This is a genomic window from Promicromonospora sp. MEB111, from assembly GCF_030209445.1.
Taxonomy (GTDB): Bacteria; Actinomycetota; Actinomycetes; order Actinomycetales; family Cellulomonadaceae; genus Promicromonospora.
In genome coordinates this window covers 1-111,122 of the sequence record NZ_JARVSD010000011.1, presented here as the reverse complement: position 1 = coordinate 111,122, position 111,122 = coordinate 1, and the positions used below count along the sequence as shown (strand labels likewise).

The 111,122-nt window shown below is 73.0% G+C and carries 117 protein-coding genes, 2 tRNA genes, 1 pseudogene and 1 riboswitch (1 of these 121 running past the window's edge); of the genes and pseudogenes, 59 read left to right on the top strand and 61 right to left on the bottom strand.

Annotation, left to right across the window (positions count from 1 at the left end; all coding sequences use genetic code 11):
- The 3 genes from fabF to QRN56_RS13325 form a co-directional block, all read left to right on the top strand.
- Positions 1-232, top strand: the final stretch of a protein-coding gene (fabF, locus tag QRN56_RS13335) for a beta-ketoacyl-ACP synthase II (protein WP_285103966.1). Its footprint begins 1,013 nt before the window's first position; the window shows 232 of its 1,245 coding nt (coding positions 1,014-1,245); the start codon falls outside the window, past its left edge; its stop codon occupies positions 230-232.
- A gap of 114 nt (positions 233-346) precedes the next feature.
- The gene (gene def, locus QRN56_RS13330; RefSeq protein WP_285103964.1) at positions 347-832 is read left to right on the top strand and encodes a peptide deformylase; all 486 of its coding nucleotides are present in this window, start codon (positions 347-349) and stop codon (positions 830-832) included.
- A 277-nt stretch (positions 833-1,109) separates the two neighbouring features.
- A complete protein-coding gene (locus tag QRN56_RS13325; RefSeq protein ID WP_285103962.1) occupies positions 1,110-1,607 on the top strand; it encodes a DUF3145 domain-containing protein in 498 nt (165 codons plus the stop codon).
- Here the strand turns inward: QRN56_RS13325 and QRN56_RS13320 are convergent.
- The 5 genes from QRN56_RS13320 to QRN56_RS13300 form a co-directional block, all read right to left on the bottom strand.
- Positions 1,559-2,518: an HTTM domain-containing protein gene (locus QRN56_RS13320; RefSeq protein ID WP_285103959.1), complete on the bottom strand. Its 960-nt coding sequence runs from the start codon at positions 2,516-2,518 to the stop codon at positions 1,559-1,561. The two genes, QRN56_RS13325 and QRN56_RS13320, sit on opposite strands and share 49 nt — an antisense overlap.
- Entirely contained in the window at positions 2,515-3,387 is an 873-nt protein-coding gene (locus QRN56_RS13315; protein ID WP_285103957.1) for a DUF5819 family protein, read from the bottom strand. Before QRN56_RS13315 ends, QRN56_RS13320 begins: the two co-directional genes overlap by 4 nt.
- A gap of 60 nt (positions 3,388-3,447) precedes the next feature.
- Positions 3,448-4,014, bottom strand: a complete 567-nt coding sequence (locus QRN56_RS13310) for a potassium channel family protein (RefSeq protein WP_285103955.1) — start codon at positions 4,012-4,014, stop codon at positions 3,448-3,450.
- A 117-nt stretch (positions 4,015-4,131) separates the two neighbouring features.
- Positions 4,132-5,370: an RtcB family protein gene (locus tag QRN56_RS13305; protein ID WP_285103953.1), complete on the bottom strand. Its 1,239-nt coding sequence runs from the start codon at positions 5,368-5,370 to the stop codon at positions 4,132-4,134.
- A gap of 111 nt (positions 5,371-5,481) precedes the next feature.
- The gene (locus QRN56_RS13300) at positions 5,482-7,080 is read right to left on the bottom strand and encodes an MFS transporter (protein ID WP_285103951.1); all 1,599 of its coding nucleotides are present in this window, start codon (positions 7,078-7,080) and stop codon (positions 5,482-5,484) included.
- A gap of 158 nt (positions 7,081-7,238) precedes the next feature.
- Here QRN56_RS13300 and QRN56_RS13295 point away from each other — a divergent pair.
- Positions 7,239-7,315: transfer RNA gene (locus QRN56_RS13295), tRNA-Ile, on the top strand.
- A gap of 88 nt (positions 7,316-7,403) precedes the next feature.
- Positions 7,404-8,216 (top strand): HAD family hydrolase, encoded by an 813-nt coding sequence (locus QRN56_RS13290; RefSeq protein ID WP_285103949.1) that lies wholly within the window; start codon positions 7,404-7,406, stop codon positions 8,214-8,216.
- Positions 8,217-8,314: 98 nt separating this feature from the next.
- On the opposite strand, the gene QRN56_RS13285 is transcribed toward QRN56_RS13290, so the two are convergent.
- Entirely contained in the window at positions 8,315-11,023 is a 2,709-nt protein-coding gene (locus QRN56_RS13285) for a pectate lyase family protein (protein ID WP_285103947.1), read from the bottom strand.
- Positions 11,024-11,250: 227 nt separating this feature from the next.
- On the opposite strand from QRN56_RS13285, the gene QRN56_RS13280 reads away from it, so the two are divergent.
- From QRN56_RS13280 to QRN56_RS13270, 3 genes are read left to right on the top strand one after another with little or no spacing between them, the layout of a single operon-like run.
- Entirely contained in the window at positions 11,251-12,438 is a 1,188-nt protein-coding gene (locus QRN56_RS13280) for a CE1758 family FMN-dependent luciferase-like monooxygenase (protein ID WP_285103944.1), read from the top strand.
- A 2-nt stretch (positions 12,439-12,440) separates the two neighbouring features.
- On the top strand, positions 12,441-12,881 hold the full coding sequence (locus QRN56_RS13275; protein WP_285103942.1) for a MarR family winged helix-turn-helix transcriptional regulator: 441 nt from the start codon (positions 12,441-12,443) through the stop codon (positions 12,879-12,881).
- Positions 12,878-13,558 carry a CE1759 family FMN reductase gene (locus QRN56_RS13270; protein ID WP_285103940.1) on the top strand — a complete coding sequence of 227 codons (681 nt, stop codon included), beginning with the start codon at positions 12,878-12,880 and terminating at the stop codon, positions 13,556-13,558. Before QRN56_RS13275 ends, QRN56_RS13270 begins: the two co-directional genes overlap by 4 nt.
- A 73-nt stretch (positions 13,559-13,631) precedes the next feature.
- Here QRN56_RS13270 and QRN56_RS13265 read toward each other — a convergent pair whose 3' ends face one another.
- On the bottom strand, positions 13,632-13,781 hold the full coding sequence (locus tag QRN56_RS13265) for a hypothetical protein (protein ID WP_285103938.1): 150 nt from the start codon (positions 13,779-13,781) through the stop codon (positions 13,632-13,634).
- A gap of 125 nt (positions 13,782-13,906) precedes the next feature.
- Complete coding sequence (locus QRN56_RS13260) at positions 13,907-15,028, bottom strand: M15 family metallopeptidase (protein ID WP_285103936.1); 1,122 nt, start codon at positions 15,026-15,028, stop codon at positions 13,907-13,909.
- Between the two features lie 124 nt (positions 15,029-15,152).
- Between QRN56_RS13260 and QRN56_RS13255 the strand changes: the two genes are divergently transcribed.
- Entirely contained in the window at positions 15,153-15,722 is a 570-nt protein-coding gene (locus QRN56_RS13255) for a hypothetical protein (protein ID WP_285103934.1), read from the top strand.
- A 23-nt stretch (positions 15,723-15,745) separates the two neighbouring features.
- Here the strand turns inward: QRN56_RS13255 and QRN56_RS13250 are convergent, their stop codons facing one another.
- Positions 15,746-16,120 carry a DUF2255 family protein gene (locus QRN56_RS13250; RefSeq protein ID WP_285103932.1) on the bottom strand — a complete coding sequence of 125 codons (375 nt, stop codon included), beginning with the start codon at positions 16,118-16,120 and terminating at the stop codon, positions 15,746-15,748.
- Between the two features lie 219 nt (positions 16,121-16,339).
- Here QRN56_RS13250 and QRN56_RS13245 point away from each other — a divergent pair, with 219 nt between their 5' ends.
- Positions 16,340-17,326: an aldo/keto reductase gene (locus tag QRN56_RS13245; protein ID WP_285103930.1), complete on the top strand. Its 987-nt coding sequence runs from the start codon at positions 16,340-16,342 to the stop codon at positions 17,324-17,326.
- A 258-nt stretch (positions 17,327-17,584) separates the two neighbouring features.
- Positions 17,585-17,657 (top strand) — tRNA-Asn (locus tag QRN56_RS13240).
- On the opposite strand, the gene QRN56_RS27635 is transcribed toward QRN56_RS13240, so the two are convergent.
- Entirely contained in the window at positions 17,619-17,873 is a 255-nt protein-coding gene (locus tag QRN56_RS27635; RefSeq protein ID WP_350224569.1) for a helix-turn-helix domain-containing protein, read from the bottom strand. The two genes, QRN56_RS13240 and QRN56_RS27635, sit on opposite strands and share 39 nt — an antisense overlap.
- 174 nt (positions 17,874-18,047) lie before the next feature.
- On the opposite strand from QRN56_RS27635, the gene QRN56_RS13235 reads away from it, so the two are divergent.
- The 19 genes from QRN56_RS13235 (at position 18,048) to QRN56_RS13145 (ending at position 31,700) form a co-directional block, all read left to right on the top strand.
- The gene (locus tag QRN56_RS13235) at positions 18,048-18,242 is read left to right on the top strand and encodes a MerR family transcriptional regulator (RefSeq protein WP_285103928.1); all 195 of its coding nucleotides are present in this window, start codon (positions 18,048-18,050) and stop codon (positions 18,240-18,242) included.
- The gene (locus tag QRN56_RS13230) at positions 18,239-18,454 is read left to right on the top strand and encodes a hypothetical protein (RefSeq protein ID WP_285103926.1); all 216 of its coding nucleotides are present in this window, start codon (positions 18,239-18,241) and stop codon (positions 18,452-18,454) included. The genes QRN56_RS13235 and QRN56_RS13230 overlap by 4 nt, the downstream gene beginning before the upstream one ends.
- The gene (locus QRN56_RS13225; protein WP_285103924.1) at positions 18,451-18,612 is read left to right on the top strand and encodes a ubiquitin family protein; all 162 of its coding nucleotides are present in this window, start codon (positions 18,451-18,453) and stop codon (positions 18,610-18,612) included. The genes QRN56_RS13230 and QRN56_RS13225 overlap by 4 nt, the downstream gene beginning before the upstream one ends.
- Positions 18,609-19,433: a hypothetical protein gene (locus tag QRN56_RS13220; protein ID WP_285103922.1), complete on the top strand. Its 825-nt coding sequence runs from the start codon at positions 18,609-18,611 to the stop codon at positions 19,431-19,433. Before QRN56_RS13225 ends, QRN56_RS13220 begins: the two co-directional genes overlap by 4 nt.
- 253 nt (positions 19,434-19,686) lie before the next feature.
- Positions 19,687-20,388 (top strand): DUF2637 domain-containing protein, encoded by a 702-nt coding sequence (locus QRN56_RS13215; protein WP_285103920.1) that lies wholly within the window; start codon positions 19,687-19,689, stop codon positions 20,386-20,388.
- Positions 20,389-20,658: 270 nt separating this feature from the next.
- Positions 20,659-22,446: a terminase large subunit domain-containing protein gene (locus QRN56_RS13210; RefSeq protein WP_285103918.1), complete on the top strand. Its 1,788-nt coding sequence runs from the start codon at positions 20,659-20,661 to the stop codon at positions 22,444-22,446.
- Positions 22,443-22,628, top strand: a complete 186-nt coding sequence (locus QRN56_RS13205; protein WP_285103916.1) for a hypothetical protein — start codon at positions 22,443-22,445, stop codon at positions 22,626-22,628. The genes QRN56_RS13210 and QRN56_RS13205 overlap by 4 nt, the downstream gene beginning before the upstream one ends.
- A 271-nt stretch (positions 22,629-22,899) precedes the next feature.
- Positions 22,900-23,856, top strand: a complete 957-nt coding sequence (locus tag QRN56_RS13200) for a hypothetical protein (RefSeq protein ID WP_285103914.1) — start codon at positions 22,900-22,902, stop codon at positions 23,854-23,856.
- 3 nt (positions 23,857-23,859) lie between these two features.
- Positions 23,860-25,425 carry an HK97 family phage prohead protease gene (locus QRN56_RS13195; RefSeq protein ID WP_285103912.1) on the top strand — a complete coding sequence of 522 codons (1,566 nt, stop codon included), beginning with the start codon at positions 23,860-23,862 and terminating at the stop codon, positions 25,423-25,425.
- 1 nt (position 25,426) lies between these two features.
- On the top strand, positions 25,427-25,813 hold the full coding sequence (locus QRN56_RS13190) for a hypothetical protein (RefSeq protein WP_285103910.1): 387 nt from the start codon (positions 25,427-25,429) through the stop codon (positions 25,811-25,813).
- Positions 25,810-26,193 carry a hypothetical protein gene (locus QRN56_RS13185; RefSeq protein ID WP_285103908.1) on the top strand — a complete coding sequence of 128 codons (384 nt, stop codon included), beginning with the start codon at positions 25,810-25,812 and terminating at the stop codon, positions 26,191-26,193. Before QRN56_RS13190 ends, QRN56_RS13185 begins: the two co-directional genes overlap by 4 nt.
- Positions 26,190-26,612, top strand: coding sequence for a hypothetical protein (locus tag QRN56_RS13180; protein WP_285103907.1), 423 nt, complete (start codon positions 26,190-26,192; stop codon positions 26,610-26,612). Before QRN56_RS13185 ends, QRN56_RS13180 begins: the two co-directional genes overlap by 4 nt.
- 34 nt (positions 26,613-26,646) lie before the next feature.
- Complete coding sequence (locus QRN56_RS13175; protein ID WP_285103906.1) at positions 26,647-27,099, top strand: hypothetical protein; 453 nt, start codon at positions 26,647-26,649, stop codon at positions 27,097-27,099.
- Complete coding sequence (locus QRN56_RS13170) at positions 27,100-28,332, top strand: hypothetical protein (RefSeq protein ID WP_285103903.1); 1,233 nt, start codon at positions 27,100-27,102, stop codon at positions 28,330-28,332. It begins immediately after the preceding gene.
- Entirely contained in the window at positions 28,332-29,276 is a 945-nt protein-coding gene (locus tag QRN56_RS13165; protein WP_285103901.1) for a hypothetical protein, read from the top strand. The genes QRN56_RS13170 and QRN56_RS13165 overlap by 1 nt, the downstream gene beginning before the upstream one ends.
- Positions 29,273-30,352, top strand: coding sequence for a hypothetical protein (locus QRN56_RS13160; RefSeq protein ID WP_285103899.1), 1,080 nt, complete (start codon positions 29,273-29,275; stop codon positions 30,350-30,352). The genes QRN56_RS13165 and QRN56_RS13160 overlap by 4 nt, the downstream gene beginning before the upstream one ends.
- Positions 30,352-31,149 carry a peptidoglycan recognition protein family protein gene (locus tag QRN56_RS13155; protein ID WP_285103897.1) on the top strand — a complete coding sequence of 266 codons (798 nt, stop codon included), beginning with the start codon at positions 30,352-30,354 and terminating at the stop codon, positions 31,147-31,149. Before QRN56_RS13160 ends, QRN56_RS13155 begins: the two co-directional genes overlap by 1 nt.
- A 114-nt stretch (positions 31,150-31,263) precedes the next feature.
- Positions 31,264-31,446 carry a phage holin gene (locus QRN56_RS13150; RefSeq protein ID WP_285103895.1) on the top strand — a complete coding sequence of 61 codons (183 nt, stop codon included), beginning with the start codon at positions 31,264-31,266 and terminating at the stop codon, positions 31,444-31,446.
- Positions 31,443-31,700 carry a hypothetical protein gene (locus QRN56_RS13145; protein ID WP_285103894.1) on the top strand — a complete coding sequence of 86 codons (258 nt, stop codon included), beginning with the start codon at positions 31,443-31,445 and terminating at the stop codon, positions 31,698-31,700. The genes QRN56_RS13150 and QRN56_RS13145 overlap by 4 nt, the downstream gene beginning before the upstream one ends.
- On the opposite strand, the gene QRN56_RS13140 is transcribed toward QRN56_RS13145, so the two are convergent.
- The 6 genes from QRN56_RS13140 to QRN56_RS13115 form a co-directional block, all read right to left on the bottom strand.
- On the bottom strand, positions 31,697-31,882 hold the full coding sequence (locus QRN56_RS13140) for a hypothetical protein (protein WP_285103892.1): 186 nt from the start codon (positions 31,880-31,882) through the stop codon (positions 31,697-31,699). The genes QRN56_RS13145 and QRN56_RS13140 overlap by 4 nt on opposite strands.
- A gap of 53 nt (positions 31,883-31,935) precedes the next feature.
- Positions 31,936-32,739 (bottom strand): tyrosine-type recombinase/integrase, encoded by an 804-nt coding sequence (locus tag QRN56_RS13135; RefSeq protein ID WP_285103890.1) that lies wholly within the window; start codon positions 32,737-32,739, stop codon positions 31,936-31,938.
- Positions 32,740-32,860: 121 nt separating this feature from the next.
- The gene (locus tag QRN56_RS13130; RefSeq protein ID WP_285103888.1) at positions 32,861-33,091 is read right to left on the bottom strand and encodes a hypothetical protein; all 231 of its coding nucleotides are present in this window, start codon (positions 33,089-33,091) and stop codon (positions 32,861-32,863) included.
- Positions 33,088-33,591, bottom strand: coding sequence for a hypothetical protein (locus tag QRN56_RS13125; RefSeq protein WP_285103886.1), 504 nt, complete (start codon positions 33,589-33,591; stop codon positions 33,088-33,090). Before QRN56_RS13125 ends, QRN56_RS13130 begins: the two co-directional genes overlap by 4 nt.
- A gap of 194 nt (positions 33,592-33,785) precedes the next feature.
- Positions 33,786-34,445 carry a response regulator gene (locus QRN56_RS13120; RefSeq protein ID WP_285103884.1) on the bottom strand — a complete coding sequence of 220 codons (660 nt, stop codon included), beginning with the start codon at positions 34,443-34,445 and terminating at the stop codon, positions 33,786-33,788.
- Entirely contained in the window at positions 34,442-35,581 is a 1,140-nt protein-coding gene (locus QRN56_RS13115; RefSeq protein ID WP_285103883.1) for a sensor histidine kinase, read from the bottom strand. Before QRN56_RS13115 ends, QRN56_RS13120 begins: the two co-directional genes overlap by 4 nt.
- A 162-nt stretch (positions 35,582-35,743) precedes the next feature.
- On the opposite strand from QRN56_RS13115, the gene QRN56_RS13110 reads away from it, so the two are divergent.
- Together QRN56_RS13110 and QRN56_RS13105 are read left to right on the top strand one after the other, a co-directional pair.
- Positions 35,744-36,232 carry a DUF6326 family protein gene (locus QRN56_RS13110; protein WP_285103881.1) on the top strand — a complete coding sequence of 163 codons (489 nt, stop codon included), beginning with the start codon at positions 35,744-35,746 and terminating at the stop codon, positions 36,230-36,232.
- A 6-nt stretch (positions 36,233-36,238) separates the two neighbouring features.
- Positions 36,239-36,418 (top strand): cupin domain-containing protein, encoded by a 180-nt coding sequence (locus tag QRN56_RS13105; protein ID WP_285103879.1) that lies wholly within the window; start codon positions 36,239-36,241, stop codon positions 36,416-36,418.
- Between the two features lie 12 nt (positions 36,419-36,430).
- On the opposite strand, the gene QRN56_RS13100 is transcribed toward QRN56_RS13105, so the two are convergent.
- Positions 36,431-36,835, bottom strand: a complete 405-nt coding sequence (locus QRN56_RS13100; RefSeq protein ID WP_285103877.1) for a GNAT family N-acetyltransferase — start codon at positions 36,833-36,835, stop codon at positions 36,431-36,433.
- A 241-nt stretch (positions 36,836-37,076) separates the two neighbouring features.
- Complete coding sequence (locus QRN56_RS13095; RefSeq protein ID WP_285103875.1) at positions 37,077-37,655, bottom strand: DapH/DapD/GlmU-related protein; 579 nt, start codon at positions 37,653-37,655, stop codon at positions 37,077-37,079.
- A gap of 153 nt (positions 37,656-37,808) precedes the next feature.
- Here QRN56_RS13095 and idi point away from each other — a divergent pair, with 153 nt between their 5' ends.
- The 9 genes from idi to QRN56_RS13050 all read left to right on the top strand — a co-directional run bounded on the left by idi (position 37,809) and on the right by QRN56_RS13050 (position 46,121).
- On the top strand, positions 37,809-38,369 hold the full coding sequence (gene idi / locus QRN56_RS13090; RefSeq protein ID WP_285103874.1) for an isopentenyl-diphosphate Delta-isomerase: 561 nt from the start codon (positions 37,809-37,811) through the stop codon (positions 38,367-38,369).
- Entirely contained in the window at positions 38,366-39,409 is a 1,044-nt protein-coding gene (locus QRN56_RS13085) for a polyprenyl synthetase family protein (RefSeq protein ID WP_285103872.1), read from the top strand. The genes idi and QRN56_RS13085 overlap by 4 nt, the downstream gene beginning before the upstream one ends.
- Entirely contained in the window at positions 39,406-40,296 is an 891-nt protein-coding gene (locus QRN56_RS13080; protein ID WP_285103870.1) for a phytoene/squalene synthase family protein, read from the top strand. Before QRN56_RS13085 ends, QRN56_RS13080 begins: the two co-directional genes overlap by 4 nt.
- On the top strand, positions 40,293-41,849 hold the full coding sequence (gene crtI, locus QRN56_RS13075; RefSeq protein WP_502928795.1) for a phytoene desaturase family protein: 1,557 nt from the start codon (positions 40,293-40,295) through the stop codon (positions 41,847-41,849). The genes QRN56_RS13080 and crtI overlap by 4 nt, the downstream gene beginning before the upstream one ends.
- Positions 41,846-42,184 carry a lycopene cyclase domain-containing protein gene (locus tag QRN56_RS13070; protein WP_285103866.1) on the top strand — a complete coding sequence of 113 codons (339 nt, stop codon included), beginning with the start codon at positions 41,846-41,848 and terminating at the stop codon, positions 42,182-42,184. The genes crtI and QRN56_RS13070 overlap by 4 nt, the downstream gene beginning before the upstream one ends.
- Complete coding sequence (locus tag QRN56_RS13065) at positions 42,181-42,510, top strand: lycopene cyclase domain-containing protein (RefSeq protein ID WP_285103864.1); 330 nt, start codon at positions 42,181-42,183, stop codon at positions 42,508-42,510. Before QRN56_RS13070 ends, QRN56_RS13065 begins: the two co-directional genes overlap by 4 nt.
- Positions 42,500-43,360: a prenyltransferase gene (locus QRN56_RS13060; protein WP_285103862.1), complete on the top strand. Its 861-nt coding sequence runs from the start codon at positions 42,500-42,502 to the stop codon at positions 43,358-43,360. Before QRN56_RS13065 ends, QRN56_RS13060 begins: the two co-directional genes overlap by 11 nt.
- 9 nt (positions 43,361-43,369) lie before the next feature.
- On the top strand, positions 43,370-44,713 hold the full coding sequence (locus tag QRN56_RS13055) for a TIGR01777 family oxidoreductase (protein WP_285103860.1): 1,344 nt from the start codon (positions 43,370-43,372) through the stop codon (positions 44,711-44,713).
- Positions 44,714-44,819: 106 nt separating this feature from the next.
- Positions 44,820-46,121 (top strand): erythromycin esterase family protein, encoded by a 1,302-nt coding sequence (locus QRN56_RS13050; RefSeq protein WP_285103858.1) that lies wholly within the window; start codon positions 44,820-44,822, stop codon positions 46,119-46,121.
- Here QRN56_RS13050 and QRN56_RS13045 read toward each other — a convergent pair.
- Positions 46,118-47,014 (bottom strand): alpha/beta fold hydrolase, encoded by an 897-nt coding sequence (locus QRN56_RS13045; RefSeq protein WP_285103857.1) that lies wholly within the window; start codon positions 47,012-47,014, stop codon positions 46,118-46,120. The two genes, QRN56_RS13050 and QRN56_RS13045, sit on opposite strands and share 4 nt — an antisense overlap.
- Before the next feature lie 73 nt (positions 47,015-47,087).
- A complete protein-coding gene (locus tag QRN56_RS13040) occupies positions 47,088-49,790 on the bottom strand; it encodes a helix-turn-helix transcriptional regulator (RefSeq protein ID WP_285103856.1) in 2,703 nt (900 codons plus the stop codon).
- Between the two features lie 105 nt (positions 49,791-49,895).
- Between QRN56_RS13040 and QRN56_RS13035 the strand changes: the two genes are divergently transcribed.
- Positions 49,896-51,488 (top strand): tannase/feruloyl esterase family alpha/beta hydrolase, encoded by a 1,593-nt coding sequence (locus tag QRN56_RS13035; RefSeq protein ID WP_285103854.1) that lies wholly within the window; start codon positions 49,896-49,898, stop codon positions 51,486-51,488.
- Between the two features lie 47 nt (positions 51,489-51,535).
- On the opposite strand, the gene QRN56_RS13030 is transcribed toward QRN56_RS13035, so the two are convergent.
- Positions 51,536-51,850: a DMT family transporter gene (locus QRN56_RS13030; protein WP_285103852.1), complete on the bottom strand. Its 315-nt coding sequence runs from the start codon at positions 51,848-51,850 to the stop codon at positions 51,536-51,538.
- A gap of 11 nt (positions 51,851-51,861) precedes the next feature.
- A riboswitch (guanidine-III (ykkC-III) riboswitch) is annotated at positions 51,862-51,925 on the bottom strand.
- Positions 51,926-51,942: 17 nt separating this feature from the next.
- On the bottom strand, positions 51,943-52,266 hold the full coding sequence (locus QRN56_RS13025) for a hypothetical protein (RefSeq protein WP_285103850.1): 324 nt from the start codon (positions 52,264-52,266) through the stop codon (positions 51,943-51,945).
- A gap of 259 nt (positions 52,267-52,525) precedes the next feature.
- Here QRN56_RS13025 and QRN56_RS13020 point away from each other — a divergent pair, with 259 nt between their 5' ends.
- Both QRN56_RS13020 and QRN56_RS13015 read left to right on the top strand, forming a co-directional pair.
- Positions 52,526-52,903, top strand: coding sequence for an SHOCT domain-containing protein (locus tag QRN56_RS13020; RefSeq protein ID WP_285103848.1), 378 nt, complete (start codon positions 52,526-52,528; stop codon positions 52,901-52,903).
- A 42-nt stretch (positions 52,904-52,945) separates the two neighbouring features.
- Positions 52,946-54,265 (top strand): hypothetical protein, encoded by a 1,320-nt coding sequence (locus QRN56_RS13015; protein WP_285103846.1) that lies wholly within the window; start codon positions 52,946-52,948, stop codon positions 54,263-54,265.
- Here QRN56_RS13015 and QRN56_RS13010 read toward each other — a convergent pair.
- The 3 genes from QRN56_RS13010 to QRN56_RS13000 are packed head-to-tail and all read right to left on the bottom strand — an operon-like array spanning position 54,210 to position 56,500.
- The gene (locus QRN56_RS13010; protein WP_285103844.1) at positions 54,210-55,313 is read right to left on the bottom strand and encodes an NAD(P)-binding domain-containing protein; all 1,104 of its coding nucleotides are present in this window, start codon (positions 55,311-55,313) and stop codon (positions 54,210-54,212) included. The genes QRN56_RS13015 and QRN56_RS13010 overlap by 56 nt on opposite strands.
- A gap of 48 nt (positions 55,314-55,361) precedes the next feature.
- Positions 55,362-55,904, bottom strand: coding sequence for a TetR/AcrR family transcriptional regulator (locus QRN56_RS13005; RefSeq protein WP_285103842.1), 543 nt, complete (start codon positions 55,902-55,904; stop codon positions 55,362-55,364).
- Positions 55,905-55,906: 2 nt separating this feature from the next.
- Complete coding sequence (locus tag QRN56_RS13000) at positions 55,907-56,500, bottom strand: sugar O-acetyltransferase (protein ID WP_285103840.1); 594 nt, start codon at positions 56,498-56,500, stop codon at positions 55,907-55,909.
- 58 nt (positions 56,501-56,558) lie between these two features.
- Between QRN56_RS13000 and QRN56_RS12995 the strand changes: the two genes are divergently transcribed.
- Both QRN56_RS12995 and QRN56_RS12990 read left to right on the top strand, forming a co-directional pair.
- Positions 56,559-57,767 carry an MFS transporter gene (locus QRN56_RS12995; protein WP_285103838.1) on the top strand — a complete coding sequence of 403 codons (1,209 nt, stop codon included), beginning with the start codon at positions 56,559-56,561 and terminating at the stop codon, positions 57,765-57,767.
- A gap of 13 nt (positions 57,768-57,780) precedes the next feature.
- On the top strand, positions 57,781-58,974 hold the full coding sequence (locus tag QRN56_RS12990) for an ROK family transcriptional regulator (RefSeq protein WP_285103836.1): 1,194 nt from the start codon (positions 57,781-57,783) through the stop codon (positions 58,972-58,974).
- Here the strand turns inward: QRN56_RS12990 and QRN56_RS12985 are convergent.
- Positions 58,959-59,369: a CBS domain-containing protein gene (locus QRN56_RS12985; protein WP_285103833.1), complete on the bottom strand. Its 411-nt coding sequence runs from the start codon at positions 59,367-59,369 to the stop codon at positions 58,959-58,961. The genes QRN56_RS12990 and QRN56_RS12985 overlap by 16 nt on opposite strands.
- 151 nt (positions 59,370-59,520) lie before the next feature.
- Here QRN56_RS12985 and QRN56_RS12980 point away from each other — a divergent pair, with 151 nt between their 5' ends.
- A complete protein-coding gene (locus QRN56_RS12980) occupies positions 59,521-60,495 on the top strand; it encodes a zinc-binding dehydrogenase (RefSeq protein WP_285103831.1) in 975 nt (324 codons plus the stop codon).
- Position 60,496: 1 nt separating this feature from the next.
- Here the strand turns inward: QRN56_RS12980 and QRN56_RS12975 are convergent, their stop codons facing one another.
- The 15 genes and pseudogenes from QRN56_RS12975 to QRN56_RS12905 all read right to left on the bottom strand — a co-directional run bounded on the left by QRN56_RS12975 (position 60,497) and on the right by QRN56_RS12905 (position 76,183).
- Entirely contained in the window at positions 60,497-60,649 is a 153-nt protein-coding gene (locus QRN56_RS12975) for an alpha/beta fold hydrolase (RefSeq protein ID WP_285103830.1), read from the bottom strand.
- A gap of 31 nt (positions 60,650-60,680) precedes the next feature.
- Positions 60,681-62,358: pseudogene (locus QRN56_RS12970) on the bottom strand (HNH endonuclease).
- Between the two features lie 326 nt (positions 62,359-62,684).
- Positions 62,685-62,915, bottom strand: a complete 231-nt coding sequence (locus QRN56_RS12965) for a helix-turn-helix domain-containing protein (RefSeq protein WP_285103828.1) — start codon at positions 62,913-62,915, stop codon at positions 62,685-62,687.
- Entirely contained in the window at positions 62,915-63,421 is a 507-nt protein-coding gene (locus QRN56_RS12960) for a DUF2975 domain-containing protein (protein WP_285103826.1), read from the bottom strand. Before QRN56_RS12960 ends, QRN56_RS12965 begins: the two co-directional genes overlap by 1 nt.
- Positions 63,422-63,449: 28 nt before the next feature.
- A complete protein-coding gene (locus tag QRN56_RS12955) occupies positions 63,450-64,271 on the bottom strand; it encodes an HpcH/HpaI aldolase/citrate lyase family protein (RefSeq protein WP_285103823.1) in 822 nt (273 codons plus the stop codon).
- Positions 64,268-65,476 carry a CaiB/BaiF CoA transferase family protein gene (locus QRN56_RS12950; RefSeq protein WP_285103821.1) on the bottom strand — a complete coding sequence of 403 codons (1,209 nt, stop codon included), beginning with the start codon at positions 65,474-65,476 and terminating at the stop codon, positions 64,268-64,270. Before QRN56_RS12950 ends, QRN56_RS12955 begins: the two co-directional genes overlap by 4 nt.
- The gene (locus QRN56_RS12945) at positions 65,473-67,533 is read right to left on the bottom strand and encodes an SUMF1/EgtB/PvdO family nonheme iron enzyme (protein ID WP_285103819.1); all 2,061 of its coding nucleotides are present in this window, start codon (positions 67,531-67,533) and stop codon (positions 65,473-65,475) included. The genes QRN56_RS12950 and QRN56_RS12945 overlap by 4 nt, the downstream gene beginning before the upstream one ends.
- Positions 67,530-68,462 carry a ribokinase gene (locus QRN56_RS12940; protein WP_285103817.1) on the bottom strand — a complete coding sequence of 311 codons (933 nt, stop codon included), beginning with the start codon at positions 68,460-68,462 and terminating at the stop codon, positions 67,530-67,532. The genes QRN56_RS12945 and QRN56_RS12940 overlap by 4 nt, the downstream gene beginning before the upstream one ends.
- On the bottom strand, positions 68,459-69,835 hold the full coding sequence (locus QRN56_RS12935; RefSeq protein WP_285103815.1) for an ADP-ribosylglycohydrolase family protein: 1,377 nt from the start codon (positions 69,833-69,835) through the stop codon (positions 68,459-68,461). The genes QRN56_RS12940 and QRN56_RS12935 overlap by 4 nt, the downstream gene beginning before the upstream one ends.
- Positions 69,832-71,001: an ADP-ribosylglycohydrolase family protein gene (locus QRN56_RS12930; protein ID WP_285103813.1), complete on the bottom strand. Its 1,170-nt coding sequence runs from the start codon at positions 70,999-71,001 to the stop codon at positions 69,832-69,834. Before QRN56_RS12930 ends, QRN56_RS12935 begins: the two co-directional genes overlap by 4 nt.
- A gap of 39 nt (positions 71,002-71,040) precedes the next feature.
- On the bottom strand, positions 71,041-72,315 hold the full coding sequence (locus tag QRN56_RS12925) for an ABC transporter substrate-binding protein (RefSeq protein ID WP_285103812.1): 1,275 nt from the start codon (positions 72,313-72,315) through the stop codon (positions 71,041-71,043).
- A 47-nt stretch (positions 72,316-72,362) separates the two neighbouring features.
- The gene (locus tag QRN56_RS12920; protein ID WP_285103810.1) at positions 72,363-73,202 is read right to left on the bottom strand and encodes a carbohydrate ABC transporter permease; all 840 of its coding nucleotides are present in this window, start codon (positions 73,200-73,202) and stop codon (positions 72,363-72,365) included.
- A 4-nt stretch (positions 73,203-73,206) separates the two neighbouring features.
- A complete protein-coding gene (locus tag QRN56_RS12915; RefSeq protein ID WP_285103808.1) occupies positions 73,207-74,172 on the bottom strand; it encodes a carbohydrate ABC transporter permease in 966 nt (321 codons plus the stop codon).
- Positions 74,169-75,200, bottom strand: coding sequence for a LacI family DNA-binding transcriptional regulator (locus QRN56_RS12910; RefSeq protein WP_285103806.1), 1,032 nt, complete (start codon positions 75,198-75,200; stop codon positions 74,169-74,171). Before QRN56_RS12910 ends, QRN56_RS12915 begins: the two co-directional genes overlap by 4 nt.
- Before the next feature lie 269 nt (positions 75,201-75,469).
- Entirely contained in the window at positions 75,470-76,183 is a 714-nt protein-coding gene (locus tag QRN56_RS12905) for a CGNR zinc finger domain-containing protein (RefSeq protein ID WP_285103804.1), read from the bottom strand.
- Positions 76,184-76,315: 132 nt separating this feature from the next.
- On the opposite strand from QRN56_RS12905, the gene QRN56_RS12900 reads away from it, so the two are divergent.
- Genes QRN56_RS12900 through QRN56_RS12885 form a run of 4 tightly spaced genes read left to right on the top strand, consistent with a single transcriptional unit; the run spans position 76,316 to position 77,826 of the window.
- Positions 76,316-76,744, top strand: coding sequence for a hypothetical protein (locus tag QRN56_RS12900; protein WP_285103802.1), 429 nt, complete (start codon positions 76,316-76,318; stop codon positions 76,742-76,744).
- 50 nt (positions 76,745-76,794) lie between these two features.
- Positions 76,795-77,238 (top strand): VOC family protein, encoded by a 444-nt coding sequence (locus QRN56_RS12895; protein ID WP_285103801.1) that lies wholly within the window; start codon positions 76,795-76,797, stop codon positions 77,236-77,238.
- Complete coding sequence (locus QRN56_RS12890) at positions 77,235-77,468, top strand: hypothetical protein (RefSeq protein WP_285103799.1); 234 nt, start codon at positions 77,235-77,237, stop codon at positions 77,466-77,468. Before QRN56_RS12895 ends, QRN56_RS12890 begins: the two co-directional genes overlap by 4 nt.
- Complete coding sequence (locus tag QRN56_RS12885; RefSeq protein WP_285103797.1) at positions 77,455-77,826, top strand: hypothetical protein; 372 nt, start codon at positions 77,455-77,457, stop codon at positions 77,824-77,826. The genes QRN56_RS12890 and QRN56_RS12885 overlap by 14 nt, the downstream gene beginning before the upstream one ends.
- Here QRN56_RS12885 and QRN56_RS12880 read toward each other — a convergent pair.
- The 5 genes from QRN56_RS12880 to QRN56_RS12860 all read right to left on the bottom strand — a co-directional run bounded on the left by QRN56_RS12880 (position 77,769) and on the right by QRN56_RS12860 (position 82,054).
- Positions 77,769-78,416: a cytochrome b/b6 domain-containing protein gene (locus QRN56_RS12880; RefSeq protein ID WP_285103795.1), complete on the bottom strand. Its 648-nt coding sequence runs from the start codon at positions 78,414-78,416 to the stop codon at positions 77,769-77,771. The genes QRN56_RS12885 and QRN56_RS12880 overlap by 58 nt on opposite strands.
- Complete coding sequence (locus tag QRN56_RS12875; RefSeq protein WP_285103793.1) at positions 78,409-79,113, bottom strand: molybdopterin-dependent oxidoreductase; 705 nt, start codon at positions 79,111-79,113, stop codon at positions 78,409-78,411. Before QRN56_RS12875 ends, QRN56_RS12880 begins: the two co-directional genes overlap by 8 nt.
- Before the next feature lie 80 nt (positions 79,114-79,193).
- Complete coding sequence (locus QRN56_RS12870) at positions 79,194-80,387, bottom strand: MFS transporter (protein WP_285103791.1); 1,194 nt, start codon at positions 80,385-80,387, stop codon at positions 79,194-79,196.
- Entirely contained in the window at positions 80,384-81,145 is a 762-nt protein-coding gene (locus QRN56_RS12865) for a class I SAM-dependent methyltransferase (RefSeq protein ID WP_285103789.1), read from the bottom strand. The genes QRN56_RS12870 and QRN56_RS12865 overlap by 4 nt, the downstream gene beginning before the upstream one ends.
- Positions 81,146-81,154: 9 nt before the next feature.
- Positions 81,155-82,054, bottom strand: coding sequence for a LysR family transcriptional regulator (locus QRN56_RS12860; protein WP_285103787.1), 900 nt, complete (start codon positions 82,052-82,054; stop codon positions 81,155-81,157).
- 88 nt (positions 82,055-82,142) lie between these two features.
- Between QRN56_RS12860 and QRN56_RS12855 the strand changes: the two genes are divergently transcribed.
- Entirely contained in the window at positions 82,143-82,946 is an 804-nt protein-coding gene (locus QRN56_RS12855) for an SDR family NAD(P)-dependent oxidoreductase (RefSeq protein ID WP_285103785.1), read from the top strand.
- Between the two features lie 37 nt (positions 82,947-82,983).
- On the opposite strand, the gene QRN56_RS12850 is transcribed toward QRN56_RS12855, so the two are convergent.
- Entirely contained in the window at positions 82,984-83,712 is a 729-nt protein-coding gene (locus QRN56_RS12850; protein WP_285103784.1) for an NADPH-dependent F420 reductase, read from the bottom strand.
- Between QRN56_RS12850 and QRN56_RS12845 the strand changes: the two genes are divergently transcribed.
- Complete coding sequence (locus tag QRN56_RS12845) at positions 83,711-84,316, top strand: TetR/AcrR family transcriptional regulator (protein WP_285103783.1); 606 nt, start codon at positions 83,711-83,713, stop codon at positions 84,314-84,316. The two genes, QRN56_RS12850 and QRN56_RS12845, sit on opposite strands and share 2 nt — an antisense overlap.
- A gap of 10 nt (positions 84,317-84,326) precedes the next feature.
- Here QRN56_RS12845 and QRN56_RS12840 read toward each other — a convergent pair whose 3' ends face one another.
- From QRN56_RS12840 to QRN56_RS12790, 11 genes are all read right to left on the bottom strand, one after another.
- Positions 84,327-85,424: a Gfo/Idh/MocA family protein gene (locus tag QRN56_RS12840; RefSeq protein ID WP_285103781.1), complete on the bottom strand. Its 1,098-nt coding sequence runs from the start codon at positions 85,422-85,424 to the stop codon at positions 84,327-84,329.
- The gene (locus tag QRN56_RS12835) at positions 85,421-86,482 is read right to left on the bottom strand and encodes a sugar phosphate isomerase/epimerase family protein (protein WP_350224567.1); all 1,062 of its coding nucleotides are present in this window, start codon (positions 86,480-86,482) and stop codon (positions 85,421-85,423) included. The genes QRN56_RS12840 and QRN56_RS12835 overlap by 4 nt, the downstream gene beginning before the upstream one ends.
- Complete coding sequence (locus tag QRN56_RS12830) at positions 86,479-87,168, bottom strand: hypothetical protein (RefSeq protein ID WP_285103780.1); 690 nt, start codon at positions 87,166-87,168, stop codon at positions 86,479-86,481. The genes QRN56_RS12835 and QRN56_RS12830 overlap by 4 nt, the downstream gene beginning before the upstream one ends.
- Positions 87,169-87,296: 128 nt before the next feature.
- Positions 87,297-89,999, bottom strand: a complete 2,703-nt coding sequence (locus tag QRN56_RS12825; protein WP_285103778.1) for a winged helix-turn-helix domain-containing protein — start codon at positions 89,997-89,999, stop codon at positions 87,297-87,299.
- Positions 90,000-90,086: 87 nt separating this feature from the next.
- Positions 90,087-90,890 (bottom strand): hypothetical protein, encoded by an 804-nt coding sequence (locus QRN56_RS12820; protein ID WP_285103776.1) that lies wholly within the window; start codon positions 90,888-90,890, stop codon positions 90,087-90,089.
- On the bottom strand, positions 90,887-92,998 hold the full coding sequence (locus QRN56_RS12815) for an alpha-galactosidase (RefSeq protein WP_285103774.1): 2,112 nt from the start codon (positions 92,996-92,998) through the stop codon (positions 90,887-90,889). The genes QRN56_RS12820 and QRN56_RS12815 overlap by 4 nt, the downstream gene beginning before the upstream one ends.
- The gene (locus QRN56_RS12810) at positions 92,995-93,894 is read right to left on the bottom strand and encodes a carbohydrate ABC transporter permease (RefSeq protein ID WP_285103773.1); all 900 of its coding nucleotides are present in this window, start codon (positions 93,892-93,894) and stop codon (positions 92,995-92,997) included. Before QRN56_RS12810 ends, QRN56_RS12815 begins: the two co-directional genes overlap by 4 nt.
- Position 93,895: 1 nt before the next feature.
- Positions 93,896-94,804, bottom strand: coding sequence for a carbohydrate ABC transporter permease (locus QRN56_RS12805; RefSeq protein ID WP_285103772.1), 909 nt, complete (start codon positions 94,802-94,804; stop codon positions 93,896-93,898).
- Entirely contained in the window at positions 94,801-96,090 is a 1,290-nt protein-coding gene (locus QRN56_RS12800) for an ABC transporter substrate-binding protein (RefSeq protein ID WP_285103771.1), read from the bottom strand. The genes QRN56_RS12805 and QRN56_RS12800 overlap by 4 nt, the downstream gene beginning before the upstream one ends.
- A gap of 45 nt (positions 96,091-96,135) precedes the next feature.
- A complete protein-coding gene (locus QRN56_RS12795; protein ID WP_285103770.1) occupies positions 96,136-97,425 on the bottom strand; it encodes a cellulase-like family protein in 1,290 nt (429 codons plus the stop codon).
- A complete protein-coding gene (locus QRN56_RS12790; protein ID WP_285103769.1) occupies positions 97,422-100,841 on the bottom strand; it encodes a DUF5107 domain-containing protein in 3,420 nt (1,139 codons plus the stop codon). The genes QRN56_RS12795 and QRN56_RS12790 overlap by 4 nt, the downstream gene beginning before the upstream one ends.
- Before the next feature lie 131 nt (positions 100,842-100,972).
- Between QRN56_RS12790 and QRN56_RS12785 the strand changes: the two genes are divergently transcribed.
- On the top strand, positions 100,973-101,860 hold the full coding sequence (locus QRN56_RS12785) for a helix-turn-helix domain-containing protein (RefSeq protein WP_285103767.1): 888 nt from the start codon (positions 100,973-100,975) through the stop codon (positions 101,858-101,860).
- 128 nt (positions 101,861-101,988) lie between these two features.
- Positions 101,989-104,094 carry an NPCBM/NEW2 domain-containing protein gene (locus tag QRN56_RS12780; protein ID WP_285103765.1) on the top strand — a complete coding sequence of 702 codons (2,106 nt, stop codon included), beginning with the start codon at positions 101,989-101,991 and terminating at the stop codon, positions 104,092-104,094.
- A gap of 63 nt (positions 104,095-104,157) precedes the next feature.
- Here the strand turns inward: QRN56_RS12780 and QRN56_RS12775 are convergent, their stop codons facing one another.
- Positions 104,158-105,024 carry a LysR substrate-binding domain-containing protein gene (locus QRN56_RS12775; protein ID WP_285103763.1) on the bottom strand — a complete coding sequence of 289 codons (867 nt, stop codon included), beginning with the start codon at positions 105,022-105,024 and terminating at the stop codon, positions 104,158-104,160.
- Positions 105,025-105,141: 117 nt separating this feature from the next.
- Here QRN56_RS12775 and QRN56_RS12770 point away from each other — a divergent pair, with 117 nt between their 5' ends.
- Together QRN56_RS12770 and QRN56_RS12765 are read left to right on the top strand one after the other, a co-directional pair.
- Positions 105,142-106,008: an aldo/keto reductase gene (locus tag QRN56_RS12770; protein ID WP_285103761.1), complete on the top strand. Its 867-nt coding sequence runs from the start codon at positions 105,142-105,144 to the stop codon at positions 106,006-106,008.
- A gap of 54 nt (positions 106,009-106,062) precedes the next feature.
- Complete coding sequence (locus QRN56_RS12765) at positions 106,063-106,995, top strand: aldo/keto reductase (protein ID WP_285103759.1); 933 nt, start codon at positions 106,063-106,065, stop codon at positions 106,993-106,995.
- 56 nt (positions 106,996-107,051) lie between these two features.
- Here the strand turns inward: QRN56_RS12765 and QRN56_RS12760 are convergent, their stop codons facing one another.
- A complete protein-coding gene (locus QRN56_RS12760) occupies positions 107,052-108,470 on the bottom strand; it encodes an FAD-binding oxidoreductase (protein ID WP_285103757.1) in 1,419 nt (472 codons plus the stop codon).
- 104 nt (positions 108,471-108,574) lie between these two features.
- Between QRN56_RS12760 and QRN56_RS12755 the strand changes: the two genes are divergently transcribed.
- Together QRN56_RS12755 and QRN56_RS12750 are read left to right on the top strand one after the other, a co-directional pair.
- Positions 108,575-109,114: a MarR family winged helix-turn-helix transcriptional regulator gene (locus tag QRN56_RS12755; RefSeq protein WP_285103755.1), complete on the top strand. Its 540-nt coding sequence runs from the start codon at positions 108,575-108,577 to the stop codon at positions 109,112-109,114.
- Positions 109,115-109,224: 110 nt separating this feature from the next.
- Positions 109,225-110,664, top strand: coding sequence for an MDR family MFS transporter (locus QRN56_RS12750; protein WP_285103753.1), 1,440 nt, complete (start codon positions 109,225-109,227; stop codon positions 110,662-110,664).
- Here the strand turns inward: QRN56_RS12750 and QRN56_RS12745 are convergent.
- The gene (locus QRN56_RS12745; protein WP_285103751.1) at positions 110,648-111,076 is read right to left on the bottom strand and encodes a MerR family transcriptional regulator; all 429 of its coding nucleotides are present in this window, start codon (positions 111,074-111,076) and stop codon (positions 110,648-110,650) included. The genes QRN56_RS12750 and QRN56_RS12745 overlap by 17 nt on opposite strands.
- Positions 111,077-111,122: the final 46 nt, after the last annotated feature.

Below are 111,122 nucleotides of genomic sequence, written 5' to 3'. Positions count from 1 at the left end.
GACCGGACACCTGCTGGGCGGTGCCGGCGCCATCGAGTCCCTGTTCGCCGTCAAGGCGGTCGCCGAGCGGCTCGCCCCGCCCACGATCAACGTCGAGAACCCCGACCCCGAGCTGCAGGTGCCGCTCGTGCGCAACGAGCCGGCCAAGCTGCCGGGCGGCGACATCGCCGCGATCAACAACTCGTTCGGGTTCGGCGGGCACAACGTCGCCCTGGTGATCCAGAACGCCTGAGCCGACGCCGTCGGCCCCGTGTCGGACGCTCAGGTCACCGAGGTGACCTGAGCGTCCGACGTGTCCGGGCCGTACCGACGGCGTCCCTCGGTCCTGACATGGGAGAATGTGCGCATGGCAATGCGTGAGATCCGACTGGTTCCCGACCCCGTGCTGCGCACCCCGTGCGACACCGTGACGACGATCGACGACCGCGTACGCGGGCTGATCGCCGACCTGGTCGAGACCGTGGACGACGAGGGGCGGGCCGGGCTGGCCGCCAACCAGATCGGCGTCTCCCTGCGCGCGTTCTCCTGGAACATCGAGGGCGAGATCGGCTACGTGATCAACCCGCGCATCGTCGAGCTGGGCGAGGAGCTGCAGGACGGCGGCGAGGGCTGCCTGTCCGTGCCCGGGCTCTGGTACCCCACCGTGCGCGCCAACTACGCGCGGGTGGAGGGCATCGACCTGGACGGCGAGCCGATCACGGTCGAGGGCACCGGGATCATGGCGCGCTGCCTCCAGCACGAGACCGATCACCTCGACGGCATGGTCTACCTGGACCGGCTCCAGAAGGAGACCCGCCGGGCCGCGATGCGGGAGCTTCGCGCGCGCCTCTGAGGGACTTCGGCTTCATTTCGTACAAAACACGCATGTGGGATGAATCATCAGGAGATTCGTCTGGGCTCTAGTGGCGGTACGTCCTTTTAGGCAAGAATGTGCCGCACGAACTCGTCGTACGAAGTGATTCTTTCGGCGACATGCGCGTCGTTTCGCCTCGCATGTCTCCGATGGATCGGGCAGGATGTGGTCCGAAGCACCGCTGTGCAGCCGACCACAGCGTCACCGCCCTGGTGAGGACGTAGGGGAAGACGTACCTCGACCCAGGGAGGAAGACATGGCCGGTGTCATCACGCGGGGTGTGCTTTTTGTGCATTCTGCACCTCGTGCCCTGTGCCCCCACATCGAGTGGGCCGCGGGGAACGTCCTAGGCGTGCGCGTTTCCATGGACTGGACTGCGCAGCCCGCTGGGCGCGGTCTGTACCGCGCCGAGTACTCGTGGCAGGGACCGCAGGGCACGGGCGCCAAGCTGGCGTCCGCCCTGCGCGGGTGGTCCCACCTGCGGTACGAGGTCACCGAGGATCCGAGCAACGGCGCCGACGGCGCCCGTTGGTCCCACACCCCGGACCTCGGCATCTTCCACGCCATGACCGACGTGCACGGCAACGTCGTGGTGCCGGAGGACCGGGTCCGCGCCGCGCTGGAGCTCGCCGACCCGCGCGCCATGCGGGACGCCCTCGACCTCGCCCTGGGCGCCGCCTGGGACGACGAGCTCGAGCCGTTCCGCTACGCCGGCCTGGGCGCGCCGGTCCGCTGGCTCCACCAGGTGGGCTGACCTGATCGGCGGGCGACCGCGTCATCCGTGAGGAAGACGCAGTCGCCCGCCATCATGAAGAGGGAGAAGAACGGCAGGCCCATGACGACGGCGATGCCCGCGTGCATGAGGAGGGCGCCCGCCACGGCGGCCACGCGCAGGTGGCGTTGCAGCAGCAGGAGCGGGAACGTGAGCTGCAGCGCGAGCGTCCCCCACGTCACGGCGGCCACGAGCCAGCCGTTGCCGGCGATCAGGTCGGCCAGCTCGGGCCACGGCCGGAACTGCGGCAGCGACAGCGGGTAGTACACCGCGGAGCCGTCGCGCCACTGCTCCCCCTGGAGCTTGAACAGCCCCGACAGCACGTACACCAGGCAGATCTGCGCGCCCACGGCCAGCACGGCGGCGTTGTGCAGCAGGTTGCGTCCCTCGGTCCGGTTCGGCTCCCGGCCCGGTTCCAGGGCGGACGACCGCGCCACCGGGGCTGATCGTGCGCGGTCCGCCCGCCTCCCCCGCCGTCGGGCGTCCAGGGACCAGCGCGCCGACGTGTCGGCGAAGCAGAGGTAGACCAGCAGGATCCGCGAGATGTTGTCGCCCTGGTCGGCGATCAGGGGGTTGATCGCGGTGAGGCCCGACCAGCCGAGCAGCAGCAACGGCACCGTCCAGCGGGCGCGCCAGCCCACGACCACCAGCGCCGCCACCAGGAGCAGCGCCGCACAGCCGGCTGTGAGCAGCGGACCGCTGATCAGGGCGTGCCCACCGAGCGGCGTCGTCCAGCGGGCGCCGGTGCCCCACAGGACCTGCCGCGCCGGGAGGTTCACCGCGACGTACCCGGCGACGCCCAGACCGAGCACGATGCGCATCAGCGCCACCCCGTACGTCGCGTGGGCGCGGACGGTCATCCAGCGCACGCCGGCGTCGACCAGGGCGGTCACGAGGCAGGCTCGCGGAGCGCGTCCCAGGCCGCGCGGAACGCGGCGTCGTCCTGTCCGGGCACGACGACGGGCGGGCGGGCGCCGAGCAGGAGCTCGCTCGGCGCCGGGCGCTCGCTGCTCCCCTCCGGCGCGACGGCCTGGCGCAGCACGCTCACCTGCACGTACCCGAGGTCGGCGGCACCGTTCCCGGGTGCGCCTGGTCCCGGCTCGGGCTCGGCCAGGTCGCCGGAAGCGAGCAGCACCTGCGTCGCATACGCGGCCGCCGCCCGGTCCAGGCCGAGACAGGTGTCGACGGCGTCGGAGGCACCCCCGGCGTCGAGCAGCGCGGCGCGGAGGTCGGGCCAGGGTCCGCCGTCGCCGCCCGACCCGACGGGTTCCTCAACCGGCGAGACCAGCAGCACCTCGCGCCCCCGCCCCGGCAGGGCGAGGTAGGCGGCGCGCAGGTCGGACGCCAGACGGCGCGACGGACGCTCGATCGCCGCCGGGAGCGCGTGCCCGGTCAGCGCGCGGACCTCGACGGCCGTGGCGTCGATCCAGGGTCCGGGCACGAGGTCGCCGTCGGGCCCGCCCGTGTACACGCCCCGCACGCGCAGGGAGTACTCGACGTGCAGGGGCGTGGGCGCGAAGACCGACCAGTTCTGCGCGAAGACCGGCGTCATGTAGGCCTCCAGGGCCTGGTGCACTCCGGTCGAGGGGACGCCGGTCGAGGCCACGTCGCCGGTGGACCCGCCGTCGGGCCGCCCGACGAGGTAGCCCGGCGCCGCCCACACGAACGTGGCCGCGAGGTGCGCGAGCAGCACCACCCAGACGGCGATCACGAGTCCACGGACCCGTGCCGAGACGGCCGGGGCCTCCGGAGTGCTGGTCACCGCGCACAGGGTGCCAGAGACACGGTGCCCGCTTCCAGTTCGCCCGGTTCCCCGTTCCGGTCAGACCCCGCCCGACCGGCCCCGCTGCACCGCGCCGAGGACCACCCGGATGCCCAGGCCGAGGATGACCAGGTCCAGGAGGATCTGTCCGGAGACGAGCAGCCGGACCGGGTCCGTCTGCGCCACGATGTCGCCGAATCCCACGGTCGCGAACGTGCTCATGGTGAAGTACAGGGCGTCGGTCCGGGTGAGGGTCTCGCTGAACGTCGTCGGCTCGCGGTCGCTGAGCGTGAAGTAGGTCGACGCGAACAGGAGCAGGAAGAACGGGACGAGCGTCGCGAGGGCCTGGACCGCCCGCATGCCCGGGAACCGGGACCGGACGATGGCGCGGATCTCCCAGTACGACATCGCGCCGAGCGCCGCGAGGCCGACGGCCAGCACCAGCGCCAGCGACGGGACCGAGAACCGGTCGAGCGGCAGCACGTAGTAGAGCGCCACCAGGAGCGCCGACGTCGCGAACGCCCGCAGCAGGCCGAGGGTGATCAGGGTCCGCCGGCGCCGGGCGGGTAGTGCCTCCAGGTCGCGGCCGCCGGTGCCACCGTCGTGCTGCGGTTCACGTTCGTCCACGTCGGCCACCTCCCGGACCTGGAATCCACTGTGGCCCCAGACGCAGAAGGCGGCCACCGCGACCCCGTGGCACCGGGGTCGCGGTGGCCGCCGCGGCGGCTCGGACCGAGCCTGAGCTCAGCCCTTGACGCAGAGCACCGTCCGCAGCCGCGCCACGACCTCGACGAGGTCGGACTGGGCCGCGATCACGGCGTCGAGGTCCTTGTAGGCACCGGGGATCTCGTCGAGCACGCCCTGGTCCTTGCGGCACTCGACGCCCGCGGTCTGCGCCGCGAGGTCGTCCAGCGTGAACTCCTTCTTGGCCTTGGTCCGCGACATCCGCCGGCCCGCGCCGTGCGACGCCGACCAGTACGACTCCGGGTTGCCGAGGCCGCGGACCACGTAGGAGCCCGTGCCCATCGACCCGGGGATGAGGCCCAGGTCGCCCCGGCCCGCCCGGATCGCGCCCTTGCGGGTGACGATCAGCTCCGCGCCGTCGATCTGCTCGCGCGCCACGTAGTTGTGGTGCACGTTCACGCCCTCGTCGAAGGTGAGCTCCCGGCCGCCGTCGGGCAGCTCCGCGAACTCCTCCCGGACCGCCTGGACCGCGAGCGCCATCATGACCGCCCGCGAGCGGGCGGCGTACTCCTGCGCCCACCAGAGGTCGTTGAGGTACGCGTCCATCTGGGGCGTGCCGGCGAGGAACACGGCGAGCTCGCGGTCCACGATGCCCTTGTTGTGCTCCAGGTCCTTGGCGATGCGGACGTGGTGCTCGGCGAGCTCCTTGCCGATGTTGCGGGAGCCGGAGTGGAGCTGGAGCCAGACCTGGTCGTCCTGGTCCAGGCACACCTCGACGAAGTGGTTGCCGCCGCCGAGCGAACCGAGCTGCTTGCGTGCGCGGGTCTCGAGCTGCTTGACCTTGGGGTGGAGGGTCTCGAACCGGTCCCAGAACATCTGCTCGCCGCGCAGCCGCTCCTGGCCCCCGGACCCCTTGACGGGCCGCAGCCGGCGCAGGTCCACCTGCTCGTCGTGCGAGTGGAACCCGACCGGGATGGCGGCCTCGATCCGCTTGCGGAGGCGGGAGAGGTCGTCGGGCAGGTCGCTCGCGGTGAGCGAGGTGCGGACGCCGATCATGCCGCAGCCGATGTCGACGCCGACGGCGTTGGGCGACACGGCGTCGCGCATGGCGATGACGGAGCCGACGGTCGCGCCCTTGCCGAGGTGGACGTCGGGCATCACGCGGACGCCCTCGACCCAGGGCAGGGCGGAGATGTTGCGGAGCTGGTTCAGCGCCGCGTGGTCGACGTCGTGCTCGTGCGCCCACATGAGGGTCCGGGCCCGGGCGCCCGAGAGGGCGACCGGGAAGTTCGAGGACATGGGAGTGCTCCAGTCGTGTTGGTGGTGTGGCTCGCAGAACCTACGGGCGGACGTCGGGCGCGCGCCAGGACATTTCGCGCTGACCGGGCCCGGGCCGGGGCCGCGGCGGGTTCAGCCGAGGTCGGTCCCGTCGAGTGAGGACGACGGCTTGTGGTCGGGCAGCCGCAGCATGCGGAAGGAGTTGCCGAGCCCGACGAGGCTCGCCAGCAGCGGGATGAGCAGGGCCACCTGGAGGGAGCGGTTGCGGGCCTCGTCGTTGATGGCGAGGACCTCGGCCTCGACGGCCGGGGGCTGTCCGGTGATCTGCTCGGCGAGCGCGGTGTTGCTCATGACCTCGGCGTCGGTCTCGAGCGCGGCGGCGATCTGCTGCTGCTCGGCCTCGGGGATGACTGGGTTGTCCGCGGTGAGCTGGTTGAAGCCGAGGGCGAGGGCGGCGAGCAGGATGCCGCCCGACATGGCGAGCCCGAAGGAGAGGCCGAAGGACCCGGCGGCCGAGTTGACGCCGGCGGCCTCGCTGACGCGTTCCTCCTCGATCGGGGCGAGGGTGTAGTTGTTGAGCTGCGAGACCAGCAGGCCCAGCCCGCAGCCCGTGATCGCGAGCGGGAGGACGAGGTACCAGCCGCTGTCCACGCGGGGCACGAACGGGATGATGACGGCGATCCCGAGAAAAGCCAGCAGGAGCCCGGTGCGGATGATCGCGGCCGGACGCCGGTTGCCGCCCCGGCGCCCGGCCACGAGCGCCGCGGCGAACATCGTCAGCGACAACGGGGTCAGGGCGAGGCCCGCCTGGAGGGCGTTGTACTCGAGGGTCATCTGCAGGAACAGGGGCAGGGCGATCATGGCTCCGCCCAGGGTGATCTGCTGGAGCATCTGCCCGGTCACCCCGGTGGTGAAGGTGGGGTGGCGGAACAGGTCGGGGTCGAGCAGCGGCACCTTGCGCTCGCGCTCGCGGCGCACGAGCCAGCGGGCGAGCGCCACCAGCGCCACGAGCCCGACCAGGATGAGCACGCCGACGAGCTCGCCGCCCTCCTGCCAGACCAGGATGCCGAGCACCACGCCGCCCATGCCGATCACGGACAGGACCGCACCGACGACGTCGACCTGGCGGGAGCCCGTGTAGGGCACGTCGCGCACCAGCCGGATCTGGCTCAGGATGACGGCGATGATGACGGCCTCCAGGCCGAACCCGACCCGCCACGACAGGTAGGTGGTGACGAACCCGCCCAGCAGCGGGCCGACGGCGGCGGCGATGGCGGCCGCCGCGCCGACCATCGCGTACGCCTGCTTCTGGGCCCCGCCCTCGAAGTTGCCGTGGATCAGCGACTGCATCGCCGGCAGGAGCAGCGAGGCCCCGAGCCCGCCGATGATCGCCCAGAAGACGACGATCGCCGTGAGGCTCTGCGCGAGCGTCATGGCCAGCGCCCCGGTCGCGTAGGCCAGCAGCCCCAGCACGTACGCGCGCTTGCGCCCGATCAGGTCGCCGACCTTGCTGTTGATCAGGATGAACGCGGCCGAGACCAGCGCTTCGAGGGCGATGGCCGACTGCACTCCCCCGGCCGTGGTGTCCAGGTCCCGGATGACGGCGGAGATCGACACGTTCATCAGCGAGGTGTCGACCACGAGCACGAACATGGCCGCCGCCAGCAGCAGCATCAGCCGGCGGCTCCGTGCGGTCACGGCCTCGGTGCCCTCGCCCGGTTCGGTAACCATGTCGCCGTCCTTGGCTCACGGGGCGGGTCGGCAGCCCCCGGCCGTGCCACCCGTCGCTCGCTCTCGAGCGTACCGAGGCGGACGCCGTCCCGCCGAGTGGGTCCTCACCTGCGCCGACTGCCCGAAGCAGTAGGATCCTTGCGCGGCTTGTGCCGCGCGCCCCGTTAGCTCAGCTGGTCAGAGCAGGAGACTCATAATCTCTCGGTCACAGGTTCAAGTCCTGTACGGGGCACCAGAACTGGCAGGCGGTCGGGCCTGGCCAGTGGTCAGCTCGCCGTGTCGGCTCCACGTCCGGGCGCGACAGCGTCAATAATCTCCAGGACATGACGACCAGGCCCCCCACCCCGGCGCCGGACGCGAGCTTCGCCACCCGGCTGATGATCGCGTGCGACATCGACGGGACCCTCCTGCGCACGGGGCACCCGCCGACGTCGGCCGTCCGGGCCGCGATGCGCGAGGTCCTCGGGGCCGGCCATCACGTCGTCCTCGCCACCGGTCGCTCCGTGCTGGGCGCGGTCTCCGCCGCCCTGCAGCTCGGCCTCCGGGACGTGTGGATCGTCTCGAGCAACGGCGCGGTGACCGCGCACCTGCTCGGCGAGCACTACCAGGTGGTCGACGAGCACACCGTGGACGCCGTCCTGGTGATCGACGTCGCGCTCAAGGAGGCGCCGGCCGTGCGGATCGCCGCGGAGATCGTCGGCGCGGGCTGGCGCGTCAGCGCCCCGTTCCCCGACCACGAGCTCAACGGCCCCCAGCGCCAGGCGCCGATCGGCGAGTTCCTGGTCAACCCGACGCCCCGGATCGTCCTGCACGGTCCCGGCGCCTACACGATGGTGCCCGCGCTGATCGCACGGGGCCTGACCGCGATCGCCACCCGGCTCGACTGGGTCGACGTCACCCCGCCCGGGATCTCCAAGGCCTCCGCGCTGGAGAAGGTGCGCATGGAGCTGGGCGTCGAGGCGAGCCGGACGGTCGCGATCGGCGACGGCGAGAACGACGTCGAGATGTTCCGGTGGGCCGCGTACGACGTAGCCATGGGGCACGCCCCGCCGTTCGTCCTCGCGGCCGCGTCGTACAGCACGGGATCGATCGACGACGACGGCGCCGCGACCGTCCTGCGGTCCCTGCTGGGCTGAGCCCGAAAACCCGAGGAGCGACGAGGAACGCCCTGGGGAGGTATCGCCGCACTCCCCAGGGCGTTCGTCTCAGGCACCGGCCCCTCGGGCCGGCGCGATCACAGGTTGACGGTGGTCCCCCCGATCGTCACGACGAGCCGCCCGTCCGAGGCGAACGACCAGTCCAGGGCTCCCGAGTACTGCGCGCACCGGGACCCGTTCGAGCCGGACCACCACTGGTTGCCGCCCGCGTCGGTGCCGATGATGCGGTCGTTGGACCCGCTGTCGCAGGACGTGTTGTCGCGGAACGTCGACGAGCCGCCGTCGAAGTTGAAGTTCCGCTCCGCGCTGCCGATGCTCAGGTTGTTCGAGACGGTCAGCGACCCCAGGTTCCGGTTGTACCCGAAGCCGTGCTTGCCGTTGTCGAACGCGATGTTGCGCCGCACGACGTGGTTGACCGAGATGTCCTCGCCGCCGAGCTTGTAGCCGTTGCGGTCGCCGTTGCCGGCCTGCGAGCCGTCGGACAGCGTGCCGTTCTCGTACGAGAGGGAGTCCTCGATGGTCACCGCCCCGATGGGGCCGGTGTCGTCCTTGGTGTAGAGGTCCCAGCCGTCGTCGATGTTGTTGTGGGACACGGTGTACCGGAAGACGTTGCCCGAGCCCACGGTGAGCTTGGGCGCGAACCCGTCGGCGTCCTCGCCGTCGGAGTCGGCGTTGTCGTGCGACTCCGTCGACACCACGAGGTTGTTCGACGGCCACTCGCTGCTCGGCGCCCCGGCGGTGTACCGGGAGATCTGGAGGCCCGAGTCGCGGTTGAACCGGGTCACCACCCGCTCGATCACGTTGTTGTCGCCACCGAGCATGATCCCGTTGTCGCCCGCGTGCTCGACGACGATGCCGCGCAGGTGCCACCAGTCGCCGCCGATCGCGATGCCCCGGTTGGCGGGGTCCTCGCTCTGCGCCGAGAAGTTCAGCACGGGGGTCTCGCCCGGGTAGGCGAACAGCTCGGTGCGGTTGCCCGAGGTGCCGCTGTTGCCCGGCGGGATGTCGACCGTCTGCGACAGGTTGTAGGTGCCGCCGCGCGCGTAGATGGTGCCGCCGGCCGCGATCCGGCCGATCGCGGAGGCCAGGGTGGTCGGGTCCGACTCGGTGCCCGCGGCACCGGAGCTGCCGCCGGGCGCCACGTAGAGCGCGTCCGCCGTCGGCTCCTCACCGGGGTCCTCGCCGCCGGGCTCCTCGCCACCCGGTTCCTCCCCGCTGCCCGCCGTGCCCGCGTACGTCTCCAGCTCGGCGATCCGTGGCGTGGCCGACGACGAGGTGATCTCAAAGTTGATCTTGCTCAGCGAGGTGGTCGCGAAGCTGATGACGCCGGCGCCGCTGCCCGTGGCCAGCACCGCGCCGTTGTCGTTGTTCACCACGCGCCACGACCCGATGTTCCCGACGGCGCCGGACGCCTCACGGACGTTGATCGACGACACCGTGGTCGCGGACCCCCACTTGACCGAGACGCGCCCGGTCGCGCTCGCCGGGGACCAGTAGGTGGTCGTGCTGCCGTCGAGCACGTTGCCGTAGCTGGTGCCGCTCGCCTTGCTGGAGCCGTCGGCGCCGGCGCCGAGGCTCAGGTTGGTCCCGGCCGGCGGCTCCGTCGGCGGGTCGGTCGGGTCGGTCGGCGGATCGGTCGGGTCCGTCGGGTCCGTCGGCGGGTCCGTGGGGTCGGTCGGCGTGCAGCTGCCGTCCGAGACCTGCAGCCCGGTGTTCGCCCCCGCCGTCTCGGCGACGACCGCCGGCACGCAGCTCGCCGCGTCCAGCGGGTAGGAGTAGGGGATGCTCACGGACGTGTTCGACGTCGGGTTGGGGCCCGCCGGGTTGTTGTCCTCGCCCGGGCTCGACCACGTGACGCCGTCGAAGACGTTGCCCGCGACCTGCCAGTAGCCGGCCTGGTCGGTGTAGAACGTGCCGAGCACGTCCTTGGAGTCCTCGAAGTAGTTGTTGTCCACCTTCGCCTTGGCCCCGGCCCGCGAGTTGATGCCCGACTCCACCAGCCCCACGTAGTGGTTGTTGTAGATGTGGGCGATGCCGCCGCGCAGCAGCGGGGTGCGGGAGTTGAGGTTCTGGTACAGGTTGTGGTGGAACGTGACGAACCCGTTGGACAGGTCGCTCTCGCTGGACCCGATGAGCCCGCCGCGCTCGGAGTTGCGCAGGATGCTGTACGAGAGGGTCACGTACTTGGTGTCGTTCTTCATGTCGAAGAGGCCGTCGTAGCCCTCCGACTCACCACCCGAGGCCAGCAGGGTGAGGTGGTCGGCCCAGACGTTGCGGACGCCGCTCTCCATGCCGATCGCGTCGCCGCCGTTCGACGTCGGTGAGCCCGACTTCTTCACGTTCTGGACGGTCACGTTCTGGATGATGATGTTGCTGGACTCGCGGATGTGGATGCCGATCTGGTCGAAGACGGCACCGCTGCCGACGCCGACGATCGTCACGTTGCTGATCTGCTTGAGCTCGATCACGTCGTCGGCCGTGCTGCAGCTGTCGCCCGAGACCTGGCTGGTGTTGCCGTGGTTGATGGTGCCGGACACCTCGATGATGATCGGGGTGCTGCTGCTGGCGCGGCTGCACAGTGCCGTGTGGATCGCCGTCCCCGTCGTGGCCCGGACGGTCTGGCCGCCGGCGCCGCCGGTGGTGCCGCCGTTCTGGGTCGCGTAGCCCGTGGCCGAGCCGGTGGCGGCCGCGGCGTCCGGGACGGACTGGGCGGTCACCCCGATCGCGACCGCGAGGGCCGTCGCGGCCACCGCCGAGAGGATCTGGACAGCTCTTGGTCGTCTCATCTCATTGCCTCACGTTCGTCGTTGAATGCGGGACATTGCTGTGGTGCGCGCAGCGGGTGAATACGGGTAACCGGTTTCCCAGATCCTAGTAACCGGTTTCTCGGATGGCAACCCCCTGGCCTCGGCGCACTGCGAAGCGCCCGGGAATACATGACCAGTCATGCTGTTGACCACAATGCATGACCAGTCATGCGATCCATCGAGGTCACGCTCGGAAAGGCGAACCCATGCAGTTCGGAATCTTCAGCGTCGGCGACGTCGCGCCCGACCCGGTCACCGGCCGCACCCAGAGCGAGGCGGAGCGCATCAGCAACCTCGTGCGCATCGCGCAGCGCGCGGACGAGGTGGGCCTGGACGTCTTCGCCATCGGCGAGCACCACAACCCGCCCTTCATCCCCTCGTCCCCGCCCACCCTGCTGGGGCACATCGCCGCGCTGACGAAGAACATCGTGCTGAGCACGTCGGTCACCCTCATGACCACCAACGACCCGGTGAAGATCGCCGAGGACTACGCGATGCTCCAGCACCTCGCCAAGGGCCGGCTCGACCTCATGGTCGGGCGCGGGAACACCGCGCCGGTCTACCCGTGGTTCGGCAAGAAGATCCGCGACGGCGTGGGCCTCGCCCTGGAGAACTACAACCTGCTGCACCAGCTCTGGCGCAACGACGTCGTGGACTGGGAGGGCCAGTACCGCACGCCGCTGCAGGGCTTCACCGCCACGCCCCGCCCGCTCGACGACGTGCCGCCGTTCGTCTGGCACGGTTCGATCCGCACCCCGGAGATCGCCGAGCAGGCCGCCTACTACGGCAACGGGTACTTCGCGAACAACGTGCTGGCGCCCAACTTCCACTTCAAGCCGCTCGTCGACTTCTACCGGCAGCGGTTCGAGCACTACGGCCACGGCCGCGCCGACCAGGCGATCGTCGGGCTCGGCGGCCAGGCGTTCATCGCCAAGCGGTCGCAGGACGCGGTGAGCACGTTCCGCCCCTACTTCGAGAACTACGCGCTGTTCCGCGGCATGAAGCTCGAGGACTACATGCGCGACACCCCGCTGAGCGTCGGCAGCCCGCAGGAGATCATCGACAAGACCCTGACCTTCCAGGAGGGCTTCGGCGACTACCAGCGCCAGCTCTTCGCGATGGACGGCCTGGGGCTGCCCGTCGAGGTGGCGCTGGAGCAGGTGGAGCTGCTGGGCACCGAGGTGGTCCCGGTGCTGCGCAAGGAGCTGGCGTCCCGCCGTGCCCCCGGCGTCCCCGACGCGCCCACGCACGCGAGCCTGGTGACCGCCAAGTATGGCGACGCCGAACCCCGCCAGCCGCGGCCCAACCCGAACCGCGGCGACAACCTCTCGGGCGCCTCGCCATACCAGGACACCGACGCGGACGTGCAGGCGCACTTCCCGGCGGTGGTGTGACGGTGGCCGGCACCGCACGGCTCGCGAACGAGGCCTGGGAGGCGCTCTTCCGCGCCCAGGCCACGATCGCCCGCGAGTTCGAGGCGGCGGACATCTGGGGCGACCTGCTGCCCCGCGAGTACGGGGTGCTCTACGCCCTGTCCACCGCCCCGGACGGCCTGCGCATCACCGACCTGATCGACGACGTGCTGCTCACCCAGGCGGGCGTGTCCCGCCTCGTGGCCCGCCTGGAGCAGCGCGGGCTCGTCGTCCGCGGGGACGACCCCGACGACGGCCGCGCCTGCCGCCTGCGCCTGACCGCGGAGGGCGAGGCCGTCCAGCGCCAGGTAGGCGCCGAGCACGCCCGCCACATCACCCGCGCCATGACCCGGGCCCTCGACCGGAGCCAGCTCGAGACGCTCCGGGACCTCAGCACCGCACTGCTCGAAGGGAGTCACCCATGAGCACCACCCCGCTCGACCTCGTGGTGGTCAGCGCCGGCGTCAGCGAGCAGTCGTCGACCCGGCTGCTGACCGACCGCATCGCGCAGAAGACGATCGACGCGCTCCGGGACGCCGGGGTGCCCGCGACGGCGAGCGTGCTCGACCTCGGTCCGCTCGCCGTCGACATCGCCCGCGCCGTCGTCTCCGGGTTCCCCGGCGAGGACCTGAAGCGCGCCATCACGCGGCTCGGCGCGGCGGACGGCGTCATCGCCGCCACCCCGGTCTACAAGGCCGGGATCAGCGGCCTGTTCAAGTCGTTCGCCGACGTGCTGGACAACGACCTGCTCGTGGCCAAGCCCGTGATCCTCGCCGCGACCGGCGGCAGCGCCCGGCACGCCATGGTGCCCGACGAGCAGCTCCGCCCGCTCTTCGCCTTCCTGCGCGCGATGCCGGTGCCCACGTCCGTGTACGCGACGCCGGAGGACTGGGGCTCCCCCGACCTCGGCAAGCGGATCGCGCGCGCGTCCACCGAGCTCGCGCTGCTGCTGCGCAGCGGCGTGGGCCGGGAGATCGCCGACACCGCCTGGGACGGGTACCAGCACCAGTTCTCGGGCAACGCGACGCGGGCCGAGCGGTCGGCCGCGGACGTCGACTTCACGACCGACCTCATGCGGCTCGCCGCGGGGGGCGGCCGCTGACCGGACGGTCCGCCGGTCCGGCGCCCCTGCAGCGGGCGCCGGACCGGCGGGAGGTCGAGCGGTTCGTCGGGCGTCAGACGCGCCTGCGGCCGACCAGGCCGATGATCAGGCTCGCCACGAGGACGATCACGCCGATCCAGATGAGGAACTGACCGATCTCGGTGGCGACACCGAGGATCACGAGGGCCACGCCGATCAGGATGAGGATGAGCCAGCCGGGCATGTCTATCTCCTTCCACGCGCGGGCGCTGGGTCGCGCCGCGTTCTCTCGACCCTCACCCGGTTCGAGTTCACTCGCACGACGAAAAAGACAACGCGGTCAAAACGCACCGGCGCGGGTGCCGCCCGTCAGTTCTCGCGCGCGAGCACCGACTGCCAGTGCCACGGCTCCGGCACCCGCCCGTCCGGCTCCGCGAACGCCGGGTGGGTCCAGCCGTGATCCCCGGCGTTGGCCTTGAGCCAGGTGTACTGCACGGTGTCGAACGTCTCGACGCCGCCGCCGATGTCGACCGCGAGCCCGAGGCCGTGGTTGGAGCAGCCGGGCGGGGCGGCGATCGGCGAGGACGGGTCGTACAGCTCCTCCTGCGAGGCGTACGAGCGGTAGGCCGAGTTGATCGTCAGGTGCTGGCCGAACTCGGCCTGGTAGGCGGCGTCCAGCGCGATCAGCCCGTCCAGCACGTCCGCCCGCACGACGAAGTCGGGCGCCCACGGGATGGGCGCCAGCGCCTCGTCCGGCAGGAGCCCGCTGTCCGGGTCCCAGACCTGGTCGGGTGCGGGGCAGGTGACGGCGTCCTGCGCGGTGGTCAGCGCCTCCGTGGCCATGGTGATGACGGAGCGGCTCGTGGTCAGGTCGTGCTCGGCCTGCCCCAGGTCGGCCAGGTCGGTCCCGGCGAGGGTGGCGTTCGCGGCGTCGTCGACCGCGGTGCCCGAGTCCAGGGCCTCCCGCAGCCGGGAGCGGACGTCGTCGTCGACCCCCTTGCCCTCCGTGGCCGCGTAGATCTTCTCGGCGCGCTTGCCCGCGCCCGCGAAGCTCTCGCGGGCCGAGGTGACCTCGCTGCGGGCGAGGTCCACCATCGAGGCCCGCACGGCGTCGGAGGCCGCGGCGAGGGACGCGGAGGAGTCCGCCGTGCCCAGGGTGAGCCGCGTGAGGAACGGCTCGTCCAGCAGGTCGTCGGCCTCCGCGATCTGGGCCGACAGCGCCACCCGGGTCCCCGGGTCGGCGACCCGCCCCGAAGAGGTGGCCAGGAGCTGCGTGGCGACGACGTTCTGGTCGCCGAGGTCCTCGACGTCCGAGACCAGGTACCAGGCGAGCCCGGCCAGGCCGAGCAGCACGACCACCACGATCGTCGCGGCGAGGGAGATCCGCAGGGCGCGCCGGCGGCGGGCCTTCGCCTCCCGCCGCTCTCTTGCCGATCCGTCGGCCTTCGCGTCCGTCGGTTCGGCGGGCGGCGCGGCGTTCGTCAAGGTCACGAGGCCAGAACCTACGGCACCCGGGAGGTACCCGCCGACCGATCAGGGGGTGAACTGTGCCACCTTGGCGCGATTGCGCGCCGGCTGCGCGGTCTGCCCGTCGGTCCCCACTAACGTGGGGCCCATGGGGTTCCGCACCTGGTTCGCACACCGCCCGCAGCAGGCCGTCCGCCGCGCCGTCCGCTCGCACCGCACCGACGCGGTGCTGGCCCGGGCCGCGCTGGTCACGTCCACGGGCGAGGCGTGGGCGTTCGCCACGCGCGCCGAGCTCCTGCTGATCTCCGCGCCCGAGGCAGCCACCGGCCAGGGCGACGCGGAGTCGCGGGGCGCCCCGTCCGTCGTCGTGCACCGGGAGTGGGCCGACGTGGACCGGGCGACCTACGACACCGACTCCAACGTGATCCGGGTGCACTGGGTGGACGGCGACGAGCCGACGCCGCTCCCGCTCGACGGCCGCCGCACCGTGCTGCCCCAGGTGCTGCGCGAGCGGGTGCAGTGGTCCGTGGTCCTGGCGGAACCGGTCAGGCTGCCGGGCGGGCGGTCCGCCCGCGTGGCGGTCCGGCGCCGGGTCGACGGCGAGCTGTTCTCCCAGGTGATCGGCGGCAGCGACGTCGACCTCGCGGACCCCGCGACCGCGGAGGCGATCGACGCCGCCGAGGCCCGGGTGCGCAGCGCGGCGGGGCTGCCGGCCTGAGCCTGCTCAGTCCTGCGTGCCGTTCAGTCCTGCGGGACCACGCGCAACGTCGTCCCCACGACCGCCGGGCCGACCACGGTGTCGACGATGCGCTTCTCGTACTTGGCGTACTTGGCGCGGTAGACGTCGTCGAGCGGCGCGTGGACGCCGTCGTCCGGGACCTCGAAGCGGACGTCGCGCTCGACGCCGCCCACCCGGACCCGGCCGGTGCCCGAGGCCTTCGCGCGACGGAACCACCCGTTGTCCGGGCCGTAGGCGGAGCGGACGTAGACGTCGTCGCCCAGCCGCGCCGTCCAGATGATCACGAACGGGCGCAGGGTCCCGTCCGGCCGGTAGGACGAGACCTGTAGCTCGTCGGTGCCGTCGACCGTCTTCAGCTCCTGCTCGGTCCAGCTCATCGCTGCTCCTTCCGGGCGCCCCCGGGCGCCGCCTGCGCCGACCGCAGGGCACGGCCGGCCGTCTCACGGTGCAACACGCTGGCATCGCCCGGGAGTCCCTGGCGTGACCGGTAACGGCAGACCCCCTTGGCCTGGTGCCGCCGGTCCGGGTCCTCGTCCTGGTCCTGGGCCGCGGGTCTAGCGTGAGACCGCGAACCCACTGCGAAGGAGACTGTCACGATGCATCAGCGAACGCTCGGCCAGGGTCTGGAAGTCTCCGCGATCGGACTGGGCGCCATGGGGATGTCGGAGGGCTACGGCCCCAACCCGGGCACGCGCGAGGAGATGATCGGCGTGCTGCGGGGCGCCGTGGAGCGGGGCGTCACCCTCGTGGACACCGCCGAGGTGTACGGGCCGTACGTCAACGAGGAGCTGGTCGGCGAGGCGCTGGAGCCGGTGCGCGACCAGGTGGTGATCGCCACCAAGTTCGGCTGGCGCATCGAGGACGGCGCCACGGTGGGCCTGAACAGCCGGCCCGAGCACATCCGCGCCGTCGCCGACGCGTCCCTGCGACGCCTGCGCACCGACGTGATCGACCTCTTCTACCAGCACCGTGTGGACCCCGACGTGCCGATCGAGGACGTGGCCGGCACGGTCAAGGAGCTGGTCGACGCCGGCAAGGTGCGGCACTTCGGGCTGTCGGAGGCGAGCCCGGCCACGATCCGGCGCGCGCACGCGGTGCACCCGGTCACCGCGGTGCAGAGCGAGTACTCGCTGTGGACCCGCGACCCCGAGCCGGAGGTGCTGCCCACGCTCGCCGAGCTCGGCATCGGGTTCGTGCCGTTCAGCCCGCTCGGGCGTGGGTTCCTCACGGGTGCGGTCGACGCGACGACGTCGTTCTCCGCCGACGACATGCGGGCGTCGATCCCGCGGTTCACGGAGTCGAACCGGTCGGCGAACCAGGTGCTCGTGGACCACGTGCGCGCCCTCGCGGAGGCCCAGGGCGCGACGCCCGGCCAGGTGGCGCTCGCGTGGCTGCTGGCTCAGCAGCCGTGGATCGTGCCGATCCCGGGGACGCGGCGCATCGCGCGGGTCTCGGAGAATGTGGGCGCTGCCGCGGTGGCTCTCTCGGCCGACGACGTGGCCGACCTGAACGGGCTGGCCGCGCGAGTCGGTGTGGAGGGTGACCGGTACAACGAGGCCGGGATGGGGATGGTGGGGCGGTGAGGCCTGGTCGTCCGGTGTGAGCGGGCGGGCGGCGGCGGTGCGGGGCCGGTGCGGAAGTCATGGTCTACCCAGTCATGGGGCCCGGAATCAGGGTGATTCCGGGCCCCATGACTGGGTAGACCGTGACATGCGCGCGGCGGCTGCGCGGTGTGATCGACGCCGCTCCCGCGCAGATCAGATATGAGTCGGGACTACCCCCGGGAACCTGTTAGAGTTTTCACCGGTCGCCCACCCGGTGCACGGGACGGGCGAACGCGATCCCGCGTAGCTCAGCTGGCAGAGCATCCGACTGTTAATCGGACGGTCGTTGGTTCAAGTCCAACCGCGGGAGCCCACGAAGAGGAGCCCCAGCCATTTCCGGCTGGGGCTCTTCGCCGTTTCGGAGCCACGTGTAGTCCACTCCGGTACGCATCGCCCAGAGCCGCAGCGTGGCGGTGTTCGGCGTCACGTGGCCGTTGATCCATCGCGAGATGGTGTTCCGCTCCACCTCGAGGTAGTCCGCCATCGACTGCACGGACACGTCTGCGACCCGGAGCGACTTGCGCATCCGGTCTGCCATGTCGAATTCCGGGACCACGCCACCGGCCGTCTGAATGCTCATGCCGTCATGCTTCCACGCATCTTGCGGCATAGCAAGGAATAGCGGCGATGCGCGCCGTCACCCACTATTCACCCGTGAGCCGACTTGCGTCGCGATGTTGCATTGATACATGCTCCCCTCATGGAACACGAAGAGACAGTCACGGCGGGTGAGGCCGCCGGCATCATCGGCGTCAACATCGCCACCGTGGCGCGCTGGGCAAAGCGCGGCGTCCTGACCCCCACGGGCACCGAGGGCCGCGCGATCCTGTACCCCCGCCCCATGGTCGAGCGCGTTGCCGCCGCTCGCCGCGTGCTCACCGGCGCCGCTTCGTGACCGCCCCCAAGACCCCCGCCGGCGCCCCCGTGGCCGCCCCGGTTGCGCCGGTGGGTTCCAACCCGGATGACAAGCCGTTCGTGTTCAAGACGCCGCCCCCGTACGGCGAGATGCTCGCCGAGCCGTGGGTATGCGCGCGCGGTGACTTCGACTACACGTGGTACGAGACGTGGGACGCCGCCATGGACGCCGCCGTTGGGTCCGCCGCGTGAACGGCTACATGCCGGGGCGCCCCGTCCTGTCGCTGCAGCAGCTCGCCCGTGGCCGCCGCTACGTCGCCGCCTACCGCGAGCGGTTCGGCCGCGCGCCCGCAGACGTACCGACGTCGGTCTACCTCGAGGACGAGCCCGCCTGCGAGGAACTCGCGTGACCCGCACGAAACCGCGCCGGACCTACGGCAAGCCGTGGGATACCCCGCGCCCCGCGCCGTCCGCCGGCCACCGGACGTTCGACCTCGTCGTATCGCTGTCCAACGCCGGTTGGGGTGAGCTGCAGGGCCGGTCCATGCAGGGCGTGCGCTCGACGCTGCACGCCCTCGTGGCCGCTCTGCCGTACGGCTCCGGCGCCGGCAAGGCGACCGCCTACGACGTCGCCACGCGCGCCGGCCTGTCCCTCAAGTGGACGTCACGCTGCCTGCACCTGCTCGAGGACCTCGGCGTGATCGAGTGGACGCGCGGTGGAATCACGATCGAGTCCGCATCGCGCCGCGAGGGCCGGCCCGGCTGGTTCCGCATCGTGAAACGGCGCCTTGTCGAGCTGGTCATGCTCGCCCGCCCGATCAACGACGAGGCGACCCGCGCCTACCGCGCCGAGACGCTCGAGCGCATCCGGTCGATCAAGACCAAGTACACCCGCACGCGCCTGATGAACCAAACGCGCGGAAAGGTGCATAAGCCCAGGTCAGAACATGTGGCACTGAGCGGGGACCCCACCCCCCTAACGGGAGGGCCTGTCGGCACGCCTCCCCGCTCAGAGGATCTACTCGCCTCTCAGGCACCCTCAGGAGCGGCTGCGCCGCCCTCACCCGAGGCGCCTACGGCGCGCGGCGACGGTCCCGAGGGACCTGGGGACGCTTCCGGCCTCACAGGCGCGCAGAGGGCGCGTGCCGCGCTCGTGGCTGGCATGCGCGCCGCTGGGCGCGGCACCCCGCGCGACGTCGCGCTGTGGCGCAAGCAAGGTCTCATCCCGTGACGCGCCCCGGCCCGGGTGACGTCACGTGCGACCACGGCTACGACTCGTGGCGCACTACGCGCGACGGTCGGCCCTTGTGCCCGTTCTGCCGGCGTCTCGCCAAGGTCGAGGCGACCCGAAAAGCGGCCCGGAGGAAGAGGTTCGCGCAGCCTCACCTAGACATCCCTGCTCTCGTCGCGAATGACGACAGCCTCAACAACGTCATCTCACTGACCGCCGCGCGAGCCCGCCGGCGTCGAACCAAGGAGGTCTGATGTCCCAGCACCGTCCCGCCCTGCTCAACCCCGACACCCGAGCGGCCCTCACCGTCGCTTTGCTCGCCACGGCCGCGCTCGTCGGCATCAGCTTCACGCTGTCGTATGCCGGCCTGTCCGCGCTCGCTCCGTGGGCCGCCGTGCCGCTCACGCTCGCCCCGCTGATCCCGCTGTTCATCGACGGCGCGATCGGCGTCTACACGTACAGCGCCCTCGCCGCTCGTGCCCGTGCCGAGTCGGCCGCGCGCCCATGGACGTGGGTAGCGCTCTGGACTCTGGTGTCCAGCGCAGCGAACGCAGCTCACGCGTGGGCCAACGGTCCGCAGGGATGGGAGGGCATGGTGGGCGCGACCCTCGCCGGCCTCTTCCCGATCGGCTCGCTGCTCGGCACGCACGAAATCGCCGCCCGCATGATCGGCCGGCCCGACGCCGCGCCCTCGCCGCTGTCCGTGCTCGAGGGAATCGAGAATGCGGACCTGCACCTAGTCGAGCCCGCGCAGCTCGAGCGGCTCCGCACCAAGATCGCCGAGCAGCGCAAGCCGCGCGGCCGGCGTCGAGTCACCTCGCCAACCCGTGCCGCCGCACGTGAGCGCGCGCGAGACCTGCGCGCCCAGGGGCACACCGTGCGCGCCATCGCCGCAGAGGTAGGGCTGTCGCACTCGACGGTGGCCGAGGACGTCCGAGACGTGGTGCCAGCGTGACGCGCGGCCCGCTGCTGATCGTCGCGCTGTCCATCGTGGCCGGCGCCGTCGTCGGCGTCGTGCTCGGCGCGCTCGTCCGGCTGTTCATCCTGGCGTGACCTGGTCAGGCAGGAAGGTGGAAGCCGCGCGCGCCTACTGGCGCCCGCGGCTTCCACTGCCGTGCTGGCGCTGCGGCCGCATGCTCACCGCCGCGGGTACCTGGACGGTGGGCCACCTGCAGGACCGTGCGCTCGGCGGGTCCGAGACCGACCCGAGCAACCAGCATCCCGAGTGCGGACGCTGCAACACCAGCGCCGGCGGGAAGCTGGGCGCCAGCATCACGAACAGCAAGCGGCAGAGCAAGACACAGATCAGCACCAACCGCACACCAACACTGACACGCGCAACCGAGAGAGACCGAGGGATCCGAGGATGGTGAAGGGGATCACCGAGCACAAGCGAGCGTTCGAGCAGCTCGCACTCGCCGGTTTTGAACCGGCCGTGGGAGCCCTCGCTAGTCGGCCACTCCCTTTCTCTCCCCACGGGGGGCCCGCCGAGACGCCGGCGCCCAAGCTGCCAAACCTGAAATCCCCGGTCGGCCGGCGCTACTGCAAGCCGCTGCACAACGCGCCCGCCAAGGCCGATATCTCGATAGACGACCTGATCCACGGCGCGGCGCTGCTCGGATTCGTACCGTCGGCGCAGCAAGAACGCTTCGGCCGGATCATGAACGCGGTCAAGCCCGACGGCCTGCCACGGCACCGGCGCACGGCCGAGACGATGCCGCGCCGGTCCGGGAAGACAGACGGCCTGCTAGGTCTCGCCGTCGGCCGCTGCACGACCCGCCCCGACTACTACGTGGCGTTCTCGGCGCAGTCCGGCAAGAAGGGCCGCGACCGCTTCCTCAAGATGGCGGTCAAGCTCGAGCGCTACGACCCGTGCCTACGCCCGTCGCGGACCCGACCGGACGGCTGCACCCGGACCGACAATGACCACGTCCACTACCGGATCTACCGCAGCAACGGTGGCGAGCGGATCGAGTGGGCCAACGGCTCCGTATTCATGGTGCTGCCGCCCGACGCCGAGGTGTACCGCGGCGAGGAATACCACCTCATCATCCTGGACGAAGCCCAGGAGACCGAGGACGACGACGCCGCGGACGAGCTGCTCGGCGGCATCAACCCGACCATGGACACCGTCCCGGAGGCGCAGCTCGTCGTCGCCGGCACCGCAGGCAAGCGCCGGTCCGGCCTGCTGTGGCGCTCGCTCGAGAAGGGCCGCGCCGGCGTCTGGGGCATCCTCGAGTACGCCGCGCCCCTCGAGGCCGACCCGACGTCAGAGGACGTGTGGCTCGCCGCGCACCCGGGCATCGGCACCCTGACCACGCTCGAGGTGATCCGCGAGAACTTCGAGGACATGACGCTGGTGGAGTTCCAGCGCGAGTACCTCGGACAGTGGCCGGCGGACGCAGCCGTTTCCGCGATCGACGCCGAGCAGTGGAAGAACGCCGGCGCCGACACCATGCCCGTCCGTCCTCGCCGCGTCGCCGTGGCGTTCGACGTCGCGCCCGACGCATCGGCCGCAGCCATCGCGTGCGCGTGGCGCGACGAGGACGGCCGCGCGCACGTCGAGGTGCTCGCCTACCGGTCGTCCGTCGCGTGGCTCCCGCTCGAGGCCCACCGCATCGGCCGGCAGTCCCGCGCACAGATCGCCTACGACGTCATCGGGCAGAACACCAACCCCGCCGAGTCCATCACCCGGCGGACGCCGCCGGTCCGCCTGGCGCCCATGAATATGAAGGACTCCCAGGGCGCCGCGCAGCGCTTCGTCTCCGAGCTCGCCGCCGGCACCCTCACGCACTACCGACAGAAGGACCTGGACGCGGCCGTGGACGGTGCCAACTGGCGCAACGTCGCCGGCGACTCAGCGCGCCTGTTCGGACACAAGGCGTCCGCCCACGGCATCACCCCGTTGACCGCCGCGGCGTTGGCGCTCTGGCACTTCGACAAGACGACCCGGCGCGCCCGCACCGCTCGCGCACGTCCCACCGTCCGAACGACCGAGAGGCCGGCCGCGTGAGCTACTTCCACGACGTGTCCGTGAGCTGCACTGTCGGCGGCTGCAAGACGTGCGGCGTCCGATGGATCGCCGGCGACCGCAGCGGCTCACGCGCCCTGGCGATCGACCACGAGCTGCGCGCCCATCCCGGCGAGACGCTCGCCCGTACAGCCGGCTACGTGGCCAAGACACGCCGGCGATGAATCCGAGTCGGCCGATGTAAGGGTTCTCCGGATCATTCTCGGCGTGGGGATCTTCTCTGGTCTGATGCGCCGGTTCGAGACGAACGGCGGGCATGGCTCGTCGCGCCTTGCCCGTCGCTCGAGCGTCCGGCCGGCGACACCGCACACCACGTCCAACCTGCAGTCCGTCGTCTACGCGGACGCGATCGGCGCGAATCACACGCTCGTCTCTCGTGAAGAGGCAATGCTCGTGCCGGCCGTAGTGAACGCTCGGTGGCTCATCTGCTACCCAGTGAGCGGGCAGCCGCTCAGGGAGTACGACGGCACCACGCACACGGTGACCGACCCGACCACCGGCGAGACGCGCACAGTGCCCGTGCCCGTGGCCACGCAGCCGGAGTGGCTCACCAACACCGGTGGTCAGGAGCCGTGGCAGTTCCGCACCGCGGACACCCTGGACGACATGCTCTTTGAGGGCTGGTCCCTCTGGAAGCTCGAGCGCTCGAGCGAGCCCGATGACGGCTGGCAGTCCCGCGACGGCTCGACGTTCATCCCCGCGATCACAGGCGCCGTGCATGTCCCGCTGGACCGATGGGACTTCAACAGCAACGACGAAGTCACGATCGACGACGAGGTACAGGGCGAGCTGGACGTGATCCTGTTCCGCTCGCCCACGGACCCGCTGCTCGTCGCCGGCCGCCGCACGATCCGCGGCGCCGCCGAGCTGGAGGACCGCTGGCTGCGTGCCTTGAACGCGATCCCCGTGATGGAAATCAAGCAGGACGAGGACATCGAACTTGCCGAGCCCGACGACGACGAGGCCGACCCGGAGTCCAAGGCCGCGATGACCGAGGCCCAGGGGATCGTGGACGACTACGTCAAGGCCCGCACCGACCCCAACGGCGCCGTCGTGTTCACCCCTTTCGGCTACTCGCTCAACGCCATGGGCGAGCACGCCCACGAGCTGTATATCGAGGGCCGCAACTTCCAGGCGATCGACGTCGGCCGGCACACCGCCATCGCGGCGAACATGCTCTCGGCCTCCGGCGTCACCGCCTCGCTGACCTACGAGACGAAGGAGGGCGGGCGCTCGGACGTCCGCGACCTCGTCCAGTGGGTATGGGCGATGGCGCTGTCCGCGCACCTGTCCCTGGACACCGTTTGCGCCCCGGGCCACTCAATCGCGTTCGACCTTTCCAACCTCGCCGAGCAGCCCGACGACGGCGCCGGCCCCACCGTGGAGGACTGACCCGTGACGAACACCCTCAAGGTTTCGGGGACGCTGCTCACCGCGTCCGCCGAGGACCGCACCCTGACCTACCGACTCGTGAAGTACGGCGAGCCCGGCCGGACGAGCAAGGGCATCGTGACCGCCCGCCGCGGTTCGATCAAGCTGCCGGCCGACGTGACCACCCTGTTCGGCAACTACCAGCACGACCAGGACCGCCGGCTGTCCCGCGCCGAGACCATCACCGAGGACGCCGAGGGGCTGCTGCTCACCGCGAACGCGCTGCCCACGCCGGCCGGCGACGAGCTGCTCGCCGAGGCCCTGGCCGGCGCCCGCCCCGGCGTCTCCGTCGAGCTCGAGAACCCCGCGATCCGCGCCGGCGAGCTGCTCGCCGGCGAGCTGATCGGGTTCGGCCACGTCGTCAAGCCGGCCTACCCGTCGTCGCTGCTCACCGCGGCCGACACCGGCGAGCTGGACGACCAGGACGAGGACGACGACGAGGACCAGGACGACGAGGACGACGACGCCGGCGACGAGCCGGCCACCCAGACCACGGACGCGGGGGACGCGCCCGAGACCACAGACACCGGAGAGGCAACCATGACCGCCAGCAACAAGCGCCCCGCCAAGCGCCCGACCTTCCAGGGCGTCAAGCCGCGCGTCGAGGACGCCAAGCCCGACGTCTTGACCGCCAACGAAGTTTTCACGCTGCTCGGCACGTCCGCCGAGGAGGGCACGCCGGCGCTCGTCGCCGCCCTGACGCAGGTGACGCAGGCCGGCGTGTTCGACGTCGTGCACCAGCCGCAGTGGCTCGGCGAGCTGTGGGACGGCGTCGACTACGAGCCCGAGTACACGCCGCTGATCGGCAGTGCGCCGCTCACCAGCATGAAGATGCAGGGGTTCACGCTCACCGCCAAGCCTCAGGGCGGCACCTACGCCGGCAACGGCGCCGAGGTTCCGTCGTCGGCCGTCACGGCCGGCATGAAGGAGAAGAACGCCGACCGCTGGGCCGGCGGCTGGAACGTGGACCGCGTGCACGTGGACTTCCCCTCGCCCGAGTTCTGGGCCGCGTTCTGGCGCGCCGTGAACGACGACTACGCGCAGGACACCGACGCCAAGGTGCGCACCTACCTGACCACCGCGGCCAACGCGTCGCCCCTGGTCATCCCGGCGGCCAGCATCCCGGCCACGGTGCCCGAGGCGCTGTTCAAGCTCGTGCGCGGCGTGCGGCACCTCAAGCGCACTCTCAAGGCCGGCAAGGCCACGTTCGCGATCTTCGGCGAGGACCTGTACGACGACTGGCTGTTTCTCACGAGCGACAGCGCGCCGCAGTACGTGCAGGCTCAGCTCAACGCGCTGTCCGGTCTCACCGATGGAATCGAGATCATCGGTGACGCGGCCGTGGGCGCCGGCGTCGTCCGGGTCGGCACCCGGAACACGGCCAAGCTGCACCAGCTCGGCGGCGCGACGCCGATCCGCGTGTCTACGCAGGACGTCGCCCACGGCAACATGACCGAGGCCGCGTTCGCCTACGACGGGATCATGGAGAACTCCAAGGTCGGTCTCGTCGCGGTCACCACGGGCGCCTGACATGTCCGAGCCCACGCCCGGCGAGGTGATCGGTTGGGTGGACGTGGACGCCCTCGTGGCGTCCACGTCCTGGGCGGCCAACGCCGAGCCGGAGGGCCTCGCCGACGCGTTGGGCGCCGCGTACGAAGAGTGCGTGCTGTACGGCCCGCTGGACAACAACCGGCGAGCCTGGACAGAACCGGACCCCGAGGAGCCCGCGCCGCCGCCCGTGCCAGTCCGGTTCGCCCGGGCACAGGCGCTGCAGGCCCGCGCCCGCATCCGCGCCGGCGTCACCAGCTCCGCCGATGCCCAAGGGTTCGACGGTGTCCAGGTCACCGTGTTCCCGATGGACTGGCAGGTCAAGCAGCTACTCCGTCCGCGACGAGCTGTCAGGAGGGGCCCGCGATGATGGAAGCCCGCGCGCTGATCCGCGACGCGCTGCAGGCGCCCGACGTCCTACCGGACGGCTACACCCTGCAGCCGTACCCGGACGACCCGGACGCCGTGCCGCACGTGACCGTGGTTCTCGCACCGCAGGGCATCAACCCCGAGCCGACCATGCCGCTCGTCTACTGGCGCGTCCCATGCGCCGTCTACGTGCTCGTCGGGACCGACCTCGCCCCCGACAAGCGGGAGGACCTGCTCGAGGCCGCCGCCCCACACGTCCTGGCCGCGCTGGACGCACACGAGTACCTCGGCTGGGACAGCGTCGAGCGGACCACCGTCGGCGTGTTCCACGCCTACAAGATCAACGCCTACTCGCTCACCGAAAGGCAGCAGCCCTCATGACACAGACCCTGGCCCTCGTGCCGCTCGTGATGAAGAACCCGCACATCGAGCTGGACGGCGTCGAGTACGACAAGTCGTGCTCGACCGCTGCCGTGACCCCGACCGCGGCCGTTGTTGTGTGGAACGGCTTTGGCGGCGCGGCCATCTCCGACCTCGCCGGCGACACGTGGACGCTCGACCTGGTCCTTGCCCAGGACCAGTCCACGCCCGGTTCGTTGCAGTCGTTCCTGAACGACCCGACGAAGATCGGGACGAAGGTGCCGTTCGAGGTGCGCCCAACGGGCACGACCGGCAAGGGATACACGGGGACGGTGCTCGTGGTCCCCGTCGTCGTCGGCGGCGCTAAGGGTGCCGTGGCGACCGCCACCGTGTCTCTGCCTATCGACGGTCGTCCTACCCCCGTCGCCGCCGGCGCCTGACATGGCACGTGTCCGGGTCGAGGGTGTTCGCGAGGTGACGGCCGCCGCTACCGCGCTCAAGGCGGTAGACCGCACGGTGAAGAACCAGACCGCTCGGAACCTGCGCGACGTCGTCCCGCGGATCTGGACTCAAGACACCATCACCGGACAAACCCGGACGCGCCTGGACAGAGCCGTTTTCCGTGGCGTGAGGATCGGTGCGACGTCAACCCGGATCACGTTGCAGGCCGGCACGTCGCCGATGATCCCCGCGGACATCTCGTCGGCAGTCGAGTTCGGCGACCCAAACAAGACGTTCGAGACGTACACGGAGCGCCGGCGCGGGCAGTCCGTCCGTGTCCGGCGCCGCACACAGAACCAGCTACCCGGCCCGATCCGCAAGGGCCGCGTCGTGCACCCGGCGTTCCGCAGCGTCATGCCGCGGATCGTCGCGCTGTACGTCCAGACCGTGGTCCGCACCATCCACGAGGCGTGGGAGGGGAAGTAGATGCCCGTCAAGATCGACGTCGTAGCGCAGGCCGACACAGCCGGCGTCGCCGACCTCGGTAGGACGCTGGACGACGTCGCCACGTCCGGCGAGACGCTCGGCGAAAAGGTCGAGGCCGGCCTCAAGGCCGCGGAGAACCAGGCCCGCCCGACCAAGAGCGAGTTCGCGTCACTGGCGCGCGAGCTGCAGGCCCTCGCCGACGAGACCGGCACCGACCTGCCCACTGCCCTGGGCCGGTTCAAGAGCGCCGCGGAAGAGGCCGGCCTCGAGCTGCGGGACGGGACGCTGGACGCGCTCGAGCGGATCGCCGCCCGCGGCCCGTCCGACATCGACCAGGTCACCAGCGCCTTGAAGGATCTGCGCTCGGCGGCACGCAACGCCGGCGACGGCGCGTCCGGCCTGGACGACGACCTGCGCAAGGCCGGCGAGGGCATGCAGGGCATCAAGGACGAAGCCGCGGACACCGGCCGCGAGGTAGCCGCCTCGTTCGACGGCTCGAGCGGGTCCATCGCAGAGGGTTTCCAAGAGGTGGTAGCCAACGCCGGTGCCGCGTTCGGGCCTGCCGGCCTCATCGCCGGCATCGTCGGCGCCGGCGCCCTGGGCTGGCTGTCGTCCGCGTTCCAGGAAGAGGCCGACAAGTCGTCCGAGGCTATCGAGGGCATGTACTCGGACATGCTCGAATCGCAATCCAAGTTCCTGTCCGACCAATACGTGCTCGAGGAAATCGAGAAGATCGCCGCCGGCGCGGACGACGCGCTCATCAACTATGAGCAGCTCGCAGCGGTCGCGGCGGCCACGGGGCAGAGCGTGAGCGAGGTGACCGACCAGTTCGTGCGCGGCACGCTCGATTGGGACAAGGCTCTGGGCGGCGTCGGCGACCAGATCAACAACAACGGCGGCTTGCTCACCGCCGAGGGTCAGATCCTCAACAAGACCAACACCGACGCCACCGACGCGCTGCGCCGCCGGCGTGAGCAGATCGAAGAGGCGAGCGACCAAATGAGCCGCTTCAACCGGCTCGGCGGACAAGACCTAAAGAAGAGGATCGATATTTCGGACAACTCCGGACAGGCGAACGCCCGGATCAACAGCGCCGCCCGCGACCGGTCGTCCAAGGTCAACGTAGAGGCTGTGGTGAGCCAGCGGTCCATCAACAACATCTACAACACCGTGGCCGGCATCCGGCTGCCTGCTCTCACCGTCCAGGTGCGCTACGGACAGGCGGCCGTCTGATGGGGACTCTTACGAGCGGTTCGACGGTCGTCGCCATCGACTCCGTACTTGACACAAGCGCGCTGGCGAGGCCCAACAACAGCGTTCTCCACTTCCCGATCGGTGGCGGTCTGCCGAGCCTGACGCGGCGCAACTCGGCCGGCGTGGCCGGCACGCTCGAGCTGCTGTGCAAGGACGGCGCGACGGCCGACGCCGTCCATGCGATGCACCTGAACGGCGCCGTGGTCCGCCTGGACAACTGGGAGCGGCAGAACCTGGTCAAGGACCCGACCCTCTCGGCCGCGGTTTGGGGGCAGGCCGGCTCGACCGGATCGCTCTCGCACGCGACGACTGGCGGCCCCAACGGGTTCGGTTACTTCGAGTACGCCATGAGCACGGCCAACACGAGTAGCCCGATGTCGATTCCCTTCGGGGCGTCCGGCGTGGGCGGTATCCCGGTCGTGCCTGGTGAGCCGATCACGGTGTCGGCCTACTGGTGGCAGGCGATCAACGGCAACGTCCAGCGCTACGACTGCACCTGGTATAACGCCGCGGGCGCGGGGATCTCCAGTACATCCGGACCGGACGAGATCATCACCGGTGAGCCGGCATCGACCTGGTACCGCGAGGACCACGTATTCACGCCCGTTGCTGGCGCGGCGTTCGCACGCCCGCAGATGGCATGGTCGGGCACCTATGCGGGCGGCGGCCCAACGACGCTCCGTGTCGCGGACGCGCTCGTGGAGTACGGCACCGAGCTGCATCCGTTCTTCTACGGCGGCGCCGCCGACACGCCGGCGCTCGTCAACGAGTGGTCCGGCGCCGTGAATAACTCCGTGTCGCGCCAGTACCGCCGACCTGCCCTCGCGTTCTCGTACACCGCGGCCGGCGTGGAGCTGCCGCGCAAGGTATCCACGTCCCGCTACCTCGTCCGCGTGTCCGGCGTCCAGGAGGTAGCCGCATGACCGTAGAAACCCACGTCGTCACGGCGACGATCGACCCCGGCGGCCTCAACCTGTCCGCCCCGATCGAGTCGGGCCCGCTCACCATGGACGCGGGCTGGAGCCCCTACACGCAGGGAACCATCGTCGTCCCGATGGACGTCGGAGACCTGTCGGGGTACCTGCCCGGGACGGTGCTCCGTGTGCGGATCACGGCGTCCGCCGTCGAGGATCCCGCCAATACCCAGACGTGGGAGGTTCATGCCCGGCACATCCGTAAGGACCGCCTAGCAGGCACCTACACGATCCAGGTCTCTTCGGACGAAGCGCTGATTGTCGACTGGGGCGCACGCATGTCGTCGCTCGCGTTCGCGAGCCCGGGACCGCTCGGCAGCATCTGCAACGACGTCCTCATCGAGACGCTCGGGACCGACGGCGACGGCGTCGGCGCCGACGCGCCCTTCCTCGAGATTGACGACCACCTGCGTGTCTGGCCAGCCGGCATGCCCGCGTGGGACTACCTGTCGACCATCTGCAACAGCCTGGACGGCCGGATCCTCTTCCAGGAGCCCGACGGTACGTGGTCGATCCGGAAGAACTCCACGACGTGGGACGCGGCGCCGGTCGGTATCCCGGCCCCGGACGACGCGCTGTCGTACGTCGAGGAGTGGTCACGCGAAAGCGACTACGCGAACGCGGTGACCGTGGAGTTCACCGGAGGCGACCCTGGATACACCACGATCGCGGTCCCCGGCTCGGACCCCGCGGTGAGCGTTCAGGTTCCGATCCGCCGGTACGGCAATTTCTGGCTCCCCACGTCGTCGTCCGTCAAGCCGGCACTCGCCAAGGCTTACGACACGTCAACCACGGTCACGCGTGACCACCCCGAGGCCCGCCGCGACCTGTACGCCGAGTACGTCGAACACCGCCGCCGCAACCTCGGCTACTTCCTGACCTGGCGGACCGTGTCGCACTACGGCTTGCAACCCCGCCAGGCGATCGGCGACACGGAGATGTTCGTCGACCGCGTGACCCACGACCTCGGCACCAACGAAATGACCGTGTCCGCCCACCTGCCCTACACAGGAGAACCCGTCTGATGACAACGATCAACTCCCGCGCCTCGTGGGGCGCCCGCCACGACGACGGCGACAAGGACCTCTACGGCCTGGCCGAGGAGGTGGCCATCCACCACACCGTCACCCACGCCGGTGGCACCTCGCCCAAGGACGAGCGCGAGCACATGCGCGAGCTCGAGGACATCGGCCAGTCCCGATTCGGCCACGGCATCAGCTACAACGTGCTCGTGTTCCCGTCCGGCCGCCCCTACCAGGGCGTGAGCTTCAGCCGGCGCGGCACGCACACCGGCGACCACAACAGCACCGTCCGGTCCGTGTGCTTCGTCGGCAACTTCGAGCACGACACCCCGACGCCGGCCGCGTTGGCCACGGCCGCCGCGATCATCGCGGAGGGCCGCGGCGAGCTGTGGGAACGAGACGCGCCCGTGAAGGGCCACCGGGACTACAAGGACACCGCGTGCCCCGGCGACCACCTGTACGCCCACCTGGACGACCTCGCCGCCGGCAAGGCGTCGCCGGCCACCCCTACCCCCACCGCCCCCGCACAGGAGGACTACGACATGCGCACGCTCGATCTGACCAAGGCCGCTACCAAGCCCGTCAAGGGTGAGGACGTCGCGAAGCTGCAAGGGCTGCTACTCGCCCATGGGTACGGGCCTCGCGGCCTCGTCGGCACGAGCGGCCGGCCGGACGGCATCGCCGGCAAGGTCACCCGGCAGTTGCTCGGCAAGTTCCAGGCCAAGACCGGCACCGGCACCAAGGCCGGCCCGGACTACATCGCAGGACCGCGCACCTGGCTTGCCCTCATCGAGAACTGACAGCCTTTGTAGGTTTCCCACACGCCGGCGCGCCGTCGACGAGGACTCGAGGATGGTCCAAGTCGGGACATGCCGGACATCCCGCTTGTATGAATCCCACGAAAGGACTCCCCTATGAAGCTCCGCAAGCCCACTGCCGGAGAGCGCCGGTACCTCTACGGCATCGCCCTTGCCGCTGGCCCGCTGCTCATCGGCTACGGCCTGATGACCGCCGAGCAGTGGCCGCTCTGGGCCGCGCTCGTTACGGCCGTGGCCGGCCCCGGGTTGGCGATCGCCAACGTGCCGGCGGACGAGTGAGCGCCACGGACATCGAACTGCTCGCGGTCGTCGCGTCCAAGGTGGATGACCTCCGGACCGACGTCGGCGAGCTGCGCGACGCCGTCAACGCGTCGGTCGAAACCAAGGTGGAAGTCCAGAGCACCAAGGTTGAGGTAAAGGCCCTGACAGACCGCGTCGTGGACCTCGAGGGCTCACAGCGCTGGCTTTCCCGCACGGTGGCCGGCGCCCTCATCGTCGCGATCCTGTCCGCCGTGGTCGCCCTGCCGGTCTAGCAGCTCAGCGCGTCGCCGCCGGTCATGTCATCCATCATCCGGCCCACCTGGCAGTCGTCGCGCGCCTGGTCCTGGAAGTAGCTCACGCCCAGGACCAGGCCGACGACGAGCACGACGCCGGCCACGATCACCAGCACTACACGGATAAAGCGTGCATCAGCCGCATCCTGGTCACTCGTCATGTCGGGATCATATGGGGATGATGGGCCGCGTGGCCCCGCACCGACGCCCAGCCCTAGGCCGCCGCCCTCGCGACCGCGTACAGCGCGTCCGCCGGCAACTGGATATACCGCATCGTCGTCTCCGGTTTCGCGTGCCCGAGCAGCCGGCCCACCGCAAGGATGTCCCGCGTGCCCCGGTAGGCCGCCGTGCCGGCCCGGTGGCGCAGCGTGTGCGCCGTCCAGTGCTCCGGCAGCAGCTCGGACAGCAGCTTGGACACGTAGCCGGCTGACAGGTGCCCGTCCGCCCGCCCCGGGAACAGGTACCCGCCGCCGCTCCGGATCGCCGCCTGCAGGTCCGCGTCCAACACGGGCACGATGCGTTCCTTGCCACCCTTGCCGACGACGAACAGCAGATCGCCGTCCAGGTTGCGGGTACTCACCTGCGCCATCTCGGCGACCCGTAGGCCGCAGTGCCCGCCGAGCAGCAGGAGCCACCGCGACCGGCCCGGCGGATGCGCGCTCAGCAGCATGTCCAGGATCGGATCGGGGATCGGACGCGCGACGCCGGCCGGCACCCGGACCGCCGGCAGCAAGAGGCCCGGATCGGTCGGAATCAGGCCGCGGGCGTGCATCCACTTCGTGAAGCCGCGGAACACCGACGCCGCCGACCGGATCGTCTCCGGCGTCCAGTCCCGACGCACGGTCAACGCGCGCTCGAGGTTGCCAATGTTCAGGTTGAACGGGTCCCGCGCGTACCGCTGCAGGTGGCGCAGGTAGTGCTCGTGAAGCCGGATGGTCAACGGACGGCGACCCGCGGCACGCAGACTGTCGAGATAGTCGCGGACCACGGGTCGCCAGGTGGATGCAGCCTCAGTCATATTTCACTCACGGGGTACATACATGCCGGGGGAAACAATCTGACGCAGGCGCGCCGATGGTCGATTTCGCCAGGCGAAAACGAAATGGGGGGTGAAGAAACCGGGATCACACGGGCAAACCTCACCCGCTGGACTCCGTCGCACCCGCGGCGACGTCGGCGGCGACGTCGCGCTGCAGCTCGTCGACCGCGAACATGACAGCGCGGCCGGCGACCTGCACCCGGACCGGGTAGAGGCCGGCGCCGCGCACCTCGAGCACGACGCCGGCCTTGCCGTGGTGCGGGTGGGGCGCGCCGTTGGCGAGCGTCTCGGCGACGACGCGCACGACGTCGCCCCGCTCGAGGGCGCTCACTTGATCCGCCAGACGTCGCCCGGCTCGGCGAGCGGCGCCCGGTTCGTCGTGCGCGCCGGCCACCTGCTGACCTCGAGGTTGTCGCCGGCCTCCTTGTCGGTGACCATCGCGACGTGGTCGCCGGCGTGGCCCGGCTCGAGGGAGCAGACCCACGGGAGTGCCTGGTGCTCCCAGTCGCGGTGTTCGTCGCCGCACGTCTGCTTGGGCGCCGGTTCGTACACGGTGCGCAGGCGCCCGGTCGGGCTCACGGTGAGCACCGAGCCGTCCCAGTCGCTCACCCACAGCTGAGCCGACTTGGGGAAGTACTTGCGCCGTAGCGCGTCCTCGTCGGCCCTGATCCGCGCGTCTACACCGATGGTCGCTTCGACGTGCGCGCCGGTCAGCCGGTCGCCGAGCTGCACCAGGGCCGCCGTCTGCGCGCGGTACCGCCGGCGCTCTTCCGTGATGCGCTCTACCTCAAGCGCAGCCTCCCGCGCGAACCGCTCGATTGCCCGGCTCATGCCGCCACCGCCGAGCCCACGAGGCGCAGGTAGCGACCGTAGGAAGGCGCCTTGACCTGGGGATAGACATAATCGGACGGTCGTTGGTTCAAGTCCAACCGCGGGAGCCGGAACGAGGCCCTGAATCCCCCTTTGACGTGGGGATTCAGGGCCTCGTCGTTTCGTAGTCAGCCCTGATCAGAAGGGCTGCGCGTTCACTGGTCGGCTCTCACACGTCTGGTGTCGTATGCCCACATCGCGATCTCGACGCGGTTGCGGGCGCCGAGCTTGGTCATCAGCGATGCGACGTGGGTCTTGACCGTGCTCAGGCCGACGAAGAGCACGGTGGCGATCTCGGCGTTGGTCCGGCCCCGCGCCACCAGCGCGAGCACCTCCTCCTCGCGCTCGGTGAGCGGGTCGATGGGCTGGACCGGTACCACCGGTGCCTGGTCGGCGAAGGTCGCCAGCAACCGGCGGGTGACGTTGGGGGCGATGAGCGCGTCCCCGTTGGCCGCCGCGTGGATGGCCTGCACGAGGAGCTCCGGCCCGGCGTCTTTGAGCAGAAAGCCGCGGGCGCCGGCGCGTAAGGCGCCGAGGACGTACTCATCGAGGTCGAAGGTGGTGATCACGACGACCGCCATCGGGTCCGCCACGTCTGACCCGGCCAGGCGCCGCGTCACTTCGATGCCGTCGAGCCCCGGCATCCGGATGTCGACGAGGAGGACGTCGGGGCGCAGCCGGGTCGCCAGGTCAAGCGCTGCGAGCCCGTCTGCTGCCTCCCCCACGACCTCGAGGTCGGGTTGCGCGCCGAGGATCATCACCAGCCCGGTCCGGACCAGGTCCTGGTCGTCGGCTACGACAACACGGATGCTCATGCCGGCGCCTCCACCGGCAGCACAGCCTCGACCACCCAGCCACCCTCGGGCCCCGGCCCCGCCGAGAGCGATCCGCCGAGGAGCTTGGCGCGTTCGGCCATGCCCAGCAGGCCGAACCCAGGCTCCGGGGCTGGCCCCGGCTCGGTCTGTCCATCGTCGCTGACACGCAGCCTGACGGCGTCGCCCTCCCGGCGTACGTCGATCCCGACGCGAGTCGCGCTCCGGGCGTGCCGTACGGCGTTGGTCAGCGACTCCTGCGCGAGCCGGTAGAGCGCGGCGTCCACGGGTCGTGCCAGTCGGGTCAACGAACCGTCCAGCGAGACCTCGACGGCGGGTGTCGCGCCGGAGCGCGCCAGAGCCGGCAGGTCCGCGACACCCAGCTGCGGTGAGTAGGCGACGGCTTCCTCCTCACGCAGCACCCGCACCATGGATCTCATCTCCGCCAGGGTTCGCGACGCTTCAGACTCGATCGCGGCCAGGACCTCGGCAGCCTTCTCGGGCTGGATGCCGGCGACCACGCCACCGGCCTGCGCCTGCACCGCGATGGCCGAGACGTGGTGGGCCACGGTGTCGTGCAGCTCGCGCGCCAGCGCCACCCGCTCCTGATTGCGGATCTCGCGCTGTTGGCGATGCCAGAGGTCCGCGCGGTAGCGGAACACCGCCGCGAGAGCGACGAACAGCAGCAAGAGGACGCTCCCGCCGAAGACGTCGGCCCAGCCCGCGGAGGAGGCGTACGTCCCCAGCGCGACGACGACTGTCACGAACGCCGTCCCCAGGACCATCTCCCGTCCCGAACCCCACCGCACGAGGGAGTAGAGCAGGATCAGGACGGCCATCATGGAGTAGAGGCCGAGGTCCTCGGCGTGCGCTGTCAGCTGCAGGACCGAGAGCAGCCCGGCGACGCCCCACCCGACCAGGGCGGCCATGAGGGGGCGAGCCCGCCGCCAGAGCAGGGCAGGCACCAGCACCAGGGCGAGCACCGTCACAAGGGGTCGCCAGGCCAAGCCCGGCCGAACGATGCCCTCGACCAGGGCGGCGGCCGCGAACACGCCCACCAGCAGCCAGTCGAGCCGACCGATGGGTGGGGCGTCAGCAGGCCGCGGCTCATGCCAGATGGAGCGCCGGAAGGTGACCACGGCTCCAGCCTAGGGATCAGCGTGCCTCGGCGTACCGGCCGAAAGCACGAGAGAGAGACCATCCCATCGGCCAGGTGACCTCCGGCCTCCGGGCCGGTGCGCACGCCGCCGAGCTCAGCGAGCGTGGACCTACCGATCCTCACCACGACAACGGAGCCCACAATGAGCACACGGCAGCCCACCACCACACTGGAAGACCAGCGGATCCCTGTGAGAGCCAAGCTCGCCGCAGCGTGGACAAGCTTCATGTTCCTGTACGCCTACGTGGACATTCTCGGCTTCTTCACGCCTGGCATCGTCGAAGACATCCTCGACGGCCGGGTCTTCGAGTTCGACCTCTCCCAGACCTTTTCGACCACGGCGCTGACCCTCATGGCCATCCCGATCTTCATGATCGTGCTGTCGATGACGCTGCCCGCCCGCGCGACCCGCATCGCGAACCTCGTCGTGGCCGCGCTCTACGTCCCCGTCACCGTATTCAATGTGGCGGGCGGGTTCTGGCTGTACTTCTACGGCCTTGGTGTCGTACTGGAATTGATCGTTCTCGCCCTCATCATGAGGTGCGCCTGGACCTGGCCCCGCACCGCACAGTCGGCGAACAGGGCGACCAGCCCGGACCGTGAAGGCATTCGCGCCCAGCAGCAAGCGTGAACCCAAGTGTCCGTCCTGGAGGGCGAGGCCACGATCACCATCGGTGACGAGACGGTCGTCGCCCAGGCCGGCGACACCGCCGTCGTCCAGCCCGACGTCTGGCACGGCTTCACCAACACCGGGACCGGGACGCTGCGCATGATGTGCATCCACGCCTCGGACACGATGATCCAGGAGAACCGCTGATGTCCCAGGGGCCTATGCGAGCCGCATGATCCCCGCCGCCGTCGTCCGGAAGCCGCAGGCGTCGAGGTAGAACCGCGACCGGTCCTCCTCGAAGTCGACGTGCAGCCACTCACAGCCGTGGTCGCGGGCGGCGTCGGCGGCCGCCACGACCAGCGCTCGCCCGACGCCCCGTCCCTGGTGCTCGGGGTCGACGACCGTGTCGAGCAGCACCGCGTGGGCCCCGCCGTCGCCGATCACGTTGACGAACCCGACCAGGTTCCCGGTCGGATCGGTCGCCGTGACCCAGGTCAGGCTGTGGCGGGCCAGGCGCTCGGACCACGGCGTCACCGCATCCGACGGGCTGGCGAACGCGCGGTCGTGCAGCGCTGAGAGGTCGGCGTCGTCGACCGGGCCTCGGAGAACCAGGATCATGTCCATCGCGGCAACCTACGCCGGGCCATGGGCAACCCGAGGTCAGTCCCGCAGGCGGTTCGCGCGACGTCGGACTCTCCGACCCGGCGCAATGCCACCCGGAGATCGCCCGCGACGATCGCGTCGTGGTCCACCACCGCCACCGTCATGCCGACGTGCCGTGCGGCCTCGGCCTCCTGCGCGAAGTGCTCATCAGGGACGCGGGGCGCGAACGGGTCGGACGGGACCAGGAGCAGGGGCGAGGGCGCTACCACCGCCTCCGCACCGTCCCCTTCGGCCCGCTCACCAGGCTCGCCGCCGGCACGTCGTCGGCCACCACGGCCCCCGCCGCGACGACGGCGTCGCGTCCGATGCTGACGCCGGGCAGGATCGTCGCGCCGGCGCCGATCCACACGTTCTCGGCCACGTCGATGGGCGCGCCGGTCAGCCAGGCCCGCCGCTCCTCGGGGTCCACGGGGTGCCCCATCGTGATGAAGGTGACCTGGGGCGCGACCATCGTGCCCGCGCCCAGCCGGATCCCGGCGTAGTCCAGGAACGTACAGCCCTGGTTGACGAACACCCGCTCGGCCAGGTCGATGCGGAGGCCGTGGTCCGTGTAGAAGGGCGGGTAGACGGTGACCCGGTCCGGGAGCGGGCGACCCAGGATCCGCTCGAACAGGGCAGCCTTGCCCGCCTCGTCGTCGAACGGGAGCATGTTCAGGCGCGAGGTGAGCGCCGTGACCTCCATGACCCGCTCGTGCATGGCTCTGAACTCAGGTCCCAGGACGCGTTCGCCCCTGGCTTCGAGCTCCGGATCGTGGATGCGCAGGAAGCGGTCGCCGGTCACCGGACGATTGTGGCGCACCGGAACCCCGTCCGGTCTCGGAACCGCTCCGAACTCACCCAGGACCCCTGTGAACTGGCCCAGGATCGACAGTGAGAAAAACTGCTTCCTGTGCTTGAATATAGCCAGGCTAGCAAAATCACGAGAGGGTTCACTGTGACGACCGAGAGAGTGGTCCTGCTCGACGACGACGGGACTCCCGTCGGGTCAGAGCTCAAGAGTGCCGTGCACTCCGAGCACACGCCGCTCCACCTGGCGTTCTCGTGCCACGTGCTCAACCCGGCCGGCGAGGTGCTGGTCACGCGGCGCTCCCTGCACAAGCAGACCTGGCCGGGGGTGTGGACCAACTCCTTCTGCGGACATCCCGAGCCGGGCGAGCCGAGCGAGGAGGCGGTCCTGCGCCGCGCGCAGGACGAGCTCGGCCTGAGCCTGCGCGAGCTCCGACTGGAGCTGCCGCACTTCCGGTACCGCGCCGTCGACGCCAGCGGGATCGTGGAGAACGAGGTGTGCCCGGTCTACGTCGCGGTCACCGAGGACGAACCGCTGGTCAACCCGTACGAGGCCATGGAGGCCAGGTGGGCCGACGGCGGAGCCCTCGGCCAGGCCCTGCGCGCCACGCCGTGGGCGTTCTCGCCCTGGTTCGTGGAGCAGGCCGACGAGATGCCGCTGTACGCCGCCCTGGCCACACGGTCCGCCAGAGACGTGTCGTGGCCATGACCGAGATGCTGACCCACGACTCCGTGGACGTGGTGCTCGCCGACTTCTTCGCCGACCGCGTCCGGCGCGCCACTCCCCTCGCGGAGCACTACGCGCTGCTGTGGCGCCGGCTGGCGCGGTCGAGCGAGGGCGGCAAGCGCCTGCGCCCCCGGCTCCTGCTGGACGCGCACGCCGCGTTCGGCGGCCCGCACCCGCAGGACGCCGTCGTGGCCGCCGCCGCGTTCGAGCTGGTGCACACGGCGCTGCTGCTGCACGACGACGTGCTCGACCGCGACCTCACCCGGCGCGGGCGCCCCAACCTGGCGGCCGAGTTCGCGGGAGACGCGAGCCAGGACGGACTGTCCCCGCACGCCGCGGCCGCCTGGGGCACCGCCTCGGGCATCCTCGGCGGCGACCTGCTGCTCAGCTCGGCGTACGCCCTGGTCGGCCGAATCCGGTCCGAGGGTCGCGCCGAGCTGACCGACATCATCGCCGAGAGCCTGTTCCGCGCCGCGGCCGGCGAGCACGACGACGTCGCGTTCGGGCTGGGCACCGCCCCGGCCACCCCCGACCGCGTGCTGCGGATGATGGCCAACAAGACCGGCAGCTACTCCTTCGCCGGACCCCTGCGGGCCGGCGGCGCACTGGCCGGCGCCAGCCCGCAGGCCTCGGCCGAGCTGGAGCAGGTCGGCATCGCCCTCGGCATGCTCTACCAGGTGCGCGACGACCTGCTCGGCGTGTTCGGCGACCCGCACCGTACCGGCAAGAGCACGACCGGCGACCTGCGCGAGGGCAAGCGCACCCTGCTGGTCGCCTGCGCGGAGGGACACCCGGAGTGGACGGCGGTGCGGCACCTGTGGGGCCGCCCCGAGCTCGACGAGGCCGACGCCGACCTGCTCCGCGCCGCCCTGGTCGCCAGCGGCGCCCGCGCGGCGGTGCTGGACCTCGTCGACGCCAAGCGGCGGGCCGCCGTCGCGATGGTCGAGCGGTCGGAGCTGCCCACCGTGCTGAAGCGGGAGCTGACCGGGCTCGCCGTGCGGCTCGCGGAGCGTGAGTCGTGATCCCGTCGTCCTCGCTGGCCCTGTACTCGCACACCGCCCACGCGGCCGCGGCCCAGGTGATCGGCGCCTACTCGACGTCGTTCAGCCTGGCCACGCGGCTGCTGCCGCCGAGCACGCGCGGCATGATCGAGGACATCTACGCGCTGGTGCGCGTGGCCGACGAGATCGTCGACGGGCCGGCGCAGGAGGCCGGGCTCGCGCACGACGAGCGCCGCGCGGCCCTGGACGCGCTCGAGGAGGAGACCTACCTGACGCTCGACCGCGGGTTCAGCACCAACATGGTGGTGCACGCCTTCGGCACGACGGCGCGCGCCGTCGGCATCGACGAGACGCTGGTGCGCCCGTTCTTCGCGTCCATGCGCCGCGACCTCGACCCGGTGGTCGCGCTGGACGACGACGAGTACCGCACCTACGTGCACGGCTCCGCCGAGGTGGTGGGCCTCATGTGCCTGCGGGCGTTCCTGGACGGCCATCCCGTACCGCTGGGCGTCCGCGCCCGGCTGGAGGAGGGCGCCCGCCGGCTCGGCGCGGCGTTCCAGAAGATCAACTTCCTGCGCGACCTCGGCGACGACCAGGAGCGGCTGGGCCGCACCTACTTCCCGGGCGCCCGCCCCGAGCAGCTCGACGAGGACCGCAAGGCCGCCGTCGTGGCCGACGTCGACGCGGACCTGGCCGCCGCACGCGCCGTGCTCCCGCTGCTGCCGGCCGGGCCCCGGCGGGCGACGGCGCTGGCGGCGGGCCTGTTCTCCGAGCTCAACGACCGGCTGCGCAGTACGCCGGCGGCGCAGATGCACGTCCGGCGGGTCTCGGTGCCCACCACCGTCAAGATGCGCATCGTCGTCGCCACGCTGGCGGGCGCCCAGACGGGCCGGCGATGGGCGGCATGAGCGTCGGGCAGCCCGGACGGCGCGTGGTCGTGATCGGCGGCGGCATCTCGGGCCTGGCGACGGCTGCCCTGCTGGCCCGGGAGGGCGCGTCGGTCACCCTGCTGGAGGCCCGGTACGAGCTGGGCGGGCGCGCTGGGCGCTGGCACCGCGACGGTTTCGTCTTCGACACCGGCCCGTCCTGGTACCTCATGCCCGAGGTCTTCGAGCACTTCTTCCGCCTCCTGGGCACGAGCGCCGCCGACGAGCTGGACCTGATCCGCCTCGACCCGTCCTACCGGGTGTTCTTCGAGGACGACGCCGAGCCCTTCGACCTGCCCGCCGACGGCGCACGCGAGGCCCTGCTCGCGCTCGACCCGGCGTCGGCCCCGCGGCTGCGCGCGTACCTGGACTCAGCCGCCGAGACCTACCGGATCGCCACCGAGCGGTTCCTCTACGCCACGTTCGCCTCGCCCGCGCCGCTGCTCGCGCCGGACGTCGTGCGGCGCGCCCCGCGGCTGCTGCGCCTGCTCGGCGAGTCGCTGGACCACTTCATCGCGCGCCACACCACGGACGAGCGGGTACGCCGGATCCTCGGCTACCCCGCGGTCTTCCTGGGCACGTCGCCCAGCGCCGCGCCGAGCATGTACCACCTGATGAGCCACCTCGACGTGACCCAGGGCGTGCTGTACCCGCGCGGCGGGTTCGGCGCGGTGATCAACGCGGTCGCCCGCCTCGCCGAGCGCCAGGGCGCCCGGCTCCTGACCGGCCAGCGGGTGCGCCGCATCACGGTGGCCGACGGCGCCGCGACCGGCGTCGACGTCACCGGCCCGGACGGCCGTACCCGCCACCTGGCCGCCGACGTCGTGGTCTCGACCGCGGACCTGCGCGTCACCGAGCACGAGCTGCTCGGGCCGCGGCACCGCAGCCGGAGCGACCGGTGGTGGACGCGCCGCGACCCGGGGCCCGGGGCCGTGCTGGCGCTGCTGGGCGTGCGCGGCGAGCTTCCCCGGCTGGCCCACCACTCGCTGCTGTTCGCCCGCGACTGGCAGGAGGGGTTCGACGCCATCTACGGCCCGAACCCGTCCGTGCGGACGCCGACGTCGCTCTACGTCTGCAAGCCGAGCGCCACGGACGACGTCGCACCGCCCGGGCACGAGAACCTGTTCGTGCTCGTCCCCGTGCCGGCCGACACGTCGATCGGCGCGGGCGGGGTCGACGGCGCCGGGGACCCCGGCGTGGAGGGCGTCGTCGACGACGCGATCGCGCAGATCGCCAAGTGGACCGACACCCCGGACCTCGCCGAACGCGTGGTCGTGCGGCGCACGATCGGGCCCGCGGACTTCGAGCGGGACCTCGGCGCCTGGCGCGGCGGCGCCCTCGGCCCGGGCCACACCCTGCGGCAGAGCGCGATGTTCCGCGGGTCCAACGCGTCGTCCCGCGTCTCGGGCCTGCTGTACGCGGGGGCGACGACGATCCCCGGGATCGGCCTGCCCATGTGCCTCATCAGCGCGGAGCTGGTGCTCAAGCGGCTGCGGGGCGACACCAGCGCCGGGCCGCTGCGGGAGGAGTCATGAGCTTCGTCTACCTCGCCGTGCTGCTGGTCTCGGCGGCGGGCGTGCTCGTGGTGGACCGGCGGTTCCGGCTCTTCGTCTGGGACGGCCCGGGCCGCGCGGCGGCCGTGCTGGTCGCGGGCACCGCGTTCTTCCTGGCCTGGGACCTGGCGGGCATCGGGCTCGGCGTGTTCCTGCACGGCGCCGGCCCGTACATGACCGGGCTCATGCTCGCCCCCGAGCTGCCGGTGGAGGAGATCGTCTTCCTGGCGTTCCTCTGCGAGCTCACGATGGTCCTGGTCCTGGGCGCGCAGCGGCTGCTGGGCCGGGCCGCCGTCCGAGAGGACGGGCCGCGATGACCTACCTGCTGCTCGCGGCGCTCTTCCTCGTGGTCGCGGCGGTGGTCGCCGCCGTCGCGCACCGGATCGCGGCCCGCCGCGCCGGGCCGCCCGGCACCCGCCCGATCGGCTGGCGCCCGGTCGTCCTGGCCGCCGTCGCCCTGCTGGTGCTCACCGCCGTCTTCGACAACCTGATGATCGCGAGCGGGTTGTTCACGTACGCCGACGCGCACATCTCGGGGCTCCGGATCGGGCTCGCGCCGGTCGAGGACTTCGCCTACCCGCTGGCGGGCGTGATCCTGCTGCCCGCCCTCTGGACCCTGTTCGGGAGTCGTCGTGCTCGCTGACCTGGTGCGCGCGTCGCGCCCCCTGAGCTGGATCAACACGGCCTACCCGTTCGCCGCCGCGTACCTGCTGACCACGGGGACGGTCGACGTCGCGCTCGTCGTGGGCACGCTGTTCTTCCTCGTGCCCTACAACCTGGCGCTGTACGGGATCAACGACGTGTTCGACTACGCGTCCGACCTGACCAACCCCCGCAAGGGCGGCGTCGAGGGCGCGCTGCTGTCGCCGCGCCGGCACCGCCCGGTCCTCGTCGCGTCCGTGGCGACCTGCGTGCCGTTCGTCGCCGCCCTGGTGCTGCTGGGCCCGCCGGTGTCGTGGGTGGTCCTCGCGGTCAGCCTGTTCGCGCTGGTCGCCTACTCCGCGCCGCTGTTCCGGTTCAAGGAGGTGCCGGTGCTGGACTCCCTGACGTCCAGCGTGCACTTCGTGAGCCCGGCGGTCTACGGACTGGCGCTGGCCCAGGCCGACCCGACGCCGCAGACGTTCGCTGTGCTCGGCGCGTTCCTGCTGTGGGGCATGGCCAGCCACGCCTTCGGCGCGGTGCAGGACGTCGTGCCCGACCGCGAGGGCCGCATCTCCTCGATCGCGACGGCGTTCGGCGCGGCCACCACCGTGCGGCTCGCGCTGGGCGCGTGGGTCGTCGCGGGCCTGCTGATGGTCACGACCGGGTGGCCCACCGCACTCCTGGGCCTGCTCGCCGTCCCCTACCTCGTGCTCGCGGCGCCGTACGCCACCGTGAGCGACGAGGACTCCGCGCGCGCGAACGGCGGCTGGCGGCACTTCCTGTGGGTCAACTACGCCGCGGGCGCGGCGGTGACGATCCTCCTGATCGCGACGGCGGCCGGCTACCTGTAGGGAGGAACCATGGGTCTGACGTACTCGAGCGTCGTGGGGCACCCGCGCCCCGAGGTGTTCGCCTGGCACGAACGGCCCGGCGCGGTCCTGCGGCTCACCCCACCCTGGACGCCCCTGCGCGTGGTCCGCGAGGCGTCCACGCTCGCGGGCGGGGCGGCCGTGCTGCGGCTGCCGCTGGGCCTGCGGTGGGTGGCCCGGCACACCGGCTACGAGCCGCCGGAGCGGTTCGTGGACGAGCTGGTCTCCGCGCCGCTGCGCTGGGTGGTGCCGTGGCGGCACACCCACGAGTTCGACGAGGAGGGCGGCGGCACCCGGGTCACCGACACGGTCGACACCCGCGTGCCCGAGGCCCTGCTGCGGCCGATGTTCGCCTACCGGCACCGCCAGCTCGGTCTGGACCTCGCGGCGCAGGCGACCGCCCGCAACGCCGGCGACTGGCCCAAGGTCGTCGCGGTCACCGGCAGCCGGGGACTGGTCGGCAGCGCCCTGGTGTCGTTCCTGACCACGGCGGGCCACCGCGTGATCCGGCTCGTGCGGGGCGCGCCGCACGGCCCCGACGAACGGCGCTGGGACCCGCGGTCCCCCGCCGACGACCTGCTGCGGGGCGTCGACGCCGTGATCCACCTCGCCGGGGCGTCGATCGCGGGCCGGTTCACCGACGCGCACCGCGCCGCGGTGCGCGGCTCCCGCACCGGGCCGACGACGGCAATCGCCGCTCTCGCCGGGCGCACCGCCGACGGGCCGCGGGTGTTCGTCAGCGCGTCGGCGATCGGCTACTACGGCCCGGACCGGGGCGACGAGGTGCTGACCGAGACGAGCGCGCCCGGGGACGGGTTCCTCGCGGACGTCGTCCGCGACTGGGAGCGGGCGACCGCGGTCGCCGCCGAGGCGGGCCTGCGCGTGGTCACCGTGCGCACCGGGCTGGTGCAGTCACCGCGCGGGGGCACCCTGCGGCTGTTCTACCCGCTGTTCGCCGCGGGCCTGGGCGGCCGGCTGGGCGACGGGCGGATGTGGCAGTCCTGGATCGGCATCGACGACCTGGTGGACGTCTACCACCGCGCGCTGTACGACGAGCGCCTGTCCGGCCCGGTCAACGCCGTCGCACCCACCCCTGTGCGCAACGCCGACTACACCGCGACGCTGGCCACGGTGCTGCGCCGTCCGGCCCTCCTGCCGGTGCCCGACCTCGGGCCGCGGCTGCTGCTGGGCCAGGAGGGCGCGGACGAGCTCGCGCAGGCCAGCCAGCGGGTCTCGCCGGAGGCCCTGCTCGCGCTCGGCCACCGGTTCCGGCACCCCACGCTGGAGCCGGTGCTGCGTCACCTGCTCGGCCGGGACCCCCGCGCGCGCGGCTGACCCTCGGGCACCAGGGACCGCGCGTCGCGACGACGGCGCGCGGGCCGGGTTGCGCCCTGAGCGCACAGCCCGCCGTGCGGCGTCGGGCGGGCGCTACGTTCCGGGGGTGAGCGACGACCTGACCGCCTGGCTGCGCGCGAACGCGCGCCGCCTGGCCACCCTGGACCCGGATGCCGACGACGACGCCGACCTGCTGCCGCTGCTGGAGATCGTCGGCGACGCGCGGGTGGTGGCGATCGGCGAGTCGATGCACCGCATCCACGAGATGTACCTCGTGCGGCACCGGATCCTGCGGTTCCTGGCGCGGCACGGGTTCACGGCGTACGTGATGGAGTCCGGCTTCCCGGAGGGCCGGCTCGTGGACGACTGGGTCGCGGGCCGCAGCGCGCTCCCGGTCCGCGAGGTGCTGGAGGGCGGCGTCACCTACAGCATGGGCCGGTGCCAGGAGATGCTCGACCTGCTGACCTGGCTGCGCACCGACGGTGGCGTGCGGTTCCACGGCGCGGACGTGCCGGACTCGGCCGCGAGCGCCCGGCCGGCGGTCGAGGCGGTGGCGGGTTTCCTGGACGACGCCGACCCGGGCTTCGCGGCGCACGTGCGCGCGGACCTGCTGCCGCTGTTCGACTACCTCCCGGCCGACCGGACCGGGATCGCCCAGGCGGCGCCCGCGCTGCACGCGTACATCGCGCTGCCGGCTGCGGAGCGAGCGGCCCTGACGGCGCTGGTCGGTGAGCTGGCCGAGCGGGTGCGGGCCCGCCGGATCGACTACCTGGAGGCCGGGGCCGACCCGCGGGAGGTGGCGTTCGCGGAGCACGCGGCGCGGGTCGCGCGGCAGACGGACGCGTTCCTCGCGGCGATGCCCGCGGGCGCGACGCGCACCTACCCGCCGGGCAACGTCCGGGACGTGACCATGGCCGACACGGTGCGGTGGGTGCTGGATCGCGAGCCGCGCGTGGTGGTCGCGGCGGCGAACGGCCACGTGCAGCGCACACCGTTCCACGCGCCGCCGTTCGTGCCGCAGCCGATGACGACGATGGGCCGCGAGCTCGCCGACCGGCTCGGCGACGACCTGGTGGTGCTGGGCACCACGTTCGGCGGCGGCACCGCCTGGCTGCACCAGCCGGGGCCGGACGACGCCCCCGGCCACTCCACGCCGTTCACCCAGGACCTCGGTGCGCCGGACCCGCGGAGCCTCGACGCGGCGCTCGCCGCGCCCGGGCTGGGCTCGTACTACGTGGACCTGCGCACGGCCGACGGCGGCGCCGCGCACGCCCTCGACGCGACGCGCGGCACGCACAACGGGACCGAGCTGCAGCTCGTGGACGCCCGCCGGGCCTTCGACGCCGTGGTCCACGTGGACCGGGTCACGCCCTGGCACACCTGGATCCCGATGCCGGAGCGGCGCTAGACCGGGACCAGTCCCCGGACCTGCCGCGCCAGCGTGGGCCAGACGACGGGCGGCAGGTCGTGCCCGACGTCGTCGAGCACCATGAGCCTGGCGCCGGGGATCGCGCGAGCCGTGGCACGGGCCGCCGTCGTCCGCACCAGGGGGTCGTCCGCGCCGTGCACGACGAGCGTCGGGGTGCGCACCTCGCTCAGCCGGGGCCCGTGCCAGGTCGCGCGGAGCTGCCGGCCCATGGCCCGCATGTCGCGCGGGCCGCAGTCGAGTCCGCGCTCGATCCGGGCGCGGGCCGCCTCCTCGTCGACGGGGTAGGCCGGCGACGCCATGGCCCTGGCGACGGCGAGCGCGGACGCGATGTCGCCCTCCCGGGTCCGCGGGTGCCGCGCCGTGACCTGCCGTGCGATCAGCCCGTACCGCAGGTGCCGCAGCGCCGCGATCCCGGCGGCGTCGCTCGGCGGGGCGTCGCACGAGACGAGTCCGAGCGTCCGCTCCGGGTGGCGCAGCGCGAACCGCTGCGCCACGACGCCGCCCTGGGAGTGCCCCAGCGCCACCGCACGGCCCCAGCCGACGGCGTCGAGCACCGCGGCGGCGTCGTCCACGACGTCCTCGGCCGTATAGGGCACCGAGCCCCCGCCGAACAGGGCCGCCCACGAGACACGCCGCTCGCTCACGCCGAACCGGGTGGAGTCCCCGGTGTCACGCTGGTCGAAACGGACCACGTCGAAGCCCTCGTCGGCCAGCGCGCGGCACAGACCGTCGGGCCACCAGAACCGCGACATGGCCAGCCCCATCAGGAGCAGCAGAGGGGTGCCCTCGCCCCGCCCGAAGCGGTCGTACGCGAGCTGGACGTCGCCGTTGCGCGCGAAGCGGGTCGGCGACCAGGTGTCATGGCCGATCACCCCAACGATTCTCGCTCAGCCGCCTGCACTCGGCGCGGGGATGCGAAAAGCTCGTCCTTCCGGGCGGCGCCGTTCAGCGCTCCCGCAGCGCCGCCGCCAGCTCGCGCCGCGAACCGATCCCGAGCTTGCCGAACACCTTGCGCAGGTGCCACTCCACGGTGCGCGGGCTGAGGAACAGCTCCGCGCCGATCTCCGGGTTGGTCCGGCCCGTCACCGCGAGGCGCGCGATCTGCGCCTCCTGTGCCGTGAGCCCGTCCGCCGGCCCGGCGCTGCGCCTGCGGACCGTCTCCCCCGTCGCCGCGAGCTCCCGGCTCGCCCGCCCCGCGAAGCCCTCTGCACCCGCCGCGGCGAACACCTCGTGCGCGGCGCGCAGGTGCTCCCGCGCCGCGGCGCGCCGGTTCTCCCGGCGCAACCACTCGCCGTAGACCAGGCGGGCCCGGGCCGTCAGCAGGGTCAGCCGCGTACCGCCCAGGAGGTCGATCGCCTCGCGGTACCGGTCCTCGGCCGCGGCCGGCGGACCCGCCAGCGCGTCCGCGAGCGCCTGCGCGCCCAGCGCCCAGGGCGTCCCCGCGGCGGCGGTGCGCTCCGCGAGACGCTCACGCGCCTCGGCGGCTGCCCCGGCCTCCCCGGCGCGCGCCGCGGCCTCGACCAGCTCGCCGAGGCTCCAGCCCGTCAGGGCGAGGTCGTCGTACGCCACGGCGCGGCGTGCGGCCTCCAGGGCGGCCGGGTACCGGCCGAGCCCGTTGTGCAGCACGGCCTCGGCGTAGCCCGCCAGGCCGAGCCAGCGGCCCTCGCCGCGCGCCTCGGCCTCGCGGACGGTGGCGTCGACCAGGCGCATCGCGGGCTCCTCGACGCCCTGGTGCGCGGCGAGGGTGAGCGCGGCGGACGGGTGCGGGGGCAGGTTCGCGAAGGACTCGGCCTCGCGCAGCAGGTCGGACGCCTCGGCGAACCGGCCCTCCGCCACCAGGGCGCCGGCACGGAAGGTCAGGGCCGTGGGCAGCACCGTTCGGGCCCCGGCCGAGCGCGCGGAGGCGAGGGCCTGCTCGGTGAGCCGGAACCAGGCGGTGGCGTCCCACAGCTCGTGCGCCACCGGGGCGGACAGCCACAGCAGCGCCGCGTCGTCGTCGGCCGGCGCGGCGAGCGCGCCGCGCAGGTGCGGCACGGCGGGGCCGTACCCGGCGGTGTACCGCACGGCGAGCCCGGTGAGGAACAGGCCGGTCACGTCAAGTCCGGACGGCACTGCGCGCGCGGCCTCGGCCGCGCGCCGCAGGTCGTCGTCGCCGAGCCGGCCCGCGTGCACGGCGGCGCCGAGCGCCCAGAGGTATGCCTCGCGGGCCGCCGCCGGGTCGAGCTGGTCCAGCCGCCGCGCGGCCTCGAGGAGCGGCCCGACGGCGCCCCGGCCGCGGTCGAGCGCGAACGCGACCTGGGCCCGCAGCCGCTCCGCCCCGGCCCTCTGCAGCGGTTCGAGCGGGCCCAGCTCCGCGGCCGACAGCAGGCCGGGTATCCCGTCGAGGGCGCCGGAGGCGAACCGTGCGCGCGCGGCGGCCAGGACACGCTCGGCCCGCAGCTTCGGGTCCTGGGTCAGCTCGGCGGCGCGCTCCAGGAACGCCGCCGCGGCGGACCGCCCGCCGCGCGCGAGCGCCCGGTCGGCGGTGCGCTCCAGGTCGCCGGCCACCTCGTCGTCCGGCCCGAGCGCGGCGTGCGCCCGGTGCCAGGCGCGGCGGTCGGGGTCCTGGCCCGGGTCGGTCACGTCGGCGAGCGCCCGGTGCGCCGCGCGCAGCTCGGCCGGCGTGGCCGAGCGCCAGCTGGCGGAGCGCACCAGGGGGTGGTGGAACCGCACGCGGGCGCCGATCCGGACCAGCCCGGCCGCCTCGGCCGCCGCGGCGGCGTCCGGGGCGACGCCGAGCCGGTCGAGCGCCCGCCAGAGCAGCGGCACGTCGCCCACGGGTTCGACGGCGGCGGTGAGCAGGAGCGTCCGGGTGTCCGCGGGGAGGTCGGCGACGCGCCGCTGGAACCCGTCCTCGACCTGGTCCGTGACGGGCGTCGGGCTCGGGGCGCCGAACCCGAACGCGAGCTCCGCCGGCGTCAGCCCGCGGGGCAGCTCCAGGAGCGCGAGCGGGTTGCCGCGCGTCTCGGCGAGGATCCGCGCCCGGACGTGGTCGTCGACCGGCCCCGGCAGCGCCGAGTCGAGCAGCGCGGCGGCGTCGGCGTCCGGGAGGCCGCCGACCCGGAGCTCGGGCAGGCCCGGGAGCACCTGCTCGTCGCCGGGGCTGCGCACGGCGAGCACCAGGGCGACCGACTCGGCCTGCAGGCGACGGGCCACGAAGGTCAGGATCACCTCCGACATCCGGTCGACCCACTGGACGTCGTCCACCAGGCAGACCAGCGGCTGCTCGGCCGCGGCCTCGGCGAACAGCCCGAGCACCGCGAGGCCGACCAGGAGCGCCTCGGGCGGGCGGCCGGGGCTCAGGCCGAAGGCCGTGGCAAGGGTGTCCCGCTGCGGTGCGGGCAGCCGGTCGAGGTGGTCCAGGAGCGGGGCGCAGAGCTGCTGCAGCGCCGAGTAGGCGATCTCGGACTCCGGCTCCACGCCGACCGTGCGAACCACCCGGGCACTCCCCGCCCGCGTGGACAGGTGGTCCAGCAGCGCCGTCTTGCCGATCCCCGCCTCGCCCCGCAGCACCAGGACCCGGCTGTGCCCGGCCCGGACCTCACGCAGCAGCTCGTCGAGCGCGTCCGTCTCGCGCCGCCGGCCGCGCAGCACCGTCTCGCTCCGCACACGCACCTCCTCGCGGAGATTACACCGGGCGGGACCGGCACCCGGGGGCGCACCAGGGTGTCTCCCTGGGGCGGCCCCGGCTGCCGCCCGGCCAGGCTGTGCACCATGAACAAGCTAGTCATGCTGGTCACGGCGGCGCTGTCGGTGTCGGCGGCGGGGCTCCTCCCGCTCGCGGCACCGGCGAGCAGCCCTGCCGAGGACGCCCACCCCGCGTCGTCGTGCGCCCCCGTACCCGTCTCCGCGCCGCGCGGCGCCCAGGTCGAGTCCGTGACCGCCGAGGCCTTCCCCGCCGGGACCGTCACCTTCCCCGAGGCGACGCCGCCGCTCCAGACGCCCGCCCCGATCCCCGACGTGCCCGCCCGGTGCGACATCACGGTGACCCTCACACACGGCCGGGCCGGCGACCACGAGACCGTCAAGGTGTCGTTGCCGCAGGACCGGGCCGACTGGTCGGGCCGCTTCCAGGCCACCGGCGGGAGCGCGTACCTGGCCGGCGACCTGGGCGCCACCCTGGTGGCGGCCGTGAAGAACGGCTACGCCGCGGCGGCCACCGACGCGGGTATCGGCCAGTCCCCGGCCGACGTCAGCGGCTGGGCGCTGACGCCGGACGGGCGGGTGAACGGGCCTCTCCTGGAGAACTTCGCGTCCCGGTCGGTGCACGACCTCGCGGTGGTCGGCAAGTCCGTGACCAAGGAGTTCTATGGGAGCAAGGCCACCTACTCCTACTGGAACGGCTGCTCCACGGGCGGCCGCCAGGGGTACGTGGCGGCGCAGGAGTACCCGAAGGACTTCCAGGGCATCCTGGCCGGCGCTCCCGCGGTGAGCTGGGACCGGTTCGCCGTGGCCACGCTGTGGCCGCAGGTCGTGTTCGACGAGGAGGACGTCGCCCCCGCACCGTGCGAGATCGAGGCGTTCAACACCGCGGCCGTCGAGGCCTGCGACACGGTCGACGGCGTGCGGGACGGCATCATCGACGACCCGCAGGACTGCACGTGGGACCCGCGGGCGCTGGTCGGCACCCAGGTGGACTGCGACGGTGCGACGTACACCATCAGCTCGGACCTCGCGGACGCCGTCCGCAAGATCTGGCAGGGTCCGGTCAGCCGGTCCGGTCACCCGCTGTGGTACGGGCCGAACAAGGGCGCCGCATTCAACTGGCTCGCCACGCCCGGCCAGCCGTTCGTGGTGGCCGACCAGTGGGTCAAGTACTTCGTCGCGCAGGACCCGCAGCTCGACACCGCCCACCTGACCTACCGGCAGTTCGAACAGCTCTTCGCGACGTCGCAGCGCGACTTCCACTCCGTGATCGGCAGCGACGACCCGGACCTGTCCGCGTTCGCCCGCTCCGGCGGCAAGCTGCTGAGCTGGCACGGCCAGGCCGACCAGCTCGTGCCCACCCAGGGCACCGTCGACTACCGCGAGCGCGTCAACCGGGCCATGGGCGGCAACGCCCGGGTCGACAGCTTCTACCGGCTGTTCCTGCCCCCGGGCGTGAACCACTGCGGCATCGGCACGGACCCGCTGGTGACCCTGGTGGACTGGGTCGAGAAGGGGAAGGCCCCAGCGACGCTGCCCGCCGTCGTCACCGAGCGTGACGGCCGGACCGTCACGCGTGAGGTCAGCCGCTACCCGCTGGTGACCCGCTACGAGGGCGACCCGGCCGACGGCGCCGGCTACCGCTGCGTCGCGGCGTCCTGACCCTTGTCGACGAGCGGCGGCCCCGGACGGGGCCGCCGCTCCCGTGCTCAGTGGGTCAGCTTGAGCCCGATCACGCAGCCGATCAGGCCCGCGATCAGCAGCACGCGGGCCACGGAGACCGGCTCGGCGCCGGTGACCATGGCCCAGACGACGGTGGTCGCGGCGCCGATACCCACCCAGACGGCGTAGGCGGTACCCACGGGCAGGTCCCGCAGGGCGTACGCGAGCCCGCCCATGCTGGCCACGAGGGCCACGCCGAAGACGATGCTCGGGACGACGTTGCTGAAGCCCTCCGAACGGCTCAGCGCGGTGGCCCAGACGGCCTCGAGAAGGCCGGAGACGACAAGGACGATCCAGGACATGGTGTGCTCCTCAGATGCCGTCTTGTCGCACACCGGGTACGGCAACCCTCGTCCGGGAACCTCTGTGGGCTCTGCCCCTATTCTCGCACGCCTCAGCCGACCGGCTCGAAGCTGCGCCCGTCGAACCCGATGAAGCTGTGCACGTCGGTGGCCGGGAAGGTGAGCGCCCGGCCGGTGCAGTCGGTGCTCTCGTAGACCCGGATGCCCGTGGCGGTCTCGTTGAGCTCGGCGTGGACGACGAACGGCAGGGTCGTGCAGCCGGTGCCGGCGTCCGGGTAGGTCACGGTCTGCCCGGTGAAGGCGCCGGACCAGAACGTGAGGTCCCCGTCGGCGGCGGAGGCCGACGTCGGGACGGCGACGGCCAGCAGCCCGCCCACCGCAAGGGCGGCGGCGAGACGCTTCGAGGCACGGATCATGGTGTTCTCCTTCGAGAAGGTCGGAGTCATGAACGCGACCGCACACGGGCGGTCACCCGTACGACGGGAACACCGGGCGAAAGGTTCACCCGAATCAGGTGATTTCTCCGGCAGAACCCGACTTTCGTTCCCTCGCGACCAAAACCCCCCGCTCAGCGCGGGCGGAACCCACCCCTCGCGGTTACTTTGAAACTGCGGATCGGGCAAACCACCGGTGCGCTCCGAACCCATCGGATTGCCGTCGAGAACGGGGCGAGTCATGGATTTCTGGGATTTCTTCTGGCTGATGGTCTACAGCTTCTTCTTCGTGGCGTACCTCATGGTGCTGTTCCAGATCGTCGCGGACCTCTTCCGTGACCGCGAGCTCTCGGGCTGGTGGAAGGCCCTGTGGATCATCTTCCTGATCTTCCTCCCGGTCCTCACCGCGCTCGTGTACCTCATCGCCCGCGGCCGCGGGATGGCCGAACGCCACGCCGCCGGGATGGCGCAGGCACAGCAGGCGACCGAGAGCTACATCCGCGAGGTCGCCTCCGGGCCCTCGCCGTCCGAGCAGATCACGAGCGCCAAGGCGCTCCTCGACGCCGGCACCATCTCGCCGGCGGAGTTCGAGCGGCTGAAGGCCAAGGCATTGGTCTGACCCGTGAACGAGGCCACGGCAGAAGGTGCCGAACCGCCCGACGTGACCGCCCGTCTGGCCGCCCTGGAGCGCGAGAACGCCGAGCTCCGGCGGCGGCTGGACGCGGCGCCACACGCCGGTGCGGCCCCCGCCGCGCCGCCGGGCCCGCGCCGCAACCGAGCCAGGAGCGCGACCGCCGTCGTGCTGATCCTGCTGGGTGCCCTGCTGGCCCCGGTGGGCGTGGTCGCCGCCTGGGCGGAGCGCACCCTCACCGACACCGACCGCTATGTCGCGACGGTCGCACCCCTGGCCCAGGACCCGGTCGTGCAGTCGGCGGTGGCCGGCCGGCTGACCACGGCCGTCATGGACCGGATCGACGTCGGAGCCCTGCTCGGCGACGTCCAGCAGGGGCTGGACGAGCGGGGCGTCGCCCCGCGGGCCGCGCGGGCGATCACCGCGCTGGAGGGCCCGCTGACCAGCGGGGTGGAGTCCTTCGTCCGCAACGCCGCGGACCGGCTGGTCGAGAGCGACCGGTTCGAGTCCGCCTGGGACCAGGCCAACCGGGTCGCGCACGAGCAGCTCGTGCAGGTCATGCAGGGCTCCGGGGGCGACGTCGCCCAGGTGGGCCAGAACGGCCAGCTCACCATCCAGCTCAGCGGGTTGATCGACATGCTCAAGCAGCGCCTGGTCGACCGGGGCCTCACGCTGGCGGGGAACCTGCCCACGATCAACGCGTCGTTCACCGTCATGGAGAGCAGCCAGCTCACCGAGATCCGGAACCGGTACGCCCAGGTCGTCGCGCTCGGCACATGGCTCCCGTGGATCGTCCTGATCCTGCTGGGCGCCGGCGTCGCCGCCGCGACGCACCACCTGCGCGCCCTGGTCGTCGCGGGCCTCGCGCTGGCCGCCGCGATGGTGGTCCTGGGGATCGGCCTCGCGATCGGGCGGGGGCTGTATCTCGACGCACTCAGCGGGAAGGTAATGCGGCTCGACGCCGCGCAGGTGGTGTTCGACCAGCTCGTCTCGTTCCTGCGCGTCACGCTGCGCACCGTGGGGGTGCTCGGCCTGGTCGTCGCGCTGGCGGCCTACCTCGGCGGGTCGAGCGCGTCGGCGCGCGGCCTGCGGTCCGGGATCAGCACGGGGATGAGCCGCACCCGCAGGTGGGCCGAGGGCCGGGGCGTGTCCACCGGCGCCACGGGCGTCTGGCTCGCGCGCTACCGCGGCGTCGCGCGCGCCGCCGTCATCGCCCTCGCCGCCCTCGTGCTCCTGCTCGCGTCCAGCCCGACGCCGGCGCTGATCGTCGGCGTCGCGGCCGGGGCCGTGGTGCTCATCCTGCTGATCGAGCTGGTTGCCCGGCCGGGAGCCGCCGAACCACCGCCGTGACCGCCTCGCGGCCCGCCCGGTTGGCGCCGACCGTCGACTGCGACGGCCCGAACCCGATGAGGTGCACCCGTGGTTCCGCCGCGACCTGCGTGCCGGCCATGGCGATGCCGCCCAGCTCGTTGCGTAGCCCCAGCGGGCCGAGGTGGGCGAGGTCGGCCTTGAACCCGGTGGCCCAGAGGATCGCGTCGAGCGGCGTCAGGCTCCCGTCGGCCTCGCGCACGCCGTCCGGCTCGATCGCGGTGAACATGGGCCGCCGCTCCAGGGCGCCACGGGCCTTGGCGGCGAGCGCGTACGGCGTCCAGATGAGCCCGGTGTAGGAGACGACGCTGCCGGTGGGCCGGCCCGCCGCGACGTCGGCCATGACCTTGGCGATGGTCTCGCGCCCGAGGGTCTCGCTGCGGAACTCGTCGTGGAAGACCGGCTCGCGCCGGGTGTACCAGCGGGTGGTCGCCACGCGCGAGATCTCCTCCAGGAGCTGGAGCGCCGAGATGCCGCCGCCCACGACGGCGACCCGCTGCCCGGCGAAGTCCTCGGCCCGCACGTAGTCGCGGGTGTGGAGCTGTCGCCCGCGGAACGTGTCCTGCCCGGGATAGCGCGGCAGCACCGGGTTGGTCCAGGTGCCGGTGGCGTTGATGACGGCGCGGGTGGTCCACGAGCCGCGGTCGCCGGTCACCACGAGGTCGCCGTCCGGGTCGTCGTCGGCGCGCCGCACCGCGACCACCTGGACCGGGCGCAGGATCGGGAAGCCGAAGGCCTGCTCGAAGCCCGCGAAGTAGCGCGGGACGGCCACGCGGCTGGCCTCCTCCTGGTCGACGGCGGGCTGGGCGAGCCCCGGCAGGTCGAAGATCCCGTTGACGGTGGCCATCCGCAGCGACTCCCACCGGTGCTGCCAGGCGCCGCCGGGCGCGGGGTTCGCGTCCAGCACCACGTAGGTGCGCTCCGCCTCCGGCTGGTCCACGGCGCTCACGAAGCCGCGGCGCTGCAGGTGGTACGCCGCCGAGAGGCCGGCCTGGCCGGCCCCGATCACCACGACGGTCGCCCGCCTCATGTCGCTCACACCAGCCACAACAGCCCCGGGCGGCAGATGTTCCGCCGGTCAGCCCGACGTGATGCGTCGCACGGCCTCGGTGACCGTGTCGGGCCGCGGCGCCTCGGTGTCCAGGGCCCGATGGATCGTCAGCCCCTCGATCAGAGCGTCCAGCATCCGCGCCGTGACCGGGTCGAAGTGCCGCTCCAGCGCCGCCCGGGAGCGCGCCATCCACGCGTTGGTCAGCTCGCGGTAGGCGGGCTCGCGAGCCGCGAGCGTGTAGAGCTCGTGGGTCAGCACCAGGTCGCGCTGCGTGTCGAAGACGTCCTCCGTGATGATCGCCACCACCGCCTCGCGCGCGCTCTCCAGGTCGGTCGCCGCGCTCATCCGCTGCTCGAACCCGTCGCTGCCGGCCCGCGCGAACCGGCCGAACGCCTCCCGCAGCAGGTCGTCCATCCCGGCGAAGTGGTAGGTCATGGAGCCGAGCGGCACATCGGCGGCCGCCGCGACCTTGCGGTGCGAGACGCCGGCCACCCCCACCTCGGCGATCAGGTCGAGGCAGACGTCGATGATCCGGCTCCTGCGGTCGGGGTCGTGCCGGCGTCCGGTCACGGTCAGCTCTCGGCGATCTCGCGGACCACGCGGGCGGGGTTGCCGACGGCGACCACGTTCGCCGGCAGGTCGCGCGTGACGACGGCACCTGCGCCGACCACCGTGTTGTCCCCGATGGTGACCCCGGGGCAGACGATCACGCCGCCGCCGAGCCAGACGTTGTCGCCGATCGTGATGGGCAGCGCGGCCTCCAGCTTGTCCCGGCGCGGGGTGGGCTCCACGGGGTGGGTCGGCGTGAGGAGCTGGACGTTCGGCCCGATCTGGCAGTCCGCGCCGATCGTGATGGTCGCGACGTCCAGGGCCGTGAGGTTGTAGTTGGCGAAGGTGCGCGGGCCGACGTGGATGTTCCCGCCGTAGTCGACGTAGAGCGGCGGCTTGATGAACGCGTCGTCGCCCAGCGTGCCGAGCAGGTCGTCCAGGAGCGCGCGGGCGCCGTCGTCGTCGGCCACGACCGCGCGGTGGTAGGCGTCGGCGAGGGCGAGGCCGCGCTGGGCGAGCCGGACGCTCTCCGGGTCCTGTCCGCCGATGTACAGGTCGCCGGCGAGCATGCGCTCGTGGTGGGTGCGCGGGTCGCCGGCGAAGTAGTCGTGAGCCATGGGCACAGCGTAGCGGGCGATGTGTACGATCGTACGTAACGCGGGTACGCTCGTGCGCATGTCGCTTCCCCAGGACAACCGTCCGCCGCTCGCCGTCCGGCGTGCCCGCGCCGCCGTCGGCGCACTGTTCCTGACCAACGGCGCCCTGTACGCCAACCTGGTGCCCCGCCTGCCGGAGATCAAGACCGCGCTCGACCTCGACAACGCGGCCTACGGCCTGGCCATCGCCGCGTTCCCGACCGGCGCGATCGTCTCGGGCCTCGGGGCCGGGTACATGGTGCGCCGTTTCGGGTCGGCGCGCGTCGCCGTCGTCGGCACCGTCCTGACGGGGCTGGGCACGCTGGCGGCCGGCCTCGCGCCGTCGTTCGCCCTGCTCGTGGCGGCCCTGTTCCTCGGCGGCGCGTCCGACTCGATCACCGACGTGGGGCAGAACACCCATGGCCTGCGCGTGCAGCGCCGGTACGGACGGTCCATCATCAACGGCTTCCACGCCGTGTGGTCCATCGGCGCCGTGCTGGGCGGGTCGATGGCCGCGGGCGCCATCGCGCTCGGCCTGCCGCTGGACGTGCACCTGGGCATCTCGCTGGGGGTCTTCGCCGTCGTGGCGGTCGTCGCCCTGCGGTTCCTCCTGCCGGGCCGGGACGACGAGACGGCCGACGACGGGGGTTCCGCCGCAGCGGCTCCCGCCCGCCTCCGCGGGCCGCGCCTGAGCGTCCGCACCGTGGCGATCGTCGCCGCGCTCGTGCTCATCGGCATCGGCGGCGCCCTGGTGGAGGACGCCGGGAGCTCGTGGGCGACCCTCTACCTCTCGACCGACCTCGGCGCCCCGGCCGCGCTGGCCGCCACCGCCTACGTGTCGCTCGTCGGCGCCCAGACGGTGGGCCGCCTGCTGGGTGACCGCCTGGTGGACCGGTTCGGCCAGCGCACGGTCGCCTGCGCGGGCGGCGTGATCATCGCGCTCGGCATGGGGCTGGCGCTGGCGTGGCCCACCGTGCCCGGCACGATCGCCGGGTTCGCCGCCGCGGGCTTCGGCAGCGCGACGCTCATCCCGGCCGCCATGCACGAGGCCGACGAGCTGCCCGGCCTGCGCCCCGGCACGGGCCTGACCATCGTGTCCTGGCTGCTGCGGCTCGGCTTCCTCTGCTCGCCGCCGCTGGTCGGCCTGGTCGCCGACGACGTGGGCCTGCGCACCGGCCTGCTGGTGGTGCCGATCGCGGGCGTCCTGGTCGTGGCCCTGTCCGGGGTGCTGCGGCGCCGTGCCACATAGATAGAGTCGTGGCATGTCCGCGAGATCAGCCGCACCTGCCCTCAGCCCGGCGGGGACGCGCGTCTTCCAGGAGCTGGTCAGGAGCGGCGACGCCTCACGGACCGCCCTGGCCCGTGACACCGGCCTGACACCGGGCGCGATCACGCGCGCGGTACGCCCGCTGCTGGAGGCGGGGCTCCTGCTGGAGACCGGCGACCGGGCGTCCACCGACGGCGCCCTGGGGCGGCCCGCCACGATGGTGACCCTGCAGGCGGAGGCGCACCAGTCGATCGGCGTGAAGGTCACCGCCGACCAGCTCTTCGGCGTGGTCTGCGACCTGCGCTGCCAGGTGTTGGACGAGGTCACGGTGCCGGTGCGCGACCACGGCCCGGAGGCGATCGTCGAGCAGATCGTGGAGCTCGTGAACGGCCTGCGGGCGGGCCGGCCCGCGGTCGGCAGCGTCGGCGTGGCCGTCTCGGGCGACGTCGACGCCGCCTCCGGGCACGTGGCCTACTCGCCCTTCCTCGCCTGGCGGGACGTGCCGCTCGGCGACGAGATCGCCCGCCGCACCGGCCTCACGACGACGGTCGAGAACGACGTGCGCGCCCTGCTCACCGGCGAGCGCTGGTACGGGGTGGGCCGCGGCATCTCGTCTCTGGCCCTCGTCACGGTCGGCACCGGCATCGGGTGCGCGCTGCTGGTCAACGGGCAGGTGGTGCACGGCGAGTTCGGCGTGGCCGGCGAGGTGGGGCACGTGCTCGTCGACCCCGACGGGCCCCTGTGCCACTGCGGCAACCGCGGCTGCGTCGAGGCGATCGCGGGGTCCGCCGGGATCCTGGGGCGCATGGCGGAGGCCGGGTTCGACGGGCTCGGCATCGGCGACGTCGCGGACCTCGCCCGCTCGGGTCAGCCCGACGCCGTGCGGGTGCTCGCCGACGCGGGCCGCGCCGTCGGGATCGGCATCGCCACCATCGCCAACCTGCTGGGCGCCCAGCACATCGTGATCACGGGCGAGGCGATCGGCAGCGGGTCGGGGCCGGACCGGCCGGTCGACGAGCAGGACTACGACGTCATGGACCCCCACGTGCGCAGCGCGTTCGAGCAGCGGGCCTTCGGCTCCGCCGCACGCTCGGCCATCGAGCTGCGGCCGCTGCGGTTCGTGGACTGGGCGCGGGGCGCGGCGGCGTGCGCGGTCGAGCACTTCGTGACGAGCTACGGGAGGTCCTGACCCCGGGCCAGGGCCGACGTCGGGTCCCGTTCGACGGCGAGGTCCGCGAGCAAGAGGATCCCGACGGCGACGTCGCCGTCGACCACGGGGATGCGCCGGACGGCGGCGCTGCGCATCATCTCGGCGGCCGCCTCCACGGGGACGTCGGGGCCGACCGTGACGAGCTCCTCGCTGGCCACCTCGCCCACCATCGCCTCGAGGCCGAGCCCCTCGGCGAGGCCGCGGACCACCAGGTCGCGGTCGGTGACGATCCCGATGACGGTGGGTCCGGCCCGGACCACCAGGGCGTCGACGTCGTGGTCGGCCATCGCCCGCGCTGCAGACTGGAACGTCTCGGACATCCCGATCGTGGTCGGCGCCGGTGTCATGACATCGGCGACGGTCTGCTGGACCATGTCGCGTTCCTTCCTGGGTGCGGCCGGTGGGTGGCCGGCCTCTGTCCAGCGTGCGGCGGGGCGCGCTCACTCGCACGTCATGTGAGGCAAACGTGCGGCTGCCGCTCTCACTTTCCCGAAGTGGACGCAGGCGTCCGTTAGCGTCGCCGGCGTGACGACAACGATGCGAGCAGTGACGATCGAGCGGTTCGGCGACCCGAGCGGCATGGTGGTGGGCGAGGCCCCCGTTCCGGCCCCCGGACCCGGGCAGGTCGTGATCGAGACCGAGGCGATCGGCGTGGGCGGGGTCGACGCCGTCATCCGGCGCGGGACGCTCAGCGGGTTCGGCCTCAGCACGGGGCTCATACCCGGCAGCGAGGTCGCCGGCCGGGTGACGGCAGTCGGCGCAGGCGTCGACGCGGCGTGGGTGGGGCGCCGGGTCTGGGCGTTCACCGGCACGAGCGGCGGTTACGTCGAGCACGCGGTCGCCCGGGTGGACGACGTCGTCGCGCTGACGGGCGAGCTCTCGTCGGCCGACGCGGTCGCCCTCGGGAGCTCGGCGCCCGTGGCGCACTTCGCGCTGGCGCACGCGCACCTCGCGGCCGGGGAGTCCGTGCTGGTGCGCGGCGCGGCCGGGAGCATCGGCATCGCGGCCGTGGAGCTGGCGGCCCGGGGCGGGGCGAGCGCCGTCGCGGTGACGACGTCGTCGGCCGGACGCGGCGAGCGCCTGCGCGCCCTCGGGGCGACGCACGTGCTCGACCGCGCCGGGGAGGGCGACCCGGACGCCCCGGCGTCCTACGACGTGATCGTCGACATCGTGGGCGGGCCCGGCACCCCCGACTTCATCGACCGGCTCGCGCCTAACGGGCGCATGGTCGTGGTCGGCGCGATCGCGGGGATGCCGCCCGCCGACTTCGGTGCGCGCCTCCTGGGCGCGTTCCAGCAGTCCCGCTCGTTCGCGACGTTCAGCCTCGACACCGTCCCCGCAGCCGACCTCGCCGTCGTCCGCGCGGAGCAGTTCGACGCCGCGGGACGCGGCGAGCTGCACGCCGTCGTCCACGATGTGCTGCCCCTGGACCAGGCCGCCGAGGCCCACCGCCAGATGGACGCGGGCACGGTGTTCGGGCGGATCGTGCTGGTGCCGTGACTCAGGTGGGGGCGCCGAGCCGGGCGAGGAAGTCGCGGACGAGCGGGAGCACCTCGTCGAGATGGGTCTCGAGCAGCCAGTGGCCGCCCCCGAGCAGGTGCAGCTCGGCGTCCGGGTGGTCGCGGCGGTAGGCCGTGGCCGCACCCTCGGTCATGTAGCCGTCGTGCCGGCCCCGTCGATCCCGTTCACGTCGCGACGGCGGTGCCGGGGCGGTGCGCCCAGGACAGGTCGGCGGTGTGGGCTCGGCGGGGTGTTCGTGGTTGTGGCCGCGTTCGTGGTCCCGATCTTGGCCGCGGTCTCGGCTGGTACGGGATCGGGCTGTTGCGAGGGTTGGTGTGGCAGCCGATCTGGTAGCGGCTGCGGGGTGTACGGCCCTTGCTCGGTCCCGTCATGCCGACGGCCGGGGTCCAGGCCGGGGTGGTGGATCGCTCGGGGGCGGGTGCCTGGCCGTGGGCGGGTCCCGTGGGACCGGTCGCCGCCGCTTCAGGACGCACAGCAGCATGACGAACCGCGACCGTGTCACGGACAGGTACCCCGCCTCCCACCGGTGCAGTGTCGTGACCTGGTGCGGTGCCGCCGGTCCTGACCGGTGCGGGTGGTGTGGGGGCGACCGAGACATACGTGTGCCCCGTCGGCGTGACCGTCTCCACAGCATCCCGGCCGTCGACCTGGGTGGTCTTCTGCGACCAACCCGGTGCCTGCTTGGCATGGTTGCACCGGGCACACATGCCCTGCCCGTTGTCCAGGCTGGTCGGGCCGCCCTCGGCGTGCGGGGTGACGTGGTCCAGATGCCGGACCGGGGCATCACACCACGTCGTGGCGCAGATCCCCTGCTCCCGGGCGCGCAGGAGCGCGGCCAGGCCCTGGGGGGTGGAACCTTGACGTCGACGTGCTGGCCAGCAACCTGCCGTGCGGGTTGACGTAGATGCTGCGCAGCCACGCGGTGTCCGTGTCGATTGCATGCGCGGCCAGGTGACGTGCCACGGGCGCCGGGACCGTACCCACACCCGCCGGAGCGCCCTCCAACACCACACCGGACTCGTCACCACCGGCCAACAGGGTCTCGTCCGAGACCAACAGGTTGATCGTGACCGGCACATCACCCGCGTGCCCAGCCTGACGGGCGGTGACGCGTTCGATCAGGGTGTCGGCCATGATCTGCCCCGCACCCCGCCCATCACCGCCCGCCTTGACCATCTCGGCATGGGCCTTCAGCTGCGCGTACGCCTGCACACCCTCAGCCATCGGAACCAGGGCGGTCAGGTAGACCATCAGATCAGGAGCCGGACGCACCGACACCCGCCGCTCCGACACGGCCCTGGCGTTGCGCTTGACGCACGCGTGCACATCCAACCGGGCGGCCAGTTCCTTGATCCGGGCGATCAACCGCCGCGTGCCCATCCGCGCCAGGTCCGCCAGGCGCTGCGGGCCGCAGATCTCCTCATCGATCAGCGCGCGGTGCTCCACGGACAGGTGGGACGTCTCCCGCACGAGCAGGGTGGCCCGCCACGACGACAACACCCCCGAGCGCAGCGCGTTGAACGTGTGCGGCATCTGCGCGACCCATACCCGGGCGGTACTCAGGAACCCGGCACCCGCATGCGGGCTCACCCGCAGCGCAGCACCGACCTGGTTCGGCACACCACGACCCTGCCGCTCCGCCCGGATCCCGTGCACGGCCTCGTCGGCCTTGGTCGCCTCGTCCAACACCACGGCCAACCTCGCCTGCGTCGCCGTGACCGCGTTCTTCAACGCTTCCAGCTCACCGAGCAGATCCACCCACTCCGCCTGTGCCCGTGGCGCGCTTCCACCTGGGCCAGCCTCGGTACCCGCGCCGCTGTCGGTGGTCCTTGGCAGGATCATGCCCGCCAGCATCCGACGCACCTCCCGCACACGGGCAGCATCAACCACCGCGGCACCAGCGATCCCGGATAGCACACCACCCCCGGGCAGCACCGACCCGACAGGCAGCTCGTCGCCCGTCCGCGTCAACACCTCACCCGTTCGCGTCATGCCATCAACCTATGACACACACGTTCGCACCGCTCGTCGAACCGACCCCATCTGCCCACAGCAGAATTCACCCCGGGCCCGGCCCTCTGTCAGGCTCCCGTCAGCCCTCCGTGACGCCCCTCCAGCGCTCCGACAGCCCTCCAGCAAGCCCCCGATAGCCCTCCGCCAAGCCCCCGTCAGCCCTCCGGCAACACCGTGTCGCCACCCGGGACATACCTGATCAGGTCGCCCGGCTGGCACTCGAGGGCCGCGCAGAGCGCGTCGAGCGTCGTGAACCGGACCGCCTTGGCGCGGCCGTTCTTCAGGACCGCGAGGTTCGCCGGGGTGATCCCGACCCGCTCGGCAAGCTCCCCCACGGACATCTTGCGGCGCGCGAGCATGACGTCGATGTCCACGACGATCGGCATCAGATCACCTCGTCGAGCTCGATCCGGAGCGCCGCCGCCTCGCCCTTCCACCCGACGGCCTTGACCAGCAGGCCGCGCAGGACGACGACCAGCAGGGCGATCCCGCCCGCGAGCACGGCGCACCCGATGAGCGCGAGCCCGATGCCCGGCTGCATCCCGAAGTCCAGGGTCCGCACCGTCAGCCAGCTCAGGAGGCCGAGCGCGAGCACGCAGGCGCCGACGGATGCCCAGACGATCAGGTCGACCCACCGGAACGCGTCGGGCGAGAACACCGCATCGCGACGGACCAGGGCGAGCAGCCGCCAGATACCGACGAGGACCACCTGAGCCGGCACCAGCACGGCGATCGACCAGGCGAGAGTGGGCACCCGAAGGCTAGCGGCCTCGGGATAGGACGACGCGACGCCGGCCGAGAGCTCCGGGAGCACCACGAGCTGCACCAGCGCGACGCCCAGGAAGAGAAGCACGATGACGAGGCGCAGGAGCCTCGTGGCGAGCGGATTCATGGCCCTCCTATCGAAAAACGATAGAAATCTATCGCTTCTCCCCCAGCTCCACCACCCACCGCGCCCGTTCCACCATCGCCACGTCGAGGAACGTCCCGTCCGTCAGGGCCACGGCACCCACACCCTCGGTGGCGGCGGCGCCGACCCGCGCCAGCACCTCGCGCGCCGCGGCGACCTCCTCGGCCGAGGGCAGAAACGCCGCCCGGATCGTGTGGAGCTGCCCCGGGTGGATCGCCGTCCGGCCGCAGAAGCCCAGCGCCCGCCCGGCCCGGCACGACGCCGCCAGCCCGTCCAGGTCCCGCACGTTCGTGAACGCCGACATCACTGGCGGCACCAGCCCCGCCGCCCGGGCCGCGACCACCACCCGGCTGCGCGCCCAGAGCAGTCCCTCCTCGCCGTCGACTCGCAGGTCGGAGCGCAGGTCCGCCTCCCCCAGCCCGATCGACCGCACCTGCGGCGACGCCGTCGCCAGCTCGAAGGCCCGCTCGACGCCGAGCGCCGACTCGACCAGCAGGTGCAGCGCCCGGCCGGGCAGCGCGGCCGCGAGGTCCCGCACCTCCGCGGCGGACTCCACCTTGGGCACACGGGCGCCGACGGCGAGCGGCAGGGCCGCGAGCATCGCAACGTCGTCGGCGTGCCACCGGCTGCTGCCGTGGTTGATCCGCACCTGGACCAGCCCGTCCGGCAGGCCCGCCAGCAGCCGGGCCGCGTTGTCCCGCGCCTCCGCCTTGTGCGACGGCGCGACGGCGTCCTCCAGGTCGACCAGCACCACGTCGGCGTCCGAGGCCAGTGCCTTGGCCACCCGGTCGGGCCGGTCGCCGGGCACGTAGAGCAGGGTCAGCGGCGTCATACCGCCCCCTCCTCCCGCAGCTCCGCCACGCGCTCGGCGGAAAAGCCCAGCTCCCCCAGCACCTCGTCCGTGTCCGCGCCGTGCGGCCGGCCCGTGAACTGGATGACGCCGTCGTTCTCCGAGAGCCGGAAGAGCGGTCCCTGCATGAGCATCGGCCCCAGCTCGGGGTCCTCGATCTCGTGGATGGTCCCGAGGGCCTGGAACTGGGGGTCGGCCACGATGTCCCGCGCGTCGTACACGGGGGCGACGGCGGCCTGGGCCTCCTCGAACGCCTTCACCACCTCGTCCCGGGTGCGCTCCGCGATCCAGCCGCCGACGGCGGCGTCGAGCTCGTCCGCGTGCCGCGCCCGGTCCACGCCGCGCGCGAACCAGGGCTCGTCCACCAGCTCCGGCCGCCCGACCAGCCGCATCACCCGCTCCGCGATCGACTGCGCCGACGTGGAGACGGCCACCCAGTGCCCGTCGCTGGTGCGGTAGGTGTTGCGCGGCGCGTTGTTGCTCGACCGGTTGCCGGTCCGCGCCTGCACGGTCCCGAGCTGGTCCCAGCGCGTGATCTGCGGCCCGAGCATCGCGAGGATCGGCTCGACGATCGCGGTGTCCACGACCTGCCCCCGGCCGGTCCGGTCGCGCGCCGAGAGTGCCGTCATGATCGCGAACGCGGTGGCGAGCGACGCGACGCCGTCGGCCAGGCCGAAGGGCGGCAGCGTGGGCGGGCCGTCGGCCTCGCCGGTCATCGCCGCGAACCCGCTCATCGCCTCCGCGAGCGTGCCGAACCCCGGGCGTGTGCGGTACGGGCCGGTCTGCCCGAAGCCCGAGACCCGCGCGAGCACGAGGCGCGGGTTGCGCGCCGACAGCTCCTCGTAGCCCAGGCCCCAGCGTTCGAGCGTGCCGGGCCGGAAGTTCTCGATCACCACGTCGGCCCGCTCGGCCAGCGCGAGGAACACCTCGCGCCCGCCGTCCGAACCAAGGTTCGCCGTGACGGTGCGCTTGTTGCGCCCCAGCGTCTTCCACCAGAGGTTGACGCCGTCCTTCGCGGCCCCGTGCGTGCGCGACGGGTCGGCCTTGACCGGGTGCTCCACCTTGATCACGGAGGCACCCAGGTCACCCAGGTGCATCGCCGCCATCGGCCCCGCGAACAGCGTGGACGCGTCCACGACGCGCAGGCCCGCCAGGGCGCCGACCGCGGGATCGCGCGACACGCTCATGCCGACACCTCCCACGCGCACCGGAACCCCACCGTGGCGCTCCGGGCGAGCCCGAGGCCCGGGAGCAGCAGCTTCACCGAGTAGTCCGGCGCGTGCCGCCCGCCCTCGACGTACCAGTCGGAGTCCGCGGCGCGGTGGTCGCTGCCGCCCTTGAGCATGACGAACCGGGTGCGGCCGTCGCTGTGCTCGCTCTCGGTCCAGCTCCAGACGGCGACGCCGGGCCGCTCCACCCCGAAGGACGACGGCCGGGCCTCGCCCGCGAGCTGCCACTCGTCCTCCGTGGGCAGCCGCCCGCCGCGCCAGGCGCAGTAGGCGCGGGCGTCGTCGAGGTCGACGTACGTCACCGGCTCGTCCTCGGTACCCGCGGCCGGGCTCCCGTCGGACCAGTGCGCGAGGAACCGGTGCGGCTCGGCGGGCGCATAGCCCGTCGCGTCGAGGAACGCCGCGAACTGCGCGTTCGTCACCTCGGCCTCCGCGACCGCGACCGGCGCCGCGAGGACGCCGTCGCGCTGCAGCGTGCGCGCGTCGTGCAGACGCGGCGGCAGCGGCTTCCACTCGTCCACGTACGGCGCGCCCTGGTACATCCCGGTCTCCCGCGCGCGGTAGCGCACGGTGAGCACGTAGTCGCCCGCGGGGACGACGACGGCGTCCGGCTCCGGGGTGCTCTTCGGCGGAGCCGCCCTGACAGACGTGTAGGTCACCGGGGTGACCTGTGCGTCCGACACGCCGACGCGACGCGCCAGCCGGTGCGGGAACCGGGAGTCGGCGTCGTGCGGCATCCCGCGCAGCGCATCGAGCAGGTCCGGCAGCCAGGCCGGCTCGGCGGCGCCCGGAGAAAAGTGCAGCAGGGCCGCGATACCGCGGCCGGGGACGACGACGTCCGCGGCGGCCGACGGCTCCGTGAGCGGCACCAGCCGGCCGGCCGCCCGCTCCGCGGCGCCCGCGGCCAGTACCGGCCCCGCGTAGTCGGCCTCGCCCCGGTTCACCAGCGTCCACAGCGTGACGCCGTCCAGCGACCACCGCGACGCGTACACGCCCGCGGCCTCGGCCTCGTCGGAGAGCGGCGCCAGCGGCGTCCACTCGCCGTCGAGCAGCAGGTCGCCGGCGGCCCGCTGGACCGTGACGAGGCGGCGCACGGTCGCGGCGTCCCGCCGGGACCACCCGACCCAGACGCCGAAGACGACCTCCCACACCATCACGCCCACGCCGTTCAGCCACGCGGACTGGAGCTCCTCGGAGTGGTCACGGTGCCAGCGCCGTACGTGATGCTGCATGTGCCGGCGCTCGTACCAGTGCGCCCGGAGCACGCCGGGCACCGGGGAGTCGGCGAAGAACTGCGCCCACGAGGAGGAGTGGTCCTCGATGCGCTCGACGGGCAGCTTGGACTCGCCCTCCAGCACGATCCCGGGCCGCGCCCCCTCCAGGCGCGCGACCAGTTCGGGCTCGGCCTTCTTCAGGGTGTCCAGGAAGACGCCGTCCGCCCCGAGCTCGCGCACGACCGCGGCGAGCTCCGTGAGGTCGTCCGCCCCGCGCCGCGTGCCGACGTCCCACGGGTTGTAGTCGACGAAGACGTGCAGGCCGGCGTCGTGGAACGTCGCCACGAGCGAGGCCAGGCCGGGCACGTCGCGGTAGAAGTCCCACTGGTTGCGGTCGTCCAGCCCGATCACCGGGTAGGCGTGCCACAGCACGACGGCGTCCAGCCCTCCGAACCGCTCCCGGGCGTCGGCGAGGAACCGCTCCGGCGTGAAACGCTCCTCCTCGAACGAGTAGAGCAGCTCGTCCCACAGCCAGACCTGCGCCACCGTGCTGCACCGCGCCGCCCACGCGGCCTCCGGGCGCGCGTACGCGGCGCCGGTGTAGCCGTGCCGGTCGCGGGCGTCGGACCGCCAGGCCCGCAGCGTCTCGCGCCACGCCGGGCGGTCGGCCGGGTCGGCGGGCCCGGAGAAGATCTTGGCCTGGTCGAGCGCCTCGCTCGCCTCCGGGGTCAAGGCCCCGGTCGCGACCTCGGTGGGCCGGTCGATCGGCCGCGGGACCAGGGGGTTGAACGTGTAGCTCATGATGCCTTTCCGAGAGTCTCTGCCAGCGCGACGACGTCGGCCACGTCGGGCACGGCGTCCTGCGCCCCCGGCCGCGTGACGGCGAGCGCCCCGGCGGACCCGGCCAGGTGTGCCGCCCGCAGGAGGCCGGAGCCGGCCCGACCTGAGCCGGCCAGGGACGCCGCGAGCACGCCGCAGTACGTGTCACCGGCGCCCGTCGTGTCCACCGCCGCGACCTTCGCGGCCGGGACGCGGACGGCGTCCGCACCGCGCTCGGCCACCAGGCTTCCGGCCGCGCCGAGGGTCACGACGACCGCCGGCACACGGGCCAGCAGCGCGGCCGCGAGCTCCTCGGGGGTGGCGGCGCCGGAGCCCGCCCCCGCCAGGTCCGCCGCCTCGTGCTCGTTGACCACGAGCACGTCGAGCTGGTCCCACAGGGCGTCGGGCAGGTCGCGCGACGGCGCCGCGTTGAGCACGAACAACGCGCCCGCGCGGCGTTCCCGGGCGGCCGCGATCACGGTGTCGAGCGGGATCTCGAGCTGCGCCAGGACGACGTCGGCGGCCGCGATCCGGCGGGCCTGCGCCGCGCCGACCCGCACCCGCGAGTTGGCGCCGGGCGCCACGACGATGGCGTTCTCGCCGTCGGGCGACACGGTGATCAGCGCCGTGCCGGTGGGGGCGTCGACGCGTTCGACCGTGTCGGTCCGCACGCCCGCACCGGCGAGCGAGGCGAGCAGCAGCTCCCCGGACTCGTCCCGGCCCAGCGCCCCCACGAACGTGGTGTCGGCTCCCCCGGCCCGCGCCGCGGCGACGGCCTGGTTGGCGCCCTTGCCGCCCGGTGTGCGGCGCAGGTCGCCGCCCAGGATGGTCTCGCCGCCGGCGGGGTGCCGGGGCACGTCGACCACCAGGTCGACGTTCGCCGACCCGACCACCACGACCTGCCCGGTCATGCGGCACCTCCGGCGGGCTCCACCAGCGCCACGGTACGCGCCGCGAGGTCGGCGATGCGCTGCTCCCCGCCCGGCAGGGAGGTCGCGATACGCCCGTCCAGGGGTGCGGTCCACCGCTCGCCGATCCCGTCGACGCCCAGAAGAGCCCCGGCCACGCCGCCCACGGTCGCCGCCGCCGAGTCCGTGTCCCAGCCCGCCGGGACGGCGATCGAGACGCTCGCCCCGAAGTCGCCCCGGCCCGCGGACAGCGCGAACGCGATGACGGCAGCGTTGTTCAGCGTGTGCACCCAGTGCAGGTGCCCGTACTCGGCGTGGATGCGGTCGAGCCCGGCGCGCACGCCCGCCTCGCTCCCGTCGTTGTCGCGCCCGAGCGACCGGCCGAGCGCCACGGCGGCGGCCAGCCCGCTGCCCGGCGGTACGACGGCGTCCGCGGCGTCGAGCACGTCCTCGACGCTCTCGGCGACCATCGCGGCGGCGGCCAGCCCGGCCGCCCACATCGCCCCGTAGACCCCGTCGCGGGTGTGGCTGAGCCGGGCGTCGGCCCAGGCCAGCCGGGCCGCCCCGCGCACGTCACCGGGCGAGACCCAGCCGAGCAGGTCGGTGCGGATGAGCGCGCCGATCCACTCGCGGAACGGGTTGTGGTGCGTGGCCGTCTCCGGCACGGGCACCGCGTCGAGGATGTTGCGGTAGGCAGCGCGCTCGGCGGTGAAGGTGCGCCCGGCGGGCAGGTTGTCCAGCCAGAGCTGCGCCACGTCGTCCGTGGTGAACCCGCGGCCGTGCCGCTCCAGGAGCGCCAGGGCCAGGATCGGGTAGTTGAGGTCGTCGTCCTCCGGCATGCCGTGGATGTTCTCCTCCAGCGACGTCGGCGCCGACCGGCGGTTCCACGGCCAGCGCGCCGCGACGTCGTCGGGCAGGCCGACGGCCGTGAACCAGCGGTCGAGCGGCCAGCGGCCGGTGGACCGCAGGATCTCCTCGATGCCCGCCCGCGGGATCTTCTCCACGGGCTTGCCGAGCAGGCAGCCCGCGGCCCGGCCGGTCCAGGCGCCCTGGACCCGGGCGGCGTAGGCGGCGTCCCCTCCGGCCGGGCGGCTCGGCAGCGACGGGGCGGGCGGGAGCAGGGCCTCGACGTCGTCCCACGTGGCCGGGGCCAAGGACGGCGCAGGCAGGGCGTCCAGCTCGTCCAGCAGGTCGCGCGCCAGCGCGCGCAGCGCCGGCGGCGCCGGCACCGGGCCGGCGCCGCTCACGGCCGGCGTCGGGTCGCCGCCCGCCGCGACCCAGCGGCCGCGGACGTCGGCGACGTCCTTGCCCTCGGCCGCCGACTGCACGAGCTCGTGCGCCAGCAGGTCCTCGGGCTGGGCCCAGGTCAGCCTCACGCGGGCTCACCCGCCCCGACGGCGTCGAGCGACGTCAGCCGGGCCAGCGCCCGCTCGCGGTCCGCCCGCAGGATGTCGCCCGCCGCGGACGCCATGAGGCGGCCCGTCTCGCGGACGTCCATCTGGCTGGCGGTCTCGATCTGGTCGAGCCACTCGGCGGGCACCACGCCGCTCCCGCCCAGCCCGGCGGCCACGGCGCCCGCCATGACGGCGATCGAGTCGGCGTCCCGGCCGTAGTTCACGGCGGCCAGCACGGAGCCGCGGTAGTCGCCGCGGTGCCCGAGCAGGAGCCCGAGCGCCACCGGCAGCTCCTCGATCGACTTGGTGCGCGAGGGCCGGCGGGCGTCCATCGACATCTGCCGGTACTCCGGGCCGACCGAGTCGTACGGGGCCACGACCTCCCGCACGAGGCGCGCGAGCTTGCGCTCCTCGTCGTCGGTCGTGGGCGGCTCCGGCCAGCCGGACAGGGCGTCCACGACGGCCCGGAGCGCGGCCGCCGTCCCGTCGTGCGCCACGTCCAGCGCGGCGGCCACGACGTCGTCCAGCGTGGCGCCCGGGGCGACCGAGGCCGCGACCATCGCCGCGAAGACCCCGGCCGCCTCGCGTCCGTAGCTGGACTGGTGGGCGCCTGTGAGGTCGATCGCCTCGGCGTAGGCGGCGCGGGGGTCGCCCGCGTTCACCAGCCCCACGGGCGCGGCGTACATGGCCGCCCCGCAGTTGACGACGTTGCCCACGCCCGCCTCGCGCGGGTCCACGTGCCCGTAGTGCAGCCGGGCCACGAGCCACTTCTCGGCGAGGAACACCCGCTGGAGCAGCAGCGCCGTCGACTCGAGCTCGGGGATCCACCGCGGCTCCCCGATCATCAGCGGCACCAGGTCCTCGGCCATCGCGTAGGCGTCGAGGTGCGCACGCCGCTTGGCGTACACCTCCACGAGCGCCCTGGTCATGAGGGTGTCGTCCGTGATGTGCCCGTCGCCCTTGTGGTACGGGGCGATGGGGCGCGCGTCGCGCCAGTTGGGGTACCAGGGCCCGACGATGCCGCGCACGCGGCCCCCGTGCCGCTCCTCGATCTGTTCCGGTGTCCAGCCCTCGGTCGCTCCACCGAGGGCGTCCCCCACTGCGGCACCGGTGATCACGGCCACCGACCGGTCCTCTAACCAGCTCACGGCTACGCTCCTTGTTCGTTCCTACGTCGCTTGCGTCAGTTACTGCGTGATCTCGTCCCAGCCGCTCGTGAGCTGGTCGGCGAGCTCCGTCTCGTCCGTCTCCTGCGCCAGGTAGCGCTGGTAGGCGGGCGTCGCCACGGTGTCCTTCCACTGCGCGTACGAGTCCGCGAAGAGGTACGGGGCGGCCGTGAAGTTCTGGCCGGAGGCCAGGATCGTGCTCCAGCCGTTCTCGTCGCCGAGCTTCTCCGTCAGGGCCTCCTGGGCCGACGTCGTCGCCGGGATCAGGGCGTCCGCCTCGTTCAGCGCGGCGAGGTGCTCCGTCTGCGTGAAGAACTCGATGAACTCCGCGGACTCCTCGACGTGCTCGGAGTCGATGTTGACCGACAGCGTCTGCGGGTTGGCCGCCTGCTGCGGGCCCTCGGGGCCGGCCAGCGGGGGCAGCGCCACCCAGTCGAGGTCCTCCGGCGCGTCCTTGGCGATGTTCGCGGCCTGGTAGGAACCCTGCACGGTCATCGCCGTCTGCCCGGCGTAGAACGAGGCGATGGCCTCCGAACCCGACTGCGTCAGGGTGACCGGCAGGATCGACTTGTCGTCGTAGGCCATGCCGTGCACCAGCTCGGGCAGCGCCATCTCGCCCTCGCCGACGGTCAGGTCGGCGTCCTCGCCCGTGCCGGTGATGTAGGTGCCGCCGAACCCGGGGGCCAGCGCCATGAACGCCGCCGTGGGGCTCGACAGGCCCCAGCCGAGGCCGTAGACGTCGCCCTTCGTGGTCGCCTTCGCGATCTCGCGCAGCTCGTCCCACGTCATCGTCTCACCGGTCGGGATCTCCACCCCGGCGTCCTCCAGCAGCGTGCGGTTGGCGAACACCACGTACGACTGCAGCTCGGTCGGGTAGGCGATCACCTGGTCGTCGACGGTCACGGAGTCGAGCACGCCCTCGGGGATGTCCGCACGGCGCTCGTCCGACATGAGGTCGGTGAGGTCGGCCAGGTAGCCGTCGCGGGCGAACGAGACGATGCTCGCCGCCTCGTAGTGGATGATGTCGGGCGCGGCGCCGCCGTTGAACTGGGTGATGAGCTTGTCGTAGACGCCGTCCCAGCCCGCCGGGACGATCTCGACCTGGACGTCGGGGTTGGCCGTGTTCCAGTCCTCGACGATCGACTCGGTCGCGGCGATCGCGGCCGGCTGGTCGGACAGCGCCTGGAACTTCAGCGTGACCGGGCCGTCGTCGCCGGCGTCCCCGCTGCCGCAGGCGGCGAGCAGGAGGGTGGTGGTCGTGAGGCATGCAGCGATGAACACTCCACGAGACTTCATGGGTCTGCCTTTCGGATAGGTGGTGCTGGTGTGGCCGTGGGGGCTGGTCATCCCTTGACCGCCCCGGCCATGAGGCCGCCGGTGAGCTTCTTCTGCATGATCGAGAAGAAGACGATGCTGGGTATCGCGGCGAGCACGGAGCCCGCCGCCAGGGGGCCGAGCGCGACCTTGCCCTCGCCGCCGATGAACGTCGACAGGGTGATCGGCAGGGTGTAGTTCTCGGGCGACTGGAGCAGCACGAGAGCGAAGAAGAACTCGTTCCAGGACGAGACGAAGCTGAACATCGCGGTGGCGACGACGCCGGGGGCGAGCAGCGGGAAGACGATCCGGCGCAGCACCACCAGACGGCTGCCGCCGTCCATCGACCCGGCCTCCTCCAGCTCCACCGGGATCGCGGCGACGTACCCCTGCAGCATCCACAGCGCGAACGGCAGCGTGTACGTGGTGTGCACGAGCGTGAGCCCCACCAGGCTGTCCGTCAGGCCGATGGTCCGCAGGATGAGGAACAGCGGCAGGATCACGAGGATCACGGGGAACACCTGGCTCACCAGGATCCAGCCGACGCCGGCCGCGCGGATCGCCCCCTTGAGCCGCGCGAGCACGTACGACGCGGGCAGCGCGACGAGGATGACGAGCGCGGTGGACGCGAGCGCGACGATCGCGCTGTTGGCCGAGGACCGCACGAGGCCCTGCCGGGCCAGGGCCTCCGAGTAGTTCTCCCAGTGCCACTCCTGCGGAAGCAGGTTCACGACCAGGGAGTTGAGCTCGCCGGACGACTTCACCGAGGCCGACAGCAGCCACAGCAGCGGGAACCCCAGGAAGATGATGTAACCGGCCAGCGCCACGTACTGGGCGGGGCGGACCATCTGCTGGGCAATGACGCGCATCGACTCAGCCCTCCTTCTTCGTCTTCTCGGCGCGGTCGTCACGGAACTGCGACCGCAGGTAGAGCGCGAGGAGGAGCACGACCACCACGACGAGCACCACGCCCATCGCGGCGGCGTAACCGATGTTCCGGTTCTTGAACGCCTCCAGGTAGGTGAACAGCATCGGCAGCATGGTGCGGCCGCCGGGCCCGCCCTCGGTCAGCACGTAGACCAGCGAGAACGAGTTGAAGTTCCAGATGAAGTTGAGCGACGTGATCGACGTGACGATCGGCCGCAGGCTCGGCAGCGTGACCGCCCAGAACCGGCGCCAGGCCCCGGCGCCGTCCATCGCGGCGGCCTCGTGCAGTTCCTGCGGGATCTGCTGCAGCCCGGCGAGCAGCGTCACCGTGGTCTGGGGCATGCCCACCCAGACGCCGACGACGATGACGGCGGGCAGCGCGGTCGAGAAGTCGGCGAGCCAGTTGATGTCGTCCGGCAGACCCACCGAGCCGAGGAACGCGTTGAGCGGCCCCGCGTTCGGCGAGTAGATCATCTTCCACATGATCGCCACGACCACGGGCGGCATCGCCCACGGGATCAGGGCGAGCACCCGGGTGAGCCCCTGCAGCCGCAGACCGGAGTTGAGCAGCAGGGCCAGGCCCAGGGCGGCGACGAGCTGGAGCAGCGTCACCGAGACGGCCCACACCATGCCGATGCGGAACGAGTCCCAGAAGAACGAGTTGCCGGCCAGCCGCACGAAGTTGTCGACGCCGACGAACTGGTAGTCGGGGCGCCGCACGAGCTCCGCGTCGGTGAACGCGAGCAGCACGCCCATGAGCAGCGGCGCGACGGACAGCACGAGGATCGGCAGCAGCGACGGCATCACCAGTGCGGCGGCCTCGCGGCGTCGGGCGCGGTCCATGCCCGTGGGGCCGCGGCGGCGCCCGGACCGGGGCGTCGACGGCGGCCGGGGCGAGGCGAGGACGGTCATCGGGCACTCTCTTCCTGGGCTGTGGACTCGCGCACGAACAGGCGCGGCCCGATGGCGATCTGCTGGGCGGGCTCGGCGCCGTCGTCCACCCGGTCCAGGACCAGCCGGGCGGCGGCGGCGCCACGCTCCGCGGACCCGAGCGAGACGCTGGTCAGGCTCGGCTGGAAGACGCGGCCGATCTCCGTGTCGTCCATCCCGGTGACGGCGAGCGCGCCGGGCACCGAGAGCCCCAGCTCCCGGGCGGCGCGGACGACGCCGATGGCGAGCAGGTCGTTGGCCGCGACGACGGCGTCGAACGGCCCCGCCGCGGGGGTGCGGGACAGCAGCCGGCGCGCGGCGGCGAGCCCGGCGGCGACCGTGAAGTCGTCGGCCCGCTCGGTCTCGGCGTGGTCCCCGGTGAACGCCGGGCCGCTCGTGGCGGCGTCGAACCCGCGCTGGCGGGCGGCGCCCGGGGTGGTGTCGAGCGGTCCGTTGACGAACCCGATCCGGCGGCGGCCGATCTCCAGGAGGTGGGCGACGGCCTGGCCGAGGCCCGCGGCCGAGTCCGTGGAGACGGAGTCGATGCCCTGCTGCTCGAGCGAGCGGCCGATGACGACGACGGGGACGGGCGCCTCCCGGATCGCGTCGACGAGCGCGTCGTCGGTGCGCAGCGGGCTGACGATCAGGCCGTCGACGAACCCGCTGCCGAGGCTGCGGACCAGGTCGACCGTGGAGGCGACCGTGTGCCCCGTGGACATGACGACCACGCGGTACCCGTGCGGGGCGAGGACCTCGTGGATCGCGGTGAGCATCTCGACGTAGACGGGGTTGCCGATGTCGGCGACGGCGAACGCGACCTGGAAGGTCCGCTTCATCCGCAGCGACCGGCCGATCGCGTCCGGGCTGTAGCCGAGCTCGGCGGCGGCGGCGCGGACGCGGTCCACCATCTTCTGGCTGGCGCCCGTGCCGTGCAGCGCCCGCGAGGTCGACGCCAGCGACACCCCGGCGCGCTCGGCCACCTGGATGAGGGTGGCGCGTGATGACGACACTGTCACTCCACTTCGTCGTGAGGTCCTGCCCTGTGCCTGACCCAGCAGATTTGGAAACGTTTCCAGTTTCCAGCCGGATGCACACTGGAAACGTTTCCGGTGATGGGCGCCAGTGTTGCACCGGCGCGGGCGGGCCGTCAAGCGGCCCCCGACGACCCAGGTCAGAGGTGCGCTTCTACCCAGTCATCCGGCCCGGATTACGGTCGTTTTCGGGCCAGATGACTGGGTAGAAGCGCACTTCCGGGCGGGCGGAGCGAGGTCGGGCGGGGTCAGGCGTGGGTCGTCGACGGCGCCGACGACGCCGGGGCGGTGCGGTGGCGGGAGCGGTAGGCCGAGACCTTGACCCGGTTGCCGCAGGTGCGCATGGCGCACCACTCGCGGCGGTGGCCGCGCGAACGGTCGAGGTAGACCTGGGTGCACTCGGGGCGGCCGCACTCGCGCAGGAGCGCGGCGTCCGGGCCGCCCAGGATCTCGACGGCCTCGCGGGCGACGGCGGCCAGGCCCTGTGCGGCCGTGCCGGTGCGACGGATGCTCGCGGCGCCGTTGCCGACCGCGGCCGCGTCGCCGACGCCTCCGTCGCCGACATCCAGCCGCACCGTGACCGGCGGCTCCGCGGCGTACCGGTTGAGAACCTCGACGGCCGCGGCGAGCGCTGCCGGGCCCGTGGGAGCCACCTCGGCGTGCCCGACCGGACCAGACTGCCCGGCCAGGTCCGACGCCGCGGCGGAAGCCGCGGCCGCGAGCGCCGCGCGTCCGCCGAGTCGTTCCTCGACGAGCGCGTACAGCGACTCGCGCAGCTCCAGGGCCGCCGCCAGGTCGGCCTCGTCGGCGTGCGGGGCGGCGTCGAACATCCCCGACTCGACGAACCAGTCGTCGAGGAGCTCGGGCGTGCCGAGCTTCTCCGCGGGGACCGGGTTGCGGCGGGCGCGCAGCGTGCCGAGGAAGTCGAGCGCGAGCGTTCCGCAGGGGAAGGCGTGGTTCACGTAACCATTCTGGCCGGTGACCGGGTGACGCACAAGTCCGCGTAACCAGTTTGACGGGTTACGCAACCTGTGCCACAGTTCTGATCATCGCAGTAACCGCTCAAAGTGGTTACACAACCGAGGAGCCTGACCATGACCGCCGTTCGTTTTCACCTCGACTCCACGCTCGCCCCCGAGGCCGCCATGCGGGTGCTGACCGACTTCAGCCCCGCCCGCGCCGAGGCCTGGCCCACGATCGACGCCGACCACCTCACGGTCCACGCCCAGGGCGACAACTGGGCGGAGGTCACCGAGGGCACCGCGGCCGCCTGGGAGAGGGCCCGCTACGAGTGGGACGACGAGCGCGGCCGCGTCGACATCACGACACTGGACTCGAAGGTGTTCGGACCCGGCGGTGGCTGGGTCTTCCAGGTCTCCCCCGCCGGGGACGGCAGCCGCATCGACGTCGAGCTGACCCGCCGGCCCCAGACCTTCCAGCGCAAGCTGCTCGCCGCCCTGCTGCCCCTCGTGGGCCCCGCCTCCCTCAGCAAGTCCTTCGCCGGTCCGCTGTCGGCCAAGTGACCCCCGAAGACCCCGACCGCCGCACCACCCACCTGGAATCGGAGAACACCATGGAACTCAAGCTCGAGGTCGTCGTCCTGCCCGTCGCCGACGTGGACCGCGCCAAGGCCTTCTACGCGGGGCTCGGCTGGCGTCTCGACGCCGACTTCGCCACCGAGCGCGGCCTGCGCGTCGTGCAGCTCACGCCGCCCGGGTCCGCCGCGTCGATCATCTTCGGCGAGCACCTGACCGACGCGGCGCCGGGCTCCGTGCGGGGCCTGCACCTCGTGGTCACGGACCTCGCCGCGGCGCGCGCCGAGCTCGCGGGGCACGGCGCCGACGTCAGCGAGATCTGGCACGACCAGGACGGCGTCTTCCACTGGGCCGGCACCGCGAACCGCGTGCCGGGGCCGCACCCGGACCACGACAGCTACGCGTCGTTCGCGTCGTTCGCCGACCCCGACGGCAACGAGTGGGTGCTCCAGCAGATCATCGACCGCCTCCCGGGCCGATGAGCACCACCGGCGACCCGAGGTCCAACGAGATCCTGCTCGACCTGCTCAGGCAGGCGGCGACGGCGCACGGCGTCCACGAGCAGGAGGAGCTGGGCGGCGTGTACGACGAGGGCTGGCCCGAGTGGTACGCCGAGCACATGACCCGGACCCTCGCGGAGCAGGGCTACCGCATCGTCCCGGCCGACGCGGTAGCCGACCCGGCCGAAGGAGCCGACGATGGCCCGGTCTGACGACCCCGGGGCGCTCGACCGCTCCGAGCGGCTGCTGAGCTCCGCCCCGCCGCACACCGTCGAGCAGGTCCACGTCGCCGCCTTCGAGCGGCTCGCCCCGGCGGAGCGGGAGGCCGTGTTCGACCGGCTCTCCCGCACCGCCGAGCCGCCCGCCGACCCGTCCGCCGCCGCCCTGGGCCGGGCGGCGGCGCGGGCCGAGGGCGGGCGGCGCGGCGCGCTGGCCCAGGCACTCGGCACGGACGCGGCGGGAGCGGCCCTGAGCAGCGCCGTGAGCGCCGCGATCCTCGGCGCGGTGGCCGCCTACGCGGCGTCGTCCGCGGCCTGGGAGGCCTGGAGCGCCGAGGGTGACGAGCTCTGACCGAGCCAGAGCGCGTGCTCCCGCGCCGCCCATGACCGCCGGACGGCCCCGGTGCGCATACCGCGCCGGGCCTCCGGGTCGGCGATCGCCTTGAGGATGTGGCCGGCGACGACGACCACGAGGGCGTAGGCGACGACGTCGTGCACGAGCACGACGCCGGCCCGCGGCACGACGTCGAGCGCGAACCTGAACCACAGCAGCAGGCCGGTGCCGAGCATGACCAGGACGGCGCCGGCGAGCCAGGAGGCCCAGACCTTCTGGCCGGCGTTGAACTTGCCCGCTAACCGGCCACGGTGCGCGTCGGACGAGCGGAGGCTCGCGAGCCACCGGCGGTCGTGCTCGGCGAAGTGGTCGAGGCGACGCAGGTCGGCGCGGAACGGGCCCGACCACAGGCCGAGCAGGGCCGGCACGGGCAGCAGGAGCCCGGACCACTCGTGGACGGTCTCGACGAGGAGCCGCCGGCCCACGAGCTGCGCGACCGGCGCCACGTAGAGCGCGACCGCGGTGAGCAGGCAGACCAGGAACAGCAGCCCGGTCGCCCGGTGCACGGCCCGCTCGGCGGGGCTGAAGCGGAGCACGCGCTCAGGCACCGACGGGCTCCTCGCCGGGCAGCCAGCCGTCCACGGGATAGCCGTAGTCCTCCCAGTAACCCTGCTGGACCTGGCTGGTGACCTCGATCCCGGAGAGCCACTTGGCCGACTTGTAGAAGTACATCGGCGCCACGAAGAGCCGCACCGGGCCGCCGCTGTCGTGCGGCACGGGCTCGTCGAACATGCGCAGCGCGACCAGCACGTCCGCCCGGCGCGCCTGCTCCAGCGTGAGGCTCTCGGAGTAGGCGCCGTCGAAGCAGGTGAACCGCACCGCGGCGCCCTCGTCCCGCACCCTGGCCGCGTCGAGCAGGTCCCTCAGCAGGACGCCGGTGAACGGTACGTCGTCGACCTGCCAGCCGTCCGTGCAGACGGCGTCGTGCACCACCGTGTGCTGGGGCAGCGCCGCGAGCTGGTCGAGCGTGTACGTGGCGGGCCGGTCCACCAGCCCGCCGACGGTGAGCCGGTAGCTCGTCGCGTCCTGGCGCGGCACGGAGCCGACGACGCTGAAGTAGCGGAACCCGCGGTCGTCCGGCACCGCCGCCGGCGCGACCCGGGACAGGGCCTGACGCACCCCGTCCCGCACCGCGGGTCCCACGGCGACGCCCGCGGCTCCCAGGCCGAGCATCGCCAGCACGATCCGGCGGCCCACCGGCCGCCCGGGCCCGACGGCGTCGCCGGGCAGTCCTTTGTCGATCATGCCGCCCACCCTCGCCCGGCCGGGCCGGGCGGCGGACCAGGGTGCGGCACTGGTCCGCACCCTGGTGCGGACGGCCGCGCCTAGACGGTCCGCCGGCCCGCGCCCACCAGGGTGACGACGGCGACGACGGCGCACAGCACCGCGGTCGTCAGCAGCCCGACCGCGAAGCTCGTGCCGGCCGCGATGAAGCCGACCACGAGCGAGCCGAGCCCGGTGCCGGTGTCGAAGCCGATGTTCCAGACGGCGCTGGCGACGCTGCGCTCCCGGTCGGGCACGGCCGCGAACGCGCTGACCAGCGTGAGGTTCTGCAGGCTGCCGTAGGAGATGCCGACGACGGTCATACCCACGATCAGCCCCACGGCGCCGGGGCCCGAGCCGGTGATCGACCAGGCGCACAGCACGAGGCCCGCGGCGCAAAGCGCCAGCAGCGGCGGGACGAACCGGCGCGGCCCGTGCCGGTCGGCCAGGCCGCCCACCAGCCAGCGGGACAGGGCCGCCGCGACGGTGAGGCCGAACAGCCCGGCCATCGCCACGAGCGCGCCGTACCCGAGCTGCGGGGCGAACGTGAGCAGCGCTCCCCCGGGCGTGGTGACGGCCAGCAGCACGAGCGAGGGCAGCGCCAGCGCGAGGAGCACGCGGGCGCGGCTGGGGTGGGGCGCGCCGACGACGCCGGGGGTACCGGCCCCGGTCAGGTCGTCCAGCCGCCGCCCGAGGGCCACCGCGAACGGCACGGCGAGCGCGGGCAGGGCCCCGAGGACGAACACCACCCGGAAGCCGACGGACTCGGCGACCCAGGCGGCGCTCGGCGTGAGGAACACCTGGGGCGCCGCGACCGCGAGGCCGTAGACGCCGATCGCGCGGCCGCGCCGGGAGACGTCGACCAGCTCGGCGATCGCCGTCGCGCCGCAGACCGTCACCACCGCGAACCCGGCGCCGCGCACGGCCGACGCCGCGAGGATCCACCCGAGCTGGTCGGTGAGCAGGAACGCCAGGGACGGGAGCCCGAGCAGCAGCACCCCGGCCACCAGCGTGGTGCGCCAGCCGAGCCGGCGCAGCGCCCAGGGCACGGTCGTCTGGAACGCGACGGTGGCGAGCATGAGGACGGCGTTCACCAGCCCCGCGCCGCCCTCGTCGGCGCCGCCGTGGGTGGCCCACAGGGGCGCCGTCGGCAGCAGGAGCGCGTACCCGGCGAAGCCGAACAGCGACATCCACACCAGGGCCCGGACCCCGGGCACCCGCAGGACGGGCTGGTCCGGGTCGGTCGGGGCGCTCACGTGGACCTCGGGCGCCGGGCCACCGCCCAGCGGAAGGCGTTCAGCAGGCGGTAGCTGCCGTCCGGACGGCGGAACGGAGCCGCGGCCTCGACCACCACCGGCGCGAGCTCCGCGACCGTCGCGTCGCCCTCACCGAACAGGATGCCGCGCACCAGGTCGTTCGCGTCCCGGGCGGTCCACGGGACCGGCACCACACCGTGGTCGAGCACCGCCCAGCCCGCGTCTGCGAGCACGGCGGCGAGCCCGCCCGGCAGGCGCAGCGGGCCGTCCTCGGGCGGCTCCTCGTCGTCGGCCTCCGCGAGCGCCACGTTGATCGCGTCCAGGTCGTTCCGGGTCCGGTCGGCCCAGCCGGCCAGCCCGACGACGCCGTCCGGCGTCAGCACGCGGGCGATCTCGGCCAGGGCGTCGGCGACGTCGTCGGCGAACTGGACCGCGTTCACGGCGAGCACGGCGTCGAAGGCGCCGTCGTCGAACGGGAGGTGCTCGGCCTCGCCGAGGCGCACGTCCGCGCCCACGGCGCGGGCCCGCGCGAGCTCGACCATCCGGGTCGCCGGGTCGACGCCGCCGGCCCGCGCGCCCTGGTCCTGGAGGTGTTCGAGCAGCTCGCCGCTGCCGCAGCCGACGTCGAGCACCCGGCTGCCCGGCCCGATCCCCGCCGCGTCCAGGAGCGGAGCCCAGACCGGGCGCGCGAAGGTGCCCCAGTACCGGCCCCAGTCGTCGGCGACGGCGGACCAGGGGTCGTCGGGCGCGGCGGGCATGCCGCGAGACTAGCCCAGCCCGCCGGCGACCTCCCGGAGCGCCCTCACCACGGCGTCCACGCCCGCCGGGCGGTCCGGGCGGGTGACGGCGACCGCCGCGCGGCCGAGCCACGCCGGGTCGTCGACCCGGACCGTCACGACGTCGGCCGGGATCCCGGGGACGACGAGCTCGGGCACCGTGGTGACGCCCAGCCCGGCGGCGACCAGGCCGAGGCGGGCGGGCCACTCGCGCACCGCGTGCACGACCCGGGGCGCGGGCAGCGTGGGCCAGGCGCCGAACTGCGGGTCGCCGCGCAGGCCCGTGCCCACGATCCACTCCTCCTCGGCCAGCTCCGCGACCGGAACCTGGTCCCGGCCGGCGAACCGGTGGTCGCTCGACACCGCGACCAGGGAGCGGCCGTCCGCGAGGTGGTCGCGGCGCAGCCCGTCGAGGTCGTAGGCGGGCAGGTCGGCGCCCATGCCGATGACCGCCACGTCGATGCGCCCCGCGCGGAGCTGTTGCAGCTGGGTGGGGGTCGACGCCTCGTGCAGGTCGACCGCCAGGCCCGGGTGCCGCTCCCGTACGACGGCGACGGCGCGCGGCGCGAGCACCCACGTCGCCGTCGGGAAGGCGCCGAGCACCACCCGGCCGCCCAGGGTGTCGCTCAGCCCCGCGAGGTCCTTGCCGACGGCGTCCAGCTCGGCGAGGACCACCGCGGCCCGGCGCGCCACGAGCGTGCCCGCCGGGGTGGGCGCCACGCCGCGCGCGCCGCGCACGAACAGGGGCACGCCCGCGGCGGCCTCGGCGGCGGCGACCTGGCGGGACACCGCGGACTGGGTGTACCCGAGCAGGTCGGCGGTCGCGGTGAAGGACCCGGTGCCGACGACGGCGTGGACCACCCGGAGCGCGGTGACGGTGAGCTCGGCCATGCGCCCATCATGAGCCATGCGGTGAGCGCATGTCTTGTGTGCCGAAGAGTCGCTGGTGGAATGGCTTGGCCCGCCGCACGATGGAGGCATGCACACCACATGGTTCATCACCGGAGCAGCCAAGGGTCTCGGTCGCGTGTGGGCCGAGGCCGCCCTCGAACGCGGCGACCACGTCACCGCCACCGCGCGGGACGTCACCGCGCTGGAGCCGCTCACGAGCAAGTACGGCGAGGCCGTGCTGACCGTCCCCCTCGACGTCACCGACCGGTCGGCCGTGCTGGCCGCCGTCGACCGCGCCGTCGAGCGCTTCGGACGGCTCGACGTGGTCGTCAACAACGCGGGCTACGGCCAGGTCGGCATGGTCGAGGAGGTGACCGAGCAGGAGCTGCGCGCCCAGCTGGAGACCAACTTCTTCGGCACGGTCTGGGTCACCCAGGCGGTCCTGCCGGTCCTGCGCGCGCAGGGGTCCGGCCGCATCCTCCAGGTCACCAGCGAGGGCGGCGTGCGCGCCTTCCCGGGGTTCGGCGCCTACCACGCGTCCAAGTGGGCGGTGGAGGGCCTGTCCGAGGCCCTGGCGCAGGAGGTGGCGCCGTTCGGCATCCATGTCACGAACGTCGAGCCGGGCCCGTACGCGACGGGGTTCGGCGCCGGGCTGCGCGCCAGCGCCGAGCACCCGGACTACGCCGAGGCGCGGGTCGCCACGGCGCCCGAGTTCGAGCTCGGGGACCCGCGCGCCACGCGCGCCGCGCTGCTGCGGATCGTCGACGCCGAGCGGCCGCCGCTGCACGTCTTCCTCGGCAAGCCGCTCGCCGACGTCGAGCAGATCTACGCCGAGCGCCTGCGCACCTGGCGCGAGTGGGAGCCGGTCGCGCTGGGGGCGTTCGGGGCCTGAGCCCCGAACGCCTCCGGGCGGTGCGGGCGGAACGAGGTCAGAGGACGCGCTGCGCCTTGGCCAGGTTCTCCTTGAGCTCCTCGGCGTTCTGGCGGGGGCCGTAGGCGGGCCGGTCGCGCTCCACGCGCCAGGACTCGCTGAGCGGGCCGGCGCTGACGGTGTCGAAGCCCGCCGCGTCGTAGAAGGCGGTGACCAGCTCGACGGCCTCCGGGTAGTCGCTCGCCGTGGCCAGTGCCCGGCGGTTCTCCGTGCCGGCCGGAGTGCCGTCGGTGGTGATCGTGGCGGCCACGATGTGGTTGAACGCCTTGGCGACCTTCGAGGTCGGCAGGTGCTCCTGGAGCAGGCCCGAGACGGTCGCCTCACCACGGTCGAGCGCCTCGACGTGGCCGTCGCGCTCCCAGTAGTAGTTGTTGGTGTCGAGCACGATCTTCCCGGCCAGCGGCTCCACCGGGAGGTCGCGGTAGGCCTTCAGCGGCACGGAGACGACGGCGACGTCGGCGGCCTCGGCCGCCTCCTTCGCCGTGGCCGCCCGGGCCTTCGGGCCCAGCTCCGCGACCAGGTCCGCGAGGGTCTCGGGACCGCGCGAGTTGGCGATCACCACCTCGTTGCCCTGCGCGATCGCCAGGCGGGCGACCTGGCTGCCGATGTGTCCTGCTCCGATGATGCCGAAGGTAGTCATACGGTCGGCAACTCCGGGACCCGGCGCCGCATTCCACCCGCTCCCGCCCAGGGATTTCCTGGCGGCCGTTCGTACGATGACCCCCATGGTGAACGGCGACGCGGGAGCCCAGGCACGGTCGTACCGGAGGGCCCCGGAACGGCGCGCCCAGATCCTCACGAGCGCGATCGCCGTCTTCGCCGAGCGCGGCGTGGGCGCGTCGCTGCGGGCCATCGGCGAGGCGATCGGCGTCTCGCACGCCGCGCTGCGCTACTACTTCGCCCACCGCGACGAGCTGCTCGTCGAGGTCTACCGGGCGCACGAGGCCCGGGCCGCGGAGCCGTCCCCGACCGAGGAGGTCTCGGCGGTCGCCCTCATGGAGCGCAGCGCCGTGCGGAACCGCTCGATCCCCGGCCTGGTCGAGCTGTACGCGACACTCACCACCGACGCGCTGCAGGCGCAGCAGCATCCCGAGACCCGCGAGTTCGTGCGGGCGCGGTTCCGGGGAGTCCGCGCCGACCTGGCCGAACGCGTCCGCGCCGGTCAGGCCTCCGGCGCGATCGCCGCCGACATCGACCCGGACGACGCCGCCGCGCTGGTCGCGGCCGCGTCCGACGGCCTCCAGCTCCAGTGGTTGCTGGACCCGGAGGCCGTGGACGTGCGGCGGTCGCTGGAGCTGCTGGAACGGCTGCTGCCGGGCGACCAGGGGTGACTGCCGGCCCCTACGCCGTCGCCTCCGCCGGGTCCCAGCCCTCCGGCAGCGGGGCGACCGGTGACACGGCCGACGTGATCTTCACGGGCTGCCCGGCCTCGGCCGCGTCGCGGATCCCGAGCAGGATGTCCAGGACGTGCGCCGCCACCGCCCCTGAGGCGCGTTCGGTGCCGCCGTCGCGGATCGAGCGCACCAGGTCGACGACGCCGGCCCCGCGCCCGAACGTTGGGCCGGACGCCGGGAGCGCCGTCGGCTCGTCGGAGCCGTAGCGCCACAGGGACGAGCCGCCGTCGAACCCGTTCGGGTCGGGCAGCACGATCGTGCCCTCGGTGCCGTTGACCTCGACGAACCCGCTGCGGGGCAGGGCGTGCTGGAACGAGAACGTCGACTGCGCCGACCGGCCCTCGCCGAACTCGATGATCGCGGCGTGGTGGGTCGGCACCTCGACGTCGAACACCTCGCCCGCCCGGGGGCCGCTCCCGATGGTGCGGGTCCGGCGGGAGGTGGAGGCCACCGCCTGGACCCGGGTCGCGGAGCCGAGCACGTGCACCAGCGTGGTCACGTAGTAGGGCCCCATGTCGAACAGCGGGCCGCCGCCGAGCGCGAACAGGAAGTCGGGGCTCGGGTGCCACGACTCCGGCCCGGGCACGTGGAACATCGTGGTGGCCGTCAGCGGCTCCCCGATGTCGCCGCGCGCGATCGCCCGCAGCGCCGTCTGGATGCCCGCGCCCAGCACCGTGTCCGGGGCGCACGCGACACGCAGGCCGCGTGCCTCGGCGTCCGCGAGCAGCGCGGCCGCGGCGTCCGCGTCGAGGGCGACCGGCTTCTCGCTCCACACGTGCTTGCCGGCGGCCAGGATCCGGTGCCCCACCTCGGTGTGCACCGCCGGGACGGTGAGGTTCACGACCACGTCCACGTCGTCCCGGGCCAGCAGCCCGTCCACGCTGCCCGACGCCGGCACTCCGTACTCCCGCGCCCGCTCCGCGGCGCGGTCGAGGTCGAGGTCCGCGACGAACCGCACCTCGACGTCGGGGAACCGGGTCAGGTTCTCCAGGTACTGGGTCGAGATGTTGCCGGCACCGATGATGCCGACGCCCGCCGCACTCATCGGTCGTGCTCCGACAGCCACGCCAGCGACTGCGCGATGCCCTCGAACACGTCCCCGCCGTACGCGTCGAACTCGATCACGCGGGTCGCTCCCGGGGCGGCCGCCAGGATCGCGGGCACGTCCACCTCGCCCGAGCCGGCCGGCTGCTGCCGGTCCACGTCGCCGTCCAGCGTGCCGTCCTTGACGTGGATCAGGCGCACCCGGTCCCCCAGGGCCGCGAGCAGCGCCGGGACGTCCGCTCCCCCGACGGCCGCCCAGTACGTGTCGACCTCCAGCACCACGTCGGGCGCCAGGTGCTCGACGAACACCTCCAGCGCATGCTGCTCGCCGAGGCGGGTGCCCAGCTCCCAGGCGTGGTTGTGGTACCCGAACTCCAGCCCTCGCTCGGCGGCGAGCTCCGCCAGCCCGTTCACGCGCTCCGCGAGCCGGGCCACCTGGTCGGCGGTCTGCCACCCCTCGGCGGGCAGGAACGGGTCGATCACGGTCGCCATCCCCAGGGCGACGGTCGCGTCGAGGATCGCCTCGGGGGTCTCGGCCGCGAGCACGGGCGCGTGGCCCGACGGCGCGGTCACGCCAGTCGCCGCGAACGCCCGCAGGTAGTCGTCGGTGCGCTCGTGGAAGGCATACGGCTCCACGTGCTTCAGGCCAATCTCGGCCAGGCGCGCCACGGCGCCGTCCAGGTCGTCAGCTACCGCCTCCCGGACCGAGTAGAGCTGTACGGAGGTCGTCGGCGTCGTAGTCGGCATGGAACTCCTTCGTTCGGCACGGCCTCTCCCCGGCCACCCCGTTGCGGCCGGCTCGCTGAGCACCGCGGTCGATCGTAGTGAAGAAATTCTTACAGTGGAAGATTTCACCGAGATCAACGTGGCGCCGAGGTCGCGCACCCTCGCGAGGTGGCCGTGCAGCGCGGCCTGGTCGGCCACCGACCCGCGCAGGGAGGTCGTGCCGTCGTCCTCGTGGACGAGGGCCATCCCGTCGAACCAGGCTGACCAGTGCTCGTCGAGGTGGCCCTCGACGCGGAGCTCGTAGCGGACGGGCGGGACGGGTGGTCGACTCATCGCGAACCCGCCGCGGTGAGGGGCGGATCGTCGGCACCGGCCGGCAGCGTGGTGATCCTGGTGCGCGTGGTGAGCCAGAGCGAGCAGCCGAGGCCGATCATGGCGACGGAGTTGGGAAAGGCCAGGAACCGGTAGAGGGCGTCGGGCAGGAAGGCGAGCGTGACGGTGAGGACGCTGGCGACGGCGAGGAGCGCGGCCGCCCATCGGGCGAGGACGCGTGCCCGGTACAGCGCGATGCCGAAGATGAGGCCGCCACCCAGGAAGGTGATGCCTGAGACGGTGAGCACGGTCTGCATCAGGCCGATGTCACCGGTGGCGCTGCCGTTGGTGGCTGCGGCGAGGACGTCGTTGACGTAGCCGGGGTCGGTCTCGGCGATGGAGGGCAGGACGTACGCGCTGACGAAGGCGACGCTCATGACGGTGAGGTAGCCGGCGCCGAAGACGAGGTACCCGAGCAGGCCCAGGAGACCGATCTGCTTCACCTGGCGCAGGTACATGCCGGTGATGCCGGCCAGGGCCAGGGCGGCCATCAGCACCTTTAGCGAGTTGCGTATGACCCACTCGGTGGTGGCGACCGCGTCGACGTCCGAGTGGGGGTGGTCGATCTGCACGCCGATGAAGATCAGCCCGGCGGCGACGGCGGCGACGGCGGCTGACCGGATGAGGGTGGAATGCGTGATGGTCATGTCCGGTTCCTGTTCGAGTCGGTCCGCGGAGTGTGCCGCGGGGATGACTCGAACCTAGGAGCCGACAGGGTGACCGGGCGTCACCACATGATGTGACCCACGTGGTGACGCCGGGACATCGAGCGATCTCACAGCAGCCCGCGTTCGCGCGCGCGGTGTACGGCGATCGCCCGGGTCCGCGCGTCGAGCTTGGTGAAGATGCGCCTGGTATGGGTTCGCAGGGTGTTGAGCGTGATGTAGAGCTCTCGGGCGATCTCCGGTCCGGTCAGCTCGCTGTCGAGCAGCCGGAGCACCTCGCGCTCGCGCCGGCTCAACGGATCCACCGGATCCTGGGGAGACCCGGCCGATCCGGTCGTCCGGGCGGGCTGGGTCCGCAGGAGTAGCCGCCGGGCCCGTCCTCGCACCGCTTCCCCGTGCTCCGCGCCCGCGACGGGACCGGTAGCGGTCGCCCTCCTGTCCAGCAGGGCTCTCATCGGCGCGCCCTCGTCCAGGTACAGCCGCACGTAGCTGTCCGGTTCGGGCGCCGCGCCCAGGGCGCGGCCCAGTGCGGCCAGTGCCGCGGGCAGGTTTCGGTCGGCGCGGTGGGCGAGGGCCTGCAGCACCCGGATCTCGAGCACGCTGCCGTCGCGCGCGGCGTCCGTGGCCGCGGCCTGCAGCCGGTCGAGCAACCCCAGCACCACCGTCGGGGACACCGCGCCGGGGCGGGCGTCGTGCTGGTCGTCGCCCTGCTGGGCGAGCAGGAGCCGCACCAGGGTCAGGTGCTCGTACTCCCGCAGGTGGTCCACGTCGTCACCGACGCCAACTCCCCGGTCCTCGGCCCAGCGGGCGGCTGACGCCAGGTCCCCTGCCGCGATCTCGACGCGGGCCTTCATCGCGGCGATCGGGCGCACGTCAGGGTAGAAGCCGGGCCGGTAGAGCGCCTCGGCCTGGTCGAGCAGGCGCAGCGCGGCGTCGAAGTCACCGCCGGCGGCGCGCACCTGCGACATCGCGACGAACCACCGGTGCCGGTTCTCGGTGATCGACGTCCGCTCGCCCAGGATCCGCGCGGTCTCGAGATGCTCCTCCGCGCTGGCCAGCTCGTCGGCCTCGCGGTCGAGCTCGGCCAGGGCGACATGCAGGTCGGCGGTGGCCCGCAGATACGGTTGCCCACTCCTGGTGGCCGTCCGCAGGGCCTGCTCGCACAGGCGGCGGGCACGACCGGGCCTGCCCGAGGCGACCCACATGTCGGCGAGCACCACCGTGCTGTCCAGCTCGTCCACGAGGTTTCCCGCTGCGTGCAGGCTGCGGACCGCGTCGGAGAACGTGGACAGCGCCTCCCCGACGTCGCCGGCCGCCCAAGCGGCCAGACCGAGAAACCCGCCGGCGGCTCCCCGGACGAAGTGGTCCTCGGGTCGAGCGAGATCCGCCGCGCGCCGGGCATGGCGCACGGTGCCCGCGACATCGCCACGCGCCTGGGCCAACGATGCGCGGTAGACCGCGACCGTCGCCGGGGCGGTCCGCAGATCATCCGTGTCCGCCCACGTCGCAGCGAGACCCTCGTCCGCGGCGCCGGCCGCCAGCGCCTCCTCGGCGTCGTCGAGCCGGCGCTCGGCCGAGCCGAGGTCTCCCGATATCATCAGCGACCAACCCGCGAGGATGCTCAGGGCGGGGCTGCGCCGGACCACAGACTCCGGCAGCGCCCGGACCCAGCCCAGCAGCAGGCCGTCCTGACGGGTGCGGCGCAGCTCCGGCAGCGCCTCCTCCATCAGGTGGGCGGCACGGTCGAAGTCCGCAGCGGCGAGCGCGTGCCGGACCGCGTCTTCCACGAGGCCGTGGGCGGCGAACCACTCACCGGCCCGCCGGTGCAGGATCGGCACCTCGTCCGGGGCCTCGGCGCGCAGGCGTGCGCGCAGCATGTCGGCGAAGAGATGGTGGTAGCGGTACCAGGAACGCTCGGCGTCGAGCGGTACCAGGAACAGGTTGCCGCGCTCCAGGTCCTCCAGCATCCTCGCGCCGTCGGTGCCGCAGGTGACGGCGTCGCACAGGGCCCCGGTGAGCCGGTCGAGCACGGCGGTGCCGAGCAGGAAGTCGCGGACCTGGACGGGTTGGCGGGCCAGCACCTCGTCGGCGAGATAGTCGATGACGAATCGGTTGCTGCCGGTGAACGCCTCGATGAACCCCGCGACGTCACCGCGCTCGGGTATGTCGCGCAAGGAGAGCGCGGCGAGCTGGAGCCCGACGATCCAGCCTTCGGTGCGTTCCTCCAGCGCGTCCACGTCGGCCTCGGCGAGGTCCAGCCCCATCACCCGGTTGAGGAAGTCCCGCGCCTCGGCTGCGGTGAAGCGCAGGTCGGCGGCGCGTACCTCGGTCAGCTGCCCGCGACTGCGCAGCCGGGCCAGGGGCAGGGGCGGGTCGGAGCGGGTCGCCATCGCCACCGGCAGATGGTCCGGAAGATGGTCGAGCAGGAATGTCACCGCCTCGTGAACCTCCCGGGACTCGATCAGGTGGTAGTCGTCGAGCGCGAGCACGAGAGTTCCGTCGACGCCGTCGAGGTCGTTGATCAGGCTCACCAGAACACCTGGAGAGACGGTGGCGCCGCCGGCCCGCAGGAGTGCGGCCGCATCGACACCCGCACGAGGTTCGACGACCTGGATCGCGCCGATCAAGAGGGCCAGGAAGCGCTGCAGGGCGCTGTCCTCGGCGTCGAGCGAGAGCCAGGCGACCCGACGGGTCTCGGCACGCCGGACGGTTCGCCACTGGTCGAGCCACTGGCTCAACAGGGTCGTCTTGCCGAAGCCAGGGGGCGCGGACACGAGGATCAGACGGGGCAGCGGGTCCGCTCCCAGCGGCATCCGGGCAGTGAGCCGCGGGCGAGGGACAAGGTGCCGCCGCGCCGTCGGTATGTGCAGCTTCGTGCCCAGGAGGGCCACCCCGTCAGCCTAGGGGACGTGTACCTCCAGCCACCAGGCGATCCGCCCGGCATCGCCCAGGCGGGCCAGCCGGTCCGGGGCGGCGCGGTCGAGGTTCGTCTCCGCCCCCAGCATCGGTTCGACGCCGACCGACCGGTACGGGCCGTCGTCCGGCCAGCCGCCGAGGTTGCGCCACACGACCAGCGACACCGGGGCGGCGTACCCCGGCCCGACGCCCCAGCGCAGCGACAGCCGGTCGGCGCCGTCCACGACGTCGAGCCGGTCGGTCGCCACCACCGCGCACCGGGCCGTCCCGTCGTCCGGACCCAGGACGTCGAGCGGCACGCCCCTGCCGTCGGGCCAGGTGCTGGCCGTCGTCGCGCCCGGCTCCGGCCACTCGACCACGAGGGTGTCCGGGCGGCCGGGCACCTCCAGGCGCGCGTCCGGAGCGAGGTCGAGCAGCAGGTGCACCGCGTGCAGCAGGACCGCGCCGGGCGGGCCGTCGATCGTGTAGTCGGCGCGGACGGTGCCGTCGTGCGTGGCGAGGCGGCGGCTCAGGGTGAGGTCGCCGGCTCGGACCCGGGCCACGCCCGGCGCCTGACTGGTCCAGGGCTTGGACCACACCTCGCCGTGGTCGCTCGGGCCGCCGATCGTCGGGAGGCACTCCTCGCCGCCGCCCGCGTCGACGAACGGGTCGCCGGGGGCGACTCCCGCCCGGGCTGCCGCCGGGACCCGCGGGTTGCGCCAGAGCCATTCGCGCTCCGGCGTCGCCAGCGAGGTCCAGCGGCCGCCCAGGGCCGGGTCGGTGCGGACAGTGAGCGGCCGGGCGCTCACACCCGGTCCAGCAGCACGACGTCGCAGTCCTGCCAGGTCCACGCCACGTCCAGGCCGTCGGTCGCGAGCGCCGCGCCCGTCCGCACCTCGTCCTCGCCCCGCACCCGGTACCGCGCGTCCGGGTCCAGGTCGCGCAGGCGCACGGTGAGACCCGCGCCCGGACGACGCCAGGCCAGCACCACCACGGTGTCCGGGCCCGTGTACTGCACCGCGCACGCCGGGTCGGCCGGGGCGCCGTGCCGCCGGACCCGCCCGGTGTGCACCACCGGACGCACGGTCCGGTACAGGTCCACGAACGACGCCGCCCGCTCCCGGGTCGCGTCGTCCCAGGCCAGCAGGTCCGCGCCGATGCCGAGCACCCCGGCCATCGCGACCACGAACCGGAACTCCAGGCTCGCCGGGCCGTCCTCCCGGTCGGGGTCGAGCTGGTCGGGCAGGTCGGTGACCCACGAGCTCATGGTCCATGCGGGCAGCACGCCCAGGAACCCGTGCTGGATCGCCAGCCGGTCGCGCGGCCCCGTCTCGTCGCTGGGCCAGACCACGTCGGTGCGCGCGAGCACCGCGTGGTCGATCCGGCCGCCGCCGCCCGCGCACGCCTCGACGGTGACGTGCGGGAACTCGGCGCGCAGGGCGTCGAGCACGCGGTAGTACGCCTGGGTGTGCCGCCAGGACCAGTCGTCCCCGCCCGGGGCGGTGCGCCCACCGTCGGCGATGGAGCGGTTCATGTCCCACTTGAGGTAGCTGATGTCGGTGTCGGTCAGCAGCCGGCGCAGCGTGCCGAGCACCCACTCCTCCACCTCGGGCCGGCCCAGGTCGAGCATGTACTGGTGACGCAGCGTCTCCAGGGGACGCCCGTCCACGTGGTGCGCCCACTCCGGGTGCGCGCGGTACAGGTCGCTGTCCGGGCTCACGGCCTCCGGCTCGACCCACAGCCCGAACCGCATGCCGAGCCGCTTCACGCCCTCGGCCAGCGGCCCGAGACCGCCCGGGATCCGGTCGGTGTCGACCTCCCAGTCGCCCAGCGCGGCCCGGTCGGTGGTGCGCCCGCGGAACCAGCCGTCGTCGACCACGAAGACCTCGGCGCCCACCTGCGCCGCGGCCTCCGCAAGGCGGAGCTGGTGCTCCACGCGGACGTCGAACGTCGTCGCGAACCACGAGTTGTAGACCACGGGCCGGTGCTCGGGGCCGCGCGTGCGGGCCAGGGTCGCCTCGTAGTCGTGCCAGGCCTGCGCCAGGTCGTCGGCGTCGCCCTCGACCCGCACCCCGGCCAGCACGGGCGTGGTCAGCCCGGTGCCCGGCGCCAGCGTGAGGATGCCCGACTCGTCGTCCGGGCCGGCGGAGACGCGGACGTGGTCGGCGAAGGGGACGGCGTCGAGCGCCATGCGCCACGAGCCGCTGTACGCGAGCGCGACGCCGAAGCGGACGGCCCCGTCCGTTCCGGCCGGGTGGACGCCCCCGTCCGTTCCGGCGGAGCGGACCACCCCGCCCGTTCCGGCGGGCACGACCGTCACGACCGGCGCGTACGTGTGCGACGTGATGCCCTGCCGGCTGCCGATGCTCAGCGTGCCCGCCCCGAGCGACGCCTCGAACGGCGTGAACTCCCGCGACCACGCACCGCCCAGCAGGTCCACGCGCGCGCCGCCGGGAGCGGGGACGGCGAAGGCCCCGCCCCAGCCGCGCAGCACCTCGACGGTCTGCGCCGAGCGGTTGTCCAGCCGAGCCCACTTCTCCACGACGTCGTGGTCCGGGTGGGTCCGGATGTGCAGGGTCACGCCCAGGCCGAGCACGTCGTCGGCGAGCGGACACTCCAGGTGCGTGCCGCCGTCGTCGTCCCGCGTGAGCGTGACCTTGCCGGAGACGGCCAGGCGCGCCCCCCGGACGCCGTCCGCGCGCCGCACCACCAGCTCGGCGCCGTGCACGTTGCGCGTGCCGAGCGCCGTGGCCTCCAGCGGGAGCAGGTCGAGGTCCGCCTCGAAGGATGACGTCGCCGCCACGGGCGGCACCGCCCCGTCGGCGTCCGGCCCCCAGCCGACGGCGACCAGCCCCGCCCCGCGCGGCGCGAGCCCCACGACGTACTGACCCGACCGGGTCGGAAGAATCCAGGTCACTTGTTGGCTCCTACGAGAAGTCCGGACACGAACTGCTTCTGGAAGAGGAAGAACACGATCGCCGTCGGCACGGCCGCTATCAACGAGCCTGCCGCGACCACGTTCCAGGCGCTCGCGAACCCGCCCTGCAGGTTGAGCAGGGCGGCGGTGATCGGGAACTTGGCCTCGCTGCGCAGCACCGTCATCGCCCAGATCAGGTCGTTGAAGATCCAGGTCGTGGCCAGGGCCGCGAGCGCCGCCAGCGACGGCCGCGACAGGGGCAGCACGATGCGCCAGAAGATGCCGCCGGGGCCGGCGCCGTCGAGCCGCGCGGCCTCGAAGACCTCGCCCGGCAGGCCACGCATGAACCCGTGCAGCACGAACGTGTAGAAGCCGATGCCGAACCCGACCTGCACGATGACGAGCGCGGTGAGGGTGTCGGCGATGCCGACGGCGTCGGTGATGGACGCGACCGGCACGAGCAGGATCTGCGGCGGCAGGAGGTTGCCGGCGAGCATGGTGAGCAGGATGGTGCGGCGTCCGGGGATGTCGAACCGGCTCAGGGCGTACGCGGCGAAGGACGACAGCGCCAGGGAGAGGACCACCGCGCACGCGGTGACCAGCGCGCTGTTGCCGAGCGAGCGGAGCACGCCGCCCTCGGTCAGGGCGGTGGCGAAGCCGTCGAGGCTGAACGACGCCGGGAGGGCGCCGAGGCCGCGGCCGGCGATGTCGTCGTAGGAGCGCACCGCGACGAACAGCACGAACACGATGGGGCTCAGCCACAGCAGCGTGACCGGGACCATCGCGACGTGCAGCCACGGCGAGCGGGCGGGGCGCGGCCGGCGGCGCCGGGCGGCGGGCCGGGTGCCGGCCGCCGTGGGGGCGCCGGTCGTGGCGGGTGGGGCGAGTGCTGACATGTCAGTCCTCCGTCCGGGCCTGGCGGGCGAGGTAGGTGATGATGAAGCCGATCGCCAGGGCGAAGATGACCACGGCGATGGCCGAGGCGTAGCCGAGGTTCCCCGTGGTGAAGGCCTGCTGGAACATGTAGGTGCTCAGCAGCTGGGTCTCGTTGTAGGGGCCGCCGCGGGTCATCGCCCAGACGATGTCGAAGGTGCGCAGCGAGTCGATGACGGTCACGGCGAAGACGACGGTGTTCACGCCGCGCAGCTGCGGCATGACGATGCGCCAGAACCGCTGCCAGGCGTTGGCGCCGTCCACGGCGGCGGCCTCCTCCAGCGTGCCGTCGGTGCCCTTGAGGCCGGCCAGGTAGAGCACCATGATGTAGCCGACCTGGCGCCAGACGGCGGCGATGAGCACGGCCCAGAGCGCGACGGCGGGGTCGGCGAGCCACTGGCGCTCCAGGGACTCCAGCCCGAGCAGGCCGAGCGTGCCGTTGATGGGCCCTTCCGGCGCGTACATGACGCGCCAGAAGAGGCCGCTGACGGCGAGCGAGACGACCATGGGCAGGTAGATGGCGCTGCGGTACAGCCCGACCAGGGGGCCGGGCTTGTTCAGGGTGACCGCGAGCACCAGGCCGCCCACCACGGACAGCCCGCCGAACCCGAGCACCCAGATCACGTTGTTGCGCAGGGCGGTCAGGAAGATCGGGTCGGCGGCCAGGTCGCGGAAGTTCTGCAGGCCCACGGGCTCGGCCAGGCCGATCCCGTCCCAGCGGGTCAGGGCGAGCGAGAACGAGTTGGCCGCCGGCCAGAACACCCAGAACAGCTCGACCACGAACGGGACCAGCAGGAACACCCAGACGAGCAGCGGGACGCGCGCGAACCGGTTCCGGCGGCGGGTCGGCGTGGTGGACGGCTGGGCGCTCACGACGCGAAGACCCCCTCGGCCGCCTTCTGCCACTCGTCGAGGGTCTTCTTCATGGAGCCCGGGTCGGCGAGGAACTTGGTCAGGGCGGTGTCGGCGGTGGCCTGGAGGGCGTCCGAGGAGTCGCGGTTGAAGAACTGCGTGATCTCCTCGGTCGTGTTCAGCAGCTCGATGCCCTTCTGCACCAGCGGGCTGAAGGACGACGTGTCGACGTCGGGCGAGGTGGGCAGGTTGGCCGACTTCGACTGCTCGATGAACTGCTGCTGCGACGTCGTCGAGGCGAGATAGGCCAGCAGGTCGAGGGCGCCCTCGTGGTTGTCGCTGTTGGCGGACGCGAAGAACCCGTCGGTCGGTGCCTCCTCCGCCGTGGGCACGGAGTCGTTGATGACCGGCACGGAGAAGAAGTCGATGTCGTCGCGCTGGTCCTCGGGGAAGTACGTGGTGACGAACGTGCCGCTGAGGTACATCGCCGACTTGTCCTGCGCCACGGGGGTCGCGGCGTCCTGCGCGGTGTAGGAGGCCGCGTTCTTGTCGAAGTACGGGATCAGCCGCTTGTACTCCTCCATGACGGCCACGACCTCGGGGTCGTTGAAGGCGTGCTCGCCCGCCAGCAGCTCGCGGTGGTACTGCGCCCCGTTGACCCGCAGGTTGAGGTAGTCGAACCAGCCGGACGCCATCCACGGCGTGGACGACAGGCCGTTGGTGAGCGGCACGATGCCCTGGCCGCTGAGGTTCTCGCACAGCGCGTGGAACTCGTCCCACGACGTCGGGGCCTCGACGCCCCACTTCTCGAACGCCGACTTCTTGTAGAAGACGCCCCACCAGTAGTAGCTCGTGGGCACGAAGATCTGCTTGCCCGACGCGTCGCTGGACAGGGCGCGCAGCGCGTCGGAGTAGCCGGCGCACGGGCCGTCGCCCTGCCAGAGGGACGACACGTCGAGCAGCAGCCCCTCCTCGGCGTAGGACCGGGCCACGGACCCGGCGTACCAGCTCAGCACCTCGGGCGAGTCGCCGGAGCGCAGGTAGTTGGTGAGCTGGGCCCGGAACTGCTCGGTGGCCACCGAGTTCAGCGTGACCTCACCGTCGGGGAACGCCTTGACCAGGGCCTCCAGGGCGGCCTTCGGGTCGGCGTCCTGGATCGAGTTCTGCAGGGTGATCGCGCCGGTGCTCGCACCGCCGCCCCCGCCGCCGCCCGGCGTCGTCCCCACGCACGCGGCCAGCAGGCTCGCCGCACCCAGTGTCATACCGCCCGCGAGCAGCTCGCGGCGCGTGATCGTTCGCTTGGACATCCTTGTTCCTCCTCCGTGCGCCCTCGTTGGCGCACCTGGTACCGCTCAGATCACGGGCGCGGGTAGGTCCGCGCCCGAAAGGATCGCCGCACACTCCCGCTGCAGCGCGACATCGGACCACATCGGGTGCTGTGGTGCGGCATTCGAGCAGACGACGGCGCCCCAGGCGCCGAGCCGGCGCGCCTCCCGCAGCGCGTGCCGGCAGATCTCCGCCCCGACCGGGTCCTCCTCGAACCGGCCGTGCAGCGGGGTGTAGCCCACGTAGCCCTCGCCGAGGATCAGCGGGATGCCGCGGCTCGCGGCGACGTCCGCCGCCACCTCCAGCCACAGGGTCAGCTTCTGGAGCATCGCCAGGCGGTGCGTGCCCCACCGGTCGTACAGCCAGCGGTCCCACGCCTGCGGGTCGCACCAGTCGTGCACGTACAGCTCGGGCAGCGACATGATCGTGGCCCGCGTGCGCCACTCCTGGCCCGGCGGCACCGTCCAGGCGGCCAGGCCGGGCGCGTCGGGGCGCAGCAGCTCGCGGGCCCTCTCCTCGTCGAACGCCTCGACCGGGCCGCGCAGCCCGAACGTGTCCACCAGCTCCTGCAGCACGCCGTACACGTACGGGTGCACCACGAGGGCGTCGAGGTCGGCGGGCAGGGCGCTCAGCCCGCCGACGGGCACACCCGCGTAGTTCACGGTGACCGGCCGGCCGGGGTGCCGCTCGCGGAACCTGGCGATGCCGCGCTCCAGCCGGGGCGTCAGCGCGCGGACGGCGTCGTCGCCGCGGCCCACGCCCAGCCCGTCGGCGAGGTAGCCGATCTGCACCTCGTTGTGGAGCTCGGTGAGCAGCAGGCGGTGGGCCAGGCCCTCCGCCTCCAGCAGGTCCACGAGGTCCGCGTGGGCGTCGGCCAGCACCTCCGCCCGCTCCTCGGGATCGACCGCGTGCAGCGCCTCGTACCAGTCCGGCGTCGCGGCGAACGACGGCGACTGCTGGTACTCCCAGGACGACGCGATGACGCCGATGTCGTGCCGATCGGCCGCGCGGAACAGCTCCAGCAGGTGCGCCCGGGCGTCGATCGTCGTCTCGCGGCGCACGTCGTACCAGCGCGTGCGCTGCCCGAACTCGCCGCCGAGCGGTCCCAGGCCCAGCGCGGACGTGTCCAGGCCCGACCGGAACAGCAGGAACGGCATGGCGCAGATCCGGATGGTGTCGTAGCCGCGCTCCCGCGCCTCCGCGAACGCCCGGTCCAGGTCCTCGAACGGCTCGCCGGGGCCGGTGCGCGTGTACCAGGTGAAGTCCCACAGGGTCACCACGCGCGGGCGGTCCGGGGTCGTGAGCGGGGTGGTCATGCCGAGTGCTCCTTCGGGTCGGCGGTGGCGTGCAGCAGCGTGTCGCCGCGGCGCGCGACGGCGTGGCGCAGGTCGGCCGCGTGCCGCGACGCCGCCAGCTCCGGGCGGCGCAGCAGGGCCTCCGCCGTGGCGGTGTCGCCGGCCAGGAGGGCGAGCTGCGCGTCCAGGACGAGCACGCGCCGGTCGCGCGCCCGCAGCGGGTCCTCCTCGAACAGCAGCAGGTCCGGCAGCGAGGTGGCGAAGTAGTCCACGCGCGGCACCTCGACGGCGTACGTGTCGCGGTAGGCGAGCAGCGACGTCGTCAGCTCGTCGGCGCCAAGGCGGTCGCCCGTACGACGCAGGGCGAGGACCGTCCAGAAGGTCTGCTCACCGTGCTCCTGCGTGCTCATCTCCACGAAGTCGCCGCGCTGGGCGGCGGCGGTGCGCCAGGCGTCGTCTGCGCCTGTTCCGTCGCCGGCCGCCGCGAGCGCGTCGCCCAGGAGCAGGTGCAGGTTCGCCGTGCTGGCCAGGGGGTGGCGGGCCTCCCCCAGGTTCGGCGGCGGTGCGAGAGCGGCCCGCACGTGGCCGACGGCGTCCGCGGCCCTCCCCTCCGCGAGCGCGTCCAGCGCGCGGTGGGTGTGCGCGCGGTCCCAGGCCAGGAGCGCCTGGCCCTCGCCGCCCTCCCAGGGGTGCAGGCGGCGGCCGCCGAGGATCGCCAGGGCCTCGGCGGCCCGGCCCTCGGTGACCATGAGGTGCAGCGCCTCGACGGCGAGGTCGTCGCGGTCCAGGCTCGACGGTGCATGGTCATCACCCAGCAGCAGGGCGAGCCTGGCCGCCGGGGTCTCGCCCGTCAGCGCGGCGAGCTGGTCGCGCTCGTACCGCAGCCGGGCGTCGTCCGGCGCGACGGCGCACGCCCGCCCGTAGGCGTCGGCCGCGGCGGCCAGGTCGCGCTCGTGGTTGACGGCGGCCAGGCCGATGTTGCGCCAGGCCACGGCGTCGGACGGGTCGAGGGCGACGGCCGCCCGCCACAGGGCCAGGGCGTCCGCGCGGCGTCCGGCGGCGTAGGTCCAGTGGCCCAGCAGCGACCGGGAGCGGGCGTCGCCCGGGTCGGCGTCGGCCGCCTCGCGCAGCACGGCGGCGTCCGCGAGCCGGCCCGGGAAGCACCACGTGGCGTCCAGGCCGCGGGCCCGGGCCCGCTCGGCGGCGGCCTCGTCGGCGCGGCCGGCCAGGCGCAGCACGTGCGCGCGGTGGTAGGCGAGCAGCGGCCGGACGGCGGTCTGCCCGGCCGCCCGGTGGTCCTCACGCGCCTCGGCCTCGTCCAGGCAGGCGAGGGCGGCGTCGTGCTCCCCCACCCCCGTGAGCTCGATCGCGACGTCGAGCAGGGTCTGGGCGTCGCCGCTCGCGGGCTGCCCGTCCAGGTGGCGCAGCCAGGCGTCGAGCGGGTCGAGAGCGCGGGCGGCGGTGAGGGTGGCCGCGGCGTCGGCGTGCCGGCGCAGCCGCCCGTGGCACACCACGGTCAGCGCGAGCGCCTGCAGGTGGTCCGGCTCGGTGCGGCGCACGTCGTCGAGCCGGGCCAGGGCGCTCGCGTAGCGTCCGGCCCGCGCGTCGAGCCGCGCCATCCGGTAGCCCGCGGGGGCGCGCCAGGCCCGCGACCACGCGGCCTGCGCGTAGGCGTCGTAGGCGCCCGTGTCGTCGCCCAGCTCCTCGCGGGCCAGGCCGAGCAGGTAGACCGCCGTGGTGTCGCGGGGGCTGCGGTGGAGGCGGGTCAGCCGCTCGACGGCGCGCTCCAGGTGGTCGCGCGCCTGCTCCGCGCCGCCCGCCACATAGGCGCGCCGGGCCAGGCCCACCAGGCTGTCCACGTGCCCCGGGTCCCGGTCCAGCGCCGCGCGCCAGTACGGCTCGGGCGAGCGCGTGGCGTGCCGGTACAGGTCCAGGTGCGCCGCGATGAGGGCCAGCTCCTCGACGGTGCGGACCTCGTCGGGCGCGGGCGGCTCCTCGGCGGGGTCGGGCTCGGGCTCGTTGCGGGGATCGGCGGCCGGGGCCTCCGTCCACGTGACCAGGACGCGGTCCCCGTGGGTCACCGTGACCGTGACGGGGCCCGCTCCGGCGGGGACGGCGTGGGTCAGCAGGGCCGGGCGGGTCGGGTCCGCGGCGACGACGTCGGTGGTCAGCACCGCGCCGTCGGCCGACAGCGTGACCGTCACATCGTCCAGGGGGCGCGGTACGACGACGCCGACGCGCGCCGTCGTCGGGCCCGCGCCGTCGTCCCCGGAGCCCGACCGCTCCAGCCGCACCGCCGCGTCCAGCGTCGCCCGGTCCACCGGGCCCACGTCGCGGAACGGGTACCAGAACTGGGAGAAGACCTTGGTCTCGCCCGGGGCCAGGTAGGCGAAGTCGGGCTGGTTGTCGGTGAACACGCCGGCCATGAGCTCCACGTAGTGCGAGCCGTCGTCGGCCAGGTTGGCGTCCCAGGCGTGGCCGAACGGGGCGTTGCCCCAGGTCCACTGCTTCTTGCCGGGCGACAGGGCACGGTCGGCGACGTGCACGAACCCGAGCCGCGCCGCGTGGTCGTACCCGCCGAAGAACTCCTCGTCGCTCGCGAGGCACATGTACGACGTGGGCACCGGGATGTTGCGGTACCAGTCGAGGCGGTCGCCGCCCCGGTCCGCGAGCGCCGGGTAGTCGACGCCGTAGTAGGGGCGGTCGGCGTGCGGGAACGCGGTGATCGCGCGCCGCGCGTGGTCGGCCACGTAGGTCACGTCGTGCGGGAAGAAGGACTGGTAGTGGTCGTCCACCTTGGCCGCCACGTTGGCCCACCACAGGAACGACTGCGGCAGCTCGCTGCGGTTGTACAGCCGCACCGTCAGCTCCAGCACCGCGCTGTCGGGGCGCAGCCGCACGCCGTGCATGCCCTTCATCCGGGTGAACGGGTCGTGGTCGGAGCACCAGACCACGACGGCGCCGTCCCGCTCCTCCTCGATCTCGACGTCCACCGGCAGGTAGGTGGCCGGGCGGTGGTGCTGCGGCCAGTTGAGCTCCACGCCGCCGGCCACCCACGGTCCGGCCAGGCCCACCAGCGCCGGCTTGATCACCGGGTTGGTCCAGAAGAAGTCCCGGCCGCTGCCGCGCTCGCGGGCCACGTGGATGCGCCCGCCCAGCTCCGGCAGCACCACGACCCGCAGCCACTCGTTCTCCAGGTGCACCGCCTGCCAGTCGCGCGGGTGGGGCTCGTCGGCGATCTGGTGGTGGAACGGCAGGGGGTACACGCGGCCGGACGACCCCTGGTAGACGCGCCGGTCCAGGTAGGCAGGGAACCGGTCGGGCGGCAGGGGTTCGTAGGTGGTCAGGGTGAGCGGCGCCGCCCAGGCGGCCACGGCCCGGCCGGCCAGGTCGTCGGGCCGGGCGGGAAGGTCGAGCACGGACTCCACATCGAGCATGGGTCCGACGCTACGAACCTCCCGGGTACCCCGGGAAGCGACGTATCGATGCACTTGCCTGGACGATCCGACGATTCCGGGCGCTGGGCGACCGGCTGACGCGGGCGGGCGGACGGCGCTACCCTCCAGGGGTGCGAATCCGTGACGGCTTCCCCGGGCAGCGCCTGCGCGTGCTGCCGACCACCGTGGTCCGCGCGACGTCGAAGGCGGGCCCCACCTCGCGCCTGCTGGTCACGGACGCGGGCTATTTTCCGCACGCCACGAACCACGGGCGGGTACGCCGGCAGGGCGCCGTCGGGACCATCGTCATCGTGTCCTCGGCCGGGCGCGGCTGGTGCCGCACGCCCGGCGGCCTGCACCGTATCGGCGCTGCTCAGGCGCTGGTCATCCCCGCGGGCGTGCCCCACGAGTACTGGGCGGACGACGACGACCCATGGACGATCTGGTGGATGCACGTCCGGGGCGACGACGCCGCCGAGTTCGAGCGGCACCTGGCCGGGCACGCGGGGCCGGACGACGTCGCCGTGGTCGAGGTGCACGACCTGGTCCGCGTCGTGGCCGACCTGGAACGCGTGGTCGACGCGCTGGAGACCGACGAGACCTACCCCAGCCTGCTGCGCTGCGCGGGCGCCGCGTGGTCGGTGCTCGCCCAGATCGGGGCCGACGCCGCCGCGGGCAGCCCGGTGCGCGGCGAACCGGTCCGGGCCGCGCAGGAGTACCTGCGCACGCACCTGGACGCCGTCGTCGAGGTGGCGGCGCTCGCCCGCCGGTTCGGGCTGAGCACGTCGCACTTCTCCGCACGCTTCCGGGCCGCGACCGGCGGCGGCGTGGTCGAGTACGTCAAGCGGCTGCGGATGGCCCGGGCGTGCGAGCTGCTGATCACCACGGAGCTGCCGGTCGCCGACATCGCGCGCTCGGTCGGCTACCCGGACCCGTTCTACTTCTCGCGCCAGTTCCGGAGCGTGCATTCCTGCAGCCCCACCGACTTTCGCCGGGGCATCCACGACCGCGAGCGCTGAGCGCGGCGTCGGATCGTCCAGGCAGGTGCGTCGTCCCCTGCATTCCGCCGGGCCGCCGGCGCGCGCTTTGCTGGGCGGGTTACTCCTTCGGCGCCCTGCCGAACCGACGACGACGTCAGGAGACCTGGATGTTCACCGTACGTTCCTGGGCGGCGCGCACCGGCGCCGCCCTCATCACGACAGCCCTGGTCGCCACGGGCCTGGCGGCGGGCGCCTCGGCGGCGCCGGCCGCGACCGGCGCCGGCCCTGCTGCCGGCCCCGCACCCGCCGGCGCCCCGGCGTCCCCCAGCCCCACGCCCTACCAGGGCTGGAACACCTACTTCGGCCTCGGCGGCGACTTCGGCGCCGAGGAGGTGCTGGACGTGGCCGACCACCTGGTCTCGTCCGGACTGGCCGACGCGGGCTACGACATCGTGTGGCTCGACGGCGGCTGGCAGGCCGACGTCCCGCGCGGCGAGGACGGACAGCTCCAGGGCGACGCCGAGCGGTTCCCCGACGGGATGGCGGCGCTGGCCGACGCGATCCACGACCGCGGCCTGCGCGCGGGGATCTACACCGATGCCGGCCCGTACATCCCCGGGTCGTGCGGCCTCGGCAGCGGCGGCGGGTACTACCAGACCGACGCCGACACCTTCGCCGAGTGGGGGTACGACGCGGTCAAGGTCGACTTCCTCTGCGGTATCGCCGCGGACCTGGACCCGCAGGAGGCGTTCACGGAGTTCGCGCGGGCGCTGCGGGACAACAGCTCCGGGCGCCAGATGATCTTCAACCTCTGCAACCCGGTCACGTCGCCCGACTGGGGCGACTACCCGGAGGAGCAGCAGTCCACCTGGTCCTGGACGTACGCCCCGGAGATCGCGGAATCGTGGCGCACGTACACCGACGTCGGGTTCGTGGGCGACATCCGGTTCAAGGACGTGCTGCGCAACTTCGACGCCAACGCCCGGCACCCGGAGGTCGCCGGGCCGGGTCGCTACAACGACCCCGACTACCTCGCCCCGGGCCTGGGCATGTCCACCGAGGAGTTCCGCACCCAGATGTCCCTGTGGGCCGTCTCGGCGGCGCCCCTGCTCATCGGCAGCGACCCGCGCACGCTGGACCAGGAGTCGCTGGACATCCTGCTGGACGACGACGTGCTGGCGATCGACCAGGACCCGCTCGTCGTCCAGGGCACCCGCGTCGGCGCGGCCGGGACCACCGAGACGTGGGCCCGACCGCTCGCGGACGGCTCGGTCGCCGTCGTGCTGCTGAACCGGGGCGACCGGCCCGCCGAGGTCGCGACCACCGCCCGTGACCTGGACCTGCGGGGCCGGTCGTTCGCCGTGCTGGACACGTGGACGGACGCCCGCACGCAGTCCGCGGGCACCGTCCGCGCCGCCGTGCCGGCGCACGGCGCCGCGCTGCTGCGGGTCACGCCCACCCGGCACGACGGCGCCCCGCGCCTGGTCGCCGCCCCGCCCGCCTTCACGTCCGTGGGGGCCGACACCGTGGCGCCCACCACCGACCTGCTGGCCGCGGCCGGTGACCGGCTGACCACCGAGGTGACCCTGCACAACGACGGCAGCACGCCCGTCCGCGACCCGCGGGTCACGCTCACGGTTCCCGAGGGGTGGACGGCCCGCGCGCTCGGCGCCGACCCGCGGGTGGTGCGACCCGGCGCCTCGGCGACGGTCCCGTTCGCCGTGTCCGTCCCGGCCGGGACGGGGACCGGCGGCTACGACGTCGCGGCGTCCGTCTCGTCCGGCTCCGGGCGGGTCACGACGCCGCCGTCGCGCGTGACGGTCGCGCCCGCGGCGCCGTCCGGCGGCGACGTCGTGCTCTCGCGGCACCCGTGGGTGAGCGCGAGCAGCGGCTGGATGGAGCCCACGGTCGACCAGAGCGTGGGCGGCGGCTCGCCGCTCACGGTGGCCGGCGTCGTGCACGGGACCGGGATCGGCGTCGCCACGCCGTCGCACGTCCGGTACTACCTCGGCGGTGCGTGCACCGCGCTGACCGGGAGCGTCGGCATCGACGACGTCGTCGGCACGGTCGGCCCGGAGGGCGGCACGGCGACGTTCGACGTCGTCGGCGACGGGGAGACCCTCTGGAGCAGCGGCACGGTGGAGCGCGGCACGGCGACCGAGTTCGACCTGGACGTGACAGGTGTCCGCGACCTGTCGCTCCGCGTCGGCGACGCCGGCGACGGCGGCTACAACGACCGAGCCGACTGGCTCTCCCTGACCACCACCTGCTAACCCCTCGTTGAGTGCTGGATATTCGCCCTCTCGAACCGTTTCGAGAGGGCGAATATCCAGCACTCAACGATCGGGGTCGGTCAGGAGCTCCGTCAGGTGCGGGGCTGGGGAGTCCGCGCGGTCCGGGGTCGTGACCAGCGAGACGACCCAGTCGGCCGCGCCGTCCGGCACGACCGGGACGGCGACCAGGCGGACGGCCTGGGGCTTGGCCGCCACGTGCCGCGGCACGAGCGCGACGCCGAGACAGCGGTCGACCAGGTCGAGCAGCGTGTGCACGTCGTTGACGGTGAACCGCACCCGGCGCCGCACGCCCCGGGCGGCAAAGGCGTCGTCGTTCATCTGGCGCACCGCCCAGGACGGGTGGAAGTCGATGAAGCTCTCGCCGGCCAGGTCGGCCCGGTCCACGGCCGCGCGCGCCGCGAGCGGGTGGTCCGGCGGGCAGAGGAACACGACCGGCTCCTGCCCCAGGACGGTCCGCGGCAGCACGCCCACGTGGTCGGCGGTGGCCACGAACGCGGCGTCCAGCTCGCCGTCGCGCACCCCCGCGAGGAGCTCGTGCGAGCCCGCCTGCTGGAACGCGATCTCCACGCGCGGGTAGCGCCGGTGGAAGCGTTCGAGCAGCGTAGCCACGTCGACGACGCCGAGGCACTGCTCCGAGCCGACCCGCAGCGTGCCCGCGAGCTCACGCGAGACCTGGACCACCGCATCGCGAGCTTCCGTCGCGGAGGAGAGCATGGAGCGGGCGAAGGGCAGCAGCGCCAGGCCCGCCTCGGTGGGCTCGACCCGTCGGGTGGTCCTGGTGAACAGCCTGGTGCCCAGCTCGACCTCGAGGTTACGGATGGCGGCGGACAGCCCGGACTGGGAGACGCCGGTGAGCTCGGCGGCCCGGGTGAACTGGCGCTCGTCCGCGAGGGCCACGAGGTATTCCATCTGACGCAGTTCCATTAAGAAACACCAGTTCTGGGAATGATGATGAGGAGTTGTTGGACTTCTAGGTTATCGCTTCCTAGTCTCTGGTCCGAACCCGTTGCGACACGAGGAGAAACCATGCAGCTCCGTTCCATCGGCGGCCGTTCCGTCTCTGCGATCGGCCTCGGCGGCATGCCGATGTCCATCGAGGGACGGCCCGACCGCGAGCGCTCCATCGCCACGATCCACGCCGCCCTCGACGCCGGCGTCACCCTGATCGACACCGCCGACGCCTACCACCAGTTCGCCGACGAGGTGGGGCACAACGAGGAGCTCATCGCCGAGGCCCTCCGGTCCTACGGCGGCGACACCTCCGGCGTGCTGGTCGCCACCAAGGGCGGGCACCTGCGGCCCGGGGACGGTTCCTGGACCAAGGACGGTCGCCCCGAGTACCTCAAGGAGGCCGCCAAGGCCTCGGCCAAGCGCCTCGGCGTCGAGGCCATCGGCCTGTACCAGTTCCACCGGCCGGACCCGAACGTGCCCTACGGCGACTCGGTGGGCGCGATCCGCGACCTGCTCGACGAGGGCGTCATCGAGCTGGCGGGCATCTCGAACGCGAACCCCGACCAGATCCGCGAGGCCAACGACATCCTCGGCGGCCGCCTCGTCTCCGTGCAGAACCAGTTCTCGCCGCGCTTCCGGTCCTCGCTGCCGGAGCTCGAGCTGTGCGCCGAGCTGGGGATCGCGTTCCTGCCGTGGAGCCCGCTCGGCGGCATCTCGCTGGCCCGATCGGGCGAGCTGGGCGCCGAGTACTCGGCCTTCCAGGAGATCGCGGACGCCCACGGGGTCTCCCCGTTCCGCGTGACGCTGGCCTGGGAGCTCGCGCTGGCGCCCGTCGTCGTGCCGATCCCCGGGGCGTCGCGCCCGGAGAGCATCCGTGACTCGGCCCAGGCGCCCGAGCTGACGCTCACCGCCGACGAGGTCGCCCGCCTGTCGGCGGCCTGAGTCGGCCTCGGCCGGCCCGAGCCACCCCTAGCACCCACCACAGGAGAGAAACCCGTGAAGACCTTCACCCTGCCCGGCACGGACCTCACCGTCCCGAACGTCGTCCTGGGCCTCATGCGCATCCAGGAGAAGACGGACGAGGAGGTGCGCACCCTGGTCAAGACGGCCCGGGACGCCGGCATCTCGTTCTTCGACCACGCCGACGTCTACGGCTCGGCCCTGCACGGCTGCGAGACCCGGTTCGCCGAGGCCATGCAGCTCACGTCGTCCGAGCGCGAGCAGATCGTGCTGCAGACCAAGGCCGGCATCGTGCGCGAGGGACCGTACTTCGACTACTCGTACGAGCACCTCGTCGAGTCGGTCGAGGGCTCCCTGGAGGCGCTCGGCACCGACTACATCGACATCCTGCTCCTGCACCGCCCCGACGCCCTCGTGGAGCCCGACGAGGTCGCGCGGGCGTTCGACGACCTGTCGACGTCGGGCAAGGTGCGCGCGTTCGGCGTCTCGAACCACACGCCGGGCCAGATCGAGCTGCTGCGCAGGTCGGTGACGCAGCCGCTCGTGGCCAACCAGCTCCAGCTCTCGGTGACGCACGCGCCGCTCGTGGCGCAGGGCGTGGCCGCGAACATGCAGGGCCTGGACCAGTCGATCAGCCGCGACTCCGGCACGCTCGACTACTGCCGCCTGCACGACATCACCGTGCAGGCCTGGTCGCCGTTCCAGGCCGGGTTCTTCAACGGCGTGTTCCTCGGCTCGCCCGACTACCCCGAGCTGAACGCCGTGATCGACCGGCTGGCCACGAAGTACGACGTGCCGGCCATCGCGATCGCGACCGCCTGGATCACGCGCCACCCGGCGCAGATGCAGGTGGTGCTCGGCACCACCAACCCGGAGCGGGTGGCGGGCGCCGCCCTCGGGTCGGACGTGCCGCTGACGCGCGCCGAGTGGTACGAGATGTTCCGCACGGCGGGCTACACGGTGCCGTGACCCGCTGATGCGTCAGGCGCTCAGGTCACACGGGTGACCCGAGCGCCTGACACGTCTCACGGGCGCACGTTGTGGTTGCTCGCGAACAGGTTGCCCGGGTCGTAGGCCCGCTTGACCTCGCGCAGCCGGGCCAGCGTCGCCTCGGGGTACGCGTTGCGGACGTCCTCCTCGGTGGCCGTGCCCATGAAGTTCACGTAGCCGCGGCCGCGCACGCCCAGGGCCTCGGCGGCCGACGCCACCCAGGCGGTGGTCGCGGGCAGCGCGTCCGGCGCCATCGCGGTGCCGCCGACCGAGACCATGAACGCCGGGTCCCGGTGCGCGAAGGCCGTCGCGGCCGGGTCCACCCGCGAGATCGCGCCGCCCATGGGCCGGATGTTGACCGCGGACGGCCCGCTCGCCCCGGACACCGCCTCGATCGCCGCGGCGGCCCAGTCCTCGTCGGGCGCCCAGGCGCCTTCGCCGAGGAACCCGGTCCGCACGTCGCCGACGCCGCCCGCCGGCGGCCCGCCCGGCCCCTCGAACAGGGCCGTGTACGGGATCTGCTGGACGCCGTCGAGCAGCGTGCCGTGCGCGCGCAGGGGCCCGAACACCTCGGCCGCGTCGCGGGCCGCGCCCGAGTGGCACAGCAGCGCCATGAGCACCGGCTTGCCGTGCAGCTCGGCCGGGATCATCGGCACGGGCGGGGCCAGCATCACGTTCACCATGCCGGAGAACTCCTCCGGCCCCTCGGCGAACGCCCGCAGGACCGTGGCGAGCCGCGCCGGGGTGGGCTCCCACATCATCATGCCGCCCGTGACCGTGCCGACCTCGCGCAGCCGCAGGTCCAGTCGCGTGACGACGCCGAAGTTGCCGCCGCCGCCGCGCAGCGCCCAGTAGAGGTCGGGGTTGTTGTCGGCGTCGGCCTGGACCACCTTGCCGTCCGCCAGGACGACCTCGGCGCCCAGCAGGTTGTCGACCGTGAGCCCGTCGCGCCGGCTGAGGTAGCCGATCCCGCCGCCGAGGGAGATGCCCCCGACGCCGACGGTCGCGGTGTCGCCGAACCCGGTGGCCAGGCCGTGCGCGCCGGCCGTCGCCGTGTACGCGCCCGCGAGCACGCCGCCCTGCGCGCGCCCCACGCCGGCCGCGGTGTCGATCTCGACGCCGTCCAGGAGCCGCAGGTCGAGCACGAGCCCGCCGTCGACCAGGGCGTGCCGCGCCTGGTGGTGGCCGCCGCTGCGGACCGCGAGCGGCAGGCCTGCGTCGCGCGCGACCGCGAGCGCCGTCACGACCTCATCGGTGGTCCGGACACGCGCGACGGCGGCCGGGGTGAGCGGCGAGCCGCCCACGAACACGGCCGCGGTGTCGGCGAACGTGTCCGCCGAGGGGGTGAGCAGGCGGTCGCCGAGCGCGGCCGCGAGCGGGGCCAGGGCGCGGGCGAGCGCCTCGGGCGAGAGCTGTGTGGTTCCGGTGGTGCTGGGGGTGTCCTGCGTGGCCATCGTCGAGCCTCCGTGTCGGTACCGGATCTTCCAGGTGACAAACGTTAGGCATCTAAGAATTAGGCGTCAATGCATTTCGGGGACGGCCGAACTATCCTGCGTCCATGCAACCAAGCGGACGGCCCGGCGGCGATCCAGACGGCCCCGCGGCGGGGGTGAACCCGGGTCAGGCCGGCCCCGTGCCGGTCGCGGTGGCCATGTGGCAGTCCGTGCACCGTGTCATGCGCGCGTTCGACGCTCACCTCTCCGAGCAGGGCGCGACGTGGCAGGTCTGGCACATCCTGCTCGCCGTGCACCAGGGCACGCCCGCCACCCAGCGCGAGCTCGCGCACGCCGTCGGCATACGGGAGGCCACCCTCACGCACCACCTGCGCGGCATGGAGGACAAGGGGCTGATCACCCGCAGCCGCCGGACGGACAACCGCCGGGTGCAGCGCATCGAGGTCACCGCGGCGGGCGAGGCGCTCTTCCGCCGGCTCAAGGCGGAGGCGATCGAGTTCGACCGGACGCTGCGGGGCGCGATCGGCGCCGGGGAGGACGACGTCGAGGCGTTCTTCGCCACGCTGGGCCGCCTCGCCGAGTCGGTGCCCGACGGCGGGCGCGACCCGATCGCGGAGGGCTGGCCGGGCAACCGGCCGGGCTGACCCGGGGTCGATCCAGGAACCGACCCGGGAATAGACCGCGACCGATCGGGAATAGGCGCTGCCCCGGGCAACCTTGTAGGTGTCGTGCAGCACACCCCGGAGCCCCAGGCATGACCGCGACGTCCACCGGCACCACCGACACGCGACTCGGCCTGCGCGGCGACCGTGGCCCGATCCTCGGCGCGCTCATGCTCGCCACGGCGCTCGTGGCGCTCGACGCCACGATCCTCGCCACCGCCTCGACCACGATCGCGCGCGAGCTGGGCGCGTTCGAGCAGGTGCCCTGGCTCTTCTCCGCGTACACGCTCGCGCAGGCCGTGACCGTGCCCGTGTACGGGCGGCTGGCCGACGTGTTCGGCCGCAAGCGCGTGATCCTCGTCGGCATCGCGCTGTTCCTGCTCGGCTCGGTGCTGTGCGCCGTGGCCTGGAGCATGCCGGCCCTGATCTGGTTCCGGGTGCTGCAGGGCCTGGGCGCCGGCGCCATCCTGCCGATGTCCATGACGATCGCCAGCGACATCTACACGCTCGCCGAGCGCGCCAAGACGCAGGGCTACATGGCCAGCGTGTGGGCCGTCTCCTCGGTGCTCGGCCCCACCCTCGGCGGTGTGTTCAGCCAGTTCGTGAGCTGGCGCTGGATCTTCTGGGTCAACGTGCCGATCGGCGCCGTGGCCCTCCTGGCGATCTGGCGCAGGTTCCACGAGAAGGAGCGCGACGGCGCGCGCCAGCCCGTCGACTACGTGGGCGCGGTGCTGCTCACGGGCGGCAGCACGCTGCTGGTCCTGGGCCTGCTGGAGGGTGGCCACGCGTGGGGCTGGGCCTCCGCGCAGTCGATCGTCATCTTCGTCGCGGCCGTCGCGCTGCTGGTCGCGTTCGCCGTGTCCGCCCGGCGCACGGCCCACCCGATCTTCGACCTGCGGCTGCTGCGCCGCCGGGTCGTGGGCGCGTCGACGGCGGCATCGCTGATGGTCGGCGTCATCACGCTCGGCCTGTCCACCTACGTGCCCATCTACGCGCAGGGCGTGCTCGGCGTCGGGCCGCTCGTGGCCGGTTTCGCACTGGCCGCGCTCACGCTCGGCTGGCCCATCGCGGCCACGCTGTCGGGCCGCGTCTACCTGGCGATCGGCTTCCGCTGGACGAGCACGATCGGCGCCGTGGTGGTGCTGGCGGGCGCGCTGCTCACGCTGGTGCTCGACGCCGACGCCGAGGTGTGGCAGATCTCCGCCGCCGTGTTCGTCATCGGGCTCGGCATGGGCCTGGTGGCCGTGCCCACCCTGCTCGCCGCCCAGCACAGCGTGGGCTGGGGCGAGCGCGGCGCGGTGACCGCGACCAACATGTTCGCCCGGTCGATCGGGCAGGCCGTCGGCGTGGCCGCGCTCGGCGCGGTGGTCAACGCCCTGACCGTGGTCGGCGCGGACGGCACGCCCGAGGGGGCGGGGCTGGCGAACGCGATGCACCTGGTCTTCTGGTGCGTCGTGGCCTGCGCCGCGGTGATGATCGGGACGGTGCTGCTGCTCCCCCGCGACAACCCGAGGCTCACGCGGTCCGTGTGACCACGAACCCGTCCCGCACGCCGTCGAGCACGTCCTGCACGTGCTCGCGGAAGCGGGGACAGGTGGCGATGTCGTGCGCGCGGCACTGCAGCGCGTGCTCCGTCATCGCGCGGGACGCCGCCATGTCGGCCATCCGGCGGTCCAGGTCGGCGATGTGCGCCTCCAGCACGCGGTGCCGGTCGGCCGCCCCGGCGTCGAGCATGACGCGCACCTGCTCCAGGGTCATGCCCGCCGCCTTGCTGCGCACGATGACGCCCACCCGCACCACGTCGTCGCGCCTGTACCGGCGGCGGCCGGCGCCGTCGCGCACCGGGCGCAACAGGCTCTCGTCCTCCCAGTAGCGCAGCACGTGGGTCTCCAGGCCGAACCGCCGGGCCGTCTCGCCGACCGACCAGGTCTCGCTTGACTTCATGTCGACATGAAGTCACATCCTGGGGTGGTACCGCAAGACGTCCCGG

Coding starts and splice junctions, on each gene's coding strand:
- def (WP_285103964.1), top strand. CDS start 347: ATGGCAATGCGTGAGATCCGACTGGTTCCCGACCCCGTGCTGCGCACC.
- QRN56_RS13325 (WP_285103962.1), top strand. CDS start 1,110: ATGGCCGGTGTCATCACGCGGGGTGTGCTTTTTGTGCATTCTGCACCT.
- QRN56_RS13305 (WP_285103953.1), bottom strand. CDS start 5,370: ATGTCCTCGAACTTCCCGGTCGCCCTCTCGGGCGCCCGGGCCCGGACC.
- QRN56_RS13300 (WP_285103951.1), bottom strand. CDS start 7,080: ATGGTTACCGAACCGGGCGAGGGCACCGAGGCCGTGACCGCACGGAGC.
- QRN56_RS13290 (WP_285103949.1), top strand. CDS start 7,404: ATGACGACCAGGCCCCCCACCCCGGCGCCGGACGCGAGCTTCGCCACC.
- QRN56_RS13285 (WP_285103947.1), bottom strand. CDS start 11,023: ATGAGACGACCAAGAGCTGTCCAGATCCTCTCGGCGGTGGCCGCGACG.
- QRN56_RS13280 (WP_285103944.1), top strand. CDS start 11,251: ATGCAGTTCGGAATCTTCAGCGTCGGCGACGTCGCGCCCGACCCGGTC.
- QRN56_RS13270 (WP_285103940.1), top strand. CDS start 12,878: ATGAGCACCACCCCGCTCGACCTCGTGGTGGTCAGCGCCGGCGTCAGC.
- QRN56_RS13265 (WP_285103938.1), bottom strand. CDS start 13,781: ATGCCCGGCTGGCTCATCCTCATCCTGATCGGCGTGGCCCTCGTGATC.
- QRN56_RS13255 (WP_285103934.1), top strand. CDS start 15,153: ATGGGGTTCCGCACCTGGTTCGCACACCGCCCGCAGCAGGCCGTCCGC.
- QRN56_RS13250 (WP_285103932.1), bottom strand. CDS start 16,120: ATGAGCTGGACCGAGCAGGAGCTGAAGACGGTCGACGGCACCGACGAG.
- QRN56_RS13245 (WP_285103930.1), top strand. CDS start 16,340: ATGCATCAGCGAACGCTCGGCCAGGGTCTGGAAGTCTCCGCGATCGGA.
- QRN56_RS27635 (WP_350224569.1), bottom strand. CDS start 17,873: ATGCGCAAGTCGCTCCGGGTCGCAGACGTGTCCGTGCAGTCGATGGCG.
- QRN56_RS13235 (WP_285103928.1), top strand. CDS start 18,048: ATGGAACACGAAGAGACAGTCACGGCGGGTGAGGCCGCCGGCATCATC.
- QRN56_RS13215 (WP_285103920.1), top strand. CDS start 19,687: ATGTCCCAGCACCGTCCCGCCCTGCTCAACCCCGACACCCGAGCGGCC.
- QRN56_RS13190 (WP_285103910.1), top strand. CDS start 25,427: ATGTCCGAGCCCACGCCCGGCGAGGTGATCGGTTGGGTGGACGTGGAC.
- QRN56_RS13185 (WP_285103908.1), top strand. CDS start 25,810: ATGATGGAAGCCCGCGCGCTGATCCGCGACGCGCTGCAGGCGCCCGAC.
- QRN56_RS13180 (WP_285103907.1), top strand. CDS start 26,190: ATGACACAGACCCTGGCCCTCGTGCCGCTCGTGATGAAGAACCCGCAC.
- QRN56_RS13170 (WP_285103903.1), top strand. CDS start 27,100: ATGCCCGTCAAGATCGACGTCGTAGCGCAGGCCGACACAGCCGGCGTC.
- QRN56_RS13165 (WP_285103901.1), top strand. CDS start 28,332: ATGGGGACTCTTACGAGCGGTTCGACGGTCGTCGCCATCGACTCCGTA.
- QRN56_RS13160 (WP_285103899.1), top strand. CDS start 29,273: ATGACCGTAGAAACCCACGTCGTCACGGCGACGATCGACCCCGGCGGC.
- QRN56_RS13155 (WP_285103897.1), top strand. CDS start 30,352: ATGACAACGATCAACTCCCGCGCCTCGTGGGGCGCCCGCCACGACGAC.
- QRN56_RS13150 (WP_285103895.1), top strand. CDS start 31,264: ATGAAGCTCCGCAAGCCCACTGCCGGAGAGCGCCGGTACCTCTACGGC.
- QRN56_RS13140 (WP_285103892.1), bottom strand. CDS start 31,882: ATGACGAGTGACCAGGATGCGGCTGATGCACGCTTTATCCGTGTAGTG.
- QRN56_RS13135 (WP_285103890.1), bottom strand. CDS start 32,739: ATGACTGAGGCTGCATCCACCTGGCGACCCGTGGTCCGCGACTATCTC.
- QRN56_RS13125 (WP_285103886.1), bottom strand. CDS start 33,591: ATGAGCCGGGCAATCGAGCGGTTCGCGCGGGAGGCTGCGCTTGAGGTA.
- QRN56_RS13120 (WP_285103884.1), bottom strand. CDS start 34,445: ATGAGCATCCGTGTTGTCGTAGCCGACGACCAGGACCTGGTCCGGACC.
- QRN56_RS13110 (WP_285103881.1), top strand. CDS start 35,744: ATGAGCACACGGCAGCCCACCACCACACTGGAAGACCAGCGGATCCCT.
- QRN56_RS13100 (WP_285103877.1), bottom strand. CDS start 36,835: ATGGACATGATCCTGGTTCTCCGAGGCCCGGTCGACGACGCCGACCTC.
- QRN56_RS13085 (WP_285103872.1), top strand. CDS start 38,366: ATGACCGAGATGCTGACCCACGACTCCGTGGACGTGGTGCTCGCCGAC.
- crtI (WP_502928795.1), top strand. CDS start 40,293: ATGAGCGTCGGGCAGCCCGGACGGCGCGTGGTCGTGATCGGCGGCGGC.
- QRN56_RS13070 (WP_285103866.1), top strand. CDS start 41,846: ATGAGCTTCGTCTACCTCGCCGTGCTGCTGGTCTCGGCGGCGGGCGTG.
- QRN56_RS13065 (WP_285103864.1), top strand. CDS start 42,181: ATGACCTACCTGCTGCTCGCGGCGCTCTTCCTCGTGGTCGCGGCGGTG.
- QRN56_RS13055 (WP_285103860.1), top strand. CDS start 43,370: ATGGGTCTGACGTACTCGAGCGTCGTGGGGCACCCGCGCCCCGAGGTG.
- QRN56_RS13035 (WP_285103854.1), top strand. CDS start 49,896: ATGAACAAGCTAGTCATGCTGGTCACGGCGGCGCTGTCGGTGTCGGCG.
- QRN56_RS13030 (WP_285103852.1), bottom strand. CDS start 51,850: ATGTCCTGGATCGTCCTTGTCGTCTCCGGCCTTCTCGAGGCCGTCTGG.
- QRN56_RS13025 (WP_285103850.1), bottom strand. CDS start 52,266: ATGATCCGTGCCTCGAAGCGTCTCGCCGCCGCCCTTGCGGTGGGCGGG.
- QRN56_RS13020 (WP_285103848.1), top strand. CDS start 52,526: ATGGATTTCTGGGATTTCTTCTGGCTGATGGTCTACAGCTTCTTCTTC.
- QRN56_RS13010 (WP_285103844.1), bottom strand. CDS start 55,313: ATGAGGCGGGCGACCGTCGTGGTGATCGGGGCCGGCCAGGCCGGCCTC.
- QRN56_RS13000 (WP_285103840.1), bottom strand. CDS start 56,500: ATGGCTCACGACTACTTCGCCGGCGACCCGCGCACCCACCACGAGCGC.
- QRN56_RS12995 (WP_285103838.1), top strand. CDS start 56,559: ATGTCGCTTCCCCAGGACAACCGTCCGCCGCTCGCCGTCCGGCGTGCC.
- QRN56_RS12990 (WP_285103836.1), top strand. CDS start 57,781: ATGTCCGCGAGATCAGCCGCACCTGCCCTCAGCCCGGCGGGGACGCGC.
- QRN56_RS12985 (WP_285103833.1), bottom strand. CDS start 59,369: ATGGTCCAGCAGACCGTCGCCGATGTCATGACACCGGCGCCGACCACG.
- QRN56_RS12975 (WP_285103830.1), bottom strand. CDS start 60,649: ATGACCGAGGGTGCGGCCACGGCCTACCGCCGCGACCACCCGGACGCC.
- QRN56_RS12965 (WP_285103828.1), bottom strand. CDS start 62,915: ATGCCGATCGTCGTGGACATCGACGTCATGCTCGCGCGCCGCAAGATG.
- QRN56_RS12960 (WP_285103826.1), bottom strand. CDS start 63,421: ATGAATCCGCTCGCCACGAGGCTCCTGCGCCTCGTCATCGTGCTTCTC.
- QRN56_RS12955 (WP_285103823.1), bottom strand. CDS start 64,271: ATGACGCCGCTGACCCTGCTCTACGTGCCCGGCGACCGGCCCGACCGG.
- QRN56_RS12950 (WP_285103821.1), bottom strand. CDS start 65,476: ATGAGCGTGTCGCGCGATCCCGCGGTCGGCGCCCTGGCGGGCCTGCGC.
- QRN56_RS12945 (WP_285103819.1), bottom strand. CDS start 67,533: ATGAGCTACACGTTCAACCCCCTGGTCCCGCGGCCGATCGACCGGCCC.
- QRN56_RS12940 (WP_285103817.1), bottom strand. CDS start 68,462: ATGACCGGGCAGGTCGTGGTGGTCGGGTCGGCGAACGTCGACCTGGTG.
- QRN56_RS12925 (WP_285103812.1), bottom strand. CDS start 72,315: ATGAAGTCTCGTGGAGTGTTCATCGCTGCATGCCTCACGACCACCACC.
- QRN56_RS12920 (WP_285103810.1), bottom strand. CDS start 73,202: ATGCGCGTCATTGCCCAGCAGATGGTCCGCCCCGCCCAGTACGTGGCG.
- QRN56_RS12915 (WP_285103808.1), bottom strand. CDS start 74,172: ATGACCGTCCTCGCCTCGCCCCGGCCGCCGTCGACGCCCCGGTCCGGG.
- QRN56_RS12900 (WP_285103802.1), top strand. CDS start 76,316: ATGACCGCCGTTCGTTTTCACCTCGACTCCACGCTCGCCCCCGAGGCC.
- QRN56_RS12895 (WP_285103801.1), top strand. CDS start 76,795: ATGGAACTCAAGCTCGAGGTCGTCGTCCTGCCCGTCGCCGACGTGGAC.
- QRN56_RS12890 (WP_285103799.1), top strand. CDS start 77,235: ATGAGCACCACCGGCGACCCGAGGTCCAACGAGATCCTGCTCGACCTG.
- QRN56_RS12885 (WP_285103797.1), top strand. CDS start 77,455: ATGGCCCGGTCTGACGACCCCGGGGCGCTCGACCGCTCCGAGCGGCTG.
- QRN56_RS12875 (WP_285103793.1), bottom strand. CDS start 79,113: ATGATCGACAAAGGACTGCCCGGCGACGCCGTCGGGCCCGGGCGGCCG.
- QRN56_RS12865 (WP_285103789.1), bottom strand. CDS start 81,145: ATGCCCGCCGCGCCCGACGACCCCTGGTCCGCCGTCGCCGACGACTGG.
- QRN56_RS12860 (WP_285103787.1), bottom strand. CDS start 82,054: ATGGCCGAGCTCACCGTCACCGCGCTCCGGGTGGTCCACGCCGTCGTC.
- QRN56_RS12855 (WP_285103785.1), top strand. CDS start 82,143: ATGCACACCACATGGTTCATCACCGGAGCAGCCAAGGGTCTCGGTCGC.
- QRN56_RS12845 (WP_285103783.1), top strand. CDS start 83,711: ATGGTGAACGGCGACGCGGGAGCCCAGGCACGGTCGTACCGGAGGGCC.
- QRN56_RS12850 (WP_285103784.1), bottom strand. CDS start 83,712: ATGGGGGTCATCGTACGAACGGCCGCCAGGAAATCCCTGGGCGGGAGC.
- QRN56_RS12840 (WP_285103781.1), bottom strand. CDS start 85,424: ATGAGTGCGGCGGGCGTCGGCATCATCGGTGCCGGCAACATCTCGACC.
- QRN56_RS12835 (WP_350224567.1), bottom strand. CDS start 86,482: ATGAGTCGACCACCCGTCCCGCCCGTCCGCTACGAGCTCCGCGTCGAG.
- QRN56_RS12830 (WP_285103780.1), bottom strand. CDS start 87,168: ATGACCATCACGCATTCCACCCTCATCCGGTCAGCCGCCGTCGCCGCC.
- QRN56_RS12825 (WP_285103778.1), bottom strand. CDS start 89,999: ATGCCGCTGGGAGCGGACCCGCTGCCCCGTCTGATCCTCGTGTCCGCG.
- QRN56_RS12810 (WP_285103773.1), bottom strand. CDS start 93,894: ATGTCAGCACTCGCCCCACCCGCCACGACCGGCGCCCCCACGGCGGCC.
- QRN56_RS12800 (WP_285103771.1), bottom strand. CDS start 96,090: ATGTCCAAGCGAACGATCACGCGCCGCGAGCTGCTCGCGGGCGGTATG.
- QRN56_RS12795 (WP_285103770.1), bottom strand. CDS start 97,425: ATGACCACCCCGCTCACGACCCCGGACCGCCCGCGCGTGGTGACCCTG.
- QRN56_RS12790 (WP_285103769.1), bottom strand. CDS start 100,841: ATGCTCGATGTGGAGTCCGTGCTCGACCTTCCCGCCCGGCCCGACGAC.
- QRN56_RS12780 (WP_285103765.1), top strand. CDS start 101,989: ATGTTCACCGTACGTTCCTGGGCGGCGCGCACCGGCGCCGCCCTCATC.
- QRN56_RS12775 (WP_285103763.1), bottom strand. CDS start 105,024: ATGGAATACCTCGTGGCCCTCGCGGACGAGCGCCAGTTCACCCGGGCC.
- QRN56_RS12770 (WP_285103761.1), top strand. CDS start 105,142: ATGCAGCTCCGTTCCATCGGCGGCCGTTCCGTCTCTGCGATCGGCCTC.
- QRN56_RS12760 (WP_285103757.1), bottom strand. CDS start 108,470: ATGGCCACGCAGGACACCCCCAGCACCACCGGAACCACACAGCTCTCG.
- QRN56_RS12755 (WP_285103755.1), top strand. CDS start 108,575: ATGCAACCAAGCGGACGGCCCGGCGGCGATCCAGACGGCCCCGCGGCG.
- QRN56_RS12750 (WP_285103753.1), top strand. CDS start 109,225: ATGACCGCGACGTCCACCGGCACCACCGACACGCGACTCGGCCTGCGC.
- QRN56_RS12745 (WP_285103751.1), bottom strand. CDS start 111,076: ATGAAGTCAAGCGAGACCTGGTCGGTCGGCGAGACGGCCCGGCGGTTC.